At 72.0% G+C, this 112,291-nt stretch carries 99 protein-coding genes and 1 tRNA gene (1 of these 100 cut by a window edge); 33 read left to right on the top strand and 67 right to left on the bottom strand.

Going from position 1 to position 112,291, the window contains the following annotated elements; genetic code table 11:
- Positions 1–44: 44 nt before the first annotated feature.
- From AB0C01_RS28065 to AB0C01_RS28030, 8 genes are all read right to left on the bottom strand, one after another.
- On the bottom strand, positions 45–866 hold the full coding sequence (locus AB0C01_RS28065; protein WP_357572558.1) for a G5 domain-containing protein: 822 nt from the start codon (positions 864–866) through the stop codon (positions 45–47).
- 268 nt (positions 867–1,134) lie between these two features.
- On the bottom strand, positions 1,135–1,962 hold the full coding sequence (locus AB0C01_RS28060) for an ABC transporter permease (RefSeq protein WP_357572551.1): 828 nt from the start codon (positions 1,960–1,962) through the stop codon (positions 1,135–1,137).
- Positions 1,962–2,861: an ABC transporter permease gene (locus tag AB0C01_RS28055; RefSeq protein WP_357572550.1), complete on the bottom strand. Its 900-nt coding sequence runs from the start codon at positions 2,859–2,861 to the stop codon at positions 1,962–1,964. The genes AB0C01_RS28060 and AB0C01_RS28055 overlap by 1 nt, the downstream gene beginning before the upstream one ends.
- Positions 2,858–4,009, bottom strand: a complete 1,152-nt coding sequence (locus AB0C01_RS28050) for an ABC transporter ATP-binding protein (protein ID WP_357572549.1) — start codon at positions 4,007–4,009, stop codon at positions 2,858–2,860. Before AB0C01_RS28050 ends, AB0C01_RS28055 begins: the two co-directional genes overlap by 4 nt.
- A 4-nt stretch (positions 4,010–4,013) precedes the next feature.
- Entirely contained in the window at positions 4,014–5,198 is a 1,185-nt protein-coding gene (locus AB0C01_RS28045) for a spermidine/putrescine ABC transporter substrate-binding protein (RefSeq protein ID WP_357572548.1), read from the bottom strand.
- Positions 5,199–5,406: 208 nt separating this feature from the next.
- Positions 5,407–5,595, bottom strand: coding sequence for a DUF397 domain-containing protein (locus AB0C01_RS28040; protein ID WP_357572547.1), 189 nt, complete (start codon positions 5,593–5,595; stop codon positions 5,407–5,409).
- Positions 5,586–6,329 (bottom strand): DUF5753 domain-containing protein, encoded by a 744-nt coding sequence (locus AB0C01_RS28035; protein WP_357572557.1) that lies wholly within the window; start codon positions 6,327–6,329, stop codon positions 5,586–5,588. The genes AB0C01_RS28040 and AB0C01_RS28035 overlap by 10 nt, the downstream gene beginning before the upstream one ends.
- 300 nt (positions 6,330–6,629) lie before the next feature.
- Entirely contained in the window at positions 6,630–6,998 is a 369-nt protein-coding gene (locus tag AB0C01_RS28030; protein ID WP_357368957.1) for a DUF3499 domain-containing protein, read from the bottom strand.
- A gap of 153 nt (positions 6,999–7,151) precedes the next feature.
- Here AB0C01_RS28030 and AB0C01_RS28025 point away from each other — a divergent pair, with 153 nt between their 5' ends.
- The gene (locus AB0C01_RS28025) at positions 7,152–7,601 is read left to right on the top strand and encodes a metallopeptidase family protein (protein WP_357241919.1); all 450 of its coding nucleotides are present in this window, start codon (positions 7,152–7,154) and stop codon (positions 7,599–7,601) included.
- 100 nt (positions 7,602–7,701) lie between these two features.
- Here AB0C01_RS28025 and AB0C01_RS28020 read toward each other — a convergent pair whose 3' ends face one another.
- The 6 genes from AB0C01_RS28020 to AB0C01_RS27995 all read right to left on the bottom strand — a co-directional run bounded on the left by AB0C01_RS28020 (position 7,702) and on the right by AB0C01_RS27995 (position 14,313).
- Positions 7,702–7,959, bottom strand: a complete 258-nt coding sequence (locus tag AB0C01_RS28020; protein WP_007455784.1) for a WhiB family transcriptional regulator — start codon at positions 7,957–7,959, stop codon at positions 7,702–7,704.
- A gap of 458 nt (positions 7,960–8,417) precedes the next feature.
- The gene (locus AB0C01_RS28015; protein ID WP_357368955.1) at positions 8,418–8,747 is read right to left on the bottom strand and encodes a phospholipase; all 330 of its coding nucleotides are present in this window, start codon (positions 8,745–8,747) and stop codon (positions 8,418–8,420) included.
- Between the two features lie 16 nt (positions 8,748–8,763).
- Positions 8,764–10,158 carry a DUF4331 domain-containing protein gene (locus tag AB0C01_RS28010; protein ID WP_357572546.1) on the bottom strand — a complete coding sequence of 465 codons (1,395 nt, stop codon included), beginning with the start codon at positions 10,156–10,158 and terminating at the stop codon, positions 8,764–8,766.
- A gap of 51 nt (positions 10,159–10,209) precedes the next feature.
- On the bottom strand, positions 10,210–10,488 hold the full coding sequence (locus AB0C01_RS28005; RefSeq protein ID WP_357241910.1) for a hypothetical protein: 279 nt from the start codon (positions 10,486–10,488) through the stop codon (positions 10,210–10,212).
- 164 nt (positions 10,489–10,652) lie between these two features.
- Positions 10,653–13,196, bottom strand: a complete 2,544-nt coding sequence (locus AB0C01_RS28000; RefSeq protein WP_357572545.1) for a bifunctional FO biosynthesis protein CofGH — start codon at positions 13,194–13,196, stop codon at positions 10,653–10,655.
- Positions 13,197–13,311: 115 nt separating this feature from the next.
- On the bottom strand, positions 13,312–14,313 hold the full coding sequence (locus AB0C01_RS27995; protein WP_357572544.1) for a hypothetical protein: 1,002 nt from the start codon (positions 14,311–14,313) through the stop codon (positions 13,312–13,314).
- 98 nt (positions 14,314–14,411) lie between these two features.
- On the opposite strand from AB0C01_RS27995, the gene cofD reads away from it, so the two are divergent.
- Both cofD and AB0C01_RS27985 read left to right on the top strand, forming a co-directional pair.
- Entirely contained in the window at positions 14,412–15,413 is a 1,002-nt protein-coding gene (cofD, locus tag AB0C01_RS27990; protein ID WP_357241902.1) for a 2-phospho-L-lactate transferase, read from the top strand.
- Positions 15,410–16,495 (top strand): coenzyme F420-0:L-glutamate ligase, encoded by a 1,086-nt coding sequence (locus AB0C01_RS27985; protein ID WP_357241899.1) that lies wholly within the window; start codon positions 15,410–15,412, stop codon positions 16,493–16,495. Before cofD ends, AB0C01_RS27985 begins: the two co-directional genes overlap by 4 nt.
- A 250-nt stretch (positions 16,496–16,745) precedes the next feature.
- On the opposite strand, the gene AB0C01_RS27980 is transcribed toward AB0C01_RS27985, so the two are convergent.
- Both AB0C01_RS27980 and AB0C01_RS27975 read right to left on the bottom strand, forming a co-directional pair.
- Complete coding sequence (locus tag AB0C01_RS27980) at positions 16,746–17,744, bottom strand: winged helix-turn-helix domain-containing protein (RefSeq protein ID WP_357572543.1); 999 nt, start codon at positions 17,742–17,744, stop codon at positions 16,746–16,748.
- Between the two features lie 288 nt (positions 17,745–18,032).
- Complete coding sequence (locus AB0C01_RS27975; RefSeq protein WP_357572542.1) at positions 18,033–19,079, bottom strand: hypothetical protein; 1,047 nt, start codon at positions 19,077–19,079, stop codon at positions 18,033–18,035.
- Positions 19,080–19,118: 39 nt separating this feature from the next.
- Here AB0C01_RS27975 and AB0C01_RS27970 point away from each other — a divergent pair, with 39 nt between their 5' ends.
- Positions 19,119–19,727 (top strand): NUDIX hydrolase, encoded by a 609-nt coding sequence (locus AB0C01_RS27970; protein ID WP_357572541.1) that lies wholly within the window; start codon positions 19,119–19,121, stop codon positions 19,725–19,727.
- Here the strand turns inward: AB0C01_RS27970 and AB0C01_RS27965 are convergent.
- Both AB0C01_RS27965 and AB0C01_RS27960 read right to left on the bottom strand, forming a co-directional pair.
- Positions 19,696–20,787: a sugar phosphate nucleotidyltransferase gene (locus tag AB0C01_RS27965; protein WP_357241887.1), complete on the bottom strand. Its 1,092-nt coding sequence runs from the start codon at positions 20,785–20,787 to the stop codon at positions 19,696–19,698. The two genes, AB0C01_RS27970 and AB0C01_RS27965, sit on opposite strands and share 32 nt — an antisense overlap.
- 61 nt (positions 20,788–20,848) lie before the next feature.
- Positions 20,849–21,994, bottom strand: coding sequence for a glycosyltransferase family 1 protein (locus tag AB0C01_RS27960; protein WP_357241883.1), 1,146 nt, complete (start codon positions 21,992–21,994; stop codon positions 20,849–20,851).
- A 154-nt stretch (positions 21,995–22,148) separates the two neighbouring features.
- On the opposite strand from AB0C01_RS27960, the gene AB0C01_RS27955 reads away from it, so the two are divergent.
- A complete protein-coding gene (locus AB0C01_RS27955) occupies positions 22,149–22,838 on the top strand; it encodes a TIGR03089 family protein (protein ID WP_357572540.1) in 690 nt (229 codons plus the stop codon).
- A gap of 214 nt (positions 22,839–23,052) precedes the next feature.
- On the opposite strand, the gene AB0C01_RS27950 is transcribed toward AB0C01_RS27955, so the two are convergent.
- Entirely contained in the window at positions 23,053–25,053 is a 2,001-nt protein-coding gene (locus AB0C01_RS27950) for an acetoacetate--CoA ligase (protein WP_357572539.1), read from the bottom strand.
- A 142-nt stretch (positions 25,054–25,195) separates the two neighbouring features.
- Complete coding sequence (locus AB0C01_RS27945) at positions 25,196–25,714, bottom strand: hotdog domain-containing protein (protein ID WP_357241874.1); 519 nt, start codon at positions 25,712–25,714, stop codon at positions 25,196–25,198.
- A 23-nt stretch (positions 25,715–25,737) separates the two neighbouring features.
- Here AB0C01_RS27945 and AB0C01_RS27940 point away from each other — a divergent pair, with 23 nt between their 5' ends.
- The gene (locus tag AB0C01_RS27940; protein WP_357241871.1) at positions 25,738–26,412 is read left to right on the top strand and encodes a hypothetical protein; all 675 of its coding nucleotides are present in this window, start codon (positions 25,738–25,740) and stop codon (positions 26,410–26,412) included.
- A 36-nt stretch (positions 26,413–26,448) separates the two neighbouring features.
- Here the strand turns inward: AB0C01_RS27940 and AB0C01_RS27935 are convergent, their stop codons facing one another.
- Positions 26,449–27,669: a multidrug effflux MFS transporter gene (locus tag AB0C01_RS27935; protein WP_357572556.1), complete on the bottom strand. Its 1,221-nt coding sequence runs from the start codon at positions 27,667–27,669 to the stop codon at positions 26,449–26,451.
- A 295-nt stretch (positions 27,670–27,964) separates the two neighbouring features.
- Between AB0C01_RS27935 and AB0C01_RS27930 the strand changes: the two genes are divergently transcribed.
- From AB0C01_RS27930 to AB0C01_RS27910, 5 genes are read left to right on the top strand one after another with little or no spacing between them, the layout of a single operon-like run.
- Complete coding sequence (locus AB0C01_RS27930) at positions 27,965–28,516, top strand: RNA polymerase sigma factor (protein WP_357241868.1); 552 nt, start codon at positions 27,965–27,967, stop codon at positions 28,514–28,516.
- On the top strand, positions 28,513–29,310 hold the full coding sequence (locus tag AB0C01_RS27925; RefSeq protein ID WP_357572538.1) for a zf-HC2 domain-containing protein: 798 nt from the start codon (positions 28,513–28,515) through the stop codon (positions 29,308–29,310). Before AB0C01_RS27930 ends, AB0C01_RS27925 begins: the two co-directional genes overlap by 4 nt.
- 42 nt (positions 29,311–29,352) lie before the next feature.
- A complete protein-coding gene (locus AB0C01_RS27920) occupies positions 29,353–30,153 on the top strand; it encodes an ABC transporter ATP-binding protein (RefSeq protein ID WP_357242416.1) in 801 nt (266 codons plus the stop codon).
- Complete coding sequence (locus tag AB0C01_RS27915; protein WP_357572537.1) at positions 30,150–31,529, top strand: hypothetical protein; 1,380 nt, start codon at positions 30,150–30,152, stop codon at positions 31,527–31,529. Before AB0C01_RS27920 ends, AB0C01_RS27915 begins: the two co-directional genes overlap by 4 nt.
- The gene (locus AB0C01_RS27910; protein ID WP_357572536.1) at positions 31,526–32,140 is read left to right on the top strand and encodes a hypothetical protein; all 615 of its coding nucleotides are present in this window, start codon (positions 31,526–31,528) and stop codon (positions 32,138–32,140) included. The genes AB0C01_RS27915 and AB0C01_RS27910 overlap by 4 nt, the downstream gene beginning before the upstream one ends.
- Positions 32,141–32,215: 75 nt before the next feature.
- On the opposite strand, the gene AB0C01_RS27905 is transcribed toward AB0C01_RS27910, so the two are convergent.
- Together AB0C01_RS27905 and AB0C01_RS27900 are read right to left on the bottom strand one after the other, a co-directional pair.
- Positions 32,216–35,956, bottom strand: a complete 3,741-nt coding sequence (locus AB0C01_RS27905) for a S8 family serine peptidase (RefSeq protein ID WP_357572535.1) — start codon at positions 35,954–35,956, stop codon at positions 32,216–32,218.
- A 142-nt stretch (positions 35,957–36,098) separates the two neighbouring features.
- Positions 36,099–36,434, bottom strand: coding sequence for a hypothetical protein (locus AB0C01_RS27900; RefSeq protein WP_357572534.1), 336 nt, complete (start codon positions 36,432–36,434; stop codon positions 36,099–36,101).
- 303 nt (positions 36,435–36,737) lie between these two features.
- Here AB0C01_RS27900 and AB0C01_RS27895 point away from each other — a divergent pair, with 303 nt between their 5' ends.
- The gene (locus AB0C01_RS27895) at positions 36,738–37,280 is read left to right on the top strand and encodes a SigE family RNA polymerase sigma factor (RefSeq protein WP_357572533.1); all 543 of its coding nucleotides are present in this window, start codon (positions 36,738–36,740) and stop codon (positions 37,278–37,280) included.
- On the top strand, positions 37,273–38,403 hold the full coding sequence (locus AB0C01_RS27890) for a hypothetical protein (RefSeq protein ID WP_357572532.1): 1,131 nt from the start codon (positions 37,273–37,275) through the stop codon (positions 38,401–38,403). The genes AB0C01_RS27895 and AB0C01_RS27890 overlap by 8 nt, the downstream gene beginning before the upstream one ends.
- A gap of 72 nt (positions 38,404–38,475) precedes the next feature.
- Here the strand turns inward: AB0C01_RS27890 and AB0C01_RS27885 are convergent, their stop codons facing one another.
- The 4 genes from AB0C01_RS27885 to AB0C01_RS27870 form a co-directional block, all read right to left on the bottom strand.
- Positions 38,476–39,027, bottom strand: coding sequence for a thymidine kinase (locus AB0C01_RS27885; protein WP_357241847.1), 552 nt, complete (start codon positions 39,025–39,027; stop codon positions 38,476–38,478).
- Positions 39,028–39,179: 152 nt separating this feature from the next.
- Entirely contained in the window at positions 39,180–40,799 is a 1,620-nt protein-coding gene (locus AB0C01_RS27880) for an ABC-F family ATP-binding cassette domain-containing protein (protein WP_357572531.1), read from the bottom strand.
- Between the two features lie 18 nt (positions 40,800–40,817).
- Entirely contained in the window at positions 40,818–42,422 is a 1,605-nt protein-coding gene (locus AB0C01_RS27875; RefSeq protein WP_357572530.1) for an ABC-F family ATP-binding cassette domain-containing protein, read from the bottom strand.
- A 412-nt stretch (positions 42,423–42,834) separates the two neighbouring features.
- The gene (locus AB0C01_RS27870) at positions 42,835–43,998 is read right to left on the bottom strand and encodes an acyl-CoA dehydrogenase family protein (protein WP_357572529.1); all 1,164 of its coding nucleotides are present in this window, start codon (positions 43,996–43,998) and stop codon (positions 42,835–42,837) included.
- Positions 43,999–44,248: 250 nt separating this feature from the next.
- Between AB0C01_RS27870 and AB0C01_RS27865 the strand changes: the two genes are divergently transcribed.
- Entirely contained in the window at positions 44,249–45,676 is a 1,428-nt protein-coding gene (locus tag AB0C01_RS27865; RefSeq protein ID WP_357572528.1) for a UDP-glucose/GDP-mannose dehydrogenase family protein, read from the top strand.
- 148 nt (positions 45,677–45,824) lie between these two features.
- Positions 45,825–50,720, top strand: a complete 4,896-nt coding sequence (locus tag AB0C01_RS27860; protein ID WP_357572527.1) for a permease — start codon at positions 45,825–45,827, stop codon at positions 50,718–50,720.
- 101 nt (positions 50,721–50,821) lie between these two features.
- Here AB0C01_RS27860 and purE read toward each other — a convergent pair whose 3' ends face one another.
- From purE to mca, 6 genes are all read right to left on the bottom strand, one after another.
- Positions 50,822–51,313: a 5-(carboxyamino)imidazole ribonucleotide mutase gene (purE, locus tag AB0C01_RS27855; protein ID WP_357241831.1), complete on the bottom strand. Its 492-nt coding sequence runs from the start codon at positions 51,311–51,313 to the stop codon at positions 50,822–50,824.
- 26 nt (positions 51,314–51,339) lie between these two features.
- Entirely contained in the window at positions 51,340–52,515 is a 1,176-nt protein-coding gene (locus AB0C01_RS27850; RefSeq protein ID WP_357241828.1) for a 5-(carboxyamino)imidazole ribonucleotide synthase, read from the bottom strand.
- A gap of 111 nt (positions 52,516–52,626) precedes the next feature.
- Positions 52,627–54,663, bottom strand: a complete 2,037-nt coding sequence (locus AB0C01_RS27845; protein WP_357572526.1) for a thioredoxin domain-containing protein — start codon at positions 54,661–54,663, stop codon at positions 52,627–52,629.
- Positions 54,664–54,716: 53 nt separating this feature from the next.
- On the bottom strand, positions 54,717–57,248 hold the full coding sequence (locus AB0C01_RS27840) for a bifunctional diguanylate cyclase/phosphodiesterase (protein ID WP_357572525.1): 2,532 nt from the start codon (positions 57,246–57,248) through the stop codon (positions 54,717–54,719).
- Positions 57,249–57,426: 178 nt separating this feature from the next.
- Entirely contained in the window at positions 57,427–57,720 is a 294-nt protein-coding gene (locus tag AB0C01_RS27835) for a hypothetical protein (protein WP_357241819.1), read from the bottom strand.
- Positions 57,721–57,768: 48 nt separating this feature from the next.
- Positions 57,769–58,650: a mycothiol conjugate amidase Mca gene (gene mca / locus AB0C01_RS27830; RefSeq protein WP_357241816.1), complete on the bottom strand. Its 882-nt coding sequence runs from the start codon at positions 58,648–58,650 to the stop codon at positions 57,769–57,771.
- A 202-nt stretch (positions 58,651–58,852) separates the two neighbouring features.
- Here mca and AB0C01_RS27825 point away from each other — a divergent pair, with 202 nt between their 5' ends.
- Positions 58,853–59,293 carry a DUF4307 domain-containing protein gene (locus AB0C01_RS27825; protein WP_357572555.1) on the top strand — a complete coding sequence of 147 codons (441 nt, stop codon included), beginning with the start codon at positions 58,853–58,855 and terminating at the stop codon, positions 59,291–59,293.
- A 156-nt stretch (positions 59,294–59,449) separates the two neighbouring features.
- Complete coding sequence (gene greA, locus AB0C01_RS27820; protein WP_357241813.1) at positions 59,450–59,947, top strand: transcription elongation factor GreA; 498 nt, start codon at positions 59,450–59,452, stop codon at positions 59,945–59,947.
- A 59-nt stretch (positions 59,948–60,006) separates the two neighbouring features.
- On the opposite strand, the gene ilvA is transcribed toward greA, so the two are convergent.
- From ilvA to AB0C01_RS27795, 5 genes are all read right to left on the bottom strand, one after another.
- Positions 60,007–61,227, bottom strand: a complete 1,221-nt coding sequence (gene ilvA, locus AB0C01_RS27815) for a threonine ammonia-lyase (RefSeq protein ID WP_357241810.1) — start codon at positions 61,225–61,227, stop codon at positions 60,007–60,009.
- 152 nt (positions 61,228–61,379) lie between these two features.
- Positions 61,380–62,270, bottom strand: coding sequence for a DUF4328 domain-containing protein (locus AB0C01_RS27810; protein ID WP_357572524.1), 891 nt, complete (start codon positions 62,268–62,270; stop codon positions 61,380–61,382).
- 45 nt (positions 62,271–62,315) lie between these two features.
- Positions 62,316–63,725 carry an amidase family protein gene (locus AB0C01_RS27805; RefSeq protein WP_357241804.1) on the bottom strand — a complete coding sequence of 470 codons (1,410 nt, stop codon included), beginning with the start codon at positions 63,723–63,725 and terminating at the stop codon, positions 62,316–62,318.
- Positions 63,726–63,738: 13 nt separating this feature from the next.
- On the bottom strand, positions 63,739–64,881 hold the full coding sequence (locus AB0C01_RS27800) for a cystathionine gamma-synthase (RefSeq protein WP_357241801.1): 1,143 nt from the start codon (positions 64,879–64,881) through the stop codon (positions 63,739–63,741).
- 115 nt (positions 64,882–64,996) lie between these two features.
- Positions 64,997–66,046 carry a WD40 repeat domain-containing protein gene (locus AB0C01_RS27795; RefSeq protein ID WP_357241798.1) on the bottom strand — a complete coding sequence of 350 codons (1,050 nt, stop codon included), beginning with the start codon at positions 66,044–66,046 and terminating at the stop codon, positions 64,997–64,999.
- 248 nt (positions 66,047–66,294) lie between these two features.
- Here AB0C01_RS27795 and AB0C01_RS27790 point away from each other — a divergent pair, with 248 nt between their 5' ends.
- From AB0C01_RS27790 to AB0C01_RS27770, 5 genes are all read left to right on the top strand, one after another.
- Positions 66,295–66,717: an HIT family protein gene (locus tag AB0C01_RS27790; protein ID WP_357572523.1), complete on the top strand. Its 423-nt coding sequence runs from the start codon at positions 66,295–66,297 to the stop codon at positions 66,715–66,717.
- Between the two features lie 75 nt (positions 66,718–66,792).
- On the top strand, positions 66,793–67,455 hold the full coding sequence (gene msrA, locus AB0C01_RS27785; protein WP_357572522.1) for a peptide-methionine (S)-S-oxide reductase MsrA: 663 nt from the start codon (positions 66,793–66,795) through the stop codon (positions 67,453–67,455).
- A gap of 479 nt (positions 67,456–67,934) precedes the next feature.
- Positions 67,935–68,399: a nucleotidyl transferase AbiEii/AbiGii toxin family protein gene (locus AB0C01_RS27780; RefSeq protein WP_357242411.1), complete on the top strand. Its 465-nt coding sequence runs from the start codon at positions 67,935–67,937 to the stop codon at positions 68,397–68,399.
- Positions 68,400–68,779: 380 nt separating this feature from the next.
- A complete protein-coding gene (locus tag AB0C01_RS27775; RefSeq protein WP_357572521.1) occupies positions 68,780–69,709 on the top strand; it encodes a ribonuclease Z in 930 nt (309 codons plus the stop codon).
- Positions 69,706–70,215 carry a GNAT family N-acetyltransferase gene (locus AB0C01_RS27770; RefSeq protein ID WP_357241785.1) on the top strand — a complete coding sequence of 170 codons (510 nt, stop codon included), beginning with the start codon at positions 69,706–69,708 and terminating at the stop codon, positions 70,213–70,215. The genes AB0C01_RS27775 and AB0C01_RS27770 overlap by 4 nt, the downstream gene beginning before the upstream one ends.
- Before the next feature lie 181 nt (positions 70,216–70,396).
- Here AB0C01_RS27770 and AB0C01_RS27765 read toward each other — a convergent pair whose 3' ends face one another.
- Positions 70,397–71,767: a cystathionine beta-synthase gene (locus AB0C01_RS27765; RefSeq protein ID WP_088946256.1), complete on the bottom strand. Its 1,371-nt coding sequence runs from the start codon at positions 71,765–71,767 to the stop codon at positions 70,397–70,399.
- A 72-nt stretch (positions 71,768–71,839) separates the two neighbouring features.
- Entirely contained in the window at positions 71,840–72,196 is a 357-nt protein-coding gene (locus AB0C01_RS27760; protein ID WP_357241782.1) for a YkvA family protein, read from the bottom strand.
- Between the two features lie 150 nt (positions 72,197–72,346).
- On the opposite strand from AB0C01_RS27760, the gene AB0C01_RS27755 reads away from it, so the two are divergent.
- From AB0C01_RS27755 to AB0C01_RS27745, 3 genes are all read left to right on the top strand, one after another.
- Positions 72,347–73,396, top strand: a complete 1,050-nt coding sequence (locus tag AB0C01_RS27755) for an SGNH/GDSL hydrolase family protein (protein ID WP_357572520.1) — start codon at positions 72,347–72,349, stop codon at positions 73,394–73,396.
- Complete coding sequence (locus AB0C01_RS27750; protein WP_357572519.1) at positions 73,393–74,205, top strand: SGNH/GDSL hydrolase family protein; 813 nt, start codon at positions 73,393–73,395, stop codon at positions 74,203–74,205. Before AB0C01_RS27755 ends, AB0C01_RS27750 begins: the two co-directional genes overlap by 4 nt.
- 78 nt (positions 74,206–74,283) lie before the next feature.
- A complete protein-coding gene (locus tag AB0C01_RS27745) occupies positions 74,284–75,546 on the top strand; it encodes an acetyl-CoA C-acetyltransferase (protein WP_357572518.1) in 1,263 nt (420 codons plus the stop codon).
- Between the two features lie 38 nt (positions 75,547–75,584).
- On the opposite strand, the gene AB0C01_RS27740 is transcribed toward AB0C01_RS27745, so the two are convergent.
- The 4 genes from AB0C01_RS27740 to AB0C01_RS27725 form a co-directional block, all read right to left on the bottom strand.
- Positions 75,585–75,905: a hypothetical protein gene (locus tag AB0C01_RS27740; protein ID WP_357241770.1), complete on the bottom strand. Its 321-nt coding sequence runs from the start codon at positions 75,903–75,905 to the stop codon at positions 75,585–75,587.
- A gap of 33 nt (positions 75,906–75,938) precedes the next feature.
- The gene (locus AB0C01_RS27735) at positions 75,939–76,697 is read right to left on the bottom strand and encodes a Bax inhibitor-1/YccA family protein (protein WP_357241767.1); all 759 of its coding nucleotides are present in this window, start codon (positions 76,695–76,697) and stop codon (positions 75,939–75,941) included.
- A 151-nt stretch (positions 76,698–76,848) separates the two neighbouring features.
- Positions 76,849–77,664 (bottom strand): Bax inhibitor-1/YccA family protein, encoded by an 816-nt coding sequence (locus AB0C01_RS27730; protein WP_357241764.1) that lies wholly within the window; start codon positions 77,662–77,664, stop codon positions 76,849–76,851.
- Between the two features lie 107 nt (positions 77,665–77,771).
- Positions 77,772–77,852 (bottom strand) — tRNA-Leu (locus AB0C01_RS27725).
- A 101-nt stretch (positions 77,853–77,953) separates the two neighbouring features.
- Between AB0C01_RS27725 and AB0C01_RS27720 the strand changes: the two genes are divergently transcribed.
- Positions 77,954–79,804 carry a hypothetical protein gene (locus AB0C01_RS27720; protein ID WP_357572517.1) on the top strand — a complete coding sequence of 617 codons (1,851 nt, stop codon included), beginning with the start codon at positions 77,954–77,956 and terminating at the stop codon, positions 79,802–79,804.
- Between the two features lie 74 nt (positions 79,805–79,878).
- Here AB0C01_RS27720 and AB0C01_RS27715 read toward each other — a convergent pair whose 3' ends face one another.
- The 13 genes from AB0C01_RS27715 to AB0C01_RS27655 all read right to left on the bottom strand — a co-directional run bounded on the left by AB0C01_RS27715 (position 79,879) and on the right by AB0C01_RS27655 (position 91,895).
- Complete coding sequence (locus AB0C01_RS27715; RefSeq protein WP_357241758.1) at positions 79,879–81,210, bottom strand: NAD(P)/FAD-dependent oxidoreductase; 1,332 nt, start codon at positions 81,208–81,210, stop codon at positions 79,879–79,881.
- 102 nt (positions 81,211–81,312) lie between these two features.
- Positions 81,313–81,876 (bottom strand): hypothetical protein, encoded by a 564-nt coding sequence (locus tag AB0C01_RS27710; protein ID WP_357572516.1) that lies wholly within the window; start codon positions 81,874–81,876, stop codon positions 81,313–81,315.
- Positions 81,873–83,315, bottom strand: coding sequence for a DUF58 domain-containing protein (locus AB0C01_RS27705; RefSeq protein ID WP_357572515.1), 1,443 nt, complete (start codon positions 83,313–83,315; stop codon positions 81,873–81,875). Before AB0C01_RS27705 ends, AB0C01_RS27710 begins: the two co-directional genes overlap by 4 nt.
- Entirely contained in the window at positions 83,315–84,322 is a 1,008-nt protein-coding gene (locus AB0C01_RS27700) for a MoxR family ATPase (protein WP_357241749.1), read from the bottom strand. Before AB0C01_RS27700 ends, AB0C01_RS27705 begins: the two co-directional genes overlap by 1 nt.
- On the bottom strand, positions 84,322–84,906 hold the full coding sequence (locus AB0C01_RS27695) for a hypothetical protein (protein WP_357241746.1): 585 nt from the start codon (positions 84,904–84,906) through the stop codon (positions 84,322–84,324). Before AB0C01_RS27695 ends, AB0C01_RS27700 begins: the two co-directional genes overlap by 1 nt.
- A complete protein-coding gene (locus AB0C01_RS27690; RefSeq protein ID WP_357241743.1) occupies positions 84,903–85,685 on the bottom strand; it encodes a DUF4129 domain-containing protein in 783 nt (260 codons plus the stop codon). Before AB0C01_RS27690 ends, AB0C01_RS27695 begins: the two co-directional genes overlap by 4 nt.
- Before the next feature lie 21 nt (positions 85,686–85,706).
- Complete coding sequence (locus AB0C01_RS27685) at positions 85,707–86,420, bottom strand: uracil-DNA glycosylase (RefSeq protein ID WP_357572554.1); 714 nt, start codon at positions 86,418–86,420, stop codon at positions 85,707–85,709.
- 19 nt (positions 86,421–86,439) lie between these two features.
- A complete protein-coding gene (locus tag AB0C01_RS27680) occupies positions 86,440–87,126 on the bottom strand; it encodes a dienelactone hydrolase family protein (protein WP_357572514.1) in 687 nt (228 codons plus the stop codon).
- Between the two features lie 214 nt (positions 87,127–87,340).
- Positions 87,341–88,138, bottom strand: a complete 798-nt coding sequence (locus AB0C01_RS27675; protein WP_357572513.1) for a hypothetical protein — start codon at positions 88,136–88,138, stop codon at positions 87,341–87,343.
- A 131-nt stretch (positions 88,139–88,269) separates the two neighbouring features.
- Complete coding sequence (locus AB0C01_RS27670; protein ID WP_357572512.1) at positions 88,270–89,313, bottom strand: hypothetical protein; 1,044 nt, start codon at positions 89,311–89,313, stop codon at positions 88,270–88,272.
- Complete coding sequence (locus AB0C01_RS27665; protein WP_030328782.1) at positions 89,310–89,642, bottom strand: PadR family transcriptional regulator; 333 nt, start codon at positions 89,640–89,642, stop codon at positions 89,310–89,312. The genes AB0C01_RS27670 and AB0C01_RS27665 overlap by 4 nt, the downstream gene beginning before the upstream one ends.
- Positions 89,643–89,908: 266 nt before the next feature.
- Positions 89,909–90,847: a Ppx/GppA phosphatase family protein gene (locus AB0C01_RS27660; protein ID WP_357572553.1), complete on the bottom strand. Its 939-nt coding sequence runs from the start codon at positions 90,845–90,847 to the stop codon at positions 89,909–89,911.
- A gap of 22 nt (positions 90,848–90,869) precedes the next feature.
- On the bottom strand, positions 90,870–91,895 hold the full coding sequence (locus AB0C01_RS27655) for a helix-turn-helix transcriptional regulator (protein ID WP_357241729.1): 1,026 nt from the start codon (positions 91,893–91,895) through the stop codon (positions 90,870–90,872).
- 105 nt (positions 91,896–92,000) lie between these two features.
- Between AB0C01_RS27655 and AB0C01_RS27650 the strand changes: the two genes are divergently transcribed.
- Complete coding sequence (locus tag AB0C01_RS27650; protein WP_357242402.1) at positions 92,001–92,873, top strand: polyhydroxybutyrate depolymerase; 873 nt, start codon at positions 92,001–92,003, stop codon at positions 92,871–92,873.
- A 1-nt stretch (position 92,874) separates the two neighbouring features.
- On the opposite strand, the gene AB0C01_RS27645 is transcribed toward AB0C01_RS27650, so the two are convergent.
- The 4 genes from AB0C01_RS27645 to eno are packed head-to-tail and all read right to left on the bottom strand — an operon-like array spanning position 92,875 to position 95,950.
- On the bottom strand, positions 92,875–93,372 hold the full coding sequence (locus AB0C01_RS27645) for an amino-acid N-acetyltransferase (RefSeq protein ID WP_357242399.1): 498 nt from the start codon (positions 93,370–93,372) through the stop codon (positions 92,875–92,877).
- Between the two features lie 35 nt (positions 93,373–93,407).
- Positions 93,408–93,965, bottom strand: a complete 558-nt coding sequence (locus AB0C01_RS27640; RefSeq protein ID WP_357572511.1) for a DUF501 domain-containing protein — start codon at positions 93,963–93,965, stop codon at positions 93,408–93,410.
- Positions 93,966–93,993: 28 nt separating this feature from the next.
- The gene (locus tag AB0C01_RS27635) at positions 93,994–94,635 is read right to left on the bottom strand and encodes a septum formation initiator family protein (RefSeq protein WP_357242396.1); all 642 of its coding nucleotides are present in this window, start codon (positions 94,633–94,635) and stop codon (positions 93,994–93,996) included.
- A gap of 31 nt (positions 94,636–94,666) precedes the next feature.
- On the bottom strand, positions 94,667–95,950 hold the full coding sequence (eno, locus tag AB0C01_RS27630) for a phosphopyruvate hydratase (RefSeq protein ID WP_184181511.1): 1,284 nt from the start codon (positions 95,948–95,950) through the stop codon (positions 94,667–94,669).
- Positions 95,951–96,163: 213 nt separating this feature from the next.
- Here eno and AB0C01_RS27625 point away from each other — a divergent pair, with 213 nt between their 5' ends.
- Both AB0C01_RS27625 and nudC read left to right on the top strand, forming a co-directional pair.
- Positions 96,164–96,859, top strand: coding sequence for a hypothetical protein (locus AB0C01_RS27625; RefSeq protein ID WP_357241722.1), 696 nt, complete (start codon positions 96,164–96,166; stop codon positions 96,857–96,859).
- A complete protein-coding gene (nudC, locus tag AB0C01_RS27620) occupies positions 96,856–97,722 on the top strand; it encodes an NAD(+) diphosphatase (RefSeq protein ID WP_357572510.1) in 867 nt (288 codons plus the stop codon). Before AB0C01_RS27625 ends, nudC begins: the two co-directional genes overlap by 4 nt.
- 23 nt (positions 97,723–97,745) lie before the next feature.
- Here nudC and AB0C01_RS27615 read toward each other — a convergent pair whose 3' ends face one another.
- The 4 genes from AB0C01_RS27615 to mfd form a co-directional block, all read right to left on the bottom strand.
- Complete coding sequence (locus AB0C01_RS27615) at positions 97,746–99,365, bottom strand: DUF885 domain-containing protein (protein ID WP_357572509.1); 1,620 nt, start codon at positions 99,363–99,365, stop codon at positions 97,746–97,748.
- Positions 99,366–99,511: 146 nt separating this feature from the next.
- On the bottom strand, positions 99,512–100,489 hold the full coding sequence (locus tag AB0C01_RS27610; protein ID WP_354983478.1) for a nucleoside triphosphate pyrophosphohydrolase: 978 nt from the start codon (positions 100,487–100,489) through the stop codon (positions 99,512–99,514).
- Between the two features lie 2 nt (positions 100,490–100,491).
- Positions 100,492–101,298 (bottom strand): hypothetical protein, encoded by an 807-nt coding sequence (locus tag AB0C01_RS27605; protein ID WP_357572508.1) that lies wholly within the window; start codon positions 101,296–101,298, stop codon positions 100,492–100,494.
- 64 nt (positions 101,299–101,362) lie between these two features.
- Positions 101,363–104,995, bottom strand: a complete 3,633-nt coding sequence (mfd, locus tag AB0C01_RS27600; RefSeq protein WP_357241708.1) for a transcription-repair coupling factor — start codon at positions 104,993–104,995, stop codon at positions 101,363–101,365.
- Positions 104,996–105,428: 433 nt separating this feature from the next.
- Between mfd and AB0C01_RS27595 the strand changes: the two genes are divergently transcribed.
- Positions 105,429–106,343, top strand: a complete 915-nt coding sequence (locus AB0C01_RS27595; RefSeq protein ID WP_357572507.1) for a cyclase family protein — start codon at positions 105,429–105,431, stop codon at positions 106,341–106,343.
- 25 nt (positions 106,344–106,368) lie between these two features.
- Here AB0C01_RS27595 and AB0C01_RS27590 read toward each other — a convergent pair whose 3' ends face one another.
- Positions 106,369–107,016 (bottom strand): response regulator transcription factor, encoded by a 648-nt coding sequence (locus AB0C01_RS27590; protein WP_357572552.1) that lies wholly within the window; start codon positions 107,014–107,016, stop codon positions 106,369–106,371.
- 5 nt (positions 107,017–107,021) lie between these two features.
- Positions 107,022–108,296, bottom strand: a complete 1,275-nt coding sequence (locus tag AB0C01_RS27585; protein ID WP_357572506.1) for a sensor domain-containing protein — start codon at positions 108,294–108,296, stop codon at positions 107,022–107,024.
- Between the two features lie 237 nt (positions 108,297–108,533).
- On the opposite strand from AB0C01_RS27585, the gene AB0C01_RS27580 reads away from it, so the two are divergent.
- The 3 genes from AB0C01_RS27580 to ppc all read left to right on the top strand — a co-directional run.
- Positions 108,534–109,694: a serine hydrolase domain-containing protein gene (locus tag AB0C01_RS27580; protein WP_357572505.1), complete on the top strand. Its 1,161-nt coding sequence runs from the start codon at positions 108,534–108,536 to the stop codon at positions 109,692–109,694.
- A gap of 160 nt (positions 109,695–109,854) precedes the next feature.
- A complete protein-coding gene (locus tag AB0C01_RS27575) occupies positions 109,855–110,928 on the top strand; it encodes a hypothetical protein (protein ID WP_357572504.1) in 1,074 nt (357 codons plus the stop codon).
- Between the two features lie 129 nt (positions 110,929–111,057).
- A protein-coding gene (ppc, locus tag AB0C01_RS27570; protein WP_357241696.1) for a phosphoenolpyruvate carboxylase crosses the window boundary here: on the top strand, positions 111,058–112,291 show its start. 1,553 nt of this gene lie beyond the right edge of the window; the window shows 1,234 of its 2,787 coding nt (coding positions 1–1,234); its start codon is at positions 111,058–111,060; the stop codon falls past the right edge of the window.

Below are 112,291 nucleotides of genomic sequence, written 5' to 3'. Positions count from 1 at the left end.
GGGTGGGGTGGGGGGTGGGGTGGGGGTGGGGTGGGGGTGGGCCGTCAGTCGCAGGCCGTGCCGTCGCCGTCGCGGTCCAGGTCGTAGATGTCGTCGCCGATCACCCTGATGGGTCCACTGACGTAGGCAGGGCCGTTGCCGCTGCCGCCCGCGCAGTCGACGTCGCTGGCGATCGGGACACAGCCGCTGTAGTTCGGGTCGCAGGTCGAGGACTGCGGCTTCTTGGTGCCGACGGCGACGACCTGGGTCACCGGCTGCTTCGTCACCGTGGACTTGACCAGTTTTTTCGACGTCCGCACCCCGTTCGTGGTGGTCACCTCGTACGTCAGGGTTCGCACTCCGTTGACGCCCTTGGTCCGGACGACGCGCTTGCCCTCGGCCAGGGACGCGTCCTTGACGGTCGTCTCGCCGTACCGGACGGTGGCTTGCTCCGTCTCGGTCCTCACCCGCACGACCGGCGCGGGCGCGGCATCCGGCGGGGCCGGCACCGGGGACTCGGTGGCGCCGAGCGTGGCGACCGGTGTGGCGACCGGTGTGGCGACGGGCGTGGCGACGGGCGTGGCGACCGTTGTGGCAATCGGCGCGGCAGCCGGCGCGGAAGCCTCGTCGGTCGGCTCGGCGGGCGCCGCCACGATGGGCTGCTGCGCCTGCTCGGCGGCCGTGCCGGTCTTGGTCGGCTCCGGTTCGCCGGCCAACGCGCCGATGATGGCGGTACCGGTACAGCAGAGCAGCAGGATCGACAGGGTCACCGAGCCGAGGATCACGGCGGTCCGACGGGCGGGACTGGCCCGACGGAACCAGTTCGGGCGGCCGCCCGGGCCGGACTGCGGTGCGTACGGCGGGCCGGGGACCGGCGGTGGTTGCATCGTCACGGCGATGAGTGTCGTCGCAAACACCGTCCGCAAGATCCTCCGTCGTGCTCGTCACCTGCGCCGTTCGCGTCACGCCGATGATCCGTGGGCACGTCTTCGGACGACGGGACGACACCTGCGGCAACCCTCAGGCCGACTGATCAGGGCCGATCGTGCGGCTGGATTTGCCTACAAAAGCCGCGAATCCTAACGAGTACGCCCTCGCGTGCTCACTCGTCGACGCAGGACAGGTGATGTGTCGAGATGCCGTCAGCAGGCGGGCTCAACGCGCTGCCCCCGTCGCGCCGACATCCGACGCGGGCCGACGAGCCTGCCGACCCCGCAGCGACGTGAGCCCGGTCAGCAGGAGCGCTATCGCGAACATCGCGGTGCCGATGACGTTCACCTGTGGTGGGATGCCCCGCTGGGCGGCGCCCCAGACGTACATCGGGAACGTGACGGTGGTGCCGGCGTTGAAGTTCGTGACGATGAAGTCGTCGAAGCTCAGCGAAAAAGCCAGCAGCGCGGCGGCCACGATGCCGGGCAGCACCAACGGCAGGGTGATCCTCCGGAAGGTCTGCCACTCGTTGGCGTAGAGATCCATGGCGGCCTCCTCCAACCGCCGGTCCATCCCGGCCAACCGCGCCCGCACGGTGACCACCACGAACGACACACAGAACGTCACGTGCGCGACCACGATGGTCCAGAAGCCCTGCGGCACCCCGGCGGACACGAAGAGCGCCAACAGCGACGTACCCATCACCAGCTCCGGGGTGGCCATCGACAGGAAGATCAGCACGTTGATGCCGGACCGGCCGCGGAGGCGGTGCCGGACCAGCGCGAACGCCAGCAGGGTGCCCAGCACGGTGGCGACCACGGTGGCGAGGAAACCGATCTGCACGCTGCGGACCACCGCGTCACACATGTCCGACGTGGCGCAGGGCCGCCGCCAGTTGTCCAGGGTGAACTCGTTGAAGTCGTACGACAGCCGACTCGACGGGCGGTTGAACGACAGACCGGCCACCACCAGGATCGGCAGCGACAGATAGCCGACCACCAGCAGCGCCACGATCAGCACCCAGCGGTCGACCAGCCAGCGCCAGAACCTCATCAGAGCCGCCTCTCGAAGCCGGCCCGACGCAGGTAGCCGACGACCACCGCGAGGATCGCGGCCATCAGCAGGAACGACAGCGCGGCGCCCTGCGGGTAGTCCAACCGGACCAGGAACGCCGAGTCGACGACGTTGCCGATCATGTACTCGTTGGGGGTGCCGAGCAGCTCGGCGTTGATGTAGTCGCCGCTGGCCGGGATGAAGAACAGCAGCGTGCCGGCGACCAGGCCGGGCCGGGACAGCGGCAGGGTCACCCGACGGAACGCCTGCGCACCGCTCGCGTACAGGTCGCTGGCCGCCTCCAGCAACCGGTGGTCGAGCCGCTCCAGGCTCGCGTACAGCGGCAGCACCAAGAACGGCAGGAAGTTGTACGTCAGGCCGAGCACCACCGCCAACGGCGTGGCCAGCAGCCGTCCCTGCGGTGCCAGCAGGTGCACGTCGCGCAGCAGACCGACGAGCACGCCGTTGTCCGACAGGATGGTCTTCCAGGCCAGTGTCCGGACCAGGAAGCTGGTGAACATCGGCGCGACCACGCACACCAGCAGCAGGTTCCTCCACCGCCCGGCCTTCTGCGCGATCGCGTACGCCAGCGGGTAGCCCAGCAACAGCGCCAGCACCAGGGCCAGCCCGGCGTAGCCGAACGAGCGCAGGAACTGCGGCCAGTACGCCTGCACCACGTCCGGGTAGTTGCCGAACGCCCAGGCCATCGCGTACCCGGTGGAGAGCGAGCCGCCGGGGTCGTAGAGGCTCGCGGCACCGAGTTGCAGCAGCGGCACACCGAAGAAGACGAGCAGCCAGGCCACCCCGGGCAACACCAGGAGGTACGGCAGGACGCGGCGCCGCCCGGACCGGACCGCCGGCGGCCCCTGCCCCGCTCCGGTCGGCGCCGGACGGGTCACGAGGGCGCGCCCACCGGCTCGTCGCGCACCGGCGACGTCCGGTCGGTGTCCCCGGCGGCACGGGGCAGCAGGAACGCGTGCCGCGGATCCCAGTACGCCACGGCCGTGCTGCCGACCGCCACCGGCGTCGAGGTCCCGCTGTTGGCCGTGAAGACCGACAACTCGGCGCCCCAGCCGGTCCGCAGCAGATACTGCGTGCTGACTCCCACATAGGACGCGTCGGTGACCACGCCGGTGACGTGCTGATGCCCAGCGGGCACCTGGTCGGCGGAGCCGACCAGAATCAGCTTCTCCGGGCGTACCCCCAGGTGGACCGGACCGTGGTCGGATCGGGACCGGCCGGTGGGCACCGAGAAGCGGCTGCCGTGCGCCGTCACCGTGACGTCGTCGCCGCTGACGCCGGTGGCGTCGCCGGCGAGCAGGTTGGACTGGCCGAGGAAGTTCGCCACGAACGCGGTGGCGGGAAGCTCGTAGAGGTCGGCCGGCGTGCCCTGTTGCGCGATCCGTCCGTCGTGCATCACCGCGACGGTGTCGGCCATGGTCAGGGCCTCCTCCTGGTCGTGGGTGACGTGCACGAAGGTGATGCCCACCTCGGTCTGGATCCGCTTCAGCTCGATCTGCATCTGCCGGCGCAGCTTCAGATCCAGGGCACCCAGCGGCTCGTCGAGCAGGAGGACCTGCGGCCGGTTGACGAGCGCCCGGGCCAGCGCGACCCGTTGCTGCTGGCCGCCGGAGAGCTGGGCCGGCCGGCGGTTGCCGTAGCCGTCGAGCTGCACCAGCGACAGCATCCGCAGAACCTCGCCGTCGACCGAGCGGATGCCGCGTCGACGCAGCCCGAAGGCCACGTTCTCGAAGACGGTGAGGTGCGGAAACAGCGCGTAGCTCTGGAAGACGGTGTTGATCGGCCGCCGGTACGGTCGCAGCCGGGTGACGTCCCGGTCACCGAGCAGCACCTGGCCGCTCGTCGGTTCCTCCAGCCCGGCGATCATCCGCAGCGTGGTGGTCTTGCCGCAGCCGGACGGGCCGAGCAGGGCGAAGAACGAGCCCGGTCCGATGGACAGGCTGAGGTCGTCGACCGCGGTGGAGGCACCGAACCGCTTGGTGAGGTTGGCCAGGCGCAGGTGGTCGGCGGGTGTCTCGCGTGCCATCCCGTCACGCCCCGATGACCTGCTGGAACTTACCCTCGTACTCCTTCTCCTGCTTCTCGTCCAGGGCCATGAACATCGTGGACTTCGACAGCAGAGCCTCGTCCGGGAAGATCAGCGGGTTGGTCGCCAGCTCGGGGTCGATCTTCTCCATCTCGGCCTGAGCGCCCTTGACGGGGCAGATGTAGTTGACGTACGCGGCGAGCCTCGCGGCGACGGCCGGCTCGTAGTAGTAGTTGATGAGCTGCTCGGCGTTCGCCTTGTGGGTGGCCCTGTTGGGCACCATCATGTTGTCGCTGTAGAGCATCACCCCGGAGTCGGGCGCGACGAACCGCACCCTCTCGTCGGCGGTGGAGAGCTGGATGACGTCCCCGGACCAGCCGATGCAGGCGGCGATGTCGCCCTTGGCGAGATCGGGTGCGTAGTCGTTGCCGGTGAAGCGGCGGATCTGCCCCGAGTCGACGGCCTTCTTGAGTTTGTGGAGCGCGTCGTCGAACTGGGCGGTGGTGAAGTTCGACGGGTCGTGCCCACCCGCGCCGAGCAGCAGGCCCATCGTGTCGCGCATCTCGCTGAGCGCGGTCACCCGGCCCTTGAGGTCGGGGCGGGTCAGCAGCTCGTCGACCGTACGCAGCTCCTTGGCGACCTTGCCGTTGTACGCCAAGCCGGCGAGGCCGGACTGCCACGGGATGGAGAGCTGGTTGTCGGTGTCGAAGGAGCGGTTGAGCAGCGGCGGGAGCAGGTTGGCCCGGACGTTCGGAATGTTCGCCGGGTCGAGTTTCTGGATCCAGCCGAGCCGGCTCATCCGGGCCGCCATCCAGTCGCTCAGCACGATGATGTCCCGGTCGGTGCTCTGGCAGGCGGCGAGCTGCTGCCGCACCTTGCCGAAGAACTCGTTGTTGTCGTTGATGTCCTCGGTGTACGTGACCTGGATACCGGTCTTCCGGACGAACTCGTCCAGGCTGGGTCGCTTGGACTCGTCCTCCTCATCCACGTCCAGGTACTGCGGCCAGTTGGAGAACGCGAGCTTCCGCTCGGTGCCGGAGAGGTCCTCGCTGACGCAGCCAGCCTCGGTCTGTTGGGCACCCTTGGTGCCGCAGCCGGCAAGGCCGCCACCCGCGGCGACCAGGGCGGCCGAGCCGAGTGCGCCGGTGAGCAGTCCACGCCGGGAGAGGGGCCGGAGGGGGACACGCATCAGTTTTCCTCAGGGGTCGGTGCCGTGGACGACTGACACGATGACAAACCGGCACCACCGGCGGAGCATCGGGGCCGACGCGTCACCACCCGTGGACGTGTCGACCACGCTCAGCGTGATTTACGCGATATTGCGGATGGCGGGGTGTCTGCGCGCCGGGACACCGCGCTTTCCCCAACCCGAGTGGATCAGCGGCCGGACCGACGGCTCAGCTCGATCGGACGAGGTTGACGAAGGACGTCCAGGCGGCCGGCGCGAAGGCCAGGGTGCCACCGTCACGGTCCTTGCTGTCGCGTACCAGCACCCGGCCGGGCAGGTTGTCGGCTACCTCGACGCAGTCGCCGCCGTTGTTGCTGCTGCGGGTAGCGGTGCGCCAACGGGCGTCGGTCATGTCCATGTCGTGGCCACTTCCCTGATCAGCTCGATCGACAGGCGTTGGGGTAACGCCTCACCGGTGACGCTCTCCCACCTGCGTCCCAGGCTAGCGACGTCGACGGGATCGGTCACGACCTGACCGCGGAGCTGGTTGTCGAGATACGCCAATTCCGTCCCGTCGGGCAGGCGGCCCAGCACGAAGGGACCGGCCAGACCGGTGTGCCACGGGCTCTCCGCCGGGATGACCCGCACCTGCACGTGCTCCCACTCCGCGACCGCCGCCAGGTGGGCCAGCTGCCCGGACATCACGGCGCGCTCACCGACCAGCCGGCGCAGCACCACCTCGTCGATCACCGTCACGAGCTGCGGTGGGGCGTCGCGACCGAGGACCGACTGCCGTTCGAGGCGGCCCGCGACGATCAGATCCACCTCGGACGGTGCGAGCAGCCCACCGGTACCCAGCACCGCGCGGGCGTACCCCTCGGTCTGCAGCAGGCCCGGCACGAGCAGCGGCTGGTAGGAACGGATCGAGACGGCGTCCTGTTCGAGCTCTGCCCACGGCCGGAACCACGGCAGGCCACGGCGGCGGAACGGCTCCGGCCAGAGGTCGGCCGCGTCCCGACGGAGCACCCGGGCGACCGCGATCCGGGTACGCGGGTGCGGGATGTGTCCCGCGGCGAGCCACCGCCCGGCCGTCTTGGGGTGGATGCGAACCTTCTCCGCAAGCGATTCGACCGTCTCGCCCGCCTCGGCCATCGCCACCCGCAACGCCTCGTTCGCCACTCGGACCCTCCCGCCCACGAGGGGTACACCGCGACCTGGAACGGTGCACGCTGCGGCGCATGTTAACCACGCTGCGTGGCGGTGTCTGCGGCCTAACGGCGTGTGGCGGTGAGACGTATTGATACGCCCCCCAAACGCCCCCAGGTGCCCCACCAACGTCCCCGACCCACCCGCGCCACGCTGGTTGATCAAGAGGTTTCGGTCATCGACCGGCGCGTTCTTGACGCAAACCTCTTGATCAACACCGAAGAGGGCCGCGGGGCCGGGTGGGGGTTAGTGGTTGGGGGGGATTACTCGGAGGTGGCCTCGGCGGCCGGTTTGGTGGGGGTGCTCGGGGCGGTTCTGGTCGGGCTCCGGGGGGCGGGGGGCCGGGCGGGCGGCTTCGCGGACCGCCTCGGCGAGCGCCACCAGGTCGTCGGTGGTGGGCGGCGGCGGCTCGAACGCGCCCTCGTGCCGGACCACGTCCCAGCCACGCGGTGCCGTCAGGCTGCGGGCGTGCGGCTCACACAGGTCGTACGTGTGCGGCTCGGCGAACGCCGCCAGCGGCCCCACCACCGCTGTCGACTCGTTGTAGACATAGGTCAATGTGGCGACCGCTTGCCGGGGGCAGCCGTTACGGGAGCAGCGCCGTGGTGACCTCACGTGCGGCAGGGTATCTCCATTACCGGGTCCGGCGCATCGCTTCGCGTTGCGACACGCCCGTCACGGTGATCACAGTTCGCCGTTCTGGGCGCGCCGCGCCACGGGAGCGGCGGTGCCGCTGGCCAGCCCGGCGCGGGCGCTACCCTTTGCCTCATGACGAGCCCGGAACACCGCCGCCCCGGCCCCGGCCGGCGTGTGCACCGTGACCGGCACGGTCGTGGCCTGCGCGGGCGGTTGGTGCCGGCCACCGTGCCACTGGCACGGACCAAGGCCGAGGTCTTCGACGACCTGGTCCTGGACACCGTGGAGACGCTGGAGCGTCGGTTCGCCAAGGAGCTGGCCGGGGTCGAGTTCGCGGTCGAGGACGTCCCGCCGGACCTGAACGTGTACGACTCCGATGTGCTGGAGGATGGCGAGGTCCCGCTGGCCCGGCTGCTGCCCGGCCGGCCGGGCCGACAGGAGGTGCCGCCGCGGATCGTGCTGTACCGGCGGCCCCTGGAGTTCCGGGCGATGGATCGCGAGGACCTCGCCGACCTCGTGCATGACGTGATCATCGAACAGGTGGCGAACCTGCTCGGGGTCGACCCCGACGAGCTGACCTGAGCCACCCCTCAGTCGCTGATCGCGCAGCCGCACCGGCGGCACACGCAGCCCCAGAACGCGCAAGAGTCGGGCGGCCCCCACCGCCTCGACCTCGCACCGCTCAGGCGGCCCGCCGCTTCAACTTGCGCCGCTCCCGCTCGGAGAGCCCACCCCAGATGCCGAACCGCTCGTCGTGACCGAGAGCGTATTCGAGGCATTCGGTCTTGACCTCACACCGCGAGCAGATCCGCTTCGCCTCGCGGGTTGAGCCGCCCTTCTCGGGGAAGAACGCTTCGGGGTCGGTCTGCGAGCACAGTGCCCGCTCCTGCCACTCCGGCGCGTTTCCGAGCAGGTCGGCCACCTCAAGCTGGCCGTCCATCAAATGCCTCCTTGTCGCGCACCGGCGTCATCGCCGCTGCAACCCCCCACGCGAAAGGCGTGCTTGTCCGTCCGGTCCCGTTTTGTTGCGTTCCGTGCGAACAACCCCATTCAAATTACACGCGTGTAATGCGTGCGCCGTCAAGCCAAACTTGATAATGGAGTCGCCCTCCCGACACCCCCGGACGGCCACTCGGACCGTCCAGCCTCGCAACCTGCCCTATCGATTCAGACCCCGGCCGAGTAACGCCCTCTCCGGCGAGTTGCCCGACTTTTCTCCCGTGGCGCTCCCCCGACGGGGCGCCAGCGGGGCAGTGCCAGACGTCCGCACCCTCAAAGCTGATCTTGGTGGGGGACAGGTTAACGCGGCGCGGCGCAGACCGCCCGTCGAGCTGGGAACAGCACGTACGCCCCGCCCACAATGTGGACGGGGCGCGGCGCGAGACCGGTGCGAAAACGTCAGCTGGCGACCCCGAAACCGCTGGTAGGCCACACGAATTCGGCGATGCCTCCACCGTGGACAGAAACTGACCCGGCGGGCGTACTCTCGTCCCACCAGACGGTATAAATCCCGCCGGGCAGATCCGGATAGACCGCACTGTGGAACGAGCCGTCCTGCACCCGGCGCTCCCGCACGGCAGAGTGGACCCGCCGATCGTCGTCCCGGCTGATCTCGATCTCCCGGCCGTGCAGATCGCGGCCCGTGTAGACGATCAGAGCACCGGTGTCGCCACCCAGATCGAGGACGACGCTCCCCGTCTCCGACGGCCCGTACGCGTGCTCGTGCATCCCCTCCCCCCGCCGGTCAGGACGCCGCCGGCGGGTTGTTGAACCCGTCGTACGGCGTACCCAGGTAGGGGAAGTTTGCGAGGAACGGCGCGGTCACGTCGGCGGCGCTCAACCCCGGGGTGACCGCGGCGGCCGCCGCGTCCGGTTGAAACGTCTTGTCCACGAGCGGGACGGTGACCCCGGCGATCGCCCGCAGCGCGATGCTGACCACGTCGTCGCCGACCCGCCGCCCGTTCGGGTATCCGGCCAGGTCACCACCGAGCACCCCGAACCGGTCCGGCTGCCGGGTCGGCGGGATCGCGGTGTTCAGCCGCAGCATGTCGGCCTGCACGTCGCCGGTGGCGTTCGTGAAACCGTCGATCAGCCCGGCCGGTACGCCGGTGAGCAGGATCGCCACCAGGTCCGCACGGGCCTTCTTCGCCTTGGTGAGCCGGTCCAGATTCGGGAACACGTCCGGGTAGAGCGCCGGCAGCAGAGCGGCCAGCTCCGGCTGCTCGACGAACCGCGCGAACCGCTTGTCCTCCGACGGTGGCAGCGAGTTCCACAGGTCCTTCTTGGACATCGGCACGATGACCTCGTTGAACAACGGATTGCCCAGCCGGGAGACCTGGGTGAACGGCCCGGTGGCGGTGTCCGCACCGCCCCGGTCACCGAGCACCCGCACCTGCCGACGCGACGCCGACGTCCACACCCCGATCACCGACGCCGCGTCACCCGCGCCGTAGCGGTTGGCGCGGCGACGCACCTGCTTCAGTGGCACCTGCACGGCGATGCTGTGCACGTTCATCCGGTCGGTGGCGTTGACCGGCTCCCCCTCGGCCTTGAAGATCTTCTTCCCGGCGACGTGCAGCTGCTGGAACGGCCGCAACGTGCCGAGGTCGAAGATCGCCCCCAGGTCGACGAAGAAGCCGTCCGCGCGCTGCCCGGCGAAGACCCGCTCGCCGGTGGAGAGCGAGTAGGTGGCCTGCCGCACAAGCTCGGCGTACTTCGGGGTGGACAGCGGGCCGACGTTGCACGGCGGGCAGGGCAGCTTGTGCGCCAACCGGTGCTCCCGGCCGTCGGTCACCCGGGTCAGGCTGTAGAACTGCCGCCGGTTCCAGTTCTTGCTGTCCAGCGACTCGATGGTGCCGGTGTTGTAGAGAAAGCTGTTCGGATTGGTGATCTCGGTGGTGAATTCGAACCGGTAGGTGACATCCGGACGGCCGTCGCCGTCGTTGTCGATATGGATCTCGTAGCGCACGTCGTCACCGAACTCGAAGAAGTTCGGGCCCCCCGAGGGCAGCTGCAACGGAACGTAGTTGGCGATCAGCGTCACCGTGTCGGGCTTGTCGGGGCTGACGAACGCGTACAGGTCGGAGCTGTCGGCGACCGGATCCTTGGCTATCTCCGGGGCCTCGCGGTGGGAAGACATGGCGGACCAACCTCACTGGGCGGGGACAGGATGGCAGTGCGGAGTGCCGGGTCAGCGCCGGGCGGCGCGCCGCAGCCGGTCCGCCAGGCCGCGGTCACGTACCTCGATCCGCGTCTCACCGACGAAGACGTCCATCGTTCCGGAGGCGGCGTCGCGCAGGTGCACGACGATCGGCTCGTCGGCACGTCCAGCCGCGCCGGGGGCGTTCTGCGCGGCCGACAGGCCGGGCACGGTGAGCGCGGCGGCACCGAGGGTGGCGGTGGCCGCGGCGGTCAACGTCTGCCGGCGGGTCAGTCGCGGCCACTGCCGCTTCCGCTGATCACTGGTCATGGGCAACCTTTCCGGCGGCGGCGCGGTACGCGCCCGCGGGGACGGACGGGTCCGACGCCGTCCATCGACGCCGCCGGGCCCCTGAGGGGGACACCGGCGGCGGTCCTGGCCGCGACCGCCACCGGCATCGCGTGGTACGGCCGGCAGCGGGGAAAGGTTCGACGTCAGGGTCGGGCGTGACCGTACGCAGTCGACCGCTTGCGCGCCGGCCGACCGGCTGCCGTCGCAATGGCCCGCAACTGCTCCTCGGTACGCGCCGACCCGTTGTCGGAGCCGGCCATCCGGGAGATCGTCTCCTCCATCAGCGTGCCGCCGAGGTCGTTGCATCCACCCTGGAGCATCGCGACGGTGCCCTCGTCACCGAGCTTCACCCAGGAGCACTGGATGTTGTCGATCCGCCCGTGCAGCAGCAACCGGGACATGGCGTGCACCACCCGGTTCTCCCGCCAGGTCGGCCCTGGTCGGGCGATTCCCGCCAGATAGATCGGAGCATTGGTGTGCACGAACGGCAGGGCCACGAACTCGGTGAACCCGCCGGTACGGTCCTGCACGCCGGCCAGCACCCGGAAGTGCGCCAGCCACTGCCCGGGGTGGTCGACGTGGCCGTACATCATGGTGGAGCTGGACCGGATGCCCAGCTCGTGGGCGGTGCTGACCACGTCGACCCAGGCGGCGGCCGGGAGTTTTCCCTTGGTCAACACCCAGCGCACGTCGTCGTCGAGGATCTCCGCGGCGGTGCCGGGGATGGTGTCCAGCCCGGCCTCGCGCAGCTGCGTCAACCAGTCGCGCACCGGCACGCCCGCCTTCGCGGCGGCGGTGACGATCTCCATGGGCGAGAAGGCGTGCACGTGCATGTCCGGCACGCGGGCCTTGATCGCGCGCACGATGTCGGCGTACCCGGTGACCGGCATCTTCGGGTCGATGCCACCCTGGAGGCACACCTCGCTGGCCCCGGCCGCCCACGCCTGCTCGGCCCGATCGGCGACCTGGTCGACGGAGAGCCGGTACGCGTCGGCGTCCCGCTCACGCTGGGCGAAGGCACAGAACCGGCAGCCCACGTAGCAGACGTTGCTGAAGTTGATGTTGCGGTTGACCACGTAGGTGACGTCGTCGCCGACGGCGTCGCGCCGGACGTCGTCGGCGAGCCGGCACAACGCGTCGAGCGCCGGCCCGTCCGCCCCGAACAGCGCCAGCGCGGCGTCGGTGTGCCGGGGGTCGAGCAGCGCCGCCGGGTCGTCGGCGGCGAGCGTGAGCCCGGCCGCCAGGTCACGGTCCGCGCCGCTCCCGGCCGCCACCGGGGGTACGCCCGCACGCCGCGCCGTCGCCTCCGGGGTGACCTTGCCGGCGACCTCGGACCAGTCGCCGTAGACGCTGTCGAAGTCGCCGCGCCGGTCCTCGGTGCGGCCGGTGGTGTCGATGGTGGCGTGCAGGTCGACCCGCCCGCCGAACACCTCCTCCGGCTCCTGCCAGGGGTGGCCCTGCGGCAGGGCCGACTCCACCGCCATGCCGGTCGCCGGATCGGCGAGCGCGTCGACGTGCGGCAGCAGTCGCGGGTCGAGCCACGGGTCACCGGCGCGCACGTACTCCGGGTAGATCGTCAGCCGCTCCCGCAGCGTGAACCCGGCCAGCTCGGTGTGCCGGGCCAACTCCTCGATCTGCGGCCACGGGCGTTCCGGGTTGACGTGGTCGGGGGTGAGCGGCGAGACACCGCCCCAGTCGTCGATGCCGGCGCGCAGCAGCAGGTCGTACTCACCGGCGATGAGGTTCGGCGGGGCCTGGATCCGGGCCTTCGGGCCGAGCAGCAGCCGGGCCACCGCCACCGTGGCGGCCAGGTCGTGCAGCTCCGCGTCGGGCATGCCGCGCATCGCCGTGTCCGGCTTGGCGCGGAAATTCTGCACGATCACCTCCTGGAGGTGGCCGTACTCCCGGTGGGTGCGGCGGATCGCGAAGAGCGCGTCGACCCGCTCGGCCGGGGTCTCCCCGATGCCGATGAGGATGCCGGTGGTGAACGGCACTCCGACCCGGCCGGCGTCGTCGAGCACGCGGAGCCGAACCGCCGGCTCCTTGTCCGGTGAGCCGTAGTGCGGGCCGCCCGGCTCGGACCAGAGCCGGGTCGCGGTGGTCTCCAGCATCATGCCCATGCTCGGGGCGACCGGCTTGAGCCGTTGCAGCTCCGACCAGGACAGCACCCCGGGGTTGAGGTGCGGCAGCAGGCCCGTCTCCTCCAACACGGCCACCGCGCAGGCCCGCAGGTAGTCAAGTGTGGAGTCGTAGCCGCGCTCGTCGAGCCAGCTCCGGGCCGCCGGCCAGCGCTCCTCCGGCCGGTCACCGAGCGTGAAGAGGGCCTCCTTGCACCCCTGCTCGGCACCGGCCCGCGCGATGGCGAGCACCTCGTCGCGGTCCAGGAACGGCGCCGGCAGCCGGTGCGGCACGGTGGCGAACGTGCAGTAGTGACAGCGGTCCCGGCACAGCCGGGTCAACGGGATGAAGACCTTCTTCGAGTACGTGACCACGCCCGGCCGCCCCGCGTCACGCAACCCGGCGTCGCGGATCCCACCGGCCACCCGGAGCAACTCGTCGAGGGCGTCCCCCCGGGCCGACAGCAGGGCGGTCGCCTCGTCGACGTCAAGCGCCCGCCCGGTCGCGGCCCGGCCCAGGGCACGCCGCACGCTAGCGTCACTCGGACCGGATTGGGTGCGATCAACCATCCGCTCAGCCTATGCGCAGCGCTCGCCGGCCCGGCCAGTCCCGGCCCGCACCGTGGGAAAGGGCACGGCGGCACCACCCCCGCCCGGTGCTCAGAGAGCCGTTGCCGGAGCAGACTCAGCGCGGCTGGTCCGGATGCTCACCGGGCTTGATCTGCTGGGTACGGTCGGCGTCCGGATCGACCGGGCGGACAACCGCCTGGGTCGGGTCGGCGGACGCCGGTTCGACGGACTGCCGCGGAATGGCCTGGGTCGGGTCGGCCGACGGCGGCTCGACGGGCTGACGCGGAATGGCCTGCGTCGGATCGGCGGACGGCGGCTGCCCGAACGGCGGCTGCCCGAACGGCGACGCGGGCGGCGCGGACTGCGGGGCAGGGTGGGCCGGCGGGGCCGACTGCGGGTACGGCGGGGCCGACTGCGGGTGCGGCGGGGCGGACTGCGGGTGCTGCGGGGCCTGGAACGGCGGGGACGGCTGGGCGTACTGGCCGCCGTACTGATCCGCCGGGTAACCGCCGGGCTGGCCGGGAGCGGGCCACCCGCCCTGCGGCTGACCACCGGGCTGCCCCGGAGTCGGCCAGCCGGCCTGCTGCTGCGGCCAGCCTGGCTGCGGCTGGCCGTAGACACCGGGCTGCGGCTTGGGCCGCGGCACGTAGTAGTGGGCGCGCCAGATGGTGTAGACGACCCAGGCGGCGACCGCGAAGATCGCCATCCAGGCGATCTGGGTGAGCACACCGAGGAGCGCGTCGAGCACCCTGGTGTCGGCCAGCCGGCCCACCGTCGAGATCAGCATGGTCAGCGTGCCGATCACCGTACTGGCCGCGTACTCACCGAGGGCCACCTGCGTGATCAGCTTGGCCTTCGGCGCCACCGGCGAGATGTGCGTGGCCAGCAGCACGGCCAGCAGCGGGAGGCCCACCGCCACCAGCCCGACGAACGTGCCGAAGGCGTCGCCCGCACGTTCGGTGAAGGAGCCGCCCGGGGTGATCAACCGGAGCAGGCCCACGAAGAGGAGCACGGCGTTGGCGCCGAGCAACGCGAGCGCGGCGAGTTCGCGTAGCGGCTTGGTCAGCTGACGGGCCTGCGCCGCGTCGGCGGACGCGGGCTCGGCGGGGCTGGTCACTAGCTCCCCCTCGGGGCAGGAACGGACAGGGCGCACGTGAGCCTAGTCTCGAGGGCCACCGGCAGATCGAAGGCACCACGTGCGCGAGGATGGTCGTCATGCACATCGTGGTTCTGGCCGGCGGCATCGGCGGCGCCCGGTTCCTGCTCGGCGTCCGGGCGTACGCCCGCGACGTCGGCGCGGAGGTGACCGCCGTGGTCAATGTCGGCGACGACCTGTGGCTGCACGGGTTGAAGATCTGCCCCGACCTGGACAGCGTCATGTACACCCTCGGCGGTGGCGCGGACCCGGAGCGGGGCTGGGGTCGGGTCGGCGAGAGTTGGACGGTCAAGGGCGAGCTGGCCGCGTACGGGGCACAGCCGGACTGGTTCGGTCTCGGCGACAAGGACATCGCCACCCACCTGGTGCGCACCACCATGCTCAACGGCGGTTACCCGTTGAGCGCGGTCACCGAGGCGCTGTCCACCCGTTGGCAGCCGGGCGTGCGTCTACTGCCGGCGACCGACGACCGCCTGGAGACCCACGCTGTCGTGAGCGGGAGGAGTGAGCCTGCGAGCCCCGCACTCGCGAACAGCGCCAGCACCGTGGAGGACGAGCAGGGGCAGCGGGCGATCCACTTCCAGGAGTGGTGGGTACGACACCGGGCCGACATCCGTACCCATCGCTTCGTCTTCGTCGGTGCGGAGACGGCGAAGCCGGCACCCGGGGTGCTGGACGCGATCGGGTCGGCCGACCTGGTGTTGGTCGCCCCCAGCAACCCGGTGGTGAGTATCGCGCCGGTGCTGGCCGTACCGGGGCTGCGGGAGGCGGTGGCGGACGGCCCGGCGCCGGTGGTGGGTGTCTCGCCGATCATCGGCGGTGCTCCGGTGCGGGGGATGGCCGACCGCTGTCTCGCCGTGCTGGGTGCCGAGTGCAGCGCCGCCGGGGTGGGCCGCCTCTACGGGGGCCGGTCGGACGGCGGCCTGCTGGACGGCTGGTTGGTGGCCGACGAGGACGCCGGCACGGTGGTGCCGGGGGTGACGGTCCGCGCGATGCCGCTGCGGATGACCGACGAGGCGGCGACGGTGGCCATGGTCCGCGCCGCGGTGGAGTTGACGTGAGGCTGGAGATCCTGCCGGTGCTCGGCATCGGCCATGTGACCGAGGGTGACGACCTGGCGGCGATGATCGCCACCGCTGCGCCGTGGCTGCGCAACGGGGACGTGCTCGTGGTGACCAGCAAGATCGTCTCGAAGTCGGAGGGGCGGCTGGTCGACGTCCCGGCGGACGGTCCCGAGCGGCTGGCCGCACGGGACGAGATCCTGGCCGCTGAGACCGCCCGGGTGGTCGCCAGCCGGGGGCCGACCCGGATCGTGCAGACCCTGCACGGTTTCGTGATGGCCTCCGCCGGGATCGACGCGTCGAACGTGGACAAGACCCAGCTGGTGCTGCTGCCGGTCGACCCGGACGCGTCGGCACGGGCGCTCCGCGACGCGCTGCGGGAGCGCTACGACCTGGACGTGGCGGTGATCATCAGCGACACGATGGGCCGACCGTGGCGCAACGGGCTCACCGACGTGGCACTGGGTGTGGCCGGAATGCCGGCGATCCGCGACCACCGGGGCGAGGTGGATCCGTACGGCAACGAGCTTCAGTTGACCCAGATGGCCGTGGTGGACGAGCTGGCCGGGGCCGGCGAGCTGATCAAGGGCAAGTGCGACCAGGTCCCCGTCGCGGTCGTTCGGGGCTACCTCGCCGCCACCACCCCGGACGACGCCGGTGGCGCGCGGGCGCTGATCCGCGACGCGGCACAGGATCTCTTCGCGCTCGGCACCGCCGAAGCGCGTGCTGCCGGACTCACCGACGCCGCCACCCTGGCCGATGGTCCCGGTCCGACGCCGGCCGACCTGAGCGCGGTACGACGGGCGATCGACGCGGTCGCCGGGGTGATTGCCCCCGGCACGGTCTTCACGCTCGTCGACGAGGCCGAGGTACGCGCCGGGCTGGTCGCCGAGATGCCCGGCTGGCCGGACGGGGCCGACCTGCTGCTCGGCTCGGCCCCGACACCCGTCGACCCGATCGGCCTGGTTCGCTTCGGTGCCGACCTGCACCGACTGCGCGTCGCCCTGGCTGCCCAGGGCGTCGGGTCGACCCTGTTGCCACCGCCGCCCGGCAGCCCGGCGAGCGCCGCGCTCGCGCTCTGAGCGACGGCCGGGTCGCCCGTCCAGGTTGCCCGGCGCGCGGCGCTCGCGTTCTGAGCGACGGCCGGGTCGCCCGCCCGAGCGGCCCGGCGCGCTCGCGCTCTGAACGACGGCCGGGTCACCCGCCCGAGCGGCCCGGCGCGCTCGCGTTCTGAACGACGGCCGGGTCGCCCCAGCGGCCCGGCGCGCTCGCGCTCTGAGCGACGGCCGGGTCGCCCGCCCGAGCGGCCCGGCGCGCTCGCGCGGTGGCGGGTCAGGCGTCGAGCATGGCCCGGCCGAGCGGGGTCAACGTGTGCAGCACGCTGTTGCGGTCCCGGTGGCTGACCAGCAGGCCGGCGTTGCGCAGCACCGTGGCGTGTTGGCTCGCCGCCGCCGGTGAGATGTTGAGCCGGCGGGCGACCTCGCCGGTGGTGCAGCCCTCGTCGCTGGCCTGCAACACGGCCGCCCTGGTGCGGCCGAGTAGCGCGGCGAGTGACTCGCGGGCGGCGGCGGACCGGACCGCCCCGCTGCCGTCGGCCGACGCCAACCCGCCCAACCGGTCCACCCGGTAGACGAGCACCGGCGGCAGGGCCGGATCGAGCAGGGCGACAGGCGTGTCCGCACAGAAGAACGACGGCACCAGCAGCAGCCCTCGACCGTCCAGGTGCAGCTCCCGGCTGTGTGGGTAGTTGCGGACCTCAAGCACCCCACCGTCCCAGCGCATGGCCGGCCGGAGGCTGTTGAGCAGGCCCTCGATACCGCCGTCGAGCAGCGCCCTGGCCCGGTGCGCCCGGTCCGCCGCGACCGCCGCCTGGATGCGGGTCCAGTACGGGTTGATCGCCAACGACCGGTACTGGACCATCGAGTCGGCGAGGTGGTGCAGCACCGCCACCTCGCCCCGGGCCAGCGCGGCGGCCGAGGGCGGCAGCTGGTTCTCGGTGGCGAGCACGCTCAGGTCCCGTTGCAGCATCCCGGTCGGGGTGCTGCGGAGCGCTTCCAGCCCGGCCTCGAAGCCGTCCACGCTGGCGTACGGGGTGAGGAAGTCCGGGAAGTAGCCGCGCGGCGGGCTCAACGCGAAGAGCAACCGGAGTTGCTCGGAGGCGGCGTCGTGACGCAGGCCTCGGGAGACGGTGCGCCGCCAGTGTGCCGTCAACGGGTCGCGGTTGCGGCTCTGCAACGCGTGCAGGCTGAGGACCAGCTCCCAGACCGGGTCCGCCGCCGGCGCCACCCGAGTCCGGAGGATGTCCTCCCCGGAAAAGTGGATCTTCAGCATGGAGCGCTCCAGTGTCGCCAGCAGGGGGATGCCGGGTGACCGTTTGACTCTACCCGGACGGCACTAATCTCCATCTTTAAGCCTGGGCTGAAAAACCTCGACGTCGCCGGAGCGGTTCGCCATGCTTCCAGTGCCCGAACACCGTGCCGGTGCGTCCTCGATGCGCCGGCCCCCGGGGCACCGGGTCTGGGGAGGCCCCGGTGATCGGGCGGCACCACGAGGGTCTGCGGCCCTTGCTCCGCAGAGGTGCCGTCCGGTCACCAAGCCTCGCCACATCACGCGCTCGGCTCAACCAACCCAGAGCGCGACCCGGTGATCCTCGTCCGTGACGTAGAACGGTCGCCCGTCCACCTCGGCCAGCCCTTCCACGTGGTGGAACGGCGCCAGGTCCCGCACCGGCTCCCCGACCAGCCGGGACGCGTCGGCCGACCCAGCGGGCGGGAGGCGGAAGCGGACGTGCCGAGACGTGACGTCACCGCCGCCCGGATGGTCGTCGAGCAGCACCGACCCCTTACCCAGCGCGTCGATCGAGCCGATCACCGCCGCGTACCCGCCGTCCGGCGTCGGGGTGATCGCGCGGAACCCGGTCAGCTTCCCCGGCGGGGTGACCCCGGTCAACGCGTACGCGCGCAACGCCCCCGGCCACGCCGGCTCCGCCCCGAACATGGCCGGCACACCGGCGATCTCCACCAGGATCGGCTCACCGGCGTCGGTGACCGGGAACCGCAGCCCGAGCAGGACCGTCCCGGCCGGGGTGAAGGCGGCCGCCTCCACGTTCAACGGCAGGTCGCCCGGGGCCAGCCGGCTCACCCAGCGCTTCTCCCGCGCGGTCCCCCGCGCCAGCGTCTCCACGATGAACCGCGCCCGCACCCGCTCCCCGGGCGGCAACAGGGTCAACGGCGACCCGGCGAGAGCGTTGTTCACCGCCCGGTGCAGCCGGAACGAGTTGCGCACCACGTGCACCGGCACCAGCCCGGTCGCCGCGTCGTCCTCCCGGAAGCGGGCCACGAAGGCGCGTCGGGGCCGCAGCGGGCCAGCCTTCGAGCCGAAGTGGGAGCCGAAGACGTACACCCAGCCGTCGTGGTGGGCGAGCGCCTCGCCATCCTCGGTCCGCCCGTTCTCCGGACCCGCGTCGGCGAGCACGTGCCGGGCCGTCCACCCGCCGTCCTCGCGTTCCAGCAGCAACGCCAGGCAGCGCTCGACCGGCCCCTCGTCCAGCACGGTCCAGAAGCCCCGCCGGGCGCCGTACGCGCGCAGCAGCGCCGTCGACCGCACCGGCAGCAGATCGCTTGCCTCGTTGCCGGCTACCACGAATTCGACGAGTCGCAGGGTCATCGCGCCAGCGTACGGAGCGCCCGCTCGTACAGTGTCGGGGTGCCCGACACCCCGATCACCGCCCATCCGACCGACCCCGAGGCGTACGCGGCGCTGCACGCCGACGCCACCGCGCTGCTCGAAGACTGGCAGCCCACCAGCCCGGGGGCGGCCACCGCGAGGGACCGCACCCTCACGTTGCTCGACGCCGGCCCGATCGCGATGAGTCGGCCGCACCGACCCGGGCACGTCACCGCGAGCGCGCTGGTGCTGGACGCCACCGGCTCGCGGGTACTGCTCTGCCTGCACGTCAAGTTCGGGCGTTGGGTGCAGCTCGGCGGGCACTGCGAGCCGACCGACCAGACCCTGGTCGCCGCCGCGCTCCGCGAGGCCACCGAGGAGTCCGGCATCGCCGACCTGCGCATCGACCCGGTGCCGATCGACGTCGACGTGCACGAGGTGCCCTGCCAGGGCGGCTCACGCCACTACGACGTCCGATTCGCCGTGGTCGCGCCTCCCGGCGCGGTCGAGCAGGTCAGCGACGAGGCCGAGCAGTTGGGCTGGTTTCCGCCGGCCCAGCTGCCCGAGCCGCTGGCCGGCGGGACCGTACAACTGCTCGCACCGGGCCTGGCGGCCCTCAGACGTAGCCCTCTTCGCCGCGCGCCTTGAGCTCGTCGACCAGGGCCTTGACGCCCTGGGCCTGATCGCGCGGGCAGACCAGCACCGCGTCCGGGGTGTCCACCACGATCAGGTCGCGCAGCCCGAGGACAGCCACCAACCGACCGGACTGCGGCACCACCACCAGGTTGGTGCTGTCCCGCAGGAGCACCCCGGGCTTGGCGTCGGTGCCGAGCACCACGTTGCCCGCCTCGTCGGCCGGCAGCACCTCACCCAGGGTGTGGAAGTCGCCGACGTCGTTCCAACCGAAGTCGCCCGGCACGGTCGCGACCCGACCCGCGGTCGCCGCGCCCTCCATCACCGCGTAGTCCACGGAGATCTTCGGCAGAGTCGGCCAGATCGCGCCGAGCACCTCGTCCTGCTCGGGGGTGCCCCAGGCGGCGGCGATCGCGGCCACGCCAGCGTGCAACGCCGGCTGCTGGCGGGCCAACTCGGCGAGGAAGACATCCACCCGCCACACGAACATGCTCGCGTTCCACAGGTGCCGGCCGGAACGGACGTACGCCTCGGCGACCTCCGCGCCCGGCTTCTCCTTGAACTCGGTCACCGGCCGCCACGGAGCGCCGTCGGTCTCCTCGCCGGTCTCCAGGTAGCCGTAGCCGGTCTCTGGACGGGTCGGGGTGATCCCGACCGTCATCAGCATCCCCTGCTCGGCCCCCCGGACCGCCTCCTGGACCGTGCGCACCCAGCTCCCCGGGTCGCCGATCAGGTGGTCGGCCGCGAAGCTGCCCATCACCGCGTCCGGGTCGCGCACCGCGATCACCGCGGCGGCCAGCGCGATCGCCGCGCAGGAATCCCGAGGGGAGGGCTCGACCAGGATATTCTCCTCCGGCAGACCGGTCAGCTGCCGAGCCACCGCCGCGACGTGCGCGGCACCGGTGACCACCAGGGTCCGATCCGGTGTGGTCAGCGGCGCGAGCCGCTCCACGGTCGCCTGGAGCAGCGAGGAACTGGTGCCGGTCAGCGGGTGGAGGAACTTGGGGTGGCCGGCGCGGGACAACGGCCACAGTCTCGTGCCGCTGCCACCTGCCGGAATTACCGCATAAAGCATCCGCACATCATGCCCGACGTACCTACTGGCAGTGGCACGGGTCACCACCAGGCACCCGAGCTCAGGAGCGGGCGCGACTCCAGGCGGCGATGTGCACCTCGGCGCTGGACTCCCAGGTGAATTCCTTGGCCCGGTCGAAACCCGCCTTCGCCAGGGACAGCCGACGCTGCTCGTCGTCGAGCAGCGCGGCCAGGTCGGTGCCGATCTGCTCCGCATCCTCCGAGGTGTACGCGACCGCGTCACCGCCCACCTCGGGCAGCGAGAGCCGGGGCGTGGTCAGCACCGGGGCGGCGCACGCCATGGCCTCCAGGATCGGCAGCCCGAACCCCTCGCCGTAGGACGGATAGGCGGCGACCAGTGCGCCACCGAGGAAGCCGGGCAGGTCGGCGTAGCGCAGGTAGCCGGGGCGCAGCAGGCGCAGGTGCGACGGGACCTCGGCCACCGCCCGGTCGATGTCGTCGTCGTGCCCCTGCCCACCGGCGATCACCAGGGCCGGCGGCTCGGCCCGGTCGGACACCGCGCGGGCCCAACCACGGATCAGGTTGGGCACGTTCTTCCGCGGCTCCTTGGCACCGAGGAAGGCGACATAGCTGCTGTTGCCCAGCCCCAGCCGGGCGCGGACGCGGGCCTTCTCCTCCTCGGTGGGGGCGTGGAAGGCCTGCTGGTCGACACCGTGGTAGGCCACGTCGATCCGCGTCGGATCGGCGTCGAGCAGCCGGATCAGCTCGTCCCGGGTGGCCTTGCTGGGCACGATCACCCGGTTGGCGCGGCGCAGCGACGTCTTGATGGCGCTGCGGAAGAACGTGCGGCGGGACTTGTCGTAGTGCTCCGGCTCGGTGAAGAACGTCGCGTCGTGCACGGTGACGGTGACCGGGCACCCGGCCCGCAGCGGGCAGGTGTAGAAGGGCGAATGCAGCACGTCGGCGCTCACCTGCTGGGCGAGCAGCGGCAGGCCGGTCTGCTCCCACGCGAGCCGGGCCGGGCGGTGCGCCACCGCGGCCGGAGCTGGGATGATCTCCGCGCCGGGCAGCATCCGGGTGTAACGCTCCAGGTCGGTGCGGAGGCTGACCACGGCCAGATCCACCCCCGACCCGCACACCTTGCCGAGGGCACCGAGCAGACCGTCGACGTATCGACCGACGCCACCACGGTCGGTGGGGACACTCGTGGCGTCGATGAGCACGCGGGGCGGGCGACCGGCGGTCACGGGGCGACTCCTTGCACTGGCGGGTCTGTGGGGAACAACACTCCGGGGGTCAAGCCTACGCCGGAGCGCGGGGCCGACGCTGACTGCGACCCGACGGTTTGCCGAGTTGTCATCGTCTTCGAGTACGGCCCACAGGGGCGTATCGTTCGCGCCGATGGCCGACAACATTGCCCGGGTGTTCGCCGACGCGATCGCGACCGACCCGACCCGACCGCTCCTCACCTGGTACGACGATGCCAGCGGTGACCGCACCGAACTATCCGGCGCCACCCTGGCGAACTGGGTGGCGAAGACCGCCAACCTGCTCGTCGACGAGGTCGGCCTCGCACCGGGCACTCCGGGCGGGGTGCTGTTGCCGCCCCACTGGCAGACCGCGGCGGTGCTGCTGGGCTGCTGGTCGGCCAAGCTGAGCGTCGTCGACACACCGGGCGACGTCGACGTGCTCTTCGCCGCCGCCGACCGGCTCGACGAGGCGCAGTCCTGGTCGGCCGACGAGCGGTACGCCCTCGGGCTGGCTCCACTGGCCGCCCCGCTCCGGCAGGTGCCGCCCGGGTTCGCCGACTACGTGGTCGAGGTACGCCGGCACGGCGACCACTTCCGCCCGCAGCCGGGGCCGGGCCCCACCGACGAGCACCTGCTGGCCCGCGCCGAGGCCCGCGCCACCGAGCTGGGCATCGAGGCCGGTGCCCGGGTCCTCGTCGACGCCGCCCGTTACCCGGACCCGGTGGACTGGCTGCTGGCCCCGCTGACCCGGGCCGCCACCGTGGTCCTCTGCGCCAACCAGGACCCCACCCGCCTGGCAGGCCGCCAGACCACGGAAAAGGTCACCCAAACCCTCCAGTAACCCCGCCGCCCACTGCCCACCCCACCCCACCCCACCCCGCCCCACCCCACCCCGCCCCGCCCCGCCCCGCCCCGTCGATCATGGAGTTGTGGTGGGCAACTGCTGCACCTATGCCCCTTTTGCGAGGCACCACAACTCCTTGATCGACGCGGGCGGGGGGTGGGCTGCGGGGTTGGCGGGGGGTGGGCTGCGGGGTTGGCGGGAGGGCGGGCTGTTAGGGGGTGGGGGTGCGGGACCGGGCCAGGGCGGCGAAGGCGTTCAGGGACTCGGGGTTGGCCAGGGCGCCCTTGGCCGCCGCCTGGTCTACCGGGGTGCCGGTCAGGATCTTCTTGACCGGGACCTCCAGCTTCTTCGCGGACAGGGTGCGGGGCACCGCGCGTACCTGGTGGATCTCGTCGGGCACGTGCCGGGGCGACAGGGCGGTGCGCAGCTCGCGGCAGATCTTCTTCCGCAGGTCGTCGTCCAGGCTCAGACCCTCGGCCAGCACCACGAAGAGCAGCAGCTCACCGGCGCCACCCTCGTCGTCCTCCAGGTGCACGACGACCGAGTCGAGCACCTCGTCGAGCCCTTCGACCACGGAGTAGAACTCGGCGGTGCCCAACCGCACCCCGCCCCGGTTGAGGGTGGCGTCGGAGCGGCCGGTGATCACGCAACCTCCCCGCTCGTTGATGGTGATCCAGTCCCCGTGCCGCCAGACGCCCGGGTAGACGTCGAAGTACGCCTCGGAGTAACGGACACCGTCCGGGTCGTTCCAGAAACCCACGGGCATGCTCGGCATCGGCTCGGTGATCACCAGCTCGCCCAGCTCGCCGAGCACCGGGGTGCCGTCGGCCGAGCGTGCCTCCACCTTCGCGCCCAACGCCCGGCAGGCGATCTCGCCCGCGTACACCGGCAGCAGTGGCACCCCGCCCACGAAGCCGGTGCACACGTCGGTGCCGCCGGAGAGCGACTGGAGCTGCACCCGGTCGCTCACCGTCTCGTACACCCAGTGGAAGCCCTCGGCCGGCAGCGGCGCACCGGTCGAGCCGACGCCGCGCAGCGCCGACAGGTCGGCGACCTCGCGGGGCACCAGCTGAGCCTTGCGGCAGGCCAGCAGGAAGGGCGCGGAAATGCCGAAGTACGTGGTGCCGGTCTCCGCCGCCAGCCGCCACAGCCCACCGAGGTCAGGCTCAGCCGGCCGGCCGGGCTCCGCCCGGACCGCCGGATTGCCGTCGAAGAGCACGATCGTCGCGCCCACCGCCGGGCCGGAGACCAGGAAGTTCCACATCATCCAGCCGGTGGTGGTGAACCAGAAGAACCGGTCGGCCGGACCCAGGTCGTGGTGCAGGGCGAGCATCTTCAGGTGCTCCAGCAGGATGCCGCCGTGACCGTGCACGATCGGCTTGGGCAGCCCGGTGGTGCCCGAGGAGTAGAGCACGTACAGCGGGTGGTCGAACGGCACCGGCGTGAACGTCAACGGCTCGTCGGTCGGCGCGGCCAGTTCCTCCCAGCCCAGCGCATCCTCGGGCGCGGAGCCCGTGGGGTCGAGGTAGCCGATGGAGACGGTGTGCCGCAGCGACGGCAGGGCGGCCCGGATCGCGGCGACCTCCGCGCGCCGGTCCACCGCCTTGTCGCCGTACCGGTAGCCGTCCACGGCGACCAGCACTGTCGGCTCGATCTGCTGCCAGCGGTCGGTGACGCTGCGGGTCCCGAACTCCGGCGCGCAGGACGAGAAGATCGCGCCCAGGCTGGCGGTGGCCAGCAGGAGGACGTACGTCTCAGGAATGTTCGGGGCGTACGCCGCCACCCGGTCACCGGCGGTGACGCCGAGCCGGCGCAGACCGGCCGACACCCGGCGGACCTGCTCGCGCAACTCCCCGGCGGTCAGCGTGACAGGTGCGCGGGTCTGCCCGTGCGCGATCACCACCGGGTCGTCGTCGGCGCGACCCGGCATCCGCAGCACGTTCTCCGCGTAGTTGAGCGTGGCACCGGGGAACCAACGGGCACCGGGCATTCCCCGCTCGGCCAGGGTGGCGGTCGGCGGGGTGTGCGCGATCACCTCGAAGTGGTCCCAGATCGAGCGCCAGAACCCGTCCAGGTCGGTGGTGGACCAGCGCCACAGCGCGTCGTAGTCGGTGAAGTCCAACCCGCGGTGCTCCCGCAGCCAGCGCAGGTAGCCACCGATCCGGGACCGCTCCAGTACGTCCGCCGGCGGCGTCCACAGCATCTCACCCACTGCCCCACCCTCCCCTGGCCTCGCACGACACTGTGCCTGGGCCGTGGCGCCATCTTGCCCTACCTCGAAGCGCCATTCTGCGCACCGGGTCCGGCAACCGATGCGTGCCCACCCCACACTCCAACCCGGCGCCCCATGTGGGTCAGCCGGCGCGGTGGGCCTGGATGGCACGGCGCCGGGCGAGGCGGTGCGCGCGACGGATCTCGGCCTCCTTGTACCGGCGCTCGTCCTCCGCCGTCTCCGGCAACACCGGACGGACCGTCCGGGGGGCCCCGCCCACGTCGACGCCGACGAAGACCAGGTACGCGGTGGCGACCCGGACCGGCGCGTCCTCGGCCGAGTCCCACCGCTCGGCGACCACCCGCACGCCCACCTCCATCGAGGTCTGGCCGGTCCAGTTCACCTGCGCGTGTGCGTGCACGAGGTCACCGACCCGGACCGCCTCGGAGAAGACGATCTCGTCGATCGCCGCGGTCACGGCCGTTCCGCCGCTGTGCCGGGCAGCGGCGGCACCCGCCACGTCGTCGACGAACTTCATCAGAACCCCGCCGTGCACGGTGCCGTAGAGGTTCACGTCCACGGCAGTCATAATCTTGCTCAGCGTGACGCGCGAGTACGACGTCGGCTTGCCGACCGGTGCGGCGGAGAGGTGCTCAGTCATGCCGAAAACGGTACGGTGCGCGGATGCGACATCTCTGGAGCTTCCTCGCCGGGCTGGTGGTGGCGCCCATCACCTGGGTGCTCGTCACACTGGGGCAGGACGGGTCGAGCCGGACGGTCGACCGCTGGGTGGAGACCGGCACGTTCAACACCGCCAACCTGATCGAGCCAGCCGTGTACCTCGGTGTCGGCGGCGTCCTGCTGGGCCTGCTGGCCACGCTGCGCTTCTCGCCGCTCGGTCCGCTGGTGGCCGGATTGCTGCTGGTCACCCCGTACATCGGGATGTTCGTGGCGCCCTTCGCGGTACGGGACGCGATCCCGTACGAGTGGAAGGTGGCCGGCGATCCGTTGCCGCTGCGGCTGCCCGTGGAGAACGGCACACTCTTCCTGATCGGCCTGCTGCTGCTGATGGCGACCTTCAGCGTGCAGCGTTGGCGGCAGTGGCCGCGCCCCGCCACCGAGCCGGCCGTGGCGCCGGTGTCCGCGCCGGGCGCCGGCCCCCGCGACGACGACTTCACGCTCACCGACTGGCCGTCCCACACCACCCCGGAGCGCGACACCGCCCCGCTCACTCTGGGTTACCCGGCCGAGTCGACACCGACCGAGCCGTTGCCGCGCCGGGTGGGTGGCGAGTCGCCCTGGTCCGCCCCGCCGCGCGGCCAGCCGCGCCCGGAGGACAACACCACGGAGATTCGCTGATCGTCGGGCGGGCCGGGCAACCGGCCCGCCCGATTTCTAGTGCACGGCGACCGCCAGGTCCGGGTCGACGGTGCCGAGGTCGGCGCGGGGCACGACGAGGAGCATGACGATCAGCGCGGCGGCCATGCCGCCCGCGATGACGATCGCCATCGGTACGCTCCCGGCGCCGAACAGGCCCGCCAGCGGCGCCGAGAGGGCGCCGACACCGAACTGCACGGCACCGAGTAGCGCGGCGGCGGTACCGGCGGCCGCACTGTGCCGGCTCATGGCCAGCGCCGGAGCGTTCGGCAGGGCCAGGCCCGCCGCGGCCAGGACCAGCCACAGCGACGCGAGCAAAGTGCCCAGGCCACCGAAGCCGGTGGCCGCGAACATGACGAGCAGGAGGCCGGCCGCTGTTCCCGCGATGAGCGCGCTGACCAGGATCTGCTGCGGGGTGTAGCGGCGCAGCAGCCGGACGTTGAACTGGGTGGCCGCGATCAGGCCGACGGCACCGGCCCCGAAGGCCAGGCCGAACTGCTGCTCGTCGAGGCCGTACTCCCGTTGGAGCACGAACGACGACCCCGCGACGTACGCGAACAGGGCCGCCATCGCCAGCCCGGCGACCAGCACCAACCCGACGAACGCCCGGTCGTTGAGCAGCCCCCGGTAGTCGCGCAGGGTGGCAACGATCCCTCCGTGCCGCCGACGCGCCACCGGGAGGGTCTCCGGGAGCCGCCGCGCCGCCACGACGATCAGCAACGCGCCCAACACCGCCAGCGCCGCGAAGACGCCCCGCCAGTCGGTCCAGCTCAGCAGGCCGCTGCCCAGGGTCGGCGCGAGGATGGGGGCCAGGCCCATGACGAGCATCAGCCGGGAGAAGATCCGGGCGAACGACGCGCCACTGAACAGGTCGCGGACGACGGCGGTCGCGACCACGGTGGCGGCCGCGACGCCCAGCCCCTGCAGGACACGCAGCGCGCCGAGCACGGCGATGGTGGGCGCGAAGACGCACAGCACGGAGGCCACGATGTGCGCGGCCAGCCCGGCCAGCAGCGGCACCCGCCGTCCGACCACATCGGAGAGCGGCCCGATCAGCAACTGGCCCAGCGCCAGGCCGACAAGCGTGCCGGTCAGCGTCAACTGCACGGCGGTCTCGGTGGTCTGCAACCCGGCCGTGATGGCGGGCAGCGCGGGCAGGTACATGTCGATGGTCAACGGCCCGATGGCGATCAACGCACCGAGCACGAGGACGAGTTGCGCTCGCTGACGGTTGGTCATCAGGTCACCGGGCAGCACCTCCCCGGTCGTGGGCGGGGGTGCCGTGCGAGTGCCCGGTTCGGTCTGGTCCACCAACTGCTTCATCATCTCGGTCTCTCTGCGGAAGCTTCTACGTCGTTACGGCGTCAGCGCGTCCGCAACTGCCGGGCGTGTGTCGGCAACGCCCGCAGCCCGTACGACGTTCCCGCTGTGGGGGGCATCACGCCGCGTCGGCCCGATCCGAGTACGGAAGAAATGTGACCGGGGTCACCGTCGGGCCAGAACCGAAGTGGAGGGTCGCATCGTCTTGCCTGTCGTGAGACGAAGTCTGGACGGACTCGACGAGGGTGAGTTGCTTCGCCGCGTCGCCCGCGGCGACCGGCGTGCCTTCGACGCACTGTACCGGCGTACCGCCCCGTGGCTGACCACGCGGCTCCGTCGGCGGTGCGCCGACGAGGACGTGGTGGCCGAGGTGTTGCAGGAGACGTACCTGGCGGTGTGGCGGTCGGCCGGCAGCCAGGCGCAGTCCGCGGGCTCCGGCAGCGCGGTGGGCTGGTTGTGGACGATCGCCGCGCACCGGCTTGTCGACGCGTTCCGCCACCGGGCCCGGCGGGAGCGGATTCCGTCGGTGCAGACCTACGACGCCGTGGCTCCGGCGGCCGAGGAGGAGGCGCTCGCTGGTGGGTTGGACGCCAACCTGGAACAGGCCCTGCAGGCACTGCCGGCGGAGCTGCGTCAGGTGCTGCGCGCGATGGTCCTCGACGGGTTGACCGTGCGGGAGACCTCGCTGCTGCTCGGCATGCCGGAAGGAACCGTGAAGACCCGCGCGCGGCGGGCCCGGATCGCGCTGCGGGAGGCGCTGTCATGACCACTCATCCCACCAAGACGATGATCTCCGAGTACGGCTCGGGTGGTCACGGCGTCGACGACACGACCAGCTGGGCGGTCGAGGCGCACCTGGAGTCCTGCGCCGCCTGCCGGGCGGTCCTGGCCGACGCGGTCGACCCCGCCACCCGTGACCTGCTGGACCGGGTGGCCGACGGCATCGCCACCGGAATCGCCACCGGCCCTGCTCCGGTGCGCCGGCGGCGACTGCGGCGGACCGGGGTCGCCGGGCGGATCCTGCCGTGGCTGGCCGCCGCCGCCGGCCTGATGCTGGCCGCGGTGCTCTTCGAGACGACCTTCGACAACCTGCCGTCGCTGGTGCTGCTCATCGCGCCGATGGCACCGCTGCTACCGGTGGCCGCGCTCTGGAGCCGGCGACTCGATCCGGCCTGGGAGCTGATGGCGACCATGCCGCGTACCGGGTTGGCGCTGCTGCTGCGCCGCACGTTGGCGGTCCTGGTGGCGGTCATCCCGGTGCTGGCCGTGGCGGGCTGGGGCACCGGGCACTCCCCGGGTCTCTGGCTGCTGCCGGCGCTGGGCTTCACCGCCGGGGCGCTGGCGCTGGGCGGACTGGTGGGGGTGGACCGCGCCGCCGCCGTACTGGCCCTCACCTGGTCCGCGGGTGTCGTGACGCCGAGTCTGGCCGGCGGGCGGCTCCCGGCCGTCCTCGCGGACAGCAGCTCGCCCTGGTGGGCCGCCAGCACCGTGGCGCTGGTGGCCGTGGTGCTCGTCCGGGCCCGGCGACGTCCGCTCGGAGGACCTCCCCACACGTCGTGACCAGCTGACAACACGAACCACAGACCGAATGGAGACGTCATGATGCGTATCGTCAGCGCGGCGGAGACCAGGCCGTCCACCCATCCATGGGCGGTGCGAACCGAGGAGTTGCAGGTCCGAGCCGGACGACACCTGGCGGTCAACGGGCTGGACCTGGCGTTGGGCACCGGCGTGCACGGGTTGCTCGGCCCCAACGGCGCCGGCAAGACGACGTTGATGCGAGCGCTCGCCACGGTGGTGAAGCCCGCCGGTGGCCGGTTGAGCCTGCTCGGCGAGGACATCACCGCCAAGGCGGACCTCCGTCGGGTCCGGCGTGGCCTGGGCTACCTGCCGCAGCACTTCGGCTTCTACCCGCGCTTCACCGTCCGGGAGTTCGTCGAATACATGGCCTGGCTCAAGGAGATGCCGAAGACGGTCATCCCGGGCGCGGTGCAACGGGCCGTCGAACGGGTCGGCCTCGCCGACCGCGCCGACTCCCGGATGAAGACGCTCTCCGGCGGGATGCTGCGCCGCGCCGGCATCGCCCAGGCGATCGTCAACGATCCGGAGGTGCTGCTGCTCGACGAGCCGACGGTCGGCCTGGACCCGGAGCAGCGCCTAGACTTCCGCGAGCTGTTGCGCGAGATCGGTCTGGACAGCTGCGTGCTCGTCTCCACCCACCTGGTCGAGGACGTCGCGGTGGCCTGCACCGACGTGGTGCTGGTCCACGAGGGTCGCCTGGTGTGGCAGGGCACCACCGGGCAACTGGCCCAGCAGGGCGGCGCGGACGATGCGGGCGACAGCGCCACCGAACGTGGCTACTCGGCGCTGCTGCGCTCCCACCGTGGGCAGGTGCCGGCATGACCGGGCGCATCCTGCGCATCGAGCTACGCCGGTCGGCGGCGCTGGGCGTCGCGCTGCTGTTGCTGGTGACTGGCGTGCCGTTGCTGCTCACGTCCACCCAGTTCTTCGCCGGCCGGTGGATGCAACTGGCGGTCATCGCCCGGTCGATACTCGTGGTGCTGCTGCCGCTGGCGCTCGCCGGTGGGGCGTGGCTGGGTCGACGCGACGCCCGGCACCGGGTCGGCGAGTTGTTCACCAGCACCGCTCGACCCCGGTGGCACCGCACCACGGTGACCGCCAGCGCGCTCGCGATCACGGTGGTGGCCGCGTACATCCTGGTGTGTCTCGTCGCGGCCGGCTGGGTGGTGCCGACGGCGCACTACTTCCCGGGCGCCACCATCGTCGTCGCCGCCGTCGGTGTTCCGGCCCTGATCGCCGCCGGCTGGCTCGGCATGGCCGCCGGTCGGGCCGTACCCCGGGTGATCACCGCACCCGTCGTCGCGGTGGCCGGGTTCGCCCTGCTCGGGCTCGTCCCCGAACTCGTGGCGCAGCCCGACCCCGACCTGGCGGCCTTCCGGCCCGAACCATCGGCGCTGCTGCTCATCCCGGTCATCAACGAACTCGACGGCTTCCAGACGATCATGCCGCGGGTCAGCGCGCTCCAGACGCTGTGGCTGGTGGCGCTCGCCGCCACCGGACTGCTGCTGCTGGGCACGGTCCGCCGCCGAGCCACCGCGCTGGCCGTCCTCCCGGCGGTGCTCGGCGCCGCGGTGGCCGTACCGCTCCTGCCCATCGGCGGCACACGCGGGGCGGCGGTCGTCGACCCGGCCGCCATCGAGCTGGTCTGTGACAACGCCGGCCCGCAGGTCTGCGTGACGCGGGTACACGCCGAGCTGCTGCCCGACGTCGTCGGCCCGGCCCGCCAGGCTCTCGCCATGATGGCGGCCAAGCTGCCCAACGCACCCGTCCGGGCGGTGCAGACCCAGCAGGTCACCTACTGGGCGCGGCTGGACCCGCGAGCGGCACCGGCACCGCACTCCGCCGACACGATCGTCTTCGACACCCCCTCGTTCGACCGCCTCGGCCGCGCCGACCTGTCCGGCGACTACTTCCTGCCGTCCCTGCTCGAGGCCGCCTGGCAGCAGGAGTGCGCCGAACAGTCGATTCAGGGCGACGAGTACCGGGCCCGGATCGTCGCCGCCGCCTGGCTGACCGGCCGACCACCGGCCCCGACCGGATGGGACCCCACGGAGGTGGAGCGGCTGGTGGGCGCGTACCAGGCGCTGGTGAGTCTCCCGGAGGCCGAGCAGCGGCGTCGGATGGCGGCGGCACGCGAGGCGGCACTGGCCTGCCAGGGCGACGGCCTCGTGGCGGTCCTGCCCGAGGGCCAGCCGTGAGGTGGCTTCAGCTCCACCTACGCTCCCGCCGGGTCCCCCTCGCGCTGACCACCGCGACCGCGCTCATCACGGTGGCGTGGGCCCTGTCGCTGGCCTACACCGACTCGACGACCATCAACACCCGCACGGCCAGCCTCGTCATCATGCTGGCGGTGGTCGCGGCCGGCACCACCCTCGGCGGCGCCGACGACGCCCTCGACCGCACCGCGGCGGTCAACTGGCCGCTGCGACGCGCCGGGCACCTGCTGCTCGCCGTCGCCACGATCACCGCCCTGCTGGCCCTCAGCACGGTCACCGACGCGCACTACGAACCGTTCAGCCTGATGCTGCGCAACACCGCCGGGCTCCTCGGGCTCACCGCCCTCGGTGCCGCCCTGTTCGGTGCCGCCCTGTCGTGGATCTGCCCGCTGACCTGGACCCTCATCGCGGTCCTGCCGCTGCTGGGTCCCAGCAGGGACCTGCGGGTACAGGTCGCCGGATGGCTGATCCAACCCGCCGGCACCACCGCCGCCACCGTCTGCGCCGCCACCCTGGCGGTGGTCGGTCTGCTCGCGTACGCGCTGCGTGGCGGACCGCTGCGGCCCGCCGTGGAGATGTCCCTCGACAGGTGACGGGCCGCCTCGCCGGGTCGATCGCGAGCGGGCGGCGGGTGGGGACCGACGCCGGTCCCCACCCGCCGCCCCAGCTCACCGCAGGCCGAAGGCCCGGGTGATGCGCTGCTCCACGCTGTTGCCCCGAGCGTCCCGGGCCGTGGCGCGCAGGGTGACGAAACCTGCCGTACGCGGGGCGTCGATCCGCGTACGCCAACCGTCACCCTTGTGCTGGAGCTTGGCGTGCTGCCACGTCGCGCCGTCGTCGTAGGACACCTCCAGCGTCACCGTCCGGATGGCGGACGCCTCGGTCGCCGTCGGCAGGTGCAGTGCGGTGACGGTGAGGTCGGCGTTGCGCTTCGCCCTGCCGTCGACATCGGTGTCGACGGCGTAGTCGAGCTGGATCAGGGACGGTTCCCACGCCAGGACGCCAGGTTTGATCCGGGCGGAGGTGAAGCCCCATTCCGTCCTGGTGGCGGTGGAGTACGGGCCGGCCCAGCCGTCCCGCCTGTTGTCCGACACGAGTCGGTACGGCAGCGGCTCCGGGCTGAGGACGCTGCTGCTCATCATCGGGTGGAAACGATCGGCCTCGCCGACGAGCGTGTCGCCCTGGTAGAGCCGCAGGCTGTTGTCGACGGCCATGTTGCCGGAGGTGCTGCCCTCGTGCGCGGTGCCCGAGTCGCCCCAGCCGGGGATCAGTGCGGAGATCGCGTCACCGTCCCCCCGGAAGACGGTGTTGGTGGTCAGCAGCCGAGGCCGTTGCACCGGGCCGAACCACCGCTCCTGCTGGACCGAACCGGCCCGATAGGTGGTGGGCGCCGTCTGCTGGGACTGCTCGTCCGGCACCGCGACGTTCGTGGTCCACCGCGTCCCGGCGCTGACCCAGTCGGTGCGGTCGCCGCGCGCCGCGACCTCGTGGTAGTCGAGGCCGCTCATCGATCCCGACGCGGTGAGGCCGTTGCGCGTCTCCACCGCCCGGCCGGGACGCCAGTTGCGCAGGGACATGTCGACCCGGGCCAGTTCACGCTTGGTGACCCGCTGGGCGAGGTCCGCCGGGATGGCACCGACGTAGTCGCGGATCAGGTCGTAGACGTACTCGGTGGTCGGGTGGGAGGTGACGTCGAGCCGGACCCGCTTCTCGCGCGTGATCCGGGTGATCAACTGCTCACCCTCGTCCCGGGTGAGGGTGGCCACGGTGACCGGCGGCGGGTCCTGGGGCACCCACACCGAACCCGGCCACGCCGCGAGGCGCCCGGCGCCGTCGTTCACCACGAGCAGGAGACGAGCGCCGGCGGCCGCCGCCGCCGCGGCCTGCCTCTCCACGGGTACGGCGTCGTTGTGGCGTACCACGGCGGCCTTGCCCCGGGCGTTCAGCGTGGCATAGCCGCTGCTGTCCCCGTCGCCGGCGAACACCGCGTCGAGGTGCTGATCGCCGCGGGGCAGCGGCGTCGCGGCCCGCTGCGCCCGAAGGTCGTCGTAGTCACGGCCGTCGGCCGTCACCGTCACCGCGGGCTGCACCGTGCGCCACTGGGTGCTGAAGCTGAACGTGCCAGTCGTGACCCTACGGTCGCTGGGCAGCACCCAGACGCTGTCGTGCGCGGGATCCAGGAACCAGCCGTCGGTCCAGACGTTGCCGCCGAATCCGCGGGACACCTCGATGCGGGCGCCGTCCAGGGTCGACTCCTGCGGCGTGGTCACCGAGACCCGGCGGGCCTTGGTGGCGTCGAACGCGACGGTGCGGTCCTGGTCGAGGGTGATCTCCGGTACCGGCAGCACGGCGAGCCCGCGCGAGTTCGGCCCGTTCGCGCCCTCGACCTCGGTCCTGAGCCACGCCGCGTACGTGCCGGCGGGAAGCCGCAGCTCCAGGGTGCCACTGGCGTCGATCTGCTGCTGGAGGACGGTGTTGTCCTGCCCGAGCAGGAGGAGGTCTCCGCCTGTCGGTCTGCCACCCCGGTCCTTGGCCGTGAAGGTGAGGCGGTGGCGTACGCCCTCCCGGCCGATGGCGAGCGCGGTGCGGGTGCGGACCGCGCCGGAGGCATCGGTGGCGGTGAGGAAGCCCGCGAGGGGGTTGTCGGCCGGTACGCGGTCGAAGTCCGTGGCCACGGTCACCGAGGTGACGCCGCGCGCCGGGACGGTGACCTGCCGGGACGACAGGGTGAAGAGGTTATTCGGGGCACCGTCGACGGTCGCGGCGAGGTCGAGGGTGACAGCGTTGTCACTGAGGTTGCGATAACTGACCTCCCGTTCGACCGTGCCCTCGGGGGCGGTCGGCCACTCGGGGTACCCGAAGTCGGCGCTGGTGCTGGCGACGACGGACGCGCCCGTGGTCGCGGCGATGTCCAGTCGACCGTTGCCGCCCTGGTACGGGTTGAGGCCGGCGAGCGGCTTCGCGGTGCTGACCAGAGCTTCCTTGAGCTGCTTCCCGCTGAAGTCGGGATGTTGGGCGGCCAGCAGCGCGGCGGCGCCGGCGACGTGCGGGGTGGCCATCGAGGTGCCGTCGCCGAGGCGGTACCAGCCTTCGCCGGCGGAGGCCTGCGAGCGGGCGGCCAGGACGCCTACACCGGGCGCGGTGAGGTCGGGCTTGAGGGCCCGGTCGCCGATCCGCGGACCCTGGCTGGAGAAGTCGGCGAGGGTGTCGTTGCCGTCGACGGCGCCGACGGTCAGCGCGGCGTCCGCACTGCCGGGGCTGCCGATCGTGTACTGACTGGGACCGGTGTTTCCGGCCGCGACGACGAACAGCGCGCCGGTCTCTTCGCTCAGCTCGTTGAGCGCCACACTCATCGGGTCGGTGCCGTCGGTGGGGTCGGCCCCGAGGCTCATGTTGACGATCTTGGCGTGCTGCTCGCGGACGGCCCACTCCATGCCGCTGATGATCCAGGAGTCCTGGCCGGAGTTGTTGTCGCCGAGGACCTTGCCGACGTGCAGCCGTACGCCCGGGGCGACGCCCTTCTCCGTGCCGCCCGAGGCCGCGCCGGTGCCGGCGATCGTGGAGGCGACGTGCGTACCGTGGCCGAAGACGTCCCTGACCGTCTCGCCGGGAACGAAGGACTCGGTGGCGGCGATCTGGCCGGCGAAGTCCGGGTGGCTGACGTCGATGCCGGTGTCCAGGACGGCGACGTCGACGCCCTTGCCGGTGTTCCCGGACGCCCAGACCTGCGGGGCACCGACCTGCGCGGTGCTGTCGGCGAGGTCGGCCTCGACCTTGCCGTCCAGCCAGATCTTCGCGATGCCGCCACGGAGAGCGGGCCGCCCGCCGGTGGAACGGGCGGTCGCCTCCCCGCCGCCGGTGATCGACGACCAGAAGGTCTCCGATCGGTCGACGTTCAGGGCGGCGCCCTGGATGCTGTCCAGCCGACGAACGTCGCGGGCGCCCGCGGGCGCCGAGGCGCTACGGGAACGGGCGGCGGCAGCGGTGTAGGTGACGATCAGCGGAAGGTGGTCGCGCCGCGCGTCGTCGTAGCCGTCCGCCAGCAACTCCGAGAGATTGAACAGTTGCTTGTCGAGCAGCCCGGCGCCCACGTACGCCAGCACGCCGTGCGGGTAGACGTAGGTGTCCCCTCCCACCCGGGACGAGGTGAACCCGGTCAGCCGTCCCTCGGCGTCTCGCACCTGTGGGCTGAGACTTCCGTCGGCCGACCGGGTGGCGGTGACCTTCTCCCCGGTGATCAGGGTGACGGTGGGGGTGGTCGCGGGAGCCGGGGGTGCGGCAGACGCGTGGGCGGATGGGGCCGAGGGGGCAGCGGGGCCGGGTGCGGCCAGGGCGGGCGACGGGGCGAGCACCGCGAGCGCGGTGCACAGCGCTATCGGCAGTCGTCCGCGCAGACGTGGAGGTAGCAATACGATTCCTCAAGTTGATCAACACAGGAAAGGCAGATGCTAATCTCCCGGCCGCTTGTTTCCGCTGTGGATCTTGGATGTTTCGCGACGGGTGGGCACCGGCGGTCGAACCCGCCCCGAGCACCACATCGATAGGATGCCGTCAATGAGATTTCTCCACTGGATTCCGGCAACCCCAGACGATGCCGTGCCACTGGCGGCTCTCTTTCGACGGGCCGAGGCGCACGCCCCCGTCGGCCTCGATCAACGCGCCGAGGACGCCGGCAGACGGCTGGCGAGCCTCGGTCCGGACCTCGCTCGGCACACCCTCGTCGGCGTCGCTGACGACGGGGCCGTCGCCGCGTACGCGGAAGCGGCTGACATGGGGGCTCGCACGGCAACGTAAACCCGGGCGGCCACCCCGGCTGTCTGCCTCATCGAAGGCGTCGCGGCACGCGTCGCGCAACGCCTCCTCGCGATGACCGCCGCGATCCGGCACAACATGGCCACCGGCCCACCCGTAACCAAGTCCTTGATCGCCTACGGGCGGCACGCAGCCGTCAGGCAGTGGCCCGGCCAGGCATCGGTCCGACCCGTCAGCCCCGGAAACGACGCAGGCGGTAGCAGCGCCGGGCGGAGCGGCAGTTACAGGCGGGGTGACCGGTGAGTCGCGCGACCGTCCGCGATGGCCGGTCCGGACCCCGGACCGGCGCCGAGGGTGCCGGATCACTCCGGCGTCCTCCGACTCAACCTCGGGACGGGCGGACGGCGTTGATACGGGTAGGACGCAGAAGGGGGCAGGATGAGTGGAGCGGACAGGTACGCCGGGTTCCGCGAGTTCGCCCTAACGCGCGGACCGGCCCTCTCGCGGACAGCCTACCTACTCGTCGGCGATCACCAGGAGGCGCAGGACCTGCTTCAGGAGGCGCTGGCGAAGACGGCCCGGCACTGGCGTCGGGTGCAGGCCGGCGGCCACCCGGAAGCCTACGTCCGCACGGTGATGCTCAATCAGCTTCGCTCCTGGCGCCGCCGGCGGCGACCCACCGAGGTGACCTCCGAGCGGGTTCCCGACGCGGCGTCCGGCGACGACCTCGCCAGCGACACCGCCGTGCGGGTCACGGTGGCATGCGCACTCGCTACCCTGCCCGCGCGCCAGCGGGCGGCGCTGTACCTGCGCTTCTACGAAGATCTGTCGGAAGTGGAGACCGACCGTCTACTCGGGTGCAGCGTCGGCACTGTGAAGCGGCACGTCCACGACGCCCTGGTCCGCCTGCGACAGCACATCCCCTCGACTCCGCCCACCGCGTTCGAAGGCGTCCAGCCGTCGGAGGTTGACCATGTCTGACGCGTTCCGTCGTGTTTACCAAGATCTGGCCGAGCACGGCCGCAACTACGCCGATCCCGACCGGGCGATCGCCGTCGCTCGGCGCCGCCGGATGAACCTCACGGTCGGGGTGTCTGCCTGCGCCGGGGTCCTTGCGGTGGTGACGGCGGCGGGGGTCGTCATGCAACCGTTCGGAGAGGTCGGACCGACCACGCCGGGGTCGACAGCCTCCGGCAGGCCGACCGGCCTCGCACCGCCGGCGGTCGATCCGCTCGCCCCGGCGCCAGCACTGCCGTCCACGGGCGTCGGCCACGCCACTCTCGTCTACGCCACGTGCGCGGCCGGTTGCGCACCACGGCTCCTGCTCCCGGACGGCCAGCAGTTCACGCTTCCGGTGGCCAGCCCGATCGGCATGGCCCTGTCCCCCGACGGACGGTGGTTGGGGTATCCCGACGCAAGCCGGTACCTGGTACGCGACCTGAAGGGCGGGCAAGTCCTGTCGATCGAGCCGAAGTCCACGGGTGGTCGGGTCACCGGACGGGCCTGGGCGCCGGACTCGGGCTGGCTCCTCCTCGACGAATCCGCGTCGGCAGAAGGCGGAGAGTTCGTCCTCGTCCGTCTGAGCTCCGGCACGCAGCGACGGATCCCGGGGTCACCAACCGAGGTGATCGGGGTGATGCGGGGAGGCGAACCGCTGTCCATCCCACGCCGGCGGGATCAGACGCGCCTGACCACGCTGACCGTCACCGCCGGCCTGGCGGGCACATCGCCCCCGGTCACGGTCGAGGTCGGGGACCGGATCGGACCCGACGAAACGATCGACCGGTCCGGCATGTTGTATCCGAGCCGCGACGACAGCCGGCTACGGGTCGTCGTCACGACGATGGACGGTGATCGTCCTACTCGGGTGCTCGATCTCGACCGGAGCGGTCGGGTCCACTCCGAGCAGCAGGTACCGATGGACTCCGGCCGCTGGTACGTCATCGGCTCGGACGGCGAGCGGATCTTTCTCGGCCGGCAGGTCAATCTGAGCTCGGACGGCCCTCGGACGATCGTGCTGTCGATGGACGGCCTCAACCTGCGTGAGGTGGCCACCCTCCCGCAGGACGCCATCGTGGTGATGCCCGGCGGACGCACCGGCTGACCCGACCTGAGCTGCGGTACCGCACCTGCGCGGCAGCCCCGGAGGGGGACATGTTGCGGGTTGGCGACCCTCTTAGGGGAGAATGACACAACGGCGGCAGCGGGCCTCGTACGTGTAGGTCCCGTCGTCCGGCAGCGCGGTTGACGGCGCGAGTTCTCGGATCATCGGCTTGCCGTCCTCGAGTACCTGCGTGTGTGTCGCGTCGAGAGACCGACAGACGTCGCACACCGCACGCCGATACAGCACCTTCGCTGGCGCCAGTTCGAACAGCGCCTTCACCGGAGCGAACAGGCATCCCCGGTGATCCAGATCGATGCCGGCGACGACGACCTGAATTCCCGAACGGACCGCAGCACCCAGCACGGCGATGTCATCGACGGTAAACATGTGGATCTCGTCGACGCCAATGACTTCGACCTCAGCGTCGGCGGCGCCTCCAAGTGAGCTGACCTTGACCGTCTGCAAACTGCCCCCGGAACGTGAGGTCACCGCAATGTCCCGGCTGTGTCGAGTTGACTGGTAGATCCGGTGCGGGATGCCGGCGTGCCGGAGCGGAGACAGCAGGCTGATCATTTCCAGCGACTTGCCGCCCTTGACCGGGCCGAGGATAACCGTCAGGTCCATGGGCCCAACCCTGCCATCAACCACCCCGCTTACGGTCGGCACCCACTCGCCCCGAGACCGCTCTTACACCGCGAGGGACAGCCCGGGTCGCGCCGCCGTCCAGGACCTACCCGGAACGGCAGGCTCGGATCATCGAGCGATCCGCGCGCGGTTCACCGCACTGGCGCGAGCAGCCGGCCGCCCTTCAGGGCCGCCTCGGTGCCGGTCCAGCGTGCCTGAAACAGCCGGTCGTGCGAGACCACCACCACCGCGCCGGAATAGTTGGCAAGTGCCTGCTCCAGCTCCTCGACCAGCATCAGCGACAGGTGGTTCGTGGGCTCGTCGAGCAGCAGCACGTCGGCCTCGACGGCCAGCAGGCGGGCCAGAGCCAGCCGGCGCCGCTGCCCGACGGACAGCGCGCCGACCGGTTTGTCGAAGTCACCGGCGCGGAACAGGCCCAGCGATTCCAGCCGCTCGGCGTGCTCCTGGCGGGTGCCGACGCGGCCGGACGCAAACGCCGACAGCAGGCTGTGCGATGGGGCACCGACCGCGCTCTCCTGCGGCAGGTACCCCCGACGCCCCCGGCGCCGCACCGTCCCTTCGTCCGGGGTCAGCACACCGGCCAGCACATCGAGCAGGGTCGACTTGCCGGCCCCGTTCGGCCCGGTGACCAGCAGCCGCTCACCGGCGGTGACGGTCAGCTCCGGCACCCACAGCCGGCCGGCGACCCGGACGCCGCACGCTGTGAGGACGGTGCCCTCCCGAACTGCCGCGTCGAGCGGCGCGTGCAAGCGCAGCGGGTCCGGCGGTCGGGGCACCGGTTCGGCGTGCAGTCGGTGGAGGCGTTCGGCGGCGCTGCGTACCCGGGTGGAGATCGACGCTTGGACTCGGCGGCCGTCACCGTTGTACTTGCACTTGTTGTGGTCCCTGATGGCGCGGCCGGGCGCCACCCGGTACGCCGTCGTCGTGCCCCAGTCGGTCCAGTGTGCGATCTCGGCGGTCCACTCCGCGTGGGCCTGCTCCCACCGCTGCCGCGCCGCCCGCTTCTCGGCGAGGTATCCGGCGTAACCGTTGCCGTAGCGCACCACCGTGCCCCGGTCCCCGTCGACCTCCAGGATCGTGGTGGCCACCCGCTGCAGCAGCAGCCGGTCGTGGGTCACCACCACGAGCGTGCCCCGGTGCCGGCGCAGCCGGTCCTCCAGCCAGGCCAGCGCCGTCCCGTCGAGGTTGTTGGTGGGCTCGTCGAGCAGCAGCAGTTCGGGGTCGGCCGACAGCACCCCGGCCAGCGCGAGCCGCGCCCGTTGCCCACCGGAGAGCGTGCCGAGTGCCCGGTCCGGCGTCAGCTCGCCGATCCCGAGGGCGGACATCGCCGCCCGCACCTGCGCATCGGCCCGATATCCGCCGCGCAGTTCATAAGCGGTGACCATTTCTCCGTACGCGTGGAGTAGCCCAGCCTCGCCCGCGCTGAGCTCCTGCTCCGCCTGAGTGATCCGGCGCTGGAGGTCGCGCAGGTCCGCGAGCGCCGCGTCGGTCGCGTCGGCGACTGTGGCAGTGTCCGGCAGGTCGAGGACCTGGCCGAGGTATCCGATCCCGCCGTCGGCGGTGACCACTATCTCGCCCTCGTCCGGTGGCTCTTGCCCGGCGAGCAGCCGCAGGAGGGTGGACTTCCCAGCGCCGTTCTCGCCTACCACGGCGGCCCGTTCGCCGTCACGGACGGTGCCGGACACCGCGTTCAGCACCCGGCCGTGGGCATACGCCTTACTCACCGCGTGCAGTGTGAGTTGGGTGGACATGGCACTCCTCTCCGGCGATCAGGCCCGGACGCGGCCGTCGAGCAGGGTCAGTTCGGGGCCCTGCCAGCCGCGGCGCAGCCAGCGGTCGTGGGAGGCGACGACGACGCCGCCCGGCGCGCTGCGCAGCGCCTCTTCCAGCTCCTCCACCAGGCGCAGCGACAGATGGTTGGTGGGTTCGTCGAGCAGCAGAACGTCCGGCGGCCGGGCCATCAGCATTGCCAGGGCGACCCGGCGGCGCTGGCCGGTTGAGAGTTGCCCGACCGGCCGTTCCACGTCACCGCCGACCAGCAGGCCGAGCCGGGACAGCGGCACCGCGGGGTCGTCGCCGGCCGCCTCGGCGTAATACGAGTGGGCAGTCCGCTGCGGGTCGGGGAACTCGACGTCCTGCTCGAGCAGCGCGACGCGCAGCCCCTCCGACCGGTACGCGGCGCCAGCGTCCGGCTCCAGGTCACCGGCGAGCACCCGCAGCAGCGTCGACTTGCCAGCCCCGTTGGGCCCGGTGATCAGCAGACGCTCGCCGGTCGCGACGGTCAGGTCGTCGATCTTGAGCCGGCCGTCGACGCGTACCCCGCGCAGCGAAACACTGCCCTCGTGCGGGCCGAGCTCGGTCACCGCGGCGGTGAGGCTGAGCTGGGCCGGGGGCCGCTTGGCCTGGTCGGCGGTGAGTTCGTCCAGACGCTGCTGGGCGTTGCGCACCCGCCGGGAGATCTGTTTCTGGACTCGGCTGCCGTGCCGGTCGTACCCAATCTTGTTGTTGTCCTTGATGGAGCGTGCGTGGTTGACGTCGGGCGCGGTGGTGGCCACGGCCTGTCGCAGCTCCTTCAATTCTTTCTGCTCGGCCGCGTACTGCTGCTCCCAACGCGCCCGCTCGCGGCGTTTGACCTCGAGGTAGTCGGAGTAGGTGCCGCCGTAGCGGGTGACACCTCCCCGGGACGGGTCGAGGTCGACGATGTCGGTGCAGGTCCCGTCGAGGAATGCCCGATCGTGCGAGGCCACCACTACCGCGCCCGGAAGTTCGGCCAGCCGCTGCTCCAGGAAGCTGACCGCTTCCTCGTCGAGGTGGTTGGTCGGCTCGTCCAGCAGCAGCGCCCGCGGCTGCCGGATCAACAGCGCTGCCAGGCCGAGGCGCGTGCGCTGCCCACCGGAGAGCGAGCCGAGCGGACGGGTCATGTCCGTAACGGATAGACCGAGGCCGTCGAGCACCAGCTTCGCCCGGTGGTCGGCGTCCCAGAGGCCGTGGTCCTCAGCCCAGCCGAGTAGATCCCCGTACTCGGTGAGGGCAGCCTCGTCGTCGGGCCGCTCGGCCAGGATCTCACCGAGATCGTCGAGCCGGTCGCGGACTCGGTGGAACTCCTGGAGCGCGTCGTCGACGACGGCGCCGAGCGGGGCATCAGCCGGGAACGGAAACTCCTGACGAAGAAACTCGGTATCGGCCGCGCGCTGCACCTCACCGCCGTCCGGCTCCTCCTCGCCGGCGAGCAACCGCAGCAGGGTGGACTTGCCGACCCCGTTCTCACCGACCAGGCCCAGCCGCTGGCCGGGCCCCGCGGAGAGCGAGACACCGTCGAGAACGATGCGATCGCCGTAGACCTTCACCAGGTCTTGGGCATGCAGAACAGACACGTTTGACACGCGGACACCAATCGCCGAATCAAGTGGGGATCGACTGCCCGCCGGGGCTCGACAACCACGAGAAGGTGGCGTGCCACGGCAGCGGGCTGGGTGCGTGTCAGTAGATCACCCGGCCATACTCACACGAACCAGGCAACCCGACAACCTGTTTGCCGGGCCGCCGAGACGGTTCCACAGCGTCCGCGACCCACGACGGCATGCCGATGCGGCGCACCGTCACCAGCTGCACGAGTTGCCTGTGCTGCTACAACTTCGCCGCTCGGCGCAAGGGCCACCTGCCCGGCGGGCACCGCTCTCGACATCCGGCGCAGCCGAAAAATCCGCAGAGCAACCGGACGGATACGAGATGTGACCGAGTCGAATGACTCGGTCACATCCGCTCTGAGCTGCAAAACAGCCGCAATCAGCCCTTCAGCAGCTCCCGTGCCATGACGATCCGCTGCACCTGGTTCGTTCCTTCGTAGATCTGGGTGATCTTGGCGTCGCGCATCATCCGCTCGAGCGGGTAGTCCCGCGTGTAGCCGTAACCGCCGAGCAACTGCACCGCGTCCGTGGTGATCTCCATGGCGGCGTCCGAGGCGAAGCACTTGGCCGCCGCGCCGAAGTAGGTCAGATCGGCGTCGCCACGCTCGGACTTGCCGGCAGCCGCGTAGGTGAGCTGCCGGGCAGCCTCCAGCTTCATGCCCATGTCGGCGAGCATGAACTGGATGCCCTGGAACTCAGCGATCGCCTTGCCGAACTGACGGCGCTCAGCCACGTACCCCTTGGCGTAGTCGAGCGCGCCCTGCGCGATCCCGACGGCCTGCGCGGCGATGGTGACCCGGGTGTGGTCCAGGGTCTTCATCGCGGTGGCGAAGCCGGTGCCCTCCGCGCCGATCATCCGGTCGGCGGGGATCCGCACGTTGTCGAGGTAGACCTCGCGGGTGGGCGAGCCCTTGATGCCGAGCTTCTTCTCCGGTGCGCCGAAGCTCACACCGGCGTCGGACTTCTCCACGACGAAGGCCGAGATGCCCCGGGATCGGGCGGCCGGGTCGGTGACGGCGAAGACGGTGTAGTACTCGGAGACACCCGCATTGGTGATCCACCGCTTCACGCCGTTGAGCACCCAGTGATCCCCGTCACGCACTGCCCGGGTCGTCATCGACGCGGCGTCGCTGCCCGCCTCCGGCTCGGAGAGGCAGTACGAGAACATCGCGTCCCCGGCCGCGACCGGCGTCAGGTAACGGCGCTTGAGGTCCTCGGAACCGGACAACAACAGCGGCATGGTGCCGAGTTTGTTCACCGCCGGGATCAGCGAGGAGGACGCGCAGGCGCGGGCCACCTCCTCGATCACGATGGCGGTGGCCAGCGCGTCCGCGCCCGCGCCGCCGTACTCCTCGGGGATGTGCGGGGCGTGGAAGTCGGCTGCCCGCAGTGCTTCGTAGGACGCCTTGGGGAACTCCCCGGTCTCGTCGGCCTCGGCGGCGTGCGGGGCCACCTTCGCCGTGCAGACCTCTCGGACCGCGTCCCGGATCGCCTGGTGCTCCTCGGGCAACCGGTAGACGTCGAACGACTCGCCTGCGGCCATGTTGGGTCCCTTCCCTTCACCGCTATCATGCGCAGTCTGTGGCGACTCCTGACCGCCGACCGCGCAGACTGAAGACTAGCTACTGCAGTTCAGGTGATGTTACCGGCGCGTAGGTATGGGCATGAGGGTGCACCCAGGCCGCTGGGCAATGATGGAGGACAACAGTGAGCCACCCCTCCGGTGCCCCGCCAGGCGCCGCAGCAGAATGCGACGCGACGACGCGCCGCCAGTGCGAGCGGAGAAGACAGGCGTGACGATCCCCTACCCCACCATCCAGCCGACCCCCGCCATCGCCGCGGTGACACCGCCCTCAGGCGCGCCTCGACCGCGGGTGACGTTCCTGGGAACCGGCTACCTAGGTGCGACGTACGCCATCTGTTACGCCGAACTGGGCTACGACGTGCTCGGATTCGACGTCGACGCGGACAAGATCGCGATGCTGAACGCTGGTCAGGTGCCGATCCACGAGCCCGGCCTGGATGAGCTGCTGCGGCGTAACCTCGCCGCCGGCCGCCTCCGGTTCAGCACCGACATCGCCGAGACCGCCGACTTCGGTGACGTGCACTTCATCTGCGTCGGCACCCCGCAGCGGGCCGACGGCATGGGCGCCGACCTGTCGTACGTCGAGGCGTCGGTCACCAGCCTCGCGCAGCACCTCACCCGCAAGGCGCTGATCGTCGGCAAGTCCACCGTGCCGGTCGGCACCGCCGAGTGGGTGGAGCAGCTGGTCGGCAAGCACACCCCCGGAGACCTGGGCGTCGAGGTGGCGTGGAGCCCCGAGTTCCTCCAGGAGGGCTTCGCCGTCGACGACGTCCTGCGCCCCAACCGGATCGTGGTCGGCGTGAAGAGCGAGTGGGCCAACGGCATGCTCTACGCCGCGCACAAGGGCGTGTTCGACCTGGCCGCCACCGAGGACCGCGAGGTGCCCCTGGTGGTCACCGACTTCGCCACCGCCGAGCTGGTCAAGGTCGCCGCGAACGCCTTCCTGGCCACCAAGATCTCCTTCATCAACGCGATGGCCGAGGTCTGCGAGGCCTCCGGTGGCGACGTCACCCAACTCGCCCGCGCGATCGGCTACGACCCCCGGATCGGCAACCGGTTCCTCCAGGCCGGCCTCGGCTTCGGCGGCGCCTGCCTGCCCAAGGACATCCGGGCCTTCCAGGCCCGGGCCCAGGAGTTGGGCGCCGGCGAGGCGTTGCGCTTCCTGCACGAGGTCGACCTGATCAACCTGCGCCGTCGTACCCGGGTGCTGCAACTCGCCTCGGATCTGCTCGGCCGCCGCTCCGGTCCGGCCGGCCCGGACTTCTCCGGCACCCGGATCGCCGTGCTCGGTGCGACCTTCAAGCCCAACACCGACGACGTCCGCGACGCTCCGGCGCTCGCCGTCGCCGCGTTGTTGCACAAGGCCGGCGCCGAGGTGCACGTGTACGACCCGCAGGGCAGCGAGAACGCCCGCCGCGCAGTGCCCGAGCTGATCTACGAGAGCGGCATCAACGAGGCGGTCACCGGCGCGGACCTGGTCTGCGTCCTCACCGAGTGGGCCGACTTCCGCAACGCCGACCCGGTCGTCCTCGGCGAGTTGGTCAACGGTCGCAAGGTGGTCGACGGTCGTAACTGCCTCGACTCGGCCCTCTGGACCCAGGCCGGCTGGGAGTACCGGGGCATGGGCCGCCCCTGATCGGACCACCCCACCGGCCGGCCATCGAACGTATCGGTGGCCGGCCGGTGTCGTTGTTTGCCCCGGACCCGCCGACAAGAGTCGAAATCCGGGCCAGCTTTGGGCATGCTGCGACAGTGGGAGTCCACAGTGCGGGTGGAGGGGTGTCGTGGCGAACTTTCAATGCTCCTCGTGCGGCCGGGAGATCAAACCGGCCGTCCACTGCCCACACTGCGGGGCTGACCAGCCGCAGTGGGTCGAGCACCTGGCGGACATCGAGCGTTCGATCGCGGAGATGAAGCGGCGCGACGCCGCCATCGCCAGCGAGCAGCGGCAGATCGCCGCGAAGATGCAGGCCGCGCTCTTCCAGCGGGACATCCTCGCCCACGCCGGTGAGGAGCGGCTCAAGCAGGCCACCCGGCCGCGCCGCGTGCTCCGCCGCCGCCCCGGCCGGCGCCCATCGGCCGCCGGTGCCTCGGTGCCGCCCCGGGTCCCCCGGCAGGGCACCCCGTCCGCCCCCGAGGACCCGCCGCCGCCTCCACCGAGGCCGAGCTGGCTGGACGCGGACGACCCGGCGCACCCACCGGAAGCCTCGTCGCGCGAAGTACAGAACATCCCCCTCGGGCTGGGCGCGTTGCTGCTCGCGGTGGCCGCGGTGGTCTTCGCCGCCGTCGCCACCAGCTCGATGGACGCGCTGGCCCGGCTCGGCATCCTGCTCCTGGCCACGGTGCTGATGCTGCTCGCCCCACCGGTGCTGGCCCGGCGTGGGCTCACCTCCACCGCCGAGACCATCGCCGCGGTCGGCCTGCTGCTGTTGCCGCTCGCCGGCAACGCCCTCTGGGCCGTGGACCGGATCGGCGCGGGCGGCGCCTCCGGCACCGTCTTCGCCGGGGTGCTCTTCGCGGTCACCGCGGGAGTCGCCTTCGGGTACGCCGGCTGGACCGGTCTGCGCGCACCCCGCTTCGCCACCGTGCTCGCCGCGCAGCCGGTGCTGCCGCTGTTGGCGTACGACCAGATCACCGGCCCGGGTGGCTGGGCGCTGGTGCTGGCCCTGGTCGCCCTCGTCGACCTCTGGCTGGCCCGCTCCGGCGTGGCCCTGGAACGCCCCGTCCGGCAGGATCTGCCACCGTCGGACACCACGTCCGCGCCCCGCGAACGCGGCGCCGAGACCCGGCCGGAGGGCGACGCGGAGGAGGCCGCCGAGCTGATCGACGCCAGCGCGGGTTCGACCGACACCCGGCCGAGCCGCCCGGTCCCCGGGCTGGGCGAGCTGACCTGGGTGCTGCACGCGGTGGCGGTCGCGGTCGCCCTGGCGTACGCGGTCACCGCCCTGCTCCGGGCACAGACCGTGCCGACCGCGACCGGCGCCGGGGTGGTGCTGCTGCTGGCCGCCACGATCGGGCTGGCCGGCGCGCTGGTGCTGCGTCGCGCGCCGCTGCCCGACGTCGCGGCGGGCATCGTCACGCTGGCCGTGATCGGCGCGCTGAGCCGCATCGCCTCGGTGGCCTTCCCGGGCCGGGCGCTGCTGCTGATCGCCGCGGTCATCACGGTGACCGGGCTGGCCGTACGCGCGGTCCCCGAGGCGGCCCGACGCGGCCCGCAGCTCGCCTCGGCGGTGGCGCTGACCGTCAGCGGGCTGGTGGTCGCCGGTGGCGCGCTACGCGCCGGGTTGGCGCCGGTCCGGGCGGCACTGCCCGCCTGGGATGCCGACCTCGACCGGTTTCCGGCCGCGCTGGCCGCTGCGGTCGGGCCGACCACCTGGCAGCTCGCGGGTGCCGCCTTCCTGCTCACCATCGCGGCGGTGCTGGCCCTGCCGGCGGAGATCCGCCGGGAGTTCGCGGTCGCCGGCGCGGCGCTGACCGCGCTCGCCGTACCGGCCTCGCTCGGTCTCGGTTGGGCCGCGGCACCCTGGCCGATGGTGATCACCGCGATCGGCATCGGGGTCATCGGGCTCTCCGCCCGCACCGACCGAGCGGCGGCGGCGCACGCCATCGGAGCGGCCGTGGTGGGCCTGCTCGGCGCCGGTGCCAGCCTGTCGCGCCCCGCGCTCACCGCAGCGGTCCTGCTCACCCTGTTCACGGCCGGCACGCTTGTCGCGCTGGCACCCCGGATCCGGATCGCCTCGGCCGCCTCCGACACGGTCACCGCCTGGGCCGCCGGAGGGGCTGCGTTCGCGCTGCCCGGGGCGGTGGCCGCGTTCGTGGCCGCCACCGTGCCCACCGACCCGACCCCCACCCCGGCCAGCCTCCGCGAGGTGACCGTCCCGGTGCTGGCAGCCAGCTTCCTGGCGGTCTGCGTGACCCTCGGCTACGCCGCCGTCGTGCAGGTCTCCCAGCGCCGCATCCCCGCACCGCTGTCGGTCGGCACCGGGCTGGGCGCGTTGCTGGTCACCGCCGCCGCGTTCGGAGCGCCCGGCGCGACCGTCGCCGACGCCTGGGTGGGCGCACTGCTGCTGGTCGCCGCGGTGCTGCTGTTCCTGGCCCCCTCCATCGACGCCGGCCGTCGCGCCGACCTCACCCTCGACGGCTCGGACCTGGCCGCCGCGGCGGTCACCACCGCCCTGATCGCCACGCTGGTACGGATCGGGGCGGTACTCGCCCCGGGCGGGCAGTTGGCGATGGCCGCCGCACTGGTCCTGGTGGTCGCCGTGGGAGCACGCACCATGCCGGAGGAGTGGCGACGCGGACCAATCCTCGGCCTCGCCGCCGGCGGTCTCCTCATCGGCGTACTCGCCGGCTGGTCGGCGATTCGCGGTGGGGTCGGTGTGCTGGCCACCCCCGGCCCGATCTGGCAGGGCGACCTGAGCGGCTGGCCGGCCGCGCCCGTTGGCGGGGCCACCTGGCAGGCACCTGTCGCGTTGGCGCTGCTGGCCCTCGCCGCCGGCATCCTGCTCCCGCCGCCCTGGCGGTGGGACGTGTCCGGCGCGGCCGTGGTACTCGCCACGATCGGCGCGCCGGCCGCGTTCGATCTGGCCTGGTGGTCGCCGGTCCTGGTCGGCGCAACTGTCGCCACCGTCTACGGGATGGCAGCGGCGGCCAGCGAGGAGGCGCGCGCCGGGCTGTCCCGGGCGACCGTGGCCGGAGTGGTCGCGCTGCACGCCGCCGGAGCCGGCCTGGTCCAGCCCTGGACGACCGCACTGGCCCTGGGCAGCATCGCGCTGATCGGCGTGGTGGTGGCGACGGTGGCACGCGTCCTGGCCGGCCCACAGGTGGCCGACATCGACACCGAGGGGATGCCGCCGCACCTGGTGCAGATCGGTGGCGCGGCGATCGGTGCGGCCGTGCTGGCCCTCCCCGGCGCGGTGGCGGCACTGGCCGCCGAATTCGAGAACTCGGCGCAGGTGGTGCTGACCGCCGCGCTGGCCGCGTCCAGCCTCGGCCTCGCCGCCGTGGCCGCGGTCCGCCGTCAGGTGCCGCAATATCTGCCCTGGGTCAGCGTCGCGGTGGTCGGCGGGGCCAGCATCAGCGCCCTCGCCGCCATCCCCACCGGCCTTCCCGCGGGCGTCTACGCGGCTGCCGCCGCGCTGCTCGGTGTGCTGGCCGAGCTGATCCGAGCGGCCACCGTGCCGCCCACCGGCTCCGCCCAGCCGGTTCGGCGCTGGGCGGTACGGCTCGACGGCGCGCTCCGGCGACTGCCGGACGACCCGGAACGACGCCGGTGGCGGGTCAACCCGGCCGCGGGTGCACTGGCCGCGGCGGCCCTGCCGACCGCCCTGGCCCTCGCCTCGATCGCACCGGCGCTGGTCACCGCGCTGGTCGAGCCCCACCGCACCCTGACCCGGATCTGGCAGGGTCCGCTGCCGGAGCTGCTCACCCCGCCGCCGGACGTGGTCAACCCGACGCACGTGTTGACGGCGCTGCTGCTCACCGCGACCGCCGCGCTGGCCGCCACCGGGTTCAGCGGCGGGCGGCGGTCCCGGGCCGTGCCGGTGGTGCTGCCCGGGGCAGCCGTCACCCTGCTGATCGCACCCATCGCGTTGGGTCGGGGCTGGCCCGCCAGCACGGTCGCCGCGCTCTCCGTCTTCACCATCGCGATGCTCGGTCTCGCGCTGACCCCACCGCCGCCGCTGGCCGAGCGGGCCCGCTCGCTGCGGCTGGCCCGGGTGCTGGTGTTCGTCATCGGTCTGGCCGGCGGCAGCGCCGGACTCGCCGGCAGTCTGGCCGATCGGCAGTTGACCCTGTTCACCCTCGGCAGCGCTGTCGCGGTGGGGGCGGTGGGGGCGGTGTTCGGCACCACCCAGCGGGCGCGCATCCTCGGTTGGCTCTTCGCCTCACTCATGGCGCAGCTCTTCGTCCTCACCGCCGGCCTGGTCGCCGGGCTGGCCGCGGTCTGGTCCGCGTTCGGGGTGCTCGCGGTCGGGGCGGTCCTGCAGGTGCTCGCCGCGACCCTGCCCCGGCTGCGCCGTCCCGAGGCGCAGCGGGAGGCGTCCACCGTGGAGTGGACCGGTTACGCCGCCGCGCTCATCGCGTTGGCCCTCGCCTTCGACTCGCCCCGACACATCGCCGCCCTGCTGGCCGCCTGGGGTGCGGTCCTCGGCGTGGCGGCGACCCGGCCCGGCCGCCGGCCGGTGGAACGTCGGATCCTGTTCTGGGCCGTGGTGATCTGCGAGATCACCGCGTGGTGGATCCTGATGCGGGTCGCCGACGTGGCGCTGCCCGAGGCGTACACGCTGCCGTTCGCCGCGCTGGCCCTGCTCGTCGGGGTCCTGGAGCTGCGCCACCGACCGGACCTGAGCAGTTGGGTGGCGTACGGACCGGCGCTGGTCGCCGCCTTCGTGCCGACGCTGGCCATCGTGCTGGCCACCGAGTCCAGCACGGTACGGCAGATGCTGCTGCTGCTCGGTGCGGTCGCAGTGTTGATCTTCGGCTCGTCCAGCCGGCAGCAGGCACCGGTGATCGTCGGCGCGTCGGTCACCGCGATCGCCGCGATCCACGCGCTGGTGAGCCTCGGCCCGTGGCTGGCGCTCATCCCGGTGGGCATCCTGCTACTCGTGCTCGGCGCGAGCAACGAGCGCCGCCGCCGCGCCCAGGAACGCCTCCAGACCGCCCTGCGCGGCATGAGATGAATCGGAGGGTCACGGCGGCGTGGGTGCGTGGGGGCGGTGAGTGGGCCGGGTTCGTGGGGGCGGTGAGTGGGCCGGGTGCGTGGGGCCTCGCGGGGGTACGGCTAGCGCAGGGTTGCCTGGAGGGCGGCTTCCTTGTCGGCCACCAGCTTCTCCAGGTTCTGCTGGTAGGTCGTCATGCTGGCGCGCAGGGTTTCGTCGTGGGCGCCGAGGATCCGTACGGCGAGCAGGCCCGCGTTGCGGGCGTTGCCGATCGACACGGTGGCGACCGGGATCCCGGCCGGCATCTGCACGATGGACAGCAGCGAGTCCATGCCGTCGAGGTGCTTCAGCGGCACCGGCACACCGATCACCGGCAGCGGCGTCACCGAGGCGACCATGCCCGGCAGGGCGGCGGCACCGCCAGCCCCGGCGATGATCACCTTGAGGCCCCGGTCGGCGGCGTCCCGGCCGTACTCGATCATCGCCACCGGAGTGCGGTGCGCCGAGATGACCCGCACCTCGTACGCCACGCCGAAGTCGTCCAACACCTCGGCGGCGGCGCGCATGGTCGGCCAGTCCGAGTCGCTACCCATGATCAAGCCGACCGTGCTCACCGAGGTCTCCTTCTCGACCGAGGGGCTCACTCGTGCCCCTCGCGCAACCAGCGGGCGGCCCGCGCGGCCCGCGCCCGTACGTCGTCCAGGTCGTCGCCGAGCACCGTGACGTGCCCGACCTTGCGGCCCGGTCGCACCTGCTTGCCGTAGAGGTGCACCTTGGCGCCGGGCTCGGCGGCGAAGAGGTGGTGCAGCCGCTCGTCGATCGAGATGCCGCCCGGCTCTCCACCGAGCACGTTCGCCATCACCACCACCGGCGCGGTCAGCGAGGTGTCACCCATCGGGTAGTCCAGCACCGCCCGCAGGTGCTGCTCGAACTGCGAGGTCCGGGAACCCTCGATGGTCCAGTGCCCGGAGTTGTGCGGGCGCATCGCCAGCTCGTTGACCACGATCGCGGGCCGGCCGGCGTCGTCGCGCACCTCGAACAGCTCCACGGCCAGCAGGCCGATCACCCCGAGCGCGGTGGCCAGGTCGATGGCGAGTTGCTGGGCGGAGACCGCCAGCTCCTCGTCCAGGCCGGGCGCCGGGGCCAGCACCTCCACGTTGATGCCGTCCCGCTGCACCGTCTCCACCACCGGGTACGCGGCCACCTGACCGAACGGCGACCGGGCGACCTGCACGGCCAGCTCCCGACGCAACGGCACCCGCTCCTCGACGATCAGCCGGGTGCCGCCGGCGAGCAGCGTCGCGGCCAGCTCGCTGGCCTGGGTGGCGTCGTCGACCATCCACACGCCCCGGCCGTCGTAGCCACCGCGCGCCGCCTTCAGCACCACCGGCCAGCCGACCTGCTCGCCGAAACCGACGAGGTCGGCGGGCGCACCGACCGGCCGCCACGCCGGGTTGGGCGCACCCAGCTCGGTCAGGCGTTCCCGCATGACCTGCTTGTCCTGGGCGTGCAGCAGCGCGTCCGCCGGCGGATAGAGGGTCACCCCTTCCGCCGTCAGCGTGCGGATGTGTTCGGAGGGCACGTGCTCGTGGTCGAAGGTGACCACATCACAGCCCTTGGCGAAGGTGCGCAGGGCGGCCAGGTCGGTGTGGTCGCCGTACTGGACGTCGGCGGCGACCAACGCCGCGCCGTCGTCGGGGGCGGTCGCGAGCACACGCAGTGACTGGCCGAGGGCGATCGCGGCCTGGTGGGTCATCCGGGCCAACTGGCCGCCACCCACCATGCCGACAACAGGCAGACCGGTACGGGAATCCATAGCGCGGCCAGCCTATCCGGGGCCTCGGCACGCCCACCCGGTGGGCCGGCGACCCGCCCCGGAAGCGCCGCGGCGGCCGCCCGTCGTGCGGCGTGGGCAACTACGGTGCGCTCAGCCGAGCTCGGCGACCAGCTCCTCGGCGGAGGTGACCGGCCGTTGGCAGACGAACCCCCGGCAGACGTACGCGGCGGACCGCCCGTCGACAAGCGGACGGTCCGCGAGCAGCGGCACCCCGGGCTGGTCCGGTTGCCCGGCGACGACCACCGCCCCGGGCGGGGCGTGCCGGTGGGCCGCGGCCACCAGGGGGTCACCCGCCGGGTCGTCCGTCACCACGGCGATCTCGAACGGCCCGGAGAGCAGCGCCTCACCGACCATTGCCGCGTACCCGGTGAACCGGGGGTGCTGCCCGACGATCGGCGCGACAGTGGCGAGCGCCGCCTCGGCGGCCTCCCGGTAGCGCGGCTCCCCGCTCAGTGCCGAGTACGCGACCAGCCCGGCGACCAACGCCGACCGTCCGGACGGGGTGGCGTTGTCGGTCGGGTCAGCGGGCCGGGCGACCAGCCGCTCGGCGTCGTCGGCGGTGTCGTAGAAGGCGCCACCGGGCGCGGCGAAGCGCGCCAGCGCGGTGTCCAGCAGCTCGCCGGCCAGCGTGAGCCAGCGCCCCTCGCCGGTGAGCTGGTGCAGCGCGCAGAAGGCCTCCGCCACACAGCCGTAGTCCTCCAGGACGCCGGCCGGCTCGCCGACCTTGCCGTCCCGGGAGACCCGGCGCAGGCGGCCGTCCACCAGGTGCACGGTGGCCAGGTGTTCGGCGGCGTCGCGCATCGCGCCGTCGGCGACGATCGTCACGCCGTCCATCAGGTTGGCGTCCTCGTCCTTCGGGGACGCGTACAACGCGGCCACCTGGAGGAACTCGACGACGGCGGTGATCGCCAGGCCGTTCCAGGCGGCCACCACCTTGTCGTCGCGGGCCGGCTGCGGGCGGGTGTCCCGGGCGCTGAGGAGCCGCCCGACCACCTGCTGCCAGCGGGACCGCACCTCGGGTGCGGCGTCGTCGACGTCCCGGGCGAGCCTGAGCACGCTCATGCCGTGCTCAAAGGTGCCCTCGTCGGTCACCGTGAACAGGTCGGCGGCGAACCGGCCGTCCTCCTCGCCCAGCGCCTCGACGAGCTGCGCGGGTGTCCAGGCGTAGGTGAGCCCCTCGACGCCCTCGGTGTCGGCGTCCAGCGCGGACAGGAAGCCCTCCCCCGGCCGGTGCAGCTCGTCGGCGAGGAAGCGGGCGGTGTCCCGGGCCACCCGGCGGGCCAGCGGGTCACCGGTGAGCCGCCACAGCTGGGTGTAGACCCGCAGCAGCAGCGCGTTGTCGTAGAGCATCTTCTCGAAGTGCGGCACCGTCCAGTGCGCGTCCACCGAGTAGCGGGCGAAGCCGCCGGCGAGCTGGTCGTAGATGCCACCACGGGCCATCGCCTCGGCGGTGTGCCGGGTCATCTCCAGGCTGCGCGGGTCGCCCGTGCGCTGGTGGTGGCGCAGCAGGAACAGCAGGTTCATGTGCGGTGGGAACTTCGGGGCGCCGCCGAAACCGCCGTTCGTCGCGTCGTACTCGCTGGCCAGCCTGCCGGCCGCGGCGTCGAGCAGCGGCGCGTCCAGCGGGGCGGTGGGGCCACCCACGGCCTGTGCGCCACCGATGGCCTCGACCACCGCGGCGCCCTGGCGCACCACCGCCTCGCGCTGCTCCCGCCAGGCGGTGCTGACCGACTGGAGCAACTGCATGAAGTTCGTCCGCGGGAAGTAGGTGCCGCAGAAGAACGGGGTGCCGTCCGGGGCGGCGAAGACGGTCATCGGCCAGCCGCCCTGGCCGGTCATCGCCTGGGTCGCGGTCATGTAGACCGCGTCCACGTCCGGGCGCTCCTCACGATCCACCTTGATCGACACGAAGTTGTCGTTCAACAGGGCCGCCACCTGCTCGTTCTCGAACGACTCGTGCGCCATCACATGACACCAGTGACACGCCGCGTAGCCCACCGAGATGAGCACCGGAACGTCGCGCCGTCTCGCCTCGGCGAACGCCTCGTCCGACCAGGGCCACCAGTCGACCGGGTTGTCGGCGTGCTGGAGCAGGTACGGGGAGGTGGCGTCGACGAGTCGGTTCACCCGACGACCATAACCAGCCGCGGCGCGGACCGCGCGGGCTCCACCCGAGCCGGTCAGGAGGCGCCGTCGGCGCGCAGCCGGAACACGTTCGACTCCGCCGAGTCGCGCAGCGACCCGAGCACCGCGCCGATCTTGTCGGCCGGCATCGGCTTGAAGAAGTGGTAACCCTGCGCCGAGGTGCAGCCCAGCTCGGCCAGGGCCAGCCGCTGCTCGGCGGTCTCCACCCCTTCGGCGACCACGCGCAGCCCCAACTCGTGGGCGAGCCCCACAGTCGTCCGTACGATCGCGGCGGCCTCCGGCGAGTCCGTCATCCGGATCACGAACGAGCGGTCCACCTTCAGCTCGTCCACCGCGATCCGGGTGAGGAAGGTCAGCGACGAGAAGCCGGTGCCGAAATCGTCGACGGCGAGTTGCACGCCCATCGACCGGAGCGTGGCCAGCACCTCGTCGATGATTTCCAGTTCACTCATCACCACCGTCTCGGTGATCTCCAGGACCAGCCGGTGCGGTGGCACCTGATGTCGGCGCAACACCTCGGCGATCTCCGCCGGCAACCGGGGATCGAGCAGGCTGCGCGCCGACAGGTTGACCGAGATCGGGACGTCGAGCCCCTCCCGGGCCCAACTCGCGGCCACGCCGAGAGCCTTGTCGAGCACGTAGCGGGTGAAGGTGCCGAGCTGCTCGCTGTTTTCCACCGGCCGGATGAAGTCGGCCGGACCCAGCCATCCGCGCCGGGGATGCTGCCAGCGGATCAGCGCCTCCACCCCGGTGGGCGCACCGGTGGCCAGGTCGACAGCCGGTTGCAACGCCAGCACCAACTGGTCGTCGACCTTCAGCGCCTCGCGTAGCTCGGCCAGCAGGGCAAGCTGGTCGGTGCTTGCCGCGTCGCGGGTGCCGTCGTACGCGGCGACGTTGCCGCCGCCCTCCTTGGCCTGGTACATGGCGATGTCGGCCCGGCGCAGCAGCTCGGTCAGGTCGGCGGTGCCGGCGTCGGCCACCACCACCCCGACGGAAACCTCGATCGACATCCGGACGCCGGCCACCTCGGTCGGCGCGGCCAGTCGTTCGGCGATCTCGCGGGCCTGCCGCAGTGCGTGAGCCATCGGGGCGGCCCGGTCCCCGAGCACCGGCACCGCGGTGAGCAGCAGAGCGAACTCGTCGCCGCCGAGGCGGCCGAGCAGGTCACCGGGGCGGGCCAGCGCACTGAGCCGGTTCGCGGTCAGTCGCAGCAACTGGTCGCCGGCGGCGTGACCGAGGGTGTCGTTGACTTCCTTGAACTGGTTGATGTCCAGCAGCAGCAGCGCCACCGGGTGATCGTGTGCGAGTTGTCGCAGCGACTGATCGCCCTTGTCGAGCATCGCCGCCCGGTTCGCCAGCCCGGTGAGCGGGTCGTGCACCGCCTCGTACGACGAACGGGCGGTGACCAGCCGCAGCTCCCGGTGGGTCGCGGCGTCGTGCAGCGCGGCGGCGAGCGCGTCACCGAACGCGGCCACCGCATCGCGTTCCCGGGCGTTGGGCGGAGCAGATCGCGGGAACCGGACCCGCAGCCGACCCACCGGCGCGGCACCCACCGACAGTGCCCGACTCAGCTCGTGTTCGTCCGGCTCGGACTGGTCTGGCGGGTCCGTCTCCCGGTCGACGAACTGGCCGGTGGCGTCTCCCCGGTACCGGTGCCACCGGCCGTCGGTCCGAGCGACGTCGATGTCCACGAGTTCGGCGTTGAACAGCGTCAGCGCGCCGGTGACCGCCGCACTGGCCACACCTCGTTCGTCGAGCTGGTTGAGGGCCGCGGTGGCTTCGGCGAACGCTCGCCAGGTGCGGTGCTCCTGATCGGAGCGCAGCCGGTAGCGGTAGGTCTGTTGCAGGAGCCAGAGCAGCGGTGGGAGCAGCAGCAACCACCGTGGGTCGAGCTCCATCAGGGCGACGACGACGAGGCCGACCGCGACGTTGCCGACGAACATCAGGAGTTTGCCGCGCAGCGCGGCGAGCAGTGGCGGCCCGATCGGCAGCCCGTGCCGCAGGCCGAGCGTCACCCCACCCAGCCAGGCGGTCACCAGGAGGTAGGTCACCGACCCGGCGATCACGGCCGACGCCAGCATCGGGGTGGGCGGGGCGAGCAACGGCCGCCCGAGCGCGGTGGCCACGGAGGCGGCCAGTGCCGTCGCGGCGGCCAGCGACGCGGCGATCCGGAGGACATCGAGGGCCGGACGGCGGTCGTTGTGCAGGGAGAGAATCGTCCAGGCCAGGCCGGTGCCGAGCAGCGTGGCGGACGGCAGCCAGCCGGCCGGCGTCAGATGAAGGCAGACGATCAACGCCGCCTCGCCCCAGGTGATGCTGACCATGCCCGCCGACGACCGGAAGCGCAGCCGGGCGAGCTGGGCGAGCGCGAGGACGGCGACCGCGATGCCGAATCGGGCCGGCCCGCCGAGGGGATCGTCGGCCGGCAACCGGGCGGGAAGGGTCAACCCCACCGCGGAGGCGGCCAGGGCTGTCAGGGTGACGGCGGCGGTGAGCACGAGCAGACGGCCCGGTGTGCCCCGCACCCCGAGCCGGTCAGACGAGCGGCCGGCCGGACCGGAGGTCATCGACCTCCCCCGTCAGTCGACCGACCGACGGTACGGCGGGCGGCCGGTGCTGTGCGTGTCATCGGCGCCCCCTCCCGCACACGGCTCGGAGACTTTTGGTCCCCCGGCGGAAGGCTAAGCCAAACCGGGTGGCCGCAACAGGGGGCGACCACCCGGTTCGGCGTGATTCACGCGCTGGCTACCCGTTCCGGTGCTGCTGGTGCCCATTGGGACCGGTGGCGGATGAATCACGCCCGGTGGTCCCGTCTGTCGGATCGACGACTGAAGCGTCGACCCTGGTCGGGTCGGACGGCGTCGCCTGCTGCGGGAACCGGTCCGGCAGGCGGCGCAGCCGGGCGTTCATGTTGCGGATCAGCAGGATGGTCGCGGCGGCCAGCAGCAGGATGAGGAACAGGCCCATCGGCCCGGCCAGACCACCCGTGCGGGTGTCTCCGAAGTTGTTCTCCGCGAGCACCTGGGCAGCGGTCAGCATGGCGTTCCTCCGATGTGCGGTTGGTAACCAGGGTAGCTCTGCCCGGAATCAGCGCGCGTGCGCCGTCTCCCGCACCCCCGCGAAGAGATCGGACTCGGGCAGCGGGCTGTCGACCATTGATCGGGCCAGCTCGAAGTCCTCGGTCGGCCAGGCGCGGCGCTGCAACTCCATCGGCACGTGGAACCAGAAGCCGTCCGGGTCGACCTGGGTGGCGTGGGCGCGCAGCGCGTCGTCGCGGACGGGGAAGAACTCGGAGCACTCCACCCGCGTGGTGATCCGTGGACCCTTGTCGGGCCGGTCCTCCCAGCGCTTGATCCACTCCTCGTAGGGCGACTCCTTGCCCGCGGCCAGCATGCCCTCGTGCAACGCCATGATCTTGGCCTTGGAGAAGCCGATGTCGTAGTAGAGCTTCAACGGCTGCCAGGGCGCGCCCAGTTCCGGGTAGCGCTCCGGGTCGCCGGCGGCCTCGAACGCGGCCACGCTCACCTTGTGGCACATGATGTGGTCCGGGTGCGGGTAGCCACCCTCCTCGTCGTACGTGGTCACCACGTGCGGACGGAACTCGCGCATCAGCCGCACCAGTGGGCCGGCGGCCACCTCGACGTCCTGCAGGGCGAAACAGCCCTCGGGCAGCGGCGGCAGCGGGTCACCCTCGGGCAGCCCGGAGTCGACGAAGCCGAGCCAGGCCTGCTCGACGCCGAGGATCGCCCGGGCGGCGTCCATCTCGGCGCGGCGGATCTCGCCGATGTTGGCCCAGACGTCGGGACGGTCGAGCTTGGGGTTGAGCACGCTGCCGCGCTCCCCACCGGTGCACGTCACGACCAGGACGTCCACGCCCTCGGCGACGTACTTGGCCATGGTCGCCGCACCCTTGCTCGACTCGTCGTCGGGGTGCGCGTGCACGGCCATGAGTCGCAGCTGCTCTGCCAACTTCGGCACTCCTCGTCTGTGCCGGCCGGTGGACCCGACCGGGCTCGACCGGCTGACCTGCCGGGATCGTTGCTCACCGCACCCTGTCGCCGGCCAGCACCGCAGGGCATGACCTGCCATTCCTGCCGCTGGACCGGGTGGGAGGATGGACCTTGTCATTCTTGCCGATGCTGCCGACAACAACGCCAGGAGATACCCGCCGGTGACCGAGACGCACGCCACAATTTCACCCGGCGCTCCGGTTTTCCCCGCCGGACGCTACGGCCGTCGCCGCGCACCTGGCGGCGAACGCCGACGCAGCCTGCTCGCCGCGCTGGTGCTGCTGGCGCTCGTGGCGACGCTGACCGTGATCTCGGTGCGGCTCTACCGCCAGTACGGCGACCCGGTCTACGACGCCCAGGTCATCACTTACACCGACATCACAGACACCCAGGTGCTTGTCGACTTTCGGGTGACCGTGCCGGCGGGCGGCTCAGCGGTCTGCGTACTGCGCGCCCGGGACCGCGCGGGGGCCGAGGTGGCCCGTGACCAGATCACCGTCACCGCCCGGCCTGGCGACCGGCACGTCACGACCCAGCACCGCCTGACCACCACCGCGCGGCCGTTCATCGGCGAGGTTCTGCGCTGCCGACCCCCGTCCTGAGCTGCCACAACAGCCTCAGCGACCGGCCTCGGAGGGTGCCTACCCGGGGTGTCGGAACCGGACACCGGCGGTAATGGCCGACACGCTGTGTCGTACCGCACTGGTAACTTGGTAGTTCACCTGTCAGCCAGCCACGCACATCTGAGGAGAACGCCTGTGTCCACTGGCAACGAGGCGCCCGCCACCTGGCTGTCCCAGGACGCGCACGACCGCCTCCAGGCCGAGCTCGACGAGCACATCGCCAACCGCCCGGCGATCGCCGCCGAGATCAACGCTCGGCGCGAGGAGGGCGACCTGCGGGAGAACGGCGGCTACCACGCCGCCCGCGAGGAGCAGGGCAAGGCCGAGGGACGCATTCGCTACCTCCAGGAGTTGCTGCGTACCGCGAAGGTCGGCGAGGCGCCGTCCGCGGACGCGGTGTCGCCCGGCATGGTCGTGACGATCTACTTCGACGACGACGCCGACGACACCGAGACCTTCCTGCTCGGCTCGCGCGAGATCGCGGCCACCACCGACCTGACCGTCTACAGCCCCGAGTCCGCGCTCGGCAAGGCGATCCTGGGCGGTCGGCCCGGGCAGACCTGCACCTACACGGCACCCAGTGGCGCCGACATCAAGGTGACAGTGGTCAGCTTCGAGCCCTTCTCCGGCTGACGTCGCCGGCTGCACCGCAGGCCCAGACGCACCGCCCCGAGGCGTGACACCCACCGGTGTCACGCCTCGGCGGCGAAGACCACCTGGTAGCCGCTGGCCCGCAGCGCGCTGATCAGCGTGTCCGAGTGCTCCACGCCCCGGGTCTCCACCGACAGCGCCACCTCCACCTCGCCGAGACTGAGGTGCGGGTTGGCGCGCTGGTGCTCCACGTCCACCACGTTGGCCCGGTGCTCGGCGATCTGACTGAGCAGCGACGCCAGTTGTCCCGGCCGGTCCGAGCAGCGCACGGTCACCCGCAGGTAGCGGCCCGCGGCGGCCAGACCGTGCTCGATCACCCGGAGCATCAGCAGCGGGTCGATGTTGCCGCCGGAGAGCACCGCGACCACCGGCGTCTCCACCTCGACCACGCCGGCCAGCAACGCGGCGACGCCGACCGCCCCGGCCGGCTCGACGACCTGCTTACCGCGCTCCAGCAACATCAACAGCGCCCGGGAGATGTCCTCCTCGGAAACCGTGACGATCTCGTCGACGAGCTTGCGCACATGGTTGAAGGTGATCTCACCGGGCCGACCGACCGCGATGCCGTCGGCGATGGTGAAGAACGCCGGCAGCCGGACCGGCTCCCCGGCCACCAGCGAGGGAGGAAACGCCGCCGCGCCGGCCGCCTGGACGCCGATGATCCGGACGTCCGGTCGCAACGCCTTCACGGCGACCGCCATGCCCGAGATGAGACCGCCGCCGCCGACCCCGGTGATGATCGTCTTCACGTCCGGGCACTGTTCGAGGATCTCCAGCGCGACCGTGCCCTGACCGGCGATCACGTCCGGGTGGTCGAACGGGTGGATCAGCACCGCTCCGGTGCGCTCGGCGTAGGTGTGCGCGGCGACAAGTGACTCGTCGACGGTGTTGCCGGCGAACTCGACCTGCGCGCCGTACCCCTTGGTCGCGGCCACCTTCGGCAGCGGCGCGTTGACCGGCATGAAGACGGTGGCACGCGTGCCGACCAGGCCCGCGGCGAGAGCCACGCCCTGCGCGTGGTTGCCCGCGCTCGCCGCGACCACGCCGCGCTCCCGCTCCGCCGCCGACAACCGGGAGATCCGCACGTACGCGCCGCGCACCTTGTACGAGCCGGCGCGCTGCACGTTCTCGCACTTGAGCCAGGTCGGCCCGCCCAGCGCCGCGCTGAGCGGACGGGAGGGCTCCAGCGGGGTGGTCCGGATGACACCGGCGAGCAGTTCCCGTGCAGCCCGCACGTCGTCGAGACCGACCAGTTCCGTCATGCCCCGATCGTGCCACCCGCCTCCGGAGCCCTCTGCGGCGACACCGCTTCCGGCAAAGGCCCCGCTCCCGTTCGACGGCTGATCCACTCGACATCACCGAAACCGCGGTATCAACCTCGTGTGACAGCGCGGTTTCAGCAATCCCGTGTCGATCATGCCCGGGACGAGGCCTCCGGACCCACGGGCGGAGCCACCGGACCTGCGGGCGGAGCCACCGGACCCGCAGGCGGAGCCACCGGCCAGGCCTGAACCGCTGGCCAGCCGGGGGCGGCCGGCCATGCGGGCTGCGCGCGGGCGATGCGGGCCTCCTGTGCGGCGGAAATCCGCTGGATCAGCAGGTAGAACGTCACGGCGGCGAGCACACAGGCCACCGCCGGCACCGCGTTGCGAAGGAACGAGTCCCGGTAGTAGTCGGCGTACGCCTGATAGTCGCCGGCGGTGGCGGGGGTCTCCGGCAGGGCGTCGTAGGCTCGGCTGTCGAGGCGACTGGCCAACCTCTCGCCGACGCTGAACACCAGCCAGGAACTCCACCAGACGATCACCAGGGGCGGGGTGACCCGCCGCCAGAGGCTGTCCCGCGCGACGTTGCCCACCACGCGGGCCGGCACCACGAAGTTCGCGAACGGCACCAGCCAACCGGCGATCGCCCACCCGGCGCCCAGCGTCGGCAGCGCACCCGGGAACGCGTCGGTGTTCTTCCGCGCCCGCCACGTCCAGATGATCACCAGCACGGCGGCGGTAAGGTACGCCACCACCATGGGCAGCGCCGCCAGCACGCCGACGACCGCCGCACCGAGCAGCAGATCCGGGTCGTTGTCGGCCTGTGCCCGCCGGGACATCGCCCACCCGAGCAGCGGGGAGAGTGCCACCAGGAGGTAGAGCACCGCAGTCGCGCCGACCGCGATGCGCGCGGCCAGCCCGATGCCGCGTACGGAGTAGGTCGGCAGCCCCGGAGTGACGGCGGGTTGGCCGAGCGGCGTGTGGCAACGCTGACACTCGTGGAACGCGGAGGACGCGGTGTCCCCGCAGGTCTGGCAACGCATGGCTGTCTCCCGCTCAGAGCGACGGTGCGCGCACACCGTAGACGATCAGGCGGCAGCCGGCGACCCTGTTCCGACCCGGGGGTAACCGGGAGCGTGACGAGTCCACGGCGCGGCCATCTCGAACTGGCCGGCCACCCCGAGCAGCAGCAGTTCCGAGCCGGGCGGACCGACGAGCTGCACGGCGACCGGCAGACCGTCCGGGCGGCGGCCGACCGGCACCACGATCGCCGGCAGACCGGCGATGTTCCACGGTGCGGCGTACGGGGCGTACCGGATGTTGGCCGTCATGTTCGCCCGCCAGGACCGGTCGGACCAGCGGGCCGCCTCCGGTGGCGCGCTGGCCAGCGCCGGGGTGAGCAGCAGGTCGACCGAGTGGTCGGTGAAGAAGTCGACCGACCGTTGCCGCCACGCGGCCCGGTCGGCCTCCCGCACGTAGCCGCGACGCTGCGCCCACTCGCCCAGCGCGACATGCCGTCGGGTACGTCGTTGCAGGCCACGGCGGTCCAACCCGGCGGCCCGCACGTCGGTGGCGGCGGCGGCGAACCAGGTGGCGATGCCCTGCAGGCCCAGCGCGGTGGGGTAGACCGGATCGGCCGGCACCGTGTCGTGCCCGGCGGCGGCGAGGAGCCGACCGGCGGCGGCGACCGCGTCCCGGTTGGGCGCGTCCGGTGCGACACCCCGCACCGGGGAGCGCAGCGAGACACCCACCCGCAGCCGCTGCGGCGGAACCAGCTTCTCGGGACGCCGGCCGGCGAGCACCGAGAAGCCCACCGCCGCGTCGGCGACCGTGCTGGTCAGCATGCCGTGCTCGGTGAGGCCGAACCAGTCGTCCGTGCCGAGCTGGCAGGGGACCACGCCCCGACCCGGCTTGAGCCCGACCAGCCCGCAACAGGCCGCCGGGATCCGGATCGAGCCGAGGCCGTCGTTGCCGTGCGCGATCGGCACCAGCCCGGCGGCCACCGCGGCGGCCGCGCCGCCGGAGGAACCACCGGGGGTACGCGTGCTGTCCCACGGGTTGCGGGTCACCGCGCTGTCGTCGTCGGTGAGCGCCCACAGCCCCAGCTCCGGCATCCGGGTCACACCGAGGATCACCGCACCGGCGCCGCGCAGCCGACGTACCACCTCGTGGTCGGCCTCCGCCACGTCGCTGCGGGCGGCGGCCGAACCGTTCCAGGTGGGCAGACCGGCGACCGGAGTGTTCTCCTTGACCGCCACGGGCACCCCGGCCAGTGGCAGGTTGGCCAGGTCCTCCTGCTCGTCGACCTTCTCCGCCTCGGTGATCGCCTCGCCACCGCGAACGGCGCGGAACGCGGCCAGCTCACGGTCGGCTCGGGAGATGTATTCGAGGTGGTCGGCGACGACCTGGGTCGCCGAGACGTCACCTCGGCGTACGCCCCGGGCGATCTGCTTGGCGGTCGCCCCGACCCAGGTCGCCATGATGTCCTGCACGGCCATCCTCCCCCAGCGGTCAGCCCAGCGCCTGCTCCAGATCGGCGAGTAGGTCGTCGACCGTCTCGATGCCGACAGACAGTCGCACGAGATCGCCGGGAACTTCAAGCGGCGAGCCGGCAGCACTTGCGTGTGTCATCCGACCCGGGTGCTCGATCAGGGATTCCACGCCGCCCAGCGACTCGGCGAGCACGAAGAGCTTGGCGCGGTTGCAGATGTCCACCGCGTGCTCCTCACCACCGGCGGCACGGAACGAGATCATGCCGCCGAACCGGCGCATCTGCTTGGCCGCGACCTCGTGACCGGGGTGCGAGGGCAGCCCCGGATAGAGCACCTCGGCGACCTTGGCGTGCCCGTCGAGGTACGCGGCGAGCCGCTCGGCGTTGTCGCAGTGCCGGTCCATGCGTACCCCGAGGGTCTTGATGCCGCGCAGGGTGAGCCAGGCGTCGAAGGGGCCGTTGATCGCGCCCATCGCGTTCTGGTGGTAGCGCAACTCCTCGCCGAGCGCGGTGTCCGCGACGACAAGCGCGCCGCCGACCACGTCGGAGTGCCCGCCGATGTACTTGGTGGTGGAGTGCACCACCACGTCCGCGCCGAGCGCGAGCGGCTGTTGCAGGTACGGCGAGGCGAAGGTGTTGTCCACCACGAGCAGCGCGCCCGCGTCGTGTGCCACGGCGGCCAGGGCGGCGATGTCGGCGATGCTCAGCAGTGGGTTGGTCGGCGTCTCCAGCCAGACGATCTTCGTGCGGCCGGGCCGCACCGCCGCCCGGATCGCCGCCGGGTCGGAGACCTTCGCCGGGGTGAACTCCAGGCCCCAGCGCTGGGCGACCCGGGCGAACAGCCGGTACGTGCCGCCGTAGGCGTCGTCCGGGATCACCACGTGGTCGCCCGGCTGGCAGACGGCCCGCAGCAGGGCGTCCTCGGCCGCCAGACCGCTGGCGAAGGTGAGCCCCACCGGCCCGCCCTCCAGCGCGGCCAGGCACTCCTGGAGCGCGTCCCGGGTCGGGTTGCCCGAGCGGCTGTACTCGTAGCCGAGCCGGGGCGCGCCCACGGCGTCCTGGGCGTACGTGCTGGTCTGGTAGATCGGTGGAATCACCGCGCCGGTCCGCGCCTCGGGGTCCTGACCGGCGTGGATCGCGAGCGTGTCGAAGCCGTGGTTCATTCTGGTGAGGCTAGTGCCCCGCCGGAGTTGACTGGAACGGAACCCGCGCTCCCGGGCGCGGGGCCGGACCGTCTGGCCCGGCCCCGCGTACGCCGACCATCCGTCGGCGGGCCGGTCAGCCGGCCGGAACGGGCAGGACGTGCAGGGTGACCGGGTGGTCCCCGGTCCAGTCGTAGGAGACCGCGTAGACCCGGGCTCCGTTGGGCGCCCAGGCCAGCGCTCCCGGGCTGAGGTCGTCGTTCAGCTCGAAGTGGGCCAGCTCGGTGCCGTCGACCCGGAAGACGAACACGTCCGGGTCGTAGGAGGCGTCCGCTCCGCCGGCGATCCTGGTGCCGTCGCGGGACACCTCGACCGCATTCGGGTACGCACCGGTGGGATAGGTCACGGACGGGGTGCTGATGTCGGCGAACGGGAACGCCTGCACCACGTACGGGGCGCCGGACGCGGTGAAGACGGTGGTGCCGGTGGGGTCGAGCGCGACGTCCTGCAGGTTGCTGCCGACCGCCATGAAGTCGTTCTCCCTGGGCGCGCTCAGTGCTCCCCCGGTGCCGATCGTGTACGCGTACACCGACGCGGGGCTCAACCCGGGCTGCCCGGCCAGGAGCACCGAACGATTCTGGCTGGCGGCGGTCAGCAGCGGGGCGTCGTAGAAGTCCTGACCGGTGGCCACCCCGGTGGTCACCACTGCCGGTTGCCGGCCCAGATCGATCCGGCCGATGTTGCCGCCCCACTGGTCACAGCCGTAACCGAACCACAGGTACCGCCCGGTCAACGCGAGCGACGACGGGCACTCCCCCGCGCCGGTGTCGTACCGGGCCGACTCGGCAAGCGTTCCGGTGTTGAAGGCGGCGATGGCGTTGGCGCTGGGCAGCGCCACGTAGAGCGTCTGCCGGTCGGCGCTGAGCAGCAGGTCGCTGGGGCCGGGAAGCCCCGACAGGGTGCCGATCACCGTGCCCGTCGCGCTGGTCACCACGACCTCGGTCGAGGAGTAGCCGCCGCTGACGAAGACCCGGTCACCGGCCGACACCACGTCGGCCACGCCCGGCAGTGACAGCGGGGTGGCCGTCTGCGCGGGAGCTGCCTGGGCGGGAGTCGAGATCGTGGCGGTCAGCAGGCCGACGGTCAGGGCGGCCAGCGCCAGGGTCGGACCTCTTCTGATCTGCAAGGTGCGTCCTTTCGGAGTCTCGACGAGCGAGACCGCGACGGCCCGGGGTCCTGAGGTCGCAACGGAATCGGATCGTCGTCGTGAGGGCGCAGTCCAAGCGGCAGCCCGCCTCGGCCGATCGGCCGGGCGTCGCTGCCGCGACAGCACGTCACCCCCGTGTGCTTATCCAGACCGGTCAATGATTATCACAGTCGATGCGCGCGTGGGGGGCACCGTGATCCGTCGGCTCGTCGGCATAGCCTGAGCGGATGAGTGGGTGCGTGTTCTGCGGGATCGTGGCGGGTGAGGTGCCGGCGTTCCGGGTCGCCGACACCCCGGACGGGGTGGCGTTCCTGGACACCCGGCCGGTGTTCAAGGGACACGTGCTGGTGGTGCCCCGAGTCCACCTGGTGACCCTGGCCGAGTTGCCGGCGGACCTGCTGCCCGGCTACTTCGCGCTGGTGCAGCGCCTGGCGGTGGCCGTGGAGACCAGTCTGGGCGCCGGCGGGACGTTCGTGGCGATGAACAACAAGGTGTCCCAGTCCGTCCCGCACCTGCACACCCACGTGGTCCCGCGCACCAAGGGCGACGGGCTGCGGGGCTTCTTCTGGCCGCGCACCCGCTACGAGGACGACGCCGAGGCCGAGGCCTACGCGGACCGCGTCGCCGCCGCACTCCCGGACGGGGCCTGACTCACACCGGCGCGGGTAAGGAAGGTGGACCCACCGGTGTTACACGCTGGGAGAGGTACGAGAGGAGATCCCCACGTGTTTTTGCGCCGTATGAACGCTGAGATGGTTTCGCCCGACCAGGCCCTGCCGGGCCGTCCGATCGCCATGCCGGTCGCCGACCGCCACGAGGTGCTGGGCACCCCGCTGAAGGGCCCGTTCCCGGAGGGCCTGCAGGTCGCGGTCTTCGGCATGGGCTGTTTCTGGGGAGCCGAGCGGCTGTTCTGGACGCTGCCGGGCGTCTACACCACCTCCGCCGGCTACGCGGGTGGCATCACCAAGAACCCGACGTACGAGGAGACGTGTTCCGGCCGGACCGGGCACGCCGAGGTCGTTCAGGTGGTGTACGACCCCAGCAAGATCAACTATGAGGACCTGCTGAAGGTCTTCTGGGAGAACCACGACCCGACCCAGGGCATGCGCCAGGGCAACGACGTGGGCACCCAGTACCGCTCGGCGATCTACACGACCACCGACGAGCAGCGGGCCGTCGCGGAGTCGTCCCGGGACGCGTTCCAGCCGATCGTGAACCGGGCCGGCAAGGGTGAGATCACCACCGAGATCGCCCCGCTCGGCGACTATTTCTTCGCCGAGGACTACCACCAGCAGTACCTCGCGCCGACCAAGAACCCGAACGGGTACTGCAACCACGGCCCGAACGGCCTGAGCTGCCCGGTCGGCGTGGCCCGAGTCGGCGGCTGAACCGAGGCGTTAGGCTGAATCGAACATAGGGAGGGCACGATGAGCGGCGACAGCGCTAGCCGTCCGTACGGTTACGCCAAACCGGTCGTCGTGCCCGAATCCCTTGATCAGCTTTGCGGGCCGACATCCGGCACAGTCCAGCTACCACGCCACTTGAAGTGGTCCGGCAACCCTCGTTACGACCTAACGCAGCCCGGGCGCATCGGCGACCTGTACCGGACGGTCCTCAATGAGGCTGCGAGTCCGGCCGACCTCCACACCTACGTCAGCCGCGACTCCCTGATCCAGCTCTGGCCGTCAATGTGGTTACCCCAGGCCGTTCGCCGAGCCTGGGAAGAACGCTTCCCTCAACTCCGCAGCGCCCCTCCCCGCGCAGCCTGAACGATGCTGCCCAGTCATCTAAAGATCACCAGGCTCTCGGTGCGGCCGGCCGGTTTGGCTTCGCCCTGGCCGGTGGATACGCGGTGAGCGCTCACGGGATGGGAAGTCGGCTCAGCGGCGACGTGGATCTCTTCACTGATCGGAATGACACGTTTGCCCGCCTGCTCGTCTACGGCAATGATCCAGGCGGGGAGCCGGACAAGCTGGAGATGTCGGCGGACTGGCGAGCGCACGCTCCGGTCATGTCCCCCGTCGGCCCTGTTCTCCATCCCGACGACGCCGTCGCGAACAAGATGTGTGCGCTCTTCGGCCGCGCCGAGGCTCGAGACTTCCTCGACGTGGACGCCGCGCTGCTGAGCGGCCAATACACGAGGGAACGCCTACTCGAGCTGGCTGCGGCTGCGGATCCCGGCTTCGACCCGCGTGCCTTCGCGGACGCACTGGGCGCGTTGACCCAGATCACGGACGAGGATTTCGACTGCTACGGCCTACCGGCCGCCGAGCTACCCGCCGTCCGCGACCGGTTCGCGCACTGGCGACGCGAGCTCACCGACACTCCGTAGGCGCAGCGGCTGAGACCGCGTCTGCCTGTTCACATGCAATGCCCGGCCGCCGATGAGGTGGCCGGGCATTCCCGTTCGACCCTGTGATCGAAATCCGTTGCAGACCCCGCCGAGGACTCGATAACGTGGCCGTACACGTGAAAGGAGGTGGTCCAGACTTGTATAGCAATCGGACTCGTGAGGTGGCTGTCAGCTAGCCGCTGTCCTCGACAGTGATCGGTCCGCCGCAAGGCGGGCACCAGCACCATCGTCGAGACCGTGTGGCAGCGGTGCGGCGAATCCACGACAGCCACCCGACCCCCGGGGTGCCGGCCAAGTCCAGCCGGCCCGCGCACCTGCGCGGAGCGCCCCGGGGGTCGCTCCATCTCCGGGGAGCGGCGATGTCCATGCGCGAGCTGGTGATCCTCGGAACGGCCAGCCAGGCGCCGACCCGTCAGCGCAACCACAACGGGTACGTGTTGCGCTGGGACGACGAGGTGATCCTCTTCGACCCGGGTGAGGGCAGCCAGCGTCAGCTCCTGCACACCACGGTCACGGCCACCGACCTGACCCGGATCTGCGTCACCCACTTCCACGGCGACCACTGCCTCGGCCTGCCCGGCACCATCCAGCGGCTCTCCCTGGACCGGGTGCCGCACCCGGTCGCCGTGCACTTCCCGGCGGGCGGCGCCGAGTACTTCGCCCGGCTGCGGCACGCCACCTCCTTCTACGAGACCGCCGAGTTGCAGGTCACCCCGATCGAGGAGGACGGGCAGCGGATCGCGCTGCGCTGCGGCACGCTGGAGGCACGCCGGCTGCGGCACCCCATCGAGACGTACGGCTATCGCCTGGTCGAGCCGGACGGCCACCGGATGCTGCCGGAGCAACTGGCCGCGTACGGCATCAGAGGGCCGGCTGTCGGCGAGCTGATCCGCGTCGGGCACCTGGACCTCGACGGGCGTCGCGTCACCCGCGACGAGGTGAGCGTGCCCCGGCCGGGCCAGCGGTTCGCGTTCGTGATGGACACCGGCCTCTGCGACGGGGTGTACGCCCTCGCCGAGCACGCCGACCTGCTGGTCATCGAGTCGACCTTCCTGGAGTCGGAGGCCGCGCTCGCCGCCGAGGTCGGCCACCTGACCGCGGCGCAGGCCGCCCGGGTGGCCACCGAGTCCGGGGTACGCCGGCTCGTGCTCACCCATTTCTCCCAGCGCTACTCGGACCCGCGCCGGTTCCACGACGAGGCCCGCGCGCACTTCGACGGTGACCTGATCATCGCCGAGGACCTGACCACGGTGCAGCTCCCACCCCGCCGGGTAGCCTCGACCGGATGATCGTCACGCTCCGCCCCGCGACCGCTCGCGACCTGATGGCGGTGGGCGCCCTCCACCAGCGCTCCCGGGTCGCCGCGTACTCGGCCTTCCTGCCGGCCGAGGCGTTGGTCGACCCGACGCCGGAGGCGATGGGGCGGTACTGGGCGGAGCGGTGGCAGTGGGAGCGGGACAACCACCGGATGACCGTGGCCGAGCGGGCCGGGACGCTTGTCGGGTTCAGCTACCTGGGCCCGGACGACGAGGACGACCCGGCCACCGGGTTGCTCAACGCGATCCATCTCGACCCGGCCGAGCAGGGCCGGGGCAGCGGCCGCCTGCTCATGGTGGACGCCCTGGACGCCATGCGGGCGCAGGGCTGGCGACGCGCGGTGCTCTGGGTGCTGGCCCAGAACGCGCGCGCCCGCGCCTTCTACGAGCGCGGTGGCTGGACCCCCACGGGCGACGAACGGGATGAAGCAATCGGATCAGCACAAACCCGCCAACTCCGCTACACCCGCCCCCTCTAAGCACCACCCCCAACCCCTAACCCCAACCCCGACCCCGACCCCGACCCCGACCCCGTCGATCTTGGAGTTGTGGTGGGGACTTTGGGCATGGGTGCCCGAATTGCGCACCACCACAACTCCTTGATCGACCAGGCATGGTGGGTGGGTGGGTGGGTGGGGCAGGGTTGGGGTTGGGGTTGGGTTAGTGGGCGCCCAGGTGGGCCAGGAGGTCCTGGCGGGTCAGGACTCCCTTGGGCTTGCCGTCGACCAGGACCAGGGCGGCGTCGGACTTCTCCAGCAGGCCCACCGCCTCGCTCACCGGCTGACCGCCACCGATCATCGGCAGCGGGTCGCCCATGTGCCGCTCGATGGTGTCGTGCAGGTGGGCCTGGCCGGTGAAGAGCGCGTCGAGCAGGTCCCGCTCGGCGATCGAGCCGGCCACCTCACCGGTCACCACCGGCGGCTCGGCCTTGAGGACCGGCAGCTGCGAGACGCCGTACTCGCGCATGTAGTCGATGGCGTCGCGGACCGTCTCGGTCGGGTGCACGTGCACCAGCTCGGGCAGCCCGCCCGGCTTGCTGGCCAGCGCGTCGGCAACGGTCGGCTCGGCACCGGAGTTGTCGAGGAAGCCGTACCGGGCCATCCACGAGTCGTTGAAGATCTTGGAAAGGTAGCCCCGGCCGCCGTCCGGCAGCAGCACCACCACCACGTCGTCCGGGCCGGCCTTGCGGGCGACCTCCAGCGCGGCGACCACGGCCATACCGCAGGAGCCGCCGACCAGCAGCCCCTCCTCGCGGGCCAACCGCCGGGTCATCTCGAAGGAGGCCTTGTCGGAGACCTCGACGATCTCGTCGGCGACACCCTGGTCGTACGTCTCCGGCCAGAAGTCCTCGCCGACGCCCTCCACCAGGTAGGGCCGGCCGGTGCCGCCGGAGTAGACCGAACCCTCCGGGTCGGCCCCGATGATGCGCACCCGACCCTCGGAGGCCTCCTTGAGGTAGCGCCCGATGCCGGAGATGGTGCCGCCGGTGCCGACGCCGGTCACGAAGTGGGTCAGCCCACCCTCGGTCTGCTTCCACAGCTCCGGGCCGGTGGTCTCGTAGTGCGAGCGCGGGTTGGCCGGGTTGCTGTACTGGTTGGGCTTCCAGGCGCCAGGAATCTCCCGGGTCAACCGGTCGGAGACGTTGTAGTACGAGCGCGGATCCTCCGGGGCGACGGCGGTCGGGCAGACCACCACCTCGGCGCCGTACGCCCGGAGCACGTCCTGCTTGTCCTGGCTGACCTTGTCCGGGCAGACGAAGACGCACTTGTAGCCCTTGAGCTGGGCCACCAGGGCCAGCCCGACGCCGGTGTTGCCGCTGGTCGGCTCGACGATGGTGCCGCCGGGCTTGAGCAGGCCGGCGGCCTCGGCGTCCTCCACCATCCGCAGCGCGATCCGGTCCTTGACCGAGCCGCCCGGGTTGACGTACTCCACCTTGGCCAGCACGGTGGCCTGGATGCCCTCGGTGACGTTACGCAGACGTACCAGCGGGGTGTTGCCGATCATGTCGACGACGTTGTCGTAGTACTGCACGGTGTGCCCTTCGTTGCGGCGCCGGCAACGGCGGCCGGGCAGACGTTTCCTCGTCGCCCAGCGTACGTGCCGTCAGGGCACCAGCCCCCCGGGGATGACCGAGCTGCGGCGGGCCTCCCACTCCAGGAAGCGATCGGTCTCGGCGAGCACGCTGCCCGCCAACCACGTGATCATGACAGCGTCGTCGGCGAGCCCGAAGATCGCCAGCGGGATCTCCGGGAGCAGGTCGATCGGCGAGACGATGTACGCCGTCGCCGCCGTCATCAGGGCCAGCCGAAGGCCGCCGTCGTACTCTCCCTTGGTGGTGGCCCGGATCATCCGGGGCAACGCAGCCAACCGCGTGCCCAGCGACGGCCCCCCGCGTGCCCCGGCCGTCAGTGCCCGTGCCAGGGCCGCGAAGGCCGCGCTGCGCTTCAGTGTCTTCCCCATCGTCGCGCTCCTCTCCGCCGGATCAGCGTGGCGGGTCGGCGCAACTCGGCCGGCCTCTGCCGTACCGATACCCCGCCGCGTCGGTTTCCAGGCACTCGGGAGCCGTCACGACGACAGCGGCGTGTCGGACCGGCGCGATAATGTCGTGGTATGGGGGTGGCTGATTCCGTCGTACCCGGTGAGCGCTGGCGGCAGACCCGGCGGTTCGCCCGCCTGGCGGCGATCGGGACGGGCGCCACCGCGGCGGCCGCGGTGGCGACCGGCGGGGTGCTGCTCGGCCAGGCCCGGCAGGCCCGACGCACCATCCCGATGGCCGAGGCACCGCCGCCGCGCTGCGACGGGATCTACGGCGCGAAGTTCCCCGGCCCAGCCCTCACCATGGTCGTGCTCGGTGACTCGTCGGCCGCCGGCTACGGGGTGCACCGCCGTCGGGAGACGCCGGGCGCGCTGCTCGCCACCGGCCTGTCCCGTCGACTGCACCGGCCGGTTCAACTGCACCGCTTCGCTGTGGTCGGTGCCATCTCGTCGGCACTCCGCCACCAGGTGGAGGCGGCGCTGGAGTGCCGACCCGACATCGCGGTGATCCTCATCGGCGGCAACGACATCACCAACCGGACCCCGCGTGGGCTGGCGGTGCGCTACCTCGTCGAGGCGGTGCACACGCTGCGCGACAACGGCTGCGAGGCGGTCGTCGGCACCTGCCCCGACCTGGGGGCGATCCGTCCGATCCAGCCTCCGCTGCGGTGGCTGGCGCACCGGTGGAGCCGCCAACTCGCCGCAGCCCAGACGGTCGCGGTGGTGGAGGCGGGCGGGTGGACGGTCTCCCTCGGTGATCTCCTCGGCCCCCGGTTCGCGGCGGAGCCGACCCGGATGTTCGCGTGGGACCGGTTCCATCCCTCCGCCGAGGGGTACGCGATGTGCGCCGCCGCTCTCCTGCCGACGATGCTGTCCGCGCTCGGCGCGGGGCAGGACCGCCGGGCCACACCGACGTGGGGAGAGGGCGTACGGTCGCTGCCGGAGGCCGCGCAGGAGGCGGCCCGGCACGCCGGCACCGAGGTCAGTGGCACCCAGGTCCGGGGCCGCGACCGAGGGCCGGCCGGCCGGTGGGCGCAGTTGCGCCGCCGGGCGTTCTTCGGTGTCGTCGCGGTGCCGCAACACGGATCCGCCCCCGACGCCTCGACAGTGGAGGGACTGGCATGAACGAGCGCAGCGACCGGGGCGTGACCGCCGGCCTCGCCGGCCGGCTGGGTCGGGCAGCGGCGTTCTCGCTGCTCGCCGGCACCGTGGGCGGCGCAGCCGTCCTGGCTGGCGAGGCGTTCGTCGCCCGGCACCGGCGCTACGCCCAACCGGAGCTGGGGCTGGCCCTGCGGGCCACGATCGGCCGGGCGGGCGCTCCGCCGCTGCGGCTGGTGCTGCTCGGCGACTCGTCGGCGCTCGGCGTGGGCGTCGACCGTCTCGACGACACCATCGGCGGGCAGTTGGCCAACCTGCTCGCCGAGGGTCCGGCCGGCCGACGCGTACACCTGTCCAGCGTCGGCGTCTCGGGCTCCCGCTCGACGGACCTCGCCACCCAGGTGGCCCGGGCCCTGCTCGGTGAACGGCCCGACGTGGCGCTGATCCTGATCGGCGCGAACGACGCCACCGGGCTGCGCCGTCCCTCCGACGCGGCGGCCTATCTCGCCGCCGCTGTGCACCGGCTGCGGGAGGCGCGGGTCGAGGTGGTGGTGGGCACCTGCCCCGATCTCGGCGCGGTGCGTGCCATCGCGCCGCCGCTGCGCCAGGTGGTCGGCTGGTCGGGCCGTCGGATGGCCCGCGCGCAGACCGCCGCCGTGCTGGACGCGGGCGGCTCGGTGGTCGACCTCGCCACCGAGACCGGGCCGGTGTTCCGGGCCGACGCGGGGACGCTCTGCCACGACGGCTTCCACCCGTCCGCCGACGGCTACCGGGTGTGGGCGCACGCGCTGCTGCCCGCCATCGTCGCCGCGGCGACGGTCGCGACCCGGCGCTAGATCGTCTCCGGCCAGGGTGACATTTCCCGCCGCGTCGGCTTCTTCCGCGCCATGTTACTGGCGGGTTAACGTTGGCTCATGCCGATTGAGTCGTCCCGCGACGCCGTCATCGTCGCCACCGCCCGCTCTCCCATCGGCCGGGCGCACAAGGGGTCCCTGCGCGACGTCCGCTCCGACGACCTCGCCGCGACAATCGTCCAGGCGGCCCTGGACAAGATCCCCCAACTCGACCCGACCACGATCGACGACCTCTACCTCGGGTGCGGCCTGCCCGGGGGCGAGCAGGGCTTCAACATGGCCCGGGTGGTGTCCACGCTGCTCGGTCTGGACACCGTGCCCGGCGCCACGCTGACCCGCTACTGCGCCTCGTCGTTGCAGACCACCCGGATGGCGATGCACGCGATCCGGGCCGGCGAGGGCGACGTGTTCGTCTCCGCCGGTGTGGAGATGGTTTCCCGCTATGCCCGGGGCAGCTCCGACGGGCTGCCGCCGGAGGCGCAGGCCCTGGTCGGCGGCGGCTGGGAGAACCCGCGCTTCGCGGCGGCCGGCGAGCGCTCGAAGCAGCGCGCGCAGGGTGGCGCCGAGGTGTGGACCGACCCGCGCGAGGCCGGTGAGCTGCCCGACATCTACCTGACCATGGGGCAGACCGCGGAGAACCTGGCCCAGGTTCACGACGTGACCCGCGCCGACATGGACGAGTTCGGCGTACGCAGCCAGAACCTCGCCGAGAAGGCCATCGCCGACGGTTTCTGGGCCCGGGAGATCACCCCGGTCACCACGCCGGACGGCACCGTGGTGAGCACCGACGACGGTCCCCGGGCCGGCGTCACCCTGGACGCGGTCGCCGGCCTGAAGCCGGTGTTCCGTCCGGACGGTCGGATCACCGCCGGCAACTGCTGCCCGCTCAACGACGGCGCGGCCGCCGTGGTGGTGATGAGCGCCCAGCGGGCCGAGGAGCTGGGGCTGACCCCGTTGGCCCGGATCGTCTCCACCGGGGTGACCGCCCTGTCACCGGAGATCATGGGCCTCGGGCCGGTCGAGGCGTCCCGGCAGGCGCTGCGCCGCGCGGGCATGACCATCGACGACGTCGACCTCGTCGAGATCAACGAGGCGTTCGCGGCGCAGGTCATCCCCTCCTACCGCGAGCTGGGCGTCCCGGAGGAGAAGCTGAACGTGATGGGCGGGGCGATCGCGGTCGGTCACCCGTTCGGCATGACCGGCGCCCGGATCACCGGCACCCTGCTCAACGCCCTGGAGTGGCACGACAAGACCATCGGTCTGGAGACCATGTGTGTGGGCGGCGGCCAGGGCATGGCCATGGTGCTCGAACGGCTGAGCTGAGCTGAGGCAGCCTGCCCCCGCGCCTCACGGAGTGGGCCTCAGAGCGCGCTGCGGGTCGCCGTCACCTCGGCGGCGGCCCGCGCCAACACCTCGTCGCCGGCTCCGGTGGCCCGCAGGTCGGCCGTCACCACCCGCAACTGGTCGGGCAGCGCCAGGTCGTTGTCGAGCCGGGGCACGCTCCGGCGCGGTTCGCCCTCGGCGTCGGCGGCCAGGTTGGCGAGCTCCTGCACCAACCGGTGCACCAGGTCGGCGCGGGGCACGTTGCCGGTCGTCGCGACGGCCGCCCAGCGCGGCTGCTGCCAGTGCCCGACCTGACCGACCAGCAACCGTACGGCCTGTTCCAACTCCGCTGCGCTCATCGCCGCCGAGTCTACGGCCGACCCGCGCGCCCGTCAGCGACGCAGGTAGCTGAGCAGCCGCAGCAGCTGCCAGTAGAGGAAGACCAGACCGGTGAGCAGGCCGAACGCGCTCAGCCACGCGTACCGGCGGGGGCGGCCGTCGCGCACCGAGCGCTCGACGAGGTCGAAGTCCAGGATGAAACTGAACGCCCCGGCGATGATGGCCACCACCGAGAAGGCGTACGGCAGCCAGCCCACCTGACCACTGACGCTGTAGACCGCCAGACCCGGCCGGCCGGAGATCAGGTACGACACCAGGTTGACCACGCTGAGCACGGCGATCCCGAGCAACGTCCCGATCACCAGGCGGGCCAGCCGGGGCGTCGCCCGGATCACCCGGGCCCGGTAGAGCGCCGCCATGCCGAGGAAGACGCCGAACGTGCCGGCCACCGCCTGCACCACGATGCCCGGGTAGACCTGCTCGAAGGTGCGACTCGCCACCCCGAGCAGCAGGCCCTGGAGCACGGCGTAGCCGACGATCGGCACCGGGTTGGTGATGCCCCGCAACGAGATGACCAGGACCAGCGCGATCGAGGCGAGCGCGCTGCCGGCCAGCGCGGCGCCGAGCCAGGCCGCGTCCGGGATCACCGCCCAGGACACCGCCGCCGCCACACCGGTGACCAGCAGCAACCCGACGGTACGGGTCACCACGTCGTCGACAGTCATCGGCTCGACGTCGCGGGCGCCGAGCACCCGGGCTTCGACCCGGCCGGTCTCGTCCAGCCGGTTGAGTACCGGGTTGTTGCTGCGCACCGCCGCCTCCTTCGCCCGCGTACCCCCAGGGCATGTGGCCCTCGCAGTCACTCTGCCCCGGGCGGACCGGCGGCGGCGGGGAAACGGCGCTGACGACGGCGCCCGCCCCCGCCGAAGCGGAAGCGGGCGCCGGTCGGCAGTGCGGACGAGGTCAGTCGTCGCCCTGGAAGTAGCTCAGCAGGCGCAGGATCTCGATGTAGAGCCAGACCAGGCTGACCAGGATGCCGAACGCGGCCACCCAGGAGTAGCGCTGCGGCAGGCCCATCCGGACGCCGTCCTCGATCTCCTTGAAGCTGAGCACGAAGCTCAGCGAGGCGACCACGATGCAGACCAGGCTGAAGCCGATGGCCAGCGGGCTGCCGTCGCGCAGGCCGGTGTTGACGCCGAACAGCGCCAGCACCAGGTTGATCATCATGACGGCGAAGAGGCCGACCATCGCCGCGATCATGCCCTTGACGAATGCCGGGGTGGCCCGGATGACCTTCGCCCGGTAGAGCATCGCCATCAGGAAGAAGATGCCGAAGCTGGCCACCGCCGCCTGGAGCACGATGCCGTCGTAGAGCGTCTCGAAGGCCTTGCTGACCATGCCGACGAAGACGCCCTCGACGACCGCGTACGCGATGACGAGCGCCGGGTTGGCCATCCGGGAGAACGAAATGATCAAGCCGAGGACCAGGCCGACGACCGCCGCGCCGATCCAGGCGGTGCCGACGAGCGCGTCGGGCACGAGCACCCAGGCGGCCGCGGCGGTGATGCCGAGGATGCCGAGCAGAGCGACGGTCTTGACGACGACATCGTCGACCGTCATCGGCGCCACGGTGGGCGGCGCGGCCGGGTAACCGGCCTGGGACGGGTACTGCTGGGGAATGCCGGGCTGTCCGTACGGCCCGGCCGGGGCGTACCCGGCGGAGCGCTCCCGCTCGGCCGCCTGGCCGAGCCGGGCGAGCACCGGGTTCGAGGTCTTCACTGTCTGGCCTCCCTCAGGGGGTCGTTTGCACGTGAACGTGCCCTTCAAGAGTAGACGGCACGGCCAAGTCCTGGTGATCACGAATGAGAATGTGTCGAGCTGGTGGGTGCCCGGGGCGGGGGTCGAACCCGCACGCCTTGCGGCAGCCGCTTTTAAGGCGGCCGTGTCTGCCTTTCCACCACCCGGGCGGGTGGCACCGGCGCGTCGACACGCGAGGTGCAGTGTCACCGTAACCGGTTAGCGGCGACCTGACGTACCCAGCAGGGCTGGCCACATTAGGGTCGGTGCCGTGAGCAGCGCAGCCCCCACGGCCCCTGAGCAGGCCTTCCGCCTCGACCGTCAGGGCGACCGCCGGCCTCGGGCGGCTCGCCTGCTGGCCGCCGTCCACCGACACCGGGCGGATCTGCTCGTCGCTCTGACCTGGGTGGCGCTCGCCGGGTGGCTCACCCACGGGCTGTGGCCCGATCCGGCCGGCCGCACCCTGGCGCTCAACCCGGAGGACCAGACCCTCTACGAATGGTTCCTGGCGGTGGACGCCCGCGCGCTGCTCGGGGACTTCGACCTGCTCACCGACCGGCTCAACGCGCCCGACGGCGTCAACCTGATGGCCAACACCACGGTGATCGCGCTCGGCATCGTCGTCGCGCCGGTCACCCTGCTGCTGGGCGCACCTGTCAGCTTCGCGCTCCTCGCCGCCGCCAACCTCGCCGGCACCGCTGTCGCCTGGTACCTGCTGCTGCACCGGATGCTGCGCGCCCGCCGGCTCGCCGCCGCGCTCGGCGGTGGCCTGTGCGGCTTCGGTCCCGGCATGGTCTCGCAGACCAACAGCCACCTGCACATGACCGCCCAGTGGCTGGTGCCGGTGATCGTCTGGCTGGTGGTCCGGCTACTGCGGGCGGCCGACCCGGGGCCGGTGCCCCCCGACGAGACCGGACGGACCCGACCCGGCGGCCCGGATCGCCGACGGATGGTCACCTCGGCGGCCGGGCTGGCCGGCGCGGTCAGCGCGCAGGTGTTCATCGGTGAGGAGGTGCTCTTCCTCGCCGCCGCCACGCTGCTGGTGATGGCGATCAGCTACGCCGTGGCGGACCGGGACCTGGCCCGGCGGGTGCTGCCCGGCTTCGCCGGTGGGCTGGCCATCGCCGCCGGGCTCTCCCTGCTGGTGCTCGGTTACCCGCTGTGGTTCCAGTTCGCCGGCCCACAGGGGGTCGCCGACGGCATGTTCACCCCGGCCTACTTCTCCGCCGACCTGAGCAGCTGGTGGGCGGTCTCCCCGCTCTCGGTGGCCGGCAGCGCCGAGGCGGCCCGGCTGACCACCGGTCCGGCCGAGTACAACACCTTCCTGGGCTGGCCCCTCCTGCTGGTCACCGTGGCCTGCGCGAGCTGGGCCGGGCGGCATCGCCGGTTGGTCTTCGCGTGCGTCGTGGCGGGCCTGGTGATGGGTGCGCTCTCGCTCGGCCCCGAGGTGGTGCTCGGTGGCACCAGGACCGCGATTCCCGGCCCGTACGCCCTGATCGGCGGGCTGCCGGTAGTGGACGGCGCGCTGCCGATGCGGTTCGCGTTGGCGTTGCTGCCGATCGTCGCGACGCTGCTCGTGCTGGCGGTGGACCGGGCTCTGCGCGGCACCGGTCGGGCCCGACGGCTGGTGCCACTGGCCGTCGGCGCGGCACTGCTGCCGATCTTCCCCACTCCCCTGCCGACGATCGAACGGCCCGCCGTGCCGGAGTTCGTCACCGGCGGCCACTGGCGGCAGTGCGTGCCACCCGGTGGGGTGTTGGTGCCGGTGCCGCTGCCCACGCCCAAGGAACCCGGGCCGATGCGCTGGGCCACGGCCGCCAACGCCGCCTTCAGCCTGCCCGAGGGGTTCTTCATCGGCCCGTACGGGCGGCGCGGCACCGCGGCGATGGGCACCTTCAAGCAGCCCACGTCCGCTCTGTTGGCGGACGTCGCCCGACGCGGTGACCAACCGGCCATCGGCGAGGAGCAGCGCCGGCAGGCCACCGTGGACGCGGACTTCTGGGGCGCCTCGTGCGTGGCGCTGGCCGACGACGCCCCCCACGCGGAGAGCCTGCGAAACACCCTCGAGCAGCTCTACGGCCCCGCGACCCGGATGGCCGACGCCTGGATCTGGCGGGTCTGACCCCGCCGTCGCACAGAGAAAGGCCCCTCCCCACCGCAACCGGCAGGAAGGGGCCTTACTCGTGCGTGTTCGGGTCAGACGCGGGGGGCACCGACCGGCTGGGACGCCTCGACGAACTCCTCGCGCGGGTCGTGCAACTGCCCCAGGGCGACCACCTCACGCTTGAGGAAGAACGCCAACGACCAGTCCACCACGACCCGGACCTTGCGGTTGAACGACGGGATCCGGCTCATGTGGTACGTCCGGTGCATGACCCAGGCCGGCCAGCCGGTCATCTTGATGCCGTACACCTGGGCGACGCCCTTGTGCAGACCGAGGCTCGCGACGCTGCCGACGTGCTTGTGCTTGTAGTTGACCGGCTCGCGGCCCCGGACCACGGCCACGATGTTGTCGGCCATCCGGGCGGCCTGACGCACCGCGTGCTGGGCGCTCGGCGAGCAGAAGTTGCCCGGCTCCTTGGTGAGGTCCGGCACGGCGGCGCAGTCACCGGCGCTCCACGCGCCCTCGACCACCTGGTCACCGTCGACCACCTGAAGGGTGGGCAGGCAGGTGATCCGCCGACGGTCGTCGCGCGGGAAATCGGTCGCGTCCAGCATCGGCGACGGCTTCACGCCAGCGGTCCACACGATCGTGTCGGACCGGAAGCTGTCACCGTCGGAGAGCTTGACCACCCCGTCGACGCAGGACTCGAGCCGGGTGTCCAGCCGGATGTCCATGTTGCGCTTCATCAGCTGCTGGACGGTGTACGCACCCATGTCCCGGTCGACCTCGGGCAGCACCCGCTGGGTCGCCTCGACCAGCACCCAGCGAACCTCGTCCTGGTTCAGCTCCGGGTAGTAGCGCAGGGCGTCGCGGGCCATGTCCTCCATCTCGGCGAGCGCCTCGATGCCGGCGTACCCACCGCCGACGAAGGTGAAGGTCAGCGCCGACCGTCGGACGTCCGCATCCGCCGTGGCGGCCGCCACGTCGAGCCGGTCGAGGACATGGTTGCGCAGGTAGATCGCCTCGCCGATGGTCTTGAACCCGATGCCCTGCTCATGCAGACCAGGGATCGGCAGGGTGCGGGAGACCGACCCCGGGGCCACGACCACGTGGTCGTAGGTGATCTCCCGGGCCGGGCCGCTGATCGGCTGCACGGTGGCGACCTTGCGGTCGTGCTCGATCCGCGTGACCGTGCCGGCCACCATCTTGCACCGCTTCAACTCCCGGCGCAGCGGCACCACGGAGTGCCGCGGGGAGATGTTGCCCGCCGCGGCCTCGGGCAGGAACGGCTGATAGGTCATGTGCGGCTGGGGGTCCACCACCATGACCTCAGCCTCACGGGAGCTGAGCTTCTTCGACAGGCGCAGCGCCGCGTACAGACCGACGTGCCCGGCACCCACCACAAGGATCCGCTTCGGATTCACGTTGTCTATCTTTCCCCGGCCGGCTCAGGTAATGCCGCTCGCGGCCCCCATCTGTGACGGAGCACAACCCGTGTGACCTGCGTAACCCTCAGATCGCAGCCGTCACCGCCGTCGCAGCAGCCAGCCCAGCAACGCCGCCGTCCCCACGGCCAGCAGCAGCCCCAGCAGGGTCACCCACTGGTATCCGGCCTCCCCACCCATGCCCGCGGCCTGCAACAACAGCACCCCCAGCACCGCGGTGCCCAGCAGGACGCCACCCGCCCGCAGCAACCACCGGCTGATCAGCGCGGGGTCCACCACCGCGTCATAGGGCAACAGTGCGGCCAGCGCGCAGAGGGTGTGCGCCAGGTAGAGCAGGGCGGCGACGGCGAGCAGCCGCCAGAGGGCGACCGGGCGGCTGTACCCGTCGGTGGCGAGCAGCCAACCGCCGACCGTGACCAACGCCGTGAAGACCGCCCAGACCCGGCGCGGACCGAGCGCGGGCAGCAGCGCGGTCACCGCCAGAAAGAGGAGCGGTCGGCCGGAAAGCACCTCGGAGGGGAAGGCCAGGACGAACCCGGCAAACACGATGACGAAGATCCCGGCCCGCACCAGCAGCGGGGTGACACTGATGCGGGCCACCGCGTTCTGGGCGGCCCGAACCCGCCCGGTCACCGCGTCGATCATCTGCCACCAACCCTCGGAGCCGTCGCCAAACGGGCCACGTCCCGCAACACCTGGTCCAGACTGCCGGCACCGGCCCAGCGCACCACAGGTACGCCGTGCTCCCGGAGCTGCCCGATCATGACCTCCCGGTCCAGGCGCCACAGCCGGTACGCCACCTCGGCCCAGCCCAGGTCCTTCGGTGACGCCAGGTCGGTCGGCAGTGTGTCGACGGCCACCACGAACCGCCCGGCGCGGGCCAGCCGGGCGAGCATCTGCGCCGACCGTTCGTCCAGCAGCGGAGTCAACACCACCACGAGCGCGTCCGAGGAGAGCAGTTGCGGGCCGAAGACCTGGTCGTACGGCTCGTGCGAGGACGGATGGACGTGCACGTCGAGCAGCCACTCGAGAACGGTCAGGTACTGCCGACGCCCGGCGGCCGGACGTAGTCGGCGAGCGCCCGGCCCGTACTCCAGCAGGGAGACCCGGTCGCCGCGGTGCAGGTAGTGCTCGGCGATCGCGGCCGTGGCCCGGACCGTGGTGTCCAGCACCGAGGCGGCACCGCTCACCCCGCCGGACCGGCCAGCCTCGGCGAGCACGTCGAGCAGCACCACCACCTCCGCGTCGCGGTCGGAGAGCGTGGCTGCCACGTGCAGCTGCCGGGCGCGCAACGACACCCGCCAGTCGATGCGACGCAGCCGGTCCCCCGGGGCGAAGATCCGTACGCCGGCCAGCTCGCCGCCCTCGCCGGGCCGGCGGGAGTGGTGCGCCCCGACCAGCCCGGCGGCGCGGGGCATGGCCTCGACAGCCTCGAACGGCTCGGTACGCGGGTACACCCGCACCCGGACCGGCTCGGTGAGCACCGCCCGGGAGACCAGCAGGCCGCCCGCCGTGGCGACCCGCGCACCGGCCGGTCCCACCGGATGCCGGCCCCAGCGCACGGCGCGGCCGGCGAGTTCCAGATCCGCCACCGTCCCGGTGGGCACCGCTGTCACGAACGGCCGGTCGGCGATCGAACGGCCCCGGCCGCTGGCCGGAGCCCCACCGTCGGCCGGCGTCGTGGCGGCGGACGGCACGTCGTCGACGGCCCCGTCGCGGGCGAAGCCGGCCCGGGTGATGCGCAACCACGGCGACACGCGGGAACGCACCACCACCAGGTCGTAGTCGACGCTGTCCGGGTTGCCGACGCTCACCGCCGCCGTCACGTCGCCGCCCTCGACCAGCGGCCCGTCCTCATCCTGGCTGATCCACACCTGCGGCAGCGCCGTGGGCCGCCGGCGCAGCGCGTACGCGGTGCCCAGCGCGAACGGGGCGGCCAGCACGATCAGGTCGACCCGTCCCAGCAGCACCCCCGCCACCAGCAGCAGGCCGGCGAGCAGCACCGCCCGGCCGAGCGCCCAGGTGGGTGCCCAGCCAGCAGCCGGTTCCGGCTCGGTGGCCATCGGCGCGGTCGGTCCGGTCATCAGTGCCGAGGCCCGCCCGCGGCGTAGCTGGGCAGCGCGCCACTCGCCGGAGCGGGGGTGGCCTCCAGCACCTCGCCGACCACGAACGCCGGGTCGACCCGGCGCAACCACATCTCCGGGCGCAGGGTGATCCGGTGGGCCAGGGCGGGAGCGGCCACCTCCTTGACGTCCTCCGGCACCACGTAGTCCCGTCCGCCGAACACCGCGCGGACCCGGGCCAGCAGCAGCAGCGCCAACGATCCGCGCGGCGAGGCGCCGACCAGCACCGACGGGTGCTCCCGGGTGGCCGCGGTGAGGGAGACGATGTAACGGCCGATGGAGTCCTCCACCACCACGTCCTCCAGGGCGGCCTGCATGGCCCGCAGCGTGGCGGCGTCGACCACCGGCTTGATGTCCGCCTCCTCACGGCGACGGCTCATCCGGCGGCGGAGCACCTCCCACTCCTCCTCGTGCTGCGGGTAACCGAAGGAGACCCGCAGCAGGAACCTGTCCAACTGGGCCTCGGGCAGCGGGTACGTGCCCTCGTACTCGATGGGGTTGGCGGTGGCCAGCACGTGGAACGGCTCGTCCAGCTTGTAGGTCACCCCCTCCACCGAGACCTGCTTCTCCTGCATCGCCTCCAGCAGCGCGGACTGCGTCTTCGGCGGCGTCCGGTTGATCTCGTCGGCGAGCAGCAGGTTGGTGAAGACCGGCCCGGCCCGGAAGGTGAAGTCGCCGTTGCGCTGGTCATACAGGAACGAGCCGGTGACGTCGGCGGGGAGCAGGTCGGGGGTGAACTGCAACCGGCGGAAGTCCAGGCCCAGCGCCTGGGCGAACGAGCGAGCGGTGAGCGTCTTGCCCAGCCCCGGCAGATCTTCCAGCAGCACGTGGCCACCCGCCAGGATGCCGGCGAGGACCAGCTCCAACGCGTCCCGCTTGCCGACCACGACGGTGCCGACCGCGTCCAGGACCGCCCGAGCCAGGTGGCCGACCTCGGCGGGGGCAATACTCCGGTCCACGTCGTTCATCAGATCTTCTCCAGTTCGGCGACGATCACCGCGAGGTCGCGTGGCGACGGGGTGCGGCGAGGCGGGGTCTCCAGGAACGTCCACAGCCGGTCACCCAGCAGGACGCGGGCGCGGGCCGGGTCCGACTCGCGGGTGACGCCGTGCTTCAGGCGCATCCGCTCGTCGGCCAGTTCACCGATCCGGGGCAGGACCACCCCGGTAAAACGTTCGGGTCGGTTCGAGGACCAGTCCAGCGGCCGTTCCCACTGGTTGATCGCGCCACGAAGCGCGTCCCGGGTGGCCCAGTTGTAGCTGCCGTCCTCCTCACCCGTGCCGGCCCGACGAGCGGGCGGCGGCGGGGGTGGCGGCGCGAGCAGGGCGGTGATCCGGCGGACCCCCAGCACGGCGAGCACCCCGGCGATGAGTACCGGCAGCGAGACCTGGAGGCCGACCGCGCGGAGGCCGACGAGCAACACCGCGACCACCGCGGCGGCCGACAAGAGGGCGCGTACCACCGGGCCGGTCCGGGAGCGGGGTGCCTGCGGGCCTTTCGGCGCCGCCTCCTCGTCGAACGCGAGCAGGTCGTCGATGCTGGTGCTGCTCATGAGGCCACCGCCGTGAGCTCTCCGCGCAGCCGACGAAGTGCGGCGCGGGCCTGGTCGCGGGTGCGTTCGTCGACCGGGCGGGTGGCGTAGCGGGCCTCCCGGTAGACGTGCGCGAACTCGGCCAGCACCTCGGTGCTGACGATCGCCGGAACGCCGGCCGCCGGGTCACCGTGCAACAGCCGGCTGACCAGGTCGGTGGGGGTGTCCCCGGCGAGCCGGGGCACGCCGGCCGCGGCGGCGGCCTCCTCCAGGCGCACCCAGCAGGCGATCACCGCCACCCGGGGGTCGGTGTCCCGGTCGTCGAGCTCCACCAGGCCGGCGTCGAGGGCGGCGACCACCTCCCGGGCGGTGCCCTCGGCGGTACGCCGGGCCCGCTGCGTCGGCAGGGCCCGGTTGGTGCGTTTCAGTGCGCCCCGGATCAGGATCCAGGACAGGTAACCGAGGGCGGCGAGGATGGCCAGCCCGAGCAGAGCCATCGCCACGGTGGCGACCCACTCCGGGATGTGTGCCTGCGTGGCCTCACCGGCGGTACGCGGCTCGACCGGGATGGACCGCGACGGCTCGGCGGTCGGGTACTCGGGCACCCACGGGACGTCCTCCGCGGCTGGCGGGATCCGGCTGGCCCCGATCGACGAGTGCCCGGACGCCAGCGCGGCACCGCCGAGCAGTGCGGCGACCGCGGCGACCGGCCACCACCGGCGAAGCAGACCGAGCGCCGAGCGCGACACCCCCGGCTCGGCGGCCGGCAACGAAGTGGGGGCGCGTGTTCCGTCGGTCATCGCCACCACCCCACGCGCGTCTCAGTCCACCCCGGCCAGCTGCTTAGCCTGGCCGAAGACGTCGTCCAGCATCTTTGGTGTCAGCCGCCCGGTGAAGGTGTTCTGCTGGCTGACGTGGTAGCAGCCGAGCAAGTCCGGAGCGGCCGTGCCGGACCAGTGTGCCCCATGACCGAACCTCGGTCGCGGGCTGGGCGGGCGCTGCCCGTACACCTCGCGAAGCACCGGCCACCACGAGGCCCAGGCGAACGCGCCAAGCGCGACGACGACACGCAGCGTGGGCTGGATCAGCGTGACCTCGCGGTGCAGCCAGGGCGCGCAGTTGTCCCGCTCGGGCGGGGTCGGTTTGTTGTCCGGCGGCGCACAACGGACGGCCGAGAAGATCCGCAGGTCTCGCAGGGCGAGCCCATCGTCGGCGGCGACGCTTGTCGGTTGGTTGGCCAGCCCGGCCCCGTGCAGCGCGGCGAACAGCACGTCACCGGACCGGTCACCGGTGAAGATCCGGCCCGTGCGGTTGCCGCCGTGCGCGGCGGGTGCCAGCCCGAGAATGGCGATCCGGGCGTCCCCGGTGCCGAAGCCCGGCACCGGGCGACCCCAGTACTCCTGGTCGCGGAAGGCAGCCCGGCGGGTGCGGGCGACCTCCTCCCGCCACCGGACCAAGCGGGGGCAGGCGAAACAGTCGCTCACCGCCGCGTCCAGGTCGGCCAGGTCGGTCGCCCGCGCTGCGCGGGCGACCACCTGCTCGGGGGTACGGGACTCAGCCAAGCTTGGCCCGGAAGAGTTCCAGGGTGCGGGCCCAGGCACTGGCGGCGGCGCGCTGGTCGAACGCCTCCGGGCGGTCGTCGTTGAAGAAGGCGTGTGAGGTGCCCGGATAGTCGTAGAGGTGGCAGTCTCCGCCGGCCTCCTCGATGGCCCGGCGGGCGGTCTGCACGCCCTCGGCGGCCGAGGTGCCGTCCTCTTCGGAGCAGTGGACGACCGCGGCCTTGCCGGCATAGTCGGCCCAGTCGGGGCGCATCGACTCCCACGGCAGCACCGGGTAGAAACCGGCGGTCGCGACGATCCGCTCGGAGACGGTGGCCGACCAGAGGGCGAGGCTGCCACCGGCGCAGAAGCCCACGGCACCGACCTTACCGGTGACCTCCGGCCGCCCGGCGAGATAGTCGGCCGCGCCGGCGATGTCCTTCGCCGCCTCGTCCATCCGCATCGCCATCAGCAGTCGCTGCGCCTCGTCCGGCTCACTTGTCGTCTCACCGTGGTAGAAGTCCGGGGCGAGAGCGACGAAGCCGGCTTCGGCGAACCGCTCCGCGACCGACCGGATGTGCGGGACCAGCCCCCACCACTCCTGGATGACGATGACGGCGGGGCTGGCCAAACCACTGGCGGGTATCGCGAGATACCCCTCGCTCGTACCCCCGTTGCTGCGGTAGGTCACCATTTCGCCCATGGGCCGTCCTCCTAGCGGTCAGTCATCGTTGGCTGGTCGCCCAGTGGTTCCAGTGCCGGTAGCCTGCCATGCCGCGCCGCCGCCGGGAAGACGCCGGAACAGTGGCATTCACCTCCTGTTCGCCCGCCGGTGACTCCGGGTACGCCGACGGCGGCGGGGTGGGTTCCCCGCCGCCGTCGATGCCGATCCACCGCTGTGGTCAGGCCTTCTGTGGTCAGGCCTTCTTGGTCAGGCAGAGCACGTAGCCCGTCTTGCCGGGCAGGATGGTGGAGTAGATGTAACCCTGTTCGTCCGGCTTGAAGTACTGCTCGCAGGCCGTGCCGGCTCTGGCCTGGTCCTGGGTCTGGTCGTCGACCCGACCGACCACGTTGTACACCGCCTCGGTGGAGGCGCACCCGACGATCCTGGCGTCGGTCACCTTCTCCTGCTTGGTGCCGGTGACCTCGGGCAACTTGGCGATACAGTCACCGGCCCTGGCGGCAGCCGTCTCGTCCTTGTTGATGACGTTGCCGATCGCCGAGACGACACCGAACTTCAGGCCGGCGACGACGGCGACCGCGAGGATCGCGCCGACGATGCCGAGGACCTTCATCGCACCGAACTTCTTCACCTCCGGCTCGACCGACTCGGGCTCGGCCGACTCCGGGTCTGCCGACTCCGGGTCTGCCGAACGCGGCTCGGCCGAGTCGGGGTCGGTCGACTCCGCGGCGGTGACGCGCGGCTTGGGCACAATCGGTTCGGCCGATTTCGACTCGACCGACTTCGGGTCTGCCGGGCGCGACGCGGCCGACTCCGACCCGGTCGACTCTGACCCGGCCGACTCCGGGTCGGCCACACGCGGCTTGGGCACAACCGCACCGGCCGATTTCGACTCGGCCACACGCGGCTCGACCGACGCCGACTCGGCCGGACGGGACACCGCCGCCTGCGGCTCGGTCGGCTGCGGCGTCTCGACGGCCGGCTCAGCCGGTGCGGCGTCGGACGCGGACTGCGGTGCGACCTGCTCTGGCACGGGGGTTCCTTCCGAGGGGTGGATGAGCAGACGACACCGTAACGATCATTGATTTCCGGTGCCGTCCCGCTCGCCTCGTCCGTTCAGTTATTTCCAGCCTCGCCCGCATGATCCAATTCACACACCGTGACTCAACTCGTGGGGGTGGGACTCGGTGTCTTGGTGGGCTCCGCCGAGGGCTCGCCGGTCGTCGTTCCGCTCGACGGCGTGCTGGTCGGCCCGGCCGGCGGCGTGCTGGTCGGCTCCGCCGTAGGCGTGCTGGTCGGCCCGGCCGGCGGCGTGCTGGTCGCGGGCGGTGTTGTCACGGTGGGATTGGACCCGGCCGGACCGCGGGGGCCGAAGGGCGCCCGGTCCACGCAGTACGGGTACGGCCGCAGTAGCGGATTGCCGTTCTCGCTGACTGGACCACAGTCCGGGTAGCCGAGGCGGATCGGGTTGCCGTCCTGGTCGAAGAGTCGGGCGTTCTCCACCAGCCGGCCCTCACTGTCGTAGACGAAGACGTCCCGGACCTGGCTGTACTGGCTGTCGACCGAGGTCTGGTCGTAGTAGTAGTCGTCGGCGTGCCTACCCTCAGCGTCGACCAGCCCGATGAGCGCGAAGACCACCAGCACCGCGCTGCCCACCTGCACCGCCGATCGTGGCCAGCGGGCCAGCTGGGCGGACCGGCGTCCGAGCCAGATCGAGGCGAGGACGAAGCCGACCAGCATGATCAGGCCAGCCAGCAGCTCGCCACCGAAGCGGGGCAGCAGACCAATGCCGCCACCGCTGCTGACCACGCTGACCAGCATCGCCGCCAGGTAGCCGCGCAGCACCCACCAGCCGGGGCGCAGCAGGCGGAGGAAGTCGCTGGCGTGCGCGTACCCCAGGGGTGGACCGAGCCGGGTGTCGATCGCGCTCAGCCGGCTGCGCAGCCGGACCAGCGCGGCGGTGACCCGGTGGTCGAGATTGCGGCCACCGCCGCCCGGGGCGGCGCCGGCCGCGGCGCGCAGCTCGGCGGCGTACGTCTCGGGCTCGCCCAGCCGCTCGACCAGGGTGCCCTCGGCCTCGGCGGCGACCTCGGTGAGGTGGTCGGCGAGATCCTCGGTCAGCTCGTCGCGTTGTGTGGCCGGCAGGTCGGCCAGAGCGGCCCGGACCCGCGCCACATAGTCGGTGATCTCCTGCTCCGCGACGGTCATGCCGCCATCCCCCGATCGTCGAGCAGACTGTCCATGGTGGTGGCGAACGAGCGCCAGAGCTTGCCGGAGCGGGTCAACTGGTCGCGCCCCGCGGCGTTGAGTGAGTAGTACTTGCGGTGCGGCCCGGACTCGCTCGGCACGACGTAGGTGGTGAGCAGGCCGGCGGCGAAGAGGCGGCGCAGCGTCCCGTAGACCGAGGCGTCACCGACCTCCTCCAGGCCGGCCTCACGCAACCGGCGCAGGATGTCATAACCGTAGCCGTCCTCCTCTCGGAGGACAGCCAGGACGGCCATGTCGAGCACGCCCTTCAGCAACTGTGTGGTGTCCACGCAATGCACACTACTGTGCAATGCGAAGTACCGTCAACGATTACGCCCCGACACGCCGGGCGGACGCGGGCACGGGCACGGGCACGGGCACGAGCGCCCCTTGATCGTGCTCGATCAGGGATGTAGTGGCCTCAGCGTATGGACGATGCCACTATTTCCGTGATCGAGCACGATCTTGGCGTGTGGCGAGTCCGTGGTTGTCCGCAAAACGGGGCATCCACGCTGCCCGGACACCCCGGCTACATGGAGGGCGAGTCGATCAACGCCTAGCGCTCGGTGGTTGGCTGGAGGCTCCAGGCGATGCCGTCGAGAATGTCGTGCTCCGAGGCGACCACCGACGGCATCCCGGCCCGCTCCATGATCACGCGGAGCACCAGCGCTCCCGCACCGATCACGTCGGCCCGGCCCGGGTGCATCACCGGGATCGCCAACCGCTGCGCACGGGTCTGGCCCAGCAGGTCCGCCGTCACCTGGGCGACCGCCTCGTACGACACCCGGGCGTGGTGGATGCGCTCCGGGTCGTACTCCCGCAGGCCCTGCGCGATGGCGACCACGGTGGTGACCGACCCGGCGAGGCCGACCAGGGTGGCCGCCTCGCGGCCGGGCACCACGGCGAGCGCCCGGTCCACCGCGGCCGCGATGTCGGCCTCTGCCGCCCTGACCTGCTCGGACGTCGGCGGGTCGCCGGGCAGGTGCCGCTCGGTCATTCGCACACAGCCGATGTCCACCGAGATCGCCGTGCGCACCCCCGCGGCCCGGTCACCGACCACGAACTCGGTGGAACCACCGCCGATGTCGACGACCAGGAACGGCTCCTTCGCGTCGGTCGGCAGGCCACGCACCGCGCCGGTGAACGACAGCCGGGCCTCCTCGTCGCCGGTGACAACCTCCGGCGCGACGCCGAGGGTGCCCCGCACCATCTCGGTGAAGTCGTCGGCGTTGGCGGCGTCCCGGGATGCCGAGGTGGCGCACATGCGCACCCGCTCCGCGCCCAGCTTCTCGATGTCGACCGCGTACGACGCCAGTGCCACCCGGGTCCGTTCGATCGCCTCCGGCGCCAACCGGCCGGTGCGGTCGACACCCTGGCCGAGTCGGACGATCTCCATCCGCCGGGTCAGGTCGGTCAGCGGCGCCCCGGTGGACTCCTCGGGCAGGTCCGCGACCAGCAGTCGGATCGAGTTGGTCCCGCAGTCGATGGCCGCCACACGCGTCGTCACGGCAGCAACCTTACGGCAGGACGGGCGGCCACCCCGGAGCGTGGCCGGGGTGCCGCCCCTCGGACGAGCCGCTCGACAACTGCGCGCCGAGCGCGGTCAGGTGATGCCGAACCGCCCCACCCTCCCGCTCGCTGGCCACCAGACCGGCCGACCGCAGCGCGGTGGCGTGCTCCGAGGCCGAGGAGAGACTGATCCCGACGGCCCGGGACAGCACGGTGGTGGTCATCCCGCCGTCGACCGCCAGCCGACGCAGCACCAGCGCCCGGGTGGCACCGAGCAGTCGACCGAGGGAATCACCCCCGGCGGTGGCCCCGAGCGCGGGCAGCACCGTCGGATAGACGAGCAGGATCGGGTGACCGGGCTGGACCAGCACCCGGGGGCGGGGTCCGGCCAACGGGGAGGGCAGCAGGATCAGCCCGTGGCCGGTGCCGGGCAGGTCCCCGCTCCACCACGTCCGCACCTCCAGCATTGGCTCCCGCCACCGGATCGCCGGGTGCAACCCCGCGAAGAGGCCGTCCAGGCCATGCTGCGCCAGCCGATGGCTGGCACAGGTCACCTGCTGGCGGTACGCGCCGGTCAGATCGGGCCAGAGCGGTGCCAGGACCGCGTCGAACCAGGTGCGGACGGCCCCGCCGAACAGGCCCAACACCTCCGGGTCAGCATCCGCGAACCGCCGCCGCAGCGGGGTGACAGCCGTCTGCGCGTACGACGCGGTGGCCTCGGCCCGGATCCGCCCTGCCGGAGTGGCCCGGATCGCCTCCAGACCGGCCTCGACCGATTCCAGGCCGGCCCACGGGGTGACGAAGTCCGGCAGGCGTCCCCGGGCGGGGAGCAGGTGCCGCAGCGTCGCGGTGGCGGCCCGCGCGGTGCCCGTGCGCTCGACCGTCGCCGCCTGATCGGCCAGCGCCGGTGCCAACGCCGCAACCGTCGGGTCCCGTAGCCACTGACCGGCCAGCAGTGCGGTGCCGACCGGATGCAGCCGGTCGGCGAACCGCACCCGACAGAGGTCGGCCGGCCCGAGCTGGAGACGAAGCATGAGGGACAGCCTGCCCCCCTTCGCCCAGGGCCGAAAGGGTTGTTCCACCAGCGACGCACCTCCAGAGTGGACGCGGGTCTACGGGGGGTGGCCGACGTGCGGCGAATGATGGCGGTGTTGACGGGGCTCTGCCTCATTGTCCTGGTTGCGGCTTGCGGTGAGCGGGGACGGCCCGCGCCGGCCCCGCCCGCCGCGACCAGCGAATCCCCGGCTGCGGGTGACCACGACCTCACCCTGAACCACAACGGCCAGGAGCGCAGCTACCTGCTGCACGCACCACCTGGGTACGACCCGAGCCGGTCGCCCGCGCTGGTCATCGCGCTGCACTTCTATCCCGGAAGCGCCACCGGCATCCGGGAGCTGGCCGGCCTGGAAGCCAAGGCCGACAAGGACAACGCGCTGGTGGCCTATCCCGACGGGGTGGACGGCGGCTTCAACGCGCTGATCTGCTGCGGCAACGCGGACGACGTCGGTTTCCTCAGCGCCCTCACCGACCACCTGGTGCAGACCTGGCACGCGGACGCGAATCGGGTCTATCTCACCGGTATCTCGAACGGCGGCGACATGAGCTTCCGGGCGGCGGTGGAGAGCACCGGCAAGTTCGCCGCGATCGGGGCGGTCAGCGGCGGGTACAGCGGAAAACTGACCACGGCCGAGACCTACGTGCCGAAGAGCCCGGTCTCCGTGATCACCTTCATCGGCGGCCAGGACCGGTACGCTTCGACGTTCCAGGCCGGCATGAAGACCTGGCAGCAGCGGCTCTCCTGCCGGTCCAGCCCGAAGGCGTCCGGTGTGCCGGGCGTGACGCACACGCTGGCGAGCTGCAAGGACGGCAGCGACGTGAGCGTCTACACCCTGCCCGAGATGGGCCACAGTTGGCCGGGGGCGACGACCGGTTCGCTCGCCGACTCCTCCGCAGGACTCTCGGCCACCGACCTGATGTGGGAGTTCTTCGCCGCGCACCCCCGCAAGGCCTGACCTACAGGCGCAGCAGCATCCGGGTGTTGCCGAGCGTGTTCGGTTTGACCCGCTCCAGGTCGAGGAACTCCGCGACACCCTCGTCGTACGAGCGCAGCAACTGCTCGTACACCGGTTGCGGCACCGGTGCGCCGTCGATCTCCTGGAAGCCGAACGCGCCGAAGAACCGCGTCTCGAAGGTGAGCACGAAGATCCGGGCCACCCCCAACTCGCGGGCCGCGTCGATCAGCTCGCCCACCAGCCGGTGCCCGATCCGTCGGCCCCGACAGACCGGGTCCACCGCGACCGTACGGATCTCGGCCAGGTCCTCCCACATGACGTGCAGCGCACCGCACCCCACCACCGCGCCGTCGGCGGGGCGGACCGCCACCCGGAACTCCTGCACCTGCTCGTAGAGGGTGACCGTCGCCTTGCTCAACAACCGCCGGTCGTTGGTGTAGGTGTCGACCAGCTGCCGGATGCCGCGCACGTCGCCGGTGCGGGCGCGCCGCACCAGGATCTGGCTCTCCGGCGCCGAGGACCCGGCCGGCGCGTTCACTCGGCCGCCGGGACGTCCACGCACGGGCCGGCCGTCCACCAGGGCTCGACCAGCTCCAACGTCTCGTCACCGAACGGGTTCACCCCCGGGCCGGCGCCCAGCGCGTGACCCAGGTGCACGTGCAGGCACTTCACCCGGCCCGGCATGCCACCCGCCGAGACACCGGCGATCTCGGGCACCTCGCCGATCGCCTCTCGGCGGGTGAGGTAGTCCTCGTGGGCGGCCCGGTAGTGGGCAGCCAACTCGGGATCCGTCGTCAGCCGGTCCGCCATGTCCTTCATCAGCCCCGCCGACTCCAGCCGGCTGCACGCCGCGGTGGCCCGGGGACAGGTCAGGTAGTAGAGCGTGGGAAACGGCGTGCCGTCGGCGAGACGGGGAGTCGTCTCCACCACGTCCGGGAGTCCGCACGGGCAACGGTGGGCCACCGCCCGGGTGCCCCGGGGCGTCCGGCCGAGCTGCGCGGCCACCGCGGCCAGGTCCGCCTCGGTGGCCGGCTCACGCTGCGGCAGGGGTACGGAATCCGCCGCCGGCTCCGACGGTGGTACGACAGTCACGGTCTCTCCTGGTGCGTCGATCGGTGGATCACTTGCCCGGCTGCTGGCTGTCCGCCGCCTGCACGCTCGACCAGAGCGTGTCGTACCAGGTCGTTGGCCCCGCCGGGGCGGCCGAACCGGCCGACTTCCCGGCGTCCCGGGCGGCGCCCTCCGGGTCGTTCAGCACCACCATCATCTTCTCGCCGGGGCGGCCCATGAAGAACCGCTCCCGGGCCTTGGTCTCGATGTACGCCTCGTCCTTCCAGTTGGCGGCCTCGGCCTCGAGCTTGGCGATCTCCGCCTCCTGCACCGCCTGCGCGGCCTCCATCCGCTCGATGTCGGCCTGCTGGTCCAGATAGACCCGGACCGGGTAGGTGTAGGCCAGCGCGAGCGCGATCAGGACCGCGAACAGCACGGTGGCCCGACCGGTGAAGCGACGAGGGTGGGGTGCGGTGAGCCGCTTGACGGCGCCACCGGCGGCGGTACGCCGAGCGGCGGCGGGACGATTCGCGGAGCGGACGCCCTCGGCGCCCCGGGCCGCGCCCGGAGCCCGACCAGCGGTGCCGCGCGGCTCGGCGCGGACGCCGGTCTCGCGGACCGATCCCCGGGTGGCCCGGCCGCCACCCGACCGACCGGATTGACCCGGCCGGCGGGCGGGACGCTGACCACCCGGTGTGCGGCGCTGCTGCATCGTCACACCCCTCCCCCGAGGCTTCGCGCGCTCAGGCCGAACGGTAGCGCGGGAACGCGCCGGCGCCCGCGTAGCGCGCCGCGTCGGCCAGCTCCTCCTCGATCCGGAGCAACTGGTTGTACTTCGCGACGCGGTCCGAGCGGGCCGGCGCGCCGGTCTTGATCTGGCCGCAGCCGGTGGCCACCGCCAGGTCGGCGATGGTGGTGTCCTCGGTCTCGCCGGAACGGTGGCTCATCATGCACTTGAAGCCGGCCCGGTGGGCCAGGTCCACGGCGTCCAGGGTCTCGGTCAGCGAGCCGATCTGGTTGACTTTGACCAGGACCGCGTTCGCGGACTTCTCCGCGATGCCGCGGGCGATGCGCTGCGGGTTGGTCACGAACAGGTCGTCACCGACGATCTGCACCCGGTCGCCGATCGAGGCGGTCAGCGTCTGCCAGCCACTCCAGTCGTCCTCCGCCAGCGGATCCTCGATCGACACGATCGGGTAGTCACCGGCCAGCTTGGTGTAGTAGTTGCTCATCTCCTCGGCGGACTTCGCGGCACCCTCGAAGGTGTAGGTGCCGTTGTCGAAGAACTCGGTGGCCGCCACGTCGAGCGCGAACACGATGTCGGTGCCGAGCCGGTAACCGGCCTTCTCGACCGCCTCGGCGATCAGGTCCAGGGCTGCCGCGTTGGTCGGCAGGTTCGGCGCGAACCCACCCTCGTCGCCGAGCCCGGTGGACAGGCCCTTCTTCTTCAGCACCGACTTCAGCGCGTGGTAGACCTCCGCGCCCGAGCGCAGCGCCTCGCGGAAGGTGGGCGCGCCGATCGGCGCGACCATGAACTCCTGGATGTCGACGTTCGAGTCGGCGTGCGCGCCACCGTTGAGGATGTTCATCATCGGCACCGGCAGGAGGTGGGCGTTCGGGCCGCCCAGGTAGCGGAAGAGGCTCAGCTCGGCGCTGCCGGCAGCGGCCTTCGCCACCGCCAGGGAGACCCCGAGGATGGCGTTCGCGCCCAGCTCCGACTTGCTGTCGGTGCCGTCGATGTCGAGCATCTTCTGGTCGATGAGCCGCTGCTCGCTGGCCTCGTACCCGATGATCTGGTCGACGATCTTGTCTTCGACGTTGGAGACCGCCTTCTCCACGCCCTTGCCCTGGTAGCGGTCGGCGTCACCGTCGCGCAGCTCGATCGCCTCGAAGGCGCCGGTGGAGGCGCCGGAGGGCACGGCGGCGCGGGCGACCGTGCCGTCGTCCAGGCCGACCTCGACCTCGACCGTGGGGTTGCCCCGCGAGTCGAGAATCTCCCGGGCGACGATTCCCTCGATGGTTGCCACTAAGTCGCTCCTCGTTGTTGTGATCCGGTCCGTGGGTGGGCCGCGACGGTGCGGCTGAGGCAGGTGTTGAACGCAGCGTATCGGGCGGCGCGAACGGGCACGGCGTCGCCCGCGCACCCGAGTCGCCCCGCGTTGACGGACATTCCCGGATTTCCGGGCGTCAACCGGCAACGGGTTTGCGCTGCGCGGACCAGATCCACCAGGCTGGTCGTCATGCCCGCCGCCTCGACCACCCTCCGCATGCTCGCCGTGTCGGTCATCGCGTCGCTCACGGTCACCGGCTGTCAGACGTTCGAGGACGCCGGAGTCGCCATGGGTCGCTCGGAACTCGTCAACGACCTCGCCGCCCGGCTCGACCGGGCGCTGGAGTTGACCTACTCGGCCGACTACCAACTTCCGGGCGGCCAGCGCGCCGCGATCGTGCAGGCCCAGGATCCGGCCCGGTCCGCGTACACCTACCCGGGCGGGCGACTCACCGTCACCCCGGAGGCCATCACCAGGTGTACGACGACAGGCGCCCGCCCCGAGTGCACGCTTGTCGCCCCGCCCACACCGGGCAGCAAACCGACCGTGACGCTCTTCGGCGAGGCCAACCAGAAGGGCCTCGCCACCCCACCCGTGGTGGTCGGGCTGCTGACCGCCGCCGCGCTCGACCCACAGGCGGTCATCAAGCAGAGCGACACCACGGTCGCCGGGCACCACGCCGCCTGCGTCGAGGTGCAGGGCTCGTCGTCCGGCGACTTCACCGCCTGCGTGACCACGGAGGGCGTACTCGGCAGCTTCACCGGGCCGGTCGACGGCAAGCCGGTGGACCTGGCGCTGAGCCGTTACTCCGCGACCGTCGACACGGGCGCGTTCGACCCGCCTGCCGGCGCCGGTGTCGTGGACCGTCGCCCCAGCGGCTCGTGACCGACCGGACGGGCCTGCCCCCGTCCAGCGCAGCGCCCGACGGGTTCCGGCCGGGAGCCGACCGGAGCCGACCGCCCGCCCCCGGCGACCTGGCCCTGCCGGTGACCGGCGCGAAGCTGCTGACCGCCGCCGACGGCCGACCGCTCCGGGTGGTCGACCTGCCGGCCGACACCGACTGGGTGCCGCTGGGCACCCTGGACGGAACACCCGCGTGGGCCACCGACGTGCCCAGCGCCGACGATCTGCCCGGCCGGGCGCGCGGCTGGGCCTCGCTCGCCGCCGAGGTGCCGGAGCCACACGCCTCGCTCGCCGGCCGGGCACTGGCGGTGGTGACGTGGCGGCGTACCCACCGGTGGTGCGGCGCCTGCCGTGCCGAGCTGACCGACCTGCCCGGCGAGACCGCCCGGCGATGCCCCGCCTGCGGCCTGTACGTGCCGATGCAGCTCTCCGCCGCGGTACTGGTGGCGATCACCCGGCCCGGCCCCGCCGGTCGCGCCGACGAGCTGCTGCTGGTCCGGCACGCGACCGGGCCGACCGGGCTGTGGGCGCTGGTGGCCGGCTTCGTCGAGGCCGGCGAGACACTGGAGGCGGCGGTGCACCGGGAGGTTGGCGAGGAGGTCCGGCTGCCCGTGGACCGCCTGGCCTACTTCGGCAGCCAACCGTGGGCGATCTCCGGGCCTGGTGTGCTGCTCGCCGGGTTCACCGCCCGGGCCGCGGACCCGCACGCCGAGCCGGTGGTCGATGGCCGGGAGCTGACCGAGGCCCGGTGGTTCGGCCTGGATGCGCTGCCGGCGGAGCTGCCGCCCGCGTACTCCATCTCGCGCTGGCTGATCGACGCGACGGTGACCGCCCGGCGGCGCTGACCCACGCGCGCGGCAGGGCGGGCTCAGATCCCCAGCAGGGTGCGCAGGTGGCGCGGGGGCGGGCAGTCGTGGGCGAGCATCGCGTCGTGCCAGTCGCGGACCGACACCCCGTCCGGGCGGGCCGCGGCGATCTCGGCCACCTCGCTGTACCCGACGAAGTAGGTGGAGAGCTGGGTGGAGGTGAGCAGCGCCCGGCGCCACTTGCCGGCCGCCTCGCCCTCCTCCTGAAAGCCGCGTTCGGTCATCAACGCCATCGCCTCGGCCTCGGGGAGGTCCTCGGCGTGCACCAGCTGGTCCAGCAGCGCGTTGATGGTCATCCGGAGCTGCATCTTGAGCTGCTGCAACCGCACCGGGAGGCCGCCGAAGCCGAGCCCCACCATCAGCTCCTCCGCGTACACCGCCCAGCCCTCGATGAACGGCCCGGACTCGGCCAGGGCCCGGACCCGGGTGCCGCCGACGTAGCGGCGGGCGTGGGCGAGCTGGAGGAAGTGCCCCGGCATGGCCTCGTGCACCGTCAGGTTGCGGATCATGTGGTCGTTGTACTCGCGGTAGAACGACTCGACCCGGTGCGGCGGCCAGTCCGAGGGGGTGGGCGCGATGCAGTAGAAGGTGGGCACGGGCGCGGTCTCCAGCGGACCTGGCGAGTCGCAGTAGGCCACCGCCACGCCCCGGGCGAACTCCGGCATCTCCTGGATCACGCACCGGTCGTCGACGAGGGTGACCAGGTCGTGCGCGCGCACGAAGTCGGTGGCCTCGTCCAGCGTGATGCCGGCCAGGTCGACGATCGTCGCGTCGTTCGGGTGCTCGGCGGCCAGCACGTCGAGTGCGCGGCGGACGGCCGCGTCGTCGGCGGGGCCACCGACCAGCTGGACTGCCGCCTCGCGGATCTCGGCGGTGACCCGGTCCAGGTTGGCCCAGGCGCGGCGCTGGATCTCGGCGGCGCTCAACTCGGTGTCGAGGGTGTGCCAGAGGCGGGCCTCCCAGCGGCGTCGGCCCAGTCGCGGGTCACGGCCCGGGGCGGCGTCGTCGGCCAGGCCGACGCGCAGCCAGGCGACGAACTCCTCCAGCGCGGCGATCGCCGCGGTCGCCGCCGGCTCGACCCGGTCGAGGGTGCTCGGCGCCTGGGCGAGCAGTGCCGGCAGCTCGTCGCGGATCAGCGCGGCCGTGCCGGTGAACTGCCCGACCGCCGTCTCGGCGTGGATCCGCGGCATGTCCCGCAGCGTCGCGCGGGCGGTGGCGAGAGCGTCCGGTACGGCGGCGAGCCGGCCGGCCAGTTGGGTCAGCCGCACCTCCGCCGGGGCGTACGGGCGGGCCAGCAGCGGGTGCAGGAGCGCACCGGGGTTGTGGCGCAGCGGATCCCACTCGTGCGACCGGATCTCGGTCAGCTCGAACAGCTCCCGGTCCACGAATGAGCTGAGCAGCGCGTGGTCGACCTGCTCGTCCAGGTCGAGCGAGTCCGGGTCCAGTTCGGACAGCGCGTTGGCCGCGTCGGAGAGCATCGCCCGGTCGGCGGCCAGCGCGTCGACGGACAGGTCCGGCAGCCGGTCGTCGAACCGGTGGTCCCCGGCAGCGGTGGCAACCCCCGGCCGTGACTCCAGCAGTGCCTCGACAACCCGCTCAGCTAGTACCCCAAACGCCTCCACCCGGCCCACCCTACCGACCGGCCCACCCACTGCCACCTGTTACGTCGATCATGAAGTTATTGCCGTCGACCTCGGCGTGTCGTGGCAACAACTTCATGATCAACGCGGGTCTGGGGGTTCGTGGGTGGGGGTTCGGGGGTGGGGGTTTAGGCGGGTGGGCTTTCGGCGGTTCGGATGGCCTCTGCGTAGGCCAGGGTGGCGCGGCGCAGGGCAGCTTCCGGGTCGATGCCCGCCTCGCGGGCCGCCGCTACCGTGGCCAGGAGGCTCGCGCCCAACCTTGCTTCGGCGTCCACCTGGGTGTCTGCCAACGGCGGTGGGACCTCGATGCCCCTGCGGGCGGCGCGCTTCAGGATCTGCGCGGCCAGGGCCAGGGCGGGCTGGCTCAGGGCCACGCCGTCCAGCACCGAGTCGCGTGACTTCTCAGCGCGCTTGATCCGCTCCCAGTTCTCGGTGATGTCCTCCAGAGTGCCCGCCTCGGCACCCGCGAAGACGTGCGGATTGCGCCGGATCATCTTGTCGACCAGGCCACCGGCCACGTCGTCGATGGTCCACCGCTCGTCCTCGGGCAACTCCTCGGCGAGCCGCGCGTGCAGCACCACCTGCAACAGGACGTCACCCAACTCCTCGCGGAGCGCGTCGGTGTCGTCGGCGCTGATCGCGTCGTACGCCTCGTAGCTCTCCTCCAGCAGATAGCCGGCGAGGCTGCGGTGCGTCTGCGCGCGTTTCCACGGATCGCCGCCCGGCGAGGCCAGCCGGTCCATCACGGCCACCGCGTCGAGCAGTCGGGCGCCCGGCGGATCCCACGAGCCGTACATCAGCTCCATCTCGGCCAACCCCGGCTGCCGGGCCAACCGCAGACCCAATTCACGGGCCAGCGCCTCGTCGCCCGCCGGACCGGCCAACCACACCACAGTGCCGTGCGTCGCCACCGCATCCAGCAACGGCTGCGTCGCCGGCCCCTCCACCACTGTGACCTCGGCGCCCGCCTGGCGCACGGCCGTGACCAGCTCGCTCTCCGCGCCGGTCAACACCGGGTGCTGGCGTACGACATCCCAGGCCGCGGAGGTCAGCAGGCCGGCGGGCAACCGGGGTGAGGTGACCAGGAGGACGATCCGTGCCGTCATGCTCAGCTGGCCGTGCCCTGGTCCGGCGCTGGGCCCTCGGCACTCGGGGAGTCGGTCGACGGCACCAGCTCCGGGGTGGAGATGTCGGTGACGGTGCCGTCCTCGTTGATGTACGGCAGCGAGTAGAAGATCACCGACTGGCCGGTACTCACCAACGACGGCACCCCGACCGCCCGGAAGCGCGGGTTGATCGAGACGTCGACCCGGTCGGCCTCCTCGCCCAGTGCGGCGCCGAGGGCGGTGGCGGTGCGGACGAAACCGCCGTCGCCGAACGCCTTGCGGACGTCGGCCACCGACATGCCGGCGTCGATCGCCCCGGTCTTGACCAGGGCGCCGTAGACGGCCATCAGCGAATCGTCGCTCAGATCGGCGGGCGGAAGCTGCTGGTTGAGCACCTGAAGCAGGTCGACCCACTCGCCCCAGAGCTGGGCGTACTCGGTGGTGGCCGGCACCCGCAGGTTCTGCTCCAACTGCTGCGGGGTGACCTCGTCGGGAACCTGGAGGTTCTTGGCAGCTGCCACCCGCTTGCCCAGCTCCAGGCTGACCAGGAGGTTCACCACGTCCTGACGGGTGACCGTGGAACGCAACTGCTCCGGCGACGGCGACGCACCCGCCTGGACCGCCTGCTGCCGGATCGCGTCGCCGTACTTCGTCTGCACGTCGGCGTAGATCGCGTCGACCCGCTCCAACGAATAGGTGGTGTCACCGACGTACGCGGCGACGTCCGGTGCGGACTTACCGCAGGCAGCGAGGGAAAGGACACCCAGGGCCGCGACGCTGGCGGCGGCGATCACACGGCGAGCACGCATGCCCGTCACTCTCTCATGCCCTCGTCCGTGTTGTGACGGCCCCCACCTCACCCCGGCCCCCACCTCAGCTCGCCGCGACGGCGAGCGGGGCGGGGGCACCCAGCACATCGGAGAGCAACTGCGCGCACCACTGGAGCAACGCCTGGTCCCGCAGCGGCTCCCCGCCGACCCGACGGGTACTCGGCCGAGGCACGCTCACCTGGTCGGTGGCCAGCTTGTAGACGGCGTCCGGGTGGTAGCGCTTGAGCCGCATCTGCTTCGAATCCGGCAACGGCAGCGGACCGAACCGCACGTGTTTTCCCTGCATGGACACGTCGGTGAGGCCGTACCGGCGGGCCAGCAGACGGAACCGGGCCACCTCCACCAGGTTCTGTACCGGGGCCGGCGGCTCGCCGTACCGGTCGGTCATCTCGGCGACCACCTCGGTCAACCGCTCCTCGTCGCGTGCCTCGGCGAGCTTGCGGTACATCTCCAGGCGCAGCCGTTCCACGCTCACGTAGTCGTGCGGCAGGTGCGCGTCGATCGGCAGGTCGATCTTGACGTCGGGCTCGTCCTCCGACCGCTCACCCTTGAACGCGGAGACCGCCTCGCCGACCATCCGCACGTACAGGTCGAAGCCGACGCCCTCGATGTGCCCGGACTGCTCGCCGCCGAGCAGGTTGCCGGCACCCCGGATCTCCAGGTCCTTCATCGCCACGTACATGCCGGCGCCCAGCTCGGTGTGCTGCGCGATGGTCGCCAGCCGCTCGTGGGCGTGCTCGGTGAGCGGCTTCTCCGGCGGGTAGAGGAAGTACGCGTACGCCCGCTCCCGGCCCCGGCCGACCCGGCCCCGGATCTGGTGCAGCTGGGCCAGGCCGAGCAGGTCGGCCCGCTCCACGATCAACGTGTTGGCGTTCGGGATGTCGATGCCCGACTCCACGATCGTGGTGCAGACCAGGACGTCGAACTCCTTCTCCCAGAAGCCGACCATGACCTTCTCCAGGGCGTCCTCACCCATCTGGCCGTGCGCCACCGCGACCCGCGCCTCGGGCACCAGCTCCCGCAGCCGCCGCGCCGCCCGGTCGATCGACTCGACCCGGTTGTGCAGGTAGAAGACCTGGCCGTCGCGGAGCAACTCGCGGTGGATGGACGCCGCCACCTGCCGGTCGTCCTGCGCGCCCACGAAGGTGAGCACCGGGTGTCGCTCCTCCGGGGGCGTGGCGATCGTGGACATCTCCCGGATGCCGGTGATCGCCATCTCCAGTGTGCGCGGGATCGGGGTGGCCGACATGCTCAGCACGTCGACCGAGGCCCGCAGCGTCTTCAGGTGTTCCTTGTGCTCGACACCGAAGCGCTGCTCCTCGTCGACGATCACCAGCCCGAGCTGCTTGAACCGGGTGGCGGTCTGCAACAGCCGGTGAGTGCCGATGACGATGTCGACGGTGCCGTCGGCGACCATCTCCAGCGTCCGCTCGGTCTCCTTCGGGGTCTGGAACCTCGACAGCTGCCGGATCTGCACCGGGAACTGGCTCATCCGCTCGGCGAACGTGTTGTAGTGCTGCTGCACCAGCAGCGTCGTCGGCACCAGCACCGCCACCTGCTTGCCGTCCTGCACGGCCTTGAACGCCGCCCGTACCGCGATCTCGGTCTTGCCGTAGCCGACGTCGCCGCAGATCAGCCGGTCCATCGGGACGGTCTGCTCCATGTCCCGCTTGACCTCGTCGATCGCGGCGAGCTGGTCCGGCGTCTCCTGCCAGGGGAAGGCGTCCTCCAGCTCCCGCTGCCACGGCGTGTCCGGGCCGAACGAGTGACCCTTGGACGCCTTGCGGGCGGCGTACAACTGGATGAGCTGCGCGGCGATCTCCCGGACCGCCTTGCGGGCCCGGGCCTTGGACTTCTGCCAGTCCGAGCCGCCCATCTTGTGCAGGGTCGGCTGCTCGCCGCCCACGTAGCGGCTGAGCTGGTCGAGCTGGTCGGTGGGCACGAACAGGCGGTCGCCGGGCTGGCCCCGCTTGCTGGCCGCGTACTCGATCACCAGGTATTCCCGGCTGGCGCCGTTGACGGTGCGCTGCACCAGCTCGACGTACCGGCCGATGCCGTGCTGCTCGTGCACCACGTGGTCGCCGGCCTTCAACTCCAGCGGGTCGATGGTGTTGCGTCGCCGGCTCGGCATCTTGCGCATGTCCCGCGTCGAGGTGCCCCGACCGCCGGTCACGTCATTGCCGGTGAGCAGCACGAAGCGGGACGCCTCGTCGACGAACCCGCTGCTCAGCGCACCACAGGTCACCACCAGCTCGCCGGGGACGGGCGCGGTCGGCACCTCCTCGGTCAACCGGGCGCCCAGGCCGGCGTCGCGCAGCACCTCCACCGCCCGCTGGGCGGGGCCGTGCCCCTCGAAGACCAGCGCGATCGACCATCCCTCGCCGGCCCAGCGCTTGAGGTCCTCGACCACCCGCGAGGTCTCCCCGTGGTAGAGCGGGGCCGGCTGGGCGGCGAGGGTCACCGCGATGGCGTCGTCCGGGGTGACGGCGGCCTGCTCCGGCGCGTCCTCCCAGGGCTGCCGCGTCTCGGCCGCCGTCTCCCCCTCGACCAGACCGAACGGCGACAGCGTCCACCACGGCTGGCCGAGCCTGCCCGCGGCGGCGCGTACCTCGCCGAGGGTGCGGAAGGCGGCAGCGCCGACGTCCACCGGGGCCAGGCCGCCGACCGCGGCGGCGGCCCAACTGGCCTGCAAGAACTCCTCCGAGGTACGCACCAGATCGTGCGCCCTCGTGCGGATCCGCTCCGGATCGCAGAGCAGCACGTGGGTGCCGGCCGGCATGGCGTCCAGCAGCAGCTCCAGCGAGTCGGGGCCGACCAGCACCGGAGCGAGGGACTCCATCCCCTCCACCGGGATGCCCTCGGCCAGCTTGTCCAGGATCTCGGCCAGCTCGGGGTGCTGCTCGGCCAGGGCGGCGGCCCGGTCGCGGACCGCCGGGGTCAGCAGCAGCTCACGGCACGGCGGCGCCCAGAGCAACGGGACCTGCTCGATGGTCCGCTGGTCGGCGACGGCGAAGGTGCGGATCTCCTCCACCTCGTCGCCCCAGAACTCGACCCGCGACGGGTGCTCGTCGGTGGGCGGGAAGACGTCCAGGATGCCGCCGCGCACGGCGAACTCGCCGCGCTTGGTGACCAGGTCGACCCGCGCGTACGCCATGTCGACGAGGCGGTGGGCGACCTCCTCCAGGTCGGCCTCCTCGCCAGCGGCGAGCTGCACCGGCTCCAGGTCGCCGAGCCCCTTGAGCTGCGGTTGGAGCAGCGAACGGACCGGGGCCACGACCACCCGCAGCGGCCCGGTGCCGCCGTGCGCGTCGGTCGACTCGGGGTGCGCGAGGCGGCGCAGCACAGCCAGCCGGCGACCCACGGTGTCCGAGCGTGGGGAGAGCCGCTCGTGCGGCAGCGTCTCCCAGGAGGGGAAGACCACCACCTGATCCGCCGGCAGCAGCCCACCCAACGCGGCAGCCAGGTCGTCGGCCTCGCGGGTGGTGGCGGTCACCGCCAGCACGGGCCGCCCGGCCCCGTCGTTGTCGGCCGCGACCGCCGCGACCGCGAACGGGCGCAGCGCGGCGGGGGCGGTGATGTCGAGGCCGTCGACCTGGGCGGCACCGGAGCGCGCCAGGTCACGCGCCCGGGTCAGCCCGGGGTCGGCCAGGGCTGCGGAGAACAGACCGGTGAGCAAGAGAGACCTTTCCGGGGAGTCGACGCACACGACGGCGGCCCCTCGTCCAGCCGGACGGGGGGGCACCACGCAAGCCTATCCCCGTCCACCGACACACACCCCCTTCCGCCCAGGTCCGCGTCGCGTCGCGCTCGACACCCCACCCGCGGACCCATTCGCCCAGGTCCGCGCCAGGCCCCCGCCGAGCGCGCGCACGCACGCCGCGCCGCGATCCCGCGCCGCCGCCTTCGCGCGGGCATCACCGATCAAGATCGTGCTCGATCCAGGATGTAGTGGTCTCGAAGCCGGCGGATCCCACTCTTTCCTGGATCGAGCACGATCTTGGCCAGCTGGAGAACGGCGGACTTCGGACAACGGCGGACACATACCCCAGCGCGGCACGGCCGGACGTAGATCTTGACCGATCGGCGGCTGCCGTGGTCGGGTTGCGGGTGTGAAACGGCAGTGGCGGGCACAGTTCGACGCGCAGGTGAGCTTCGCCAACGGCGGCGGACTCCGTACCGAGGAGTTCCGGCTGGACATTCCGGGTCCGGAGATCAGCGACGACGACCTGGCGGCGTTGTTCGTCCGGCACCTCGGGCTGCTGATGGTCGCCGAGGTCCGGATCAGCGCGAAGACGATCATCGAAGAGCCGCACAAGGGCGGCCGGGGCGTCGCGGTCGAGGAGTCCGGCTCCGATCGTCGACTCGTCGAGTTGAGCCACGTGATCAGCGACGGGATGATCACCCTGCCGGGCTGGCCGGCCCCGCGGATCAGTGACTGGTTGACCTTCGCGGCGTCCCGGGCGAACTACGCGCCGGGCACCGAGTTCCACGTGGCCCGGATCGACATGATCGCCAACACCGGCACGTACCTGGACACCCCCGCCCACCGCTGGGCCGGCGGTGACGACCTGGCCGGGGTGTCACTGAGCCGCCTCGCCGACCTGCCCGGTGTGGTCGTTCGTGTGCCGGCCGGCACACGGGCAGTGGACCGGCTGATGCTGGCGCCGTACGAGGTGGCGGGGTGTGCGGTGCTGCTGCAGACGGGGTGGGACGTGCACTTCGGCACCGAACGGTACGGCGCGCCGGAGGCGCCGTACCTGACCGGGGACGCCGCCCAGGCGCTGGCCGACGCCGGCGCCGCCCTGGTCGGCATCGACTCGATCAACATCGACGACATGAGTCCGGCGGCCGGCGGCGTACGCCCCGCGCACAGCGCCCTGCTCGCCGCCGGAATCCCGATCGTGGAGCACCTGACCGGCCTGGACGCGCTGCCGCCGAGCGGATTCCGGTTCACGGCGGCCCCACCGAGGGTGGCCGGCATGGGCACCTTCCCGGTCCGCGCCTTCGCCAGCCTCGATCGCTGAACCGCCAGCCGCGACCATCCGCCCCTCAGCCGGACCGAAGGTGACGCAGGACCGCGATGACCCGGCGATGATCGCTCTCGGACGGGGGCAGGCCGAGCTTGCCGAAGATGCTGGTGATGTGTTTCTCCACCGCCCCCACGCTGAGGAACAGCGCTGCGGCGATCGCCGCGTTCGAGCGCCCCTGGGCCATCAGGGCCAGGACGGTCCGTTCCCGCTCGGAGAGGCGGGCCAGGTCCTCGCCACCGCGAGCCGCACCGAGCAGTTGGGTCACCACCTCCGGGTCGAGCACTGTCGCCCCGGCAGCGACCCGGGTGAGCGCGTCGACGAACTCGCCGACCTCGGCCACCCGGTCCTTGAGCAGGTAACCGACGCCCCCGGCACCACCGGCGAGCAGCTGCGCCGCGTACCGGGTCTCCACGTACTGGGAGAAGAGCAGCACCGGCGTGCCGGGATGGGCCGCGCGGACGGCGAGCGCCGCCCGCAGCCCCTCGTCGGTGTACGTGGGTGGCATCCGGATGTCGATCACCGCGATGTCCGGCCGGTGCTCGTCGACGGCGGCCCGTAGCGCCTCCGGATCGGCAACGGCGGCGAGCACCAGGTGTCCCCGGTCGGTGAGCAGGTAGGTGAGCCCGTCACGCAGGATCCCGGAGTCCTCGGCGAGGACCACTCGCAGCCCGGTCATGGCCGTACCGGGAGTTCCACGGTGACCAGCGTCGGCCCGCCGGGTGGGCTGTCTATCCGCATCGTGCCGTCCACGGTACGGGCTCGGTCACGGAGGCCGGCCAGCCCGCCGCCGGGCAGGGCGTGGGCCGTCGACCCGACCCTGGCGCCTCCAGCACCGTCGTCGGAGACCTGCACCCGCAGCAGGCCGCGCTCCTGGCGTACCTCGACTGTCGCCCGCCGGGCGGTGGAGTGTTTGGCGACGTTGGTGAGCAACTCGGCGACGCAGTAGTAGACGATCGTCTCCACGGCCGGCGACGGTCGCGCACGCAACGCGACACGCACCTCCACGGGTACGGCGCCCCGGGCCGCCAGGGTGGCCAGCGCCGCCTCCAGCCCGTTGTCGAGCATCGGCGGGTGAATGCCCCGGGCCAGGTCCCGTAGGTCGGTGATCGCGGTCTTCGCGTCCCGGTGGGCGGTCTCCACGAGTGCCCTGGCTTCCGGCCCGGCGCCGTCGGCGAGCTTCTCCTTGACCATTCCCAACTTCATGGCCAGGGCGACCAGTTGCGCCTGGGTGCCGTCGTGCAGGTCGCGTTCGATGCGGCGCAGCAGCGCGGCGGCGTCGTCGACGGCCAGGGCACGGGTCCGTTCGAGGGTGTCGACCCGGTCGTCGAGGCTGGTCGGGCCGAGCAGGCTGCGGATCAGCAACTCGTCCAGGAACAGCACGCCGCGCAGCAGCCAGGGACCGGCGAGAAGCATCCCGGCGCCAATCCCGGCCAGCAGGAACGATCGGGGCCACGTGTCGAAGAAGAAGTCCCCGAGTTGCAGGGCGGCGCGGTGCGGCCGGCCAAGGCTGTCGGTGTTGACCGGCTGGACGAACGTCCACCAGAGGGGATGGCTGAGCAGGAACACCGGGTAGCAGAGAAAGACCGCGACCACCGCCGCCGCGAGCACGGTCACCGGCAGCTTGACGATCAGATAGGCCATCGCCCGCCACCCGGTGGCATCGCCCAGGCCGGTGCGGACGTACCCCACCGGGCCGGGCCGTCGGCGGACCGGGCGTGGCGCGTCGACCCGCAGCCCGAGCGCCGCGCGGGCGAGAGCGCGGTGCAGCCGGCCCCAGCCGCGAGCGCCGAGGACGCCGGAGGACAGCAGCGGCAGGCCGAGCAGCGTCAGCGAGAACAGGCCGCCGGCCACGACCGTGAGAGCGGCGTACGCGAAGCCGACGACCGCCAGCGGCAGGCCGGCCAGCACGTACCCAACCTGGTGGCGGAGTTGCCGGAGACGTGTCATCTGATCCTCCCGACCTGCCGGACGACGGCACGCCGGCTGCCATCGTCCCGGACGGGGGCCAGCGCCGGGTGCCCCGCCGAGCATGCTCGGCGCGCACGCCACCCGCCCAGCCGGTCAACCCGTCGTGATCTGTCGGGTTAACCCCACCCGACCGGCGGGAGAGCCGCATTCACCCGCGGGCCGTGGGTCGACAGGGTCGACGGGGACAGAAGTCGTCACGTCGATGGGAGCAAGGTCATGATTCGTCAGCTGTGGACCGTGGTGGTGTCGGTCGGCTCGTTGGTTACCGCACTCGCCGTCGCACCGGTGCCGGCCCATGCCGGCCCACCAGGGGCGGAACGTCAGGCGATGGCCGCCGCGCTCGACCAACTGGTCGCCGACGGTTTCCCCGGCGCGGTGGCGTACGGCCGGGTGGACGGCCGACGGTGGCAGGTCGCGGCGGGCGTCGCCGATCGGGCCACCGGGGCGCGGGCCCGGCCGGACGACCGGTTCCGGATCGCCAGCAACACCAAGGCGTTCGTGTCGACGGTGCTGTTGCAGCTGGTGGGTGAGGGTCGGTTGACCCTCGACGATCCGGTCGAGCGGTGGTTGCCGAGGGTCGTGCGGGGTAACGGCAACGACGGTTCGACGATCACCGTCCGGCAGTTGCTCAACCACACGAGCGGCATCTGGGACCCGACCGGCGAACGGAGCTTCTGGGCGCCGTACCTCGACGACCACGACTGGGACCGGGTCATCGCACCCCGCACGGTGATCGCCCTGGCGGTGGCTCACCGGCCGGACTTCGCCCCCGGCGCCTCGTGGGGCTACTCGAACACGAACTACCTGCTGGCCGGTCTGATCATCGAGGCGGTCACCGGCCGGGACGCGGCAAGCGAGGTACGGCGGCGGATCATCGGTCCGCTGGATCTGCGGCACACCTCGTTCCCGATCACCGACCCGGAGATCCACGGCCGGCACCTGCACGGCTACGACCTGGGCGGGCGAGACGTGACCACCTTCAGCCCGTCCTACGACTGGACCGCCGGAGCGATGATCTCGACGGTGGCGGACCTGGCGCGGTTCCACCGGGCGCTGTTCGGCGGGCGACTGCTCGCGCCGGCCCAGCAGCGGGCGTTGGAGACGCTGGTGGCCACGGACGACGGACCGGACGGGTACGGGCTGGGCGTGCAACGCATGACTGTCCCCTGCGCCGAGGGCCCGACGTCGGTGTGGACGACCGACGGCGGCGGGCCGGGCTTCACCAGCCTGGCGGCGACCAGCCTGGACAACTCCCGGCAGTTCGTCCTCGCCGGCAACGTCTACGACATCGACGCCGACGTTCGGGGGCTGCCGCCGGTGCCGGCGAGCGCGGGCGCCCTGGCCGCGCTGCGATCGGTGTTCTGCGCGACCGACTGACACCTGCGGATTCCGGCGCACGCACTCCCGACGGGGTGCGTGCGCCGCGCGCAGGTCCGTCAGTAACGCACCGAGATCCGGCGGTCGACGGCGTCGACCCGGATCGCGCCCCGTACGGTTTTCGCCCGGCGAACAGCGAACCTACCCATACGCTGACAATATGGCTGAAAATCCGCAGGGTCGAGCCCGGGACTGGGCACCACGCAGCATCGGCCTGCTGCTCGGCACCCTCGCGCTGGCCACCGCGTTCATCGCCGCCTACGTCGGCGCGCTGCACCAGCCCACCCCGCGGGACCTGCCGGTCGGCGTCGCCCTCGGCGACCAGCGCGCCCAGGCGACGCTGGACGCCGTCCGGGGTCAGAGCACGATCATCACCCCAATCCGGTACGACGACGCTGGCGCCGCCGAGGACGGCCTGCTCAGCCGCGGGGTGTACGCGGTGCTCAGCACCGGCCCCGACAACGGCCTGCTCCTCACCGTCGCCAGCGCCTCCGGTCCCTCCGCCACCAGTGCGATCCGGGAGGTGCTCACCACCGCCGCCGCCCGCAGCGGCACGCCGCTACAGATCGTCGACCGGGTGCCCGTCACCTCGGCCGACCCGCGCGGGGTGGTGCCCTTCTACCTGAACGTCGGCTTCGTGCTCGGTGGCTACCTCGCCTCGACCGTGCTCGGGATATCCGTCGGCACCACCCCGCGTACGGCACGGCGGGCCGGGTTGCGGATCGCCGCCCTGGCGGTCTACAGCGTGCTGCTCGGCCTCGCCGGCGCGGTCGTGGTCGGGCCGGTGCTGGACATCTGGCACCACGACGTACCGACGATCGCCGCCATCGGCGCGCTTGCCGTCTTCGCCGCCGCGCTGATCGCCAGCGCCATCCAGGGCTGGCTCGGTGTCGCGGGCACCGCGCTTGTCATCCTGCTCCTGGTGGTGCTCGGCAACCCCGGCTCCGGCGGCATCTACGCGCCCGAGTTCCTGCCCGGCCTGCTACGCGGCATGCACCGGTGGAACATCCCCGGGCTCGCGAACGACCTGACCAAGGCCGCGGTCTACTTCGACTGGCGATCGGCCGGCTGGCCGGCGATCGCCCTCACCCTCTGGGCGGTGCTCGGCGCACTCGGCCTGGTCAGCGCGAGCCTGGTGCGGGGCCGCCGGACCGCCACCGCCGGCCCCGGGTCGCCCCGCCCCGCCGCCGGGTCCGCCTCCGACGGCCCCGGATCAGCCCGCGACGGTGGCTGAGATCACGCCCGGAAACACCACCTCGGAGACAGTGGATCACCAGGGGGCCCTCCAGACACCCGGTGCGCGCGGATACCATCCAGTAAGTCGGACAGCGCTGTCCTTCGTATCCACGTGAGGGAGCGCACCGTGACTGACCAGCACGACCACGACGGCCCCGACGCCGCGCTGCGTGCCGACATCCGCCGGCTCGGCACCCTGCTCGGGCAGACGCTGGCCCGCCAGGAGGGTCGGCCGCTGCTCGACCTCGTCGAGGAGATCCGCGCCCAGGTCCGCACCGACGCCCCGGCGGCCGCCCAGCGTCTCGGCGGGCTCGACGTGACCACCGGCACCAAGCTGGCCCGCGCCTTCTCCACCTACTTCCACCTCGCCAACATCACCGAGCAGGTGCACCGCGCGCGGGACCTGCGCCGCCGCCGCGCCGTACAGGGCGGTTGGCTGGACCAGGCCGCCAAGATGATCGCCGAGCGCGGGGTGCCCGCCGAGGAGATCGCCAACGCGGCACGCCGGCTGGCGGTGCGCCCGGTCTTCACCGCCCACCCGACCGAGGCGGCCCGCCGCTCGATCCTGTCCAAGCTGCGGGCCATCGCCGACGAGTTGGACACCGAGACCGCCAACGCGATCCTCTACGGCGCCAGCGACGAGGGTCCCGCCAACCGCCGGCTGGCCGAGCTGCTGGACCTGATGTGGCAGACCGACGAGCTGCGCCTCGACCGGCCGGACCCGACCGACGAGGCCCGCAACGCCATCTACTACCTGCGCGACCTCTACGCCGAGGCCGCCCCGCAGGTGCTCGACGACCTGGCCGACACGCTGCGCACCCTCGGCGTGGAGACCTCACCGACGGCCCGGCCGCTGAGCTTCGGCACCTGGATCGGCGGCGACCGCGACGGCAACCCGTTCGTCACCCCGGCGGTCACCCGCGACGTGCTGACCATCCAGCACGAGCACGGCATCGCCGCCACCGAGAAGGCGATGGACCACCTGATCAACGAGGTGTCCGTCTCCCGCCGGCTGCGCGGGGTGTCGCTCGACCTCTCCGCCAGCCTCGCCGCCGACCTGGACGCGCTGCCCGAGGTGGCGACGCGGTTCCGCCGGGTCAACGCGGAGGAGCCGTACCGGCTCAAGGCGCGCTGCGTGAAGGCGAAGCTCGCCAACACCCGGCAGCGGTTGCGCCAGGGCACCGCGCACGTGCCGGGCCGGGACTACCGGGGCTCCGCCGAGCTGATCGCCGACCTGGATCTGCTGCGCGCCTCGCTGGCCCGCAACTCCGGGCAGCTCACCGCCGTCGGTCGGTTGGCCTCCACGATCCGTACGGTGTCCGCGTTCGGCCTGCACCTCGCCACCATGGACGTCCGGGAGC

This window comes from Micromonospora sp. NPDC048905, from assembly GCF_040649655.1.
In the GTDB taxonomy this organism is placed as follows: Bacteria; Actinomycetota; Actinomycetes; order Mycobacteriales; family Micromonosporaceae; genus Micromonospora.
Note: the sequence above shows the minus strand (reverse complement) of the source record. Positions and strands in the feature narration are given on the sequence as shown.

What these genes read in the sequence shown, in the direction of transcription:
- AB0C01_RS28065 (WP_357572558.1), bottom strand. Translation starts at nt 866, where the DNA reads ATGCAACCACCGCCGGTCCCCGGCCCGCCGTACGCACCGCAGTCCGGC.
- AB0C01_RS28060 (WP_357572551.1), bottom strand. Translation starts at nt 1,962, where the DNA reads ATGAGGTTCTGGCGCTGGCTGGTCGACCGCTGGGTGCTGATCGTGGCG.
- AB0C01_RS28050 (WP_357572549.1), bottom strand. Translation starts at nt 4,009, where the DNA reads ATGGCACGCGAGACACCCGCCGACCACCTGCGCCTGGCCAACCTCACC.
- AB0C01_RS28045 (WP_357572548.1), bottom strand. Translation starts at nt 5,198, where the DNA reads ATGCGTGTCCCCCTCCGGCCCCTCTCCCGGCGTGGACTGCTCACCGGC.
- AB0C01_RS28040 (WP_357572547.1), bottom strand. Translation starts at nt 5,595, where the DNA reads ATGGACATGACCGACGCCCGTTGGCGCACCGCTACCCGCAGCAGCAAC.
- AB0C01_RS28035 (WP_357572557.1), bottom strand. Translation starts at nt 6,329, where the DNA reads ATGGCCGAGGCGGGCGAGACGGTCGAATCGCTTGCGGAGAAGGTTCGC.
- AB0C01_RS28025 (WP_357241919.1), top strand. Translation starts at nt 7,152, where the DNA reads ATGACGAGCCCGGAACACCGCCGCCCCGGCCCCGGCCGGCGTGTGCAC.
- AB0C01_RS28020 (WP_007455784.1), bottom strand. Translation starts at nt 7,959, where the DNA reads ATGGACGGCCAGCTTGAGGTGGCCGACCTGCTCGGAAACGCGCCGGAG.
- AB0C01_RS28015 (WP_357368955.1), bottom strand. Translation starts at nt 8,747, where the DNA reads ATGCACGAGCACGCGTACGGGCCGTCGGAGACGGGGAGCGTCGTCCTC.
- AB0C01_RS28010 (WP_357572546.1), bottom strand. Translation starts at nt 10,158, where the DNA reads ATGTCTTCCCACCGCGAGGCCCCGGAGATAGCCAAGGATCCGGTCGCC.
- AB0C01_RS28005 (WP_357241910.1), bottom strand. Translation starts at nt 10,488, where the DNA reads ATGACCAGTGATCAGCGGAAGCGGCAGTGGCCGCGACTGACCCGCCGG.
- AB0C01_RS28000 (WP_357572545.1), bottom strand. Translation starts at nt 13,196, where the DNA reads ATGGTTGATCGCACCCAATCCGGTCCGAGTGACGCTAGCGTGCGGCGT.
- cofD (WP_357241902.1), top strand. Translation starts at nt 14,412, where the DNA reads ATGCACATCGTGGTTCTGGCCGGCGGCATCGGCGGCGCCCGGTTCCTG.
- AB0C01_RS27980 (WP_357572543.1), bottom strand. Translation starts at nt 17,744, where the DNA reads ATGCTGAAGATCCACTTTTCCGGGGAGGACATCCTCCGGACTCGGGTG.
- AB0C01_RS27975 (WP_357572542.1), bottom strand. Translation starts at nt 19,079, where the DNA reads ATGACCCTGCGACTCGTCGAATTCGTGGTAGCCGGCAACGAGGCAAGC.
- AB0C01_RS27965 (WP_357241887.1), bottom strand. Translation starts at nt 20,787, where the DNA reads ATGCTTTATGCGGTAATTCCGGCAGGTGGCAGCGGCACGAGACTGTGG.
- AB0C01_RS27955 (WP_357572540.1), top strand. Translation starts at nt 22,149, where the DNA reads ATGGCCGACAACATTGCCCGGGTGTTCGCCGACGCGATCGCGACCGAC.
- AB0C01_RS27945 (WP_357241874.1), bottom strand. Translation starts at nt 25,714, where the DNA reads ATGACTGAGCACCTCTCCGCCGCACCGGTCGGCAAGCCGACGTCGTAC.
- AB0C01_RS27940 (WP_357241871.1), top strand. Translation starts at nt 25,738, where the DNA reads ATGCGACATCTCTGGAGCTTCCTCGCCGGGCTGGTGGTGGCGCCCATC.
- AB0C01_RS27935 (WP_357572556.1), bottom strand. Translation starts at nt 27,669, where the DNA reads ATGACCAACCGTCAGCGAGCGCAACTCGTCCTCGTGCTCGGTGCGTTG.
- AB0C01_RS27925 (WP_357572538.1), top strand. Translation starts at nt 28,513, where the DNA reads ATGACCACTCATCCCACCAAGACGATGATCTCCGAGTACGGCTCGGGT.
- AB0C01_RS27920 (WP_357242416.1), top strand. Translation starts at nt 29,353, where the DNA reads ATGCGTATCGTCAGCGCGGCGGAGACCAGGCCGTCCACCCATCCATGG.
- AB0C01_RS27915 (WP_357572537.1), top strand. Translation starts at nt 30,150, where the DNA reads ATGACCGGGCGCATCCTGCGCATCGAGCTACGCCGGTCGGCGGCGCTG.
- AB0C01_RS27895 (WP_357572533.1), top strand. Translation starts at nt 36,738, where the DNA reads ATGAGTGGAGCGGACAGGTACGCCGGGTTCCGCGAGTTCGCCCTAACG.
- AB0C01_RS27890 (WP_357572532.1), top strand. Translation starts at nt 37,273, where the DNA reads ATGTCTGACGCGTTCCGTCGTGTTTACCAAGATCTGGCCGAGCACGGC.
- AB0C01_RS27885 (WP_357241847.1), bottom strand. Translation starts at nt 39,027, where the DNA reads ATGGACCTGACGGTTATCCTCGGCCCGGTCAAGGGCGGCAAGTCGCTG.
- AB0C01_RS27880 (WP_357572531.1), bottom strand. Translation starts at nt 40,799, where the DNA reads ATGTCCACCCAACTCACACTGCACGCGGTGAGTAAGGCGTATGCCCAC.
- AB0C01_RS27870 (WP_357572529.1), bottom strand. Translation starts at nt 43,998, where the DNA reads ATGGCCGCAGGCGAGTCGTTCGACGTCTACCGGTTGCCCGAGGAGCAC.
- AB0C01_RS27850 (WP_357241828.1), bottom strand. Translation starts at nt 52,515, where the DNA reads ATGGATTCCCGTACCGGTCTGCCTGTTGTCGGCATGGTGGGTGGCGGC.
- AB0C01_RS27840 (WP_357572525.1), bottom strand. Translation starts at nt 57,248, where the DNA reads ATGACCTCCGGTCCGGCCGGCCGCTCGTCTGACCGGCTCGGGGTGCGG.
- AB0C01_RS27835 (WP_357241819.1), bottom strand. Translation starts at nt 57,720, where the DNA reads ATGCTGACCGCTGCCCAGGTGCTCGCGGAGAACAACTTCGGAGACACC.
- ilvA (WP_357241810.1), bottom strand. Translation starts at nt 61,227, where the DNA reads ATGACGGAACTGGTCGGTCTCGACGACGTGCGGGCTGCACGGGAACTG.
- AB0C01_RS27810 (WP_357572524.1), bottom strand. Translation starts at nt 62,270, where the DNA reads ATGCGTTGCCAGACCTGCGGGGACACCGCGTCCTCCGCGTTCCACGAG.
- AB0C01_RS27805 (WP_357241804.1), bottom strand. Translation starts at nt 63,725, where the DNA reads ATGGCCGTGCAGGACATCATGGCGACCTGGGTCGGGGCGACCGCCAAG.
- AB0C01_RS27800 (WP_357241801.1), bottom strand. Translation starts at nt 64,881, where the DNA reads ATGAACCACGGCTTCGACACGCTCGCGATCCACGCCGGTCAGGACCCC.
- AB0C01_RS27790 (WP_357572523.1), top strand. Translation starts at nt 66,295, where the DNA reads ATGAGTGGGTGCGTGTTCTGCGGGATCGTGGCGGGTGAGGTGCCGGCG.
- AB0C01_RS27780 (WP_357242411.1), top strand. Translation starts at nt 67,935, where the DNA reads ATGGGAAGTCGGCTCAGCGGCGACGTGGATCTCTTCACTGATCGGAAT.
- AB0C01_RS27775 (WP_357572521.1), top strand. Translation starts at nt 68,780, where the DNA reads ATGTCCATGCGCGAGCTGGTGATCCTCGGAACGGCCAGCCAGGCGCCG.
- AB0C01_RS27770 (WP_357241785.1), top strand. Translation starts at nt 69,706, where the DNA reads ATGATCGTCACGCTCCGCCCCGCGACCGCTCGCGACCTGATGGCGGTG.
- AB0C01_RS27760 (WP_357241782.1), bottom strand. Translation starts at nt 72,196, where the DNA reads ATGGGGAAGACACTGAAGCGCAGCGCGGCCTTCGCGGCCCTGGCACGG.
- AB0C01_RS27755 (WP_357572520.1), top strand. Translation starts at nt 72,347, where the DNA reads ATGGGGGTGGCTGATTCCGTCGTACCCGGTGAGCGCTGGCGGCAGACC.
- AB0C01_RS27750 (WP_357572519.1), top strand. Translation starts at nt 73,393, where the DNA reads ATGAACGAGCGCAGCGACCGGGGCGTGACCGCCGGCCTCGCCGGCCGG.
- AB0C01_RS27745 (WP_357572518.1), top strand. Translation starts at nt 74,284, where the DNA reads ATGCCGATTGAGTCGTCCCGCGACGCCGTCATCGTCGCCACCGCCCGC.
- AB0C01_RS27740 (WP_357241770.1), bottom strand. Translation starts at nt 75,905, where the DNA reads ATGAGCGCAGCGGAGTTGGAACAGGCCGTACGGTTGCTGGTCGGTCAG.
- AB0C01_RS27710 (WP_357572516.1), bottom strand. Translation starts at nt 81,876, where the DNA reads ATGATCGACGCGGTGACCGGGCGGGTTCGGGCCGCCCAGAACGCGGTG.
- AB0C01_RS27705 (WP_357572515.1), bottom strand. Translation starts at nt 83,315, where the DNA reads ATGACCGGACCGACCGCGCCGATGGCCACCGAGCCGGAACCGGCTGCT.
- AB0C01_RS27700 (WP_357241749.1), bottom strand. Translation starts at nt 84,322, where the DNA reads ATGAACGACGTGGACCGGAGTATTGCCCCCGCCGAGGTCGGCCACCTG.
- AB0C01_RS27695 (WP_357241746.1), bottom strand. Translation starts at nt 84,906, where the DNA reads ATGAGCAGCACCAGCATCGACGACCTGCTCGCGTTCGACGAGGAGGCG.
- AB0C01_RS27690 (WP_357241743.1), bottom strand. Translation starts at nt 85,685, where the DNA reads ATGACCGACGGAACACGCGCCCCCACTTCGTTGCCGGCCGCCGAGCCG.
- AB0C01_RS27680 (WP_357572514.1), bottom strand. Translation starts at nt 87,126, where the DNA reads ATGGGCGAAATGGTGACCTACCGCAGCAACGGGGGTACGAGCGAGGGG.
- AB0C01_RS27670 (WP_357572512.1), bottom strand. Translation starts at nt 89,313, where the DNA reads ATGACCGTCGCGGAGCAGGAGATCACCGACTATGTGGCGCGGGTCCGG.
- AB0C01_RS27655 (WP_357241729.1), bottom strand. Translation starts at nt 91,895, where the DNA reads ATGCTTCGTCTCCAGCTCGGGCCGGCCGACCTCTGTCGGGTGCGGTTC.
- AB0C01_RS27650 (WP_357242402.1), top strand. Translation starts at nt 92,001, where the DNA reads ATGATGGCGGTGTTGACGGGGCTCTGCCTCATTGTCCTGGTTGCGGCT.
- AB0C01_RS27635 (WP_357242396.1), bottom strand. Translation starts at nt 94,635, where the DNA reads ATGCAGCAGCGCCGCACACCGGGTGGTCAGCGTCCCGCCCGCCGGCCG.
- AB0C01_RS27625 (WP_357241722.1), top strand. Translation starts at nt 96,164, where the DNA reads ATGCCCGCCGCCTCGACCACCCTCCGCATGCTCGCCGTGTCGGTCATC.
- AB0C01_RS27610 (WP_354983478.1), bottom strand. Translation starts at nt 100,489, where the DNA reads ATGACGGCACGGATCGTCCTCCTGGTCACCTCACCCCGGTTGCCCGCC.
- AB0C01_RS27605 (WP_357572508.1), bottom strand. Translation starts at nt 101,298, where the DNA reads ATGCGTGCTCGCCGTGTGATCGCCGCCGCCAGCGTCGCGGCCCTGGGT.
- AB0C01_RS27585 (WP_357572506.1), bottom strand. Translation starts at nt 108,296, where the DNA reads ATGACACGTCTCCGGCAACTCCGCCACCAGGTTGGGTACGTGCTGGCC.
- AB0C01_RS27580 (WP_357572505.1), top strand. Translation starts at nt 108,534, where the DNA reads ATGATTCGTCAGCTGTGGACCGTGGTGGTGTCGGTCGGCTCGTTGGTT.
- AB0C01_RS27575 (WP_357572504.1), top strand. Translation starts at nt 109,855, where the DNA reads ATGGCTGAAAATCCGCAGGGTCGAGCCCGGGACTGGGCACCACGCAGC.